Raw genomic sequence first — 115,343 nt, 5'->3', positions numbered from 1 at the left:
TTCCGGGATCGGGGTCGGGCCCTCGACCAGGTCCAACGTGCGGCCGGCTGTGGCCGGTTCGTCCAGGAGTGCCGCCAGGACCGCGGCGACGTCGTCGCGGGTGACCGCGCCGCGGTCGGTGTGCTCGGCGAGGGTGACCAGGCCGGTGCCCGGGTCGTCGGTGAGACGTCCCGGGCGCAGGATCGTCCAGTCCAGATTCGCGCGGGACCGCACGTCCGCGTCCGCCGCGCCCTTGGCGCGCAGGTAGGCCGCGAATACCTCGTCCGTGCCGGCCGGCGGTTCGCGGTCCGCGCCCATCGCCGACACGACCACGAACCGCCGCACGCCCGCCTGTTCGGCCGCGTCCGCACACAGGGTCGCCGCGCCTCGATCCACGCTGTCCTTGCGGGCGATCCCGCTGCCGGGCCCCGCCCCCGCCGCGAACACCACGGCATCGGCGCCGGTCAGGTGCCCGGCGACCGCCGCCACGGTGGCCGTCTCGAGATCGCAGACGATGGGTCGGATGCCGCGTTCGACCAGGTCGGATTGTTGCGCCGGGTTGCGGATGAGCCCCGCCGCCTCGTCGCCGCGCTCGGCGAGCAACGCCCCCAGCCGCAGACCGATTCGACCGTGTCCACCCGCGATGACAATGCGCATGTGGATCATGCTAGGCCCGTCCGAGGGGCCTTCGTGGATCAGGACACGCCCGCCAGGCGCAGCAGTGCGGTGCCGGCGATCGCCGCGAGCACCACCACCGGGAACGGCGCGCGGCGGATCGCCAGGATGCCCGCGACCAGGACGCCGGCCGGGCGGGACCAGCCGGCGAAGTCCTGCGTCTCGGTGAGGGTGCCGGTGGTGGTCAGGGCGATCAGGAGGACGGCGGCGGCCATCGCGAGCAGGCGGTGGGTGTGGTCGGGGAGGTGCAGGCGGTCTCGGCTGAGCGGGCCGACCAGGCGGAAGGCGTAGGTGCCGTGGACGCGCCGCCGGCGCCTCGGCCGTCGAGGAGCCGGACGCCGGCCGGCCATCGGCGATCCCGGGAGGCCCGGGACCGCCGACAACCGGGTGGATACGCCGACCGGCCGGCAGGACTCAGGCAGCGGCGGCCGGGTAGGGCCACGGATTCGCGACGCACAGCTTGCCGTTGTCCGCCTCGCGGCTCTTGGTCTGCTGCATCATCACCGGCGCCAGGCCGCCCGGCCCGCATCGGGTGTTGTGCTGGTGCCCCAGGCGGTGCCCGACCTCGTGATTGATCAGCATCTGCCGATAGCCGAGGATGTCGTCGCCGTACGCGGTCGAACCCTGGGCCCAGCGCCAGCCGTTGATCATCACCCACGGCGTGCCGGTCGCGTTGCACGACACATTGGACACGCTGGTGTCGCCGACGATCGGCGAACAGATCCGGTGCAGGGTGCCCGGACTGGACAGGCGCACCACGAACGACACGTCCGCGCCGTCGGTACGGTCGAACACCCTCCCGTCCCGCGCCCAACCGCGCGGATCATTGAGGGTCTGCTGAACGATCGCGACGAACAGCGCATGGTCCAGCGCGAGGCCCTCCTCGATCTCCACCCGATAGTCGACCCGCTTCGCCCCGGCCGGGCCGGAGTTCTTGCCCGGCTCGGTGACGAACCTTCCGCCGAGCCGCAGCGTCGACTCCAGCGGAAAGCGCAGGCCGGCCCCAGCGAGGGGGTCCGGTGACGCGGACGCCCGCACCGGCAGGTCCCGCTGGGCCGACGGCTGCTCCGGCGCCGGGACCGCCGCCGGCCCACCACTCGGCACCGGCGCCGGGGTGGCGCCGACGTCGACGGTCGACGCACCACCGCCACCGGAGAACCCGGGCAGCGCGGTGAGCAGGAACAGTACGGCGGCCACCGCGCCCACCCCGAACAACACCCGTCGCACGCCGCGCGGACGTGGACCCGAGTGGCTCCGGGCGTGGGCCCGGGCGCGGCCACGGTTTCGGGCGGCGCGACGCGGCTTGGCACGACGTCCGGTGCCGCGCCCGCTCACCCGGTACCCGTGCCGGCGTCCAGGAGCCGCCGGGCGACCGGTTCCCAGGCCGCGTTCCGGGCCATCGCCGCACCCTGGTCGTCGGCCAGCGGCATCCTGCCCTTGACGGCCTCCGTGCGCGTACCGTCCAGCGGCCCGTTGGCCCAGAGCAGTCGCAGCACGGTCGGGCCGATCGGCAACAGCACCGCTTGCCCCCGGAAGACGCCGTCCGGGGTGCGCAGGCTCTCCGAGGCCATCCACGTGCCGTTGCGCTCCGGTTGCAGGCATTTGATGGAATGCGTGATTCCGTGTTCGTCCGTGCGCTCGGCCGGGGTCGGGCCGTCGGATCGGCACTCCGGCAGCGTGCCGGGTCGCAGTGACACGGACACCACCCCGGTCGGTCCGTTGCCCTCGTTCATGGTCATCTCGGCCGAGACCCCGGTTTCCGGGACGTACCCGGTCCGGACCGTCGATCCCGTCCCGCCCGGCACCAAGGCGGTGAGTACGTCGCCGAGATCGCGGGCGATCGCCTGGCGAACGGCGTCCACCCGGCCGTCGGGCGACGGGCTCGGCCGGGGGGCGGCCGGCGACGCCGGTACGGCCGTGCGCTCGGACTTCGGGCCGCCCCGGTCCAGGGCGACCGCGGCGGCCCCTCCGATCGCCACCACCGCGGCCATCGAGGCCACGATGCCGGCGCCGGCGCGCATCAGCACGCGCCGTCGGCCCCGGGAGGCCGCGCGGGCCACCACGTCGGCCATCGGGCGGTTGCCCTGGTGGGCCAGTTCGTCGTGGAGCTGCCGGCGAAAGGCACGTTCCAGATCGGGGTCGAAGCCCGGTTCGAGGTCGGGTTCGAGGCCCCCGGCGAGGTCGGGTTCGAGATCGGCGCCGAGCGAGGTGCCGGGTGTGGCGCCGGGTATGGGTGCTGCCTTGTCCGGTGTCATGGTCACCTCCTCTGCTGATCGGTCATCGTTCATCGGTCGGCTCCATCGGGTGCCTTCGATGCAGACGCATGTCGTCGATACCTGTTCCGCGATACGTGTCTCGGGTGCGTGTCTCGCGTGTGTCTTCGGTGCGTGACCCGGGTGCATGACCGGGGTGCGTGTCTTCGGTGCGTGTCTTCGGTGTGCATGACTTCCGTGCGTGTCCTCGACGGACGGCTGCCGCGCGCGTCCCGGACGCGGGTCGTCCGCGGACGTGTGCGACGGCCGCCCTCGGGCCCCGCCGGCCGACTCAACCGACCAGCGGATTGACCGCGAGCGTGCCGCGCAGTCGGGCCAGTGCGCGCGGGCCCGCGCTCTTGACCGCGGAGGCGGACATGCCGAGCATCTCGGCGACCACCTCCACGCTGTGGTCCTCCCAGTAGCGCAGGACCACCACCGCCCGATCACGCGGTGACAGCCGCATCAGTGCGTCGATCAGCGTGAGCCGAACGTCCGGGAGATCGACGTCGGCCGCCTCGTCGGGTCGGCGCTCCAGGGCCTGCGCGTCGATGCCGGGAACCTCGGTCGAGCTCCGGCGGCGTCGGCGATCCAGGTAGGCGTTCAAGAGCACACGTTTCGCGTACGCGTGCGGTTGGTCGGTGTGTTCTATCCGACGCCAGGCCAGGTACAGCTTCTCCAAGGCGATCTGGGTGAGGTCCTCGGCGAGATGCCAGTCACCGCACAGCAGATACGCCGTCTGACACAGGCGGTGCGCCGAGGTCCGGGCGAACTCGGTGAACCCTTCGCGACCCTGTGGGCCCATCCCGACCTCCTTTCCTGCCGCCTCCGTCCCTGATCCATACGCAGCCGGGGGGTGCGGAGGATGCACGTGTTCTGCGTCACAATGGGCAACGGCCCGCTCCTCGCCGGGCCGACGGCTCGCCTCGACGCCGGTCACCGGACGCCGGCGGCCCCGCCCGTGACCCAGCTCGGAGGCTCGGAACGTGCCACGAACCCCGCCGCGTACGACCCATCCGGCGCCGGGCGACCTGCCGTTCGTCGTGCACGAGTGGTTCGGGAACTCCGGAGACCCCTGGTTCTTCGCCCTGGTGCGCTTACGCGGTGCCGCGCCGAAAGTGCGCGATCTGCGCGAGCTGGTCCGGGACCGCTGGGGGTCCGTGCCGCGGCTGCGGTTGCGCGCGGGCGCGGTCGTACCGGGGCGCCGGCGCGGACGACCGCGTTGGTTCGTCTCCGAGGACTTCGAACCGGACCGGTACGTGGTCGCCGCGCCGGTCGTGCCCGGCCCGAACGCGCTGCGCGAGCGCGTCGGGCAATTGCTCGCCGAGGGCATCCCGCCCACTCGCGCCACATGGCGGATGTACCTGCTGTCCGGGCACGAGCACGACGGGTTCGCCGTGCTGTTGCGGATGCATCACGCGGTGGCCGACGGGGTCACGGTGATCCGGCTGCTGGAGCGCCTGATGGGCGCCGGACCCGGGACCGACGCCGCGGCGGAACCGGCGGGGCCCGGCCCGGCGGTGCGTCGGGTACCGCCGAGCCGGGCATCCGCACGCGGGCTCGCGGCGACGGCCGGCGGCGTACTCCGCCGGAATTCCCGGCTGCCGTTCAACGGCCGGATCGGCGCGGGTCGCCACGTGACCTGGGTGACGGTGTCCCCGGAGACGGTACGGGCCGCCCGGCGCGCGACCCGGGGCGGTGGGCGGCCGACCGTCAACGACGTGTACCTGGCGGCGGTCGCCGGGGCGCTGCGCGCGGTCGCACCGGCGGGTCCCGCGCTGCCGCGACGCGTCGCCGCGCTGGTACCGGTGAACCTACGCGCGACGGGCGAGGCGGCACGGATCGGCAACGTGGTGTCCTTCTTCCGGGTCCCGCTGCCGCTCGCCGAACGGGATCCGGGCGTGCGACTGGCCCGGGTGCACGCGGCGACCACGCGCGCCAAGGCCACCGGGCAGGCCGCCATCGCGCGGGCGGCGATCGAGGTGAGCGCCCGGCTGCCGCTTCGGGTCGGCTGGTTCGCCGGGCTGGTCACGATGTCGGCGGGCTACGCGAACACGAGTTGCACCAACATCCCCGGCCCGGACGCACCGCTGATCCTGCTCGGCCGACCGGCGATCGAACTGGTCGTGGCCCCACCGCTGATGGGCGCGCAGGGCGTGGTCTTCGGCTTCACCGGGCTCGGGGACGCCTTCACCGTCTGCGTCACCGCCGATCGCACCCACGGCGTGACGGCCGATCGGTTGGCCGAGGCGATCCGCGTCGAGTTCGAGGAACTGGCGCAGACCGCGGCCCGCTGAGCGGAGCCCGGTCGGCACCGGCCGGGCCGGCGTTCGACCGCGAGCGACACCGCACGACGACGACCATCGATCCCGACGGCGCCGGCGCGATCGGTCCCCTCTGTGGCATGTCGGGCCACCCATGTCGGGGGTGTCCGGGACATACGTTTCTTCCATACCCGGGAACGGGAGCACCGCCGACCGGCCCGGTCGCCGGTCGTACCGTCGCGGTCCGAACCGCACCGGTGGTGTGCGGCGCCCGTCCGACCCTCGCACGGCGCCCCGATCCGACCATCGAAGACCCACGAAGGAGCGCTCTCGCGATGAGTGACGTCAAGATCCTGGCGATATCCGGCAGCCTGCGCGCCGCGTCGCACAACACGCGGTTGTTGCGTGCCGCGCAGAAGTTCGCGCCGGGCGGCATGGACATCGAGATCTACGAGGGCCTGCGCGAGATCCCGCCCTACGACCTGGACCAGGACAACGCGAACGACCGCCCCGCCGCCGTCGCCGAGTTGCGCCGGCGGATCACCGAGGCGGACGGTCTGCTGATCGCCACGCCCGAGTTCAACTACTCGATCCCCGGCGTGCTGAAGAACGCGATCGACTGGGTGAGCACCGACTGGTCCCGGACCGAGGGTCTGCCGCTGCTGCACAAGCCCGCCGCGATCATGGGCGCGGCGCCCACCAACTTCGGCTCGGTACGCGCGCAGCTCGCGCTGCGTCAGGTGTTCGTCTGGACGCACACCGACGTGGTGGTGCGGCCCGAGTTGATCGCGTTCCGCTCGCACGAGCGCTTCGACGACGCGGGCAACCTGACCGACGAGGACACCATCGGGTTGCTCCGCGACCTGCTCGCCGCACTGGCGGAGAAGATCGACGGCAAGTGAGCGATCGCGCGACCGGGGCCGTGCCGGGCGGGTCCGGCAGGCGCGTCCGCGATCCGCCGCCGAGGTTGTTCGCCATCCGGGCCGCCGGGATCCGACCGCGGGGAGCGCCGTCGGACCGTCATCGCGGTCGGACGCGCGCGAGGAGGGGTTTCGCCGTCACGGGGCGGCGAAACCCCTTGCCTCGTCGGCGCGACTTCACGCTCGCCAGGGGTGGACTCTCCCGAGGGACGCACGCTCGCGAGAGATGAAATTGACCCATCGTTTCGTGGCTGAAGTGAACCATTCGACGGGTCGAACCACGCCATAGTTTGGTAACAACGAACAGCGGGGCCGGGCGCCGAAGCACACGTCACTCGACGCACACCGACCGGCCGGCCGTTCTCCTCGATCGACCCAACCAGCCACGCCGGGAGCCACCATGTCCACACACGCCTCGAACGCCGCCGTCCCCGCCTCGATCCTGGTCCGCACCCAGGAGGCGGAGGTCGTCCAGGACGGTCCCACCAGCCTGATCACGTTGCTGGCCGACACCCCCGGGACGACCGCCAACCTGGCCACCTTCGACAAGGGTTCCCCCGGCGCGCCGGCCCACTTCCACACCAGGGCCGACGAGATGTTCCACGTCCTCGAGGGCACCATGCGCATCCTGCTCGGCGAGGAGATCGTCACCCTGGAGACCGGCGACTTCCTGCTGGTGCCGGCCCGCACACCGCACGCGTTCGCACCGGCCCCGGACACCGAGGCGAAGATGCTGGTCGTGTTCACCCCCGGGATGGACCGCTTCGACTACTACCGACTCCTGGAGCGGGTCTACCGCGGCGAGGCCGACGTCGCCGAACTGCGCGCGACCTCGGAGCGGTTCGACAACCACTACGTGGACAGCCCGGTGTGGCGCGAGGCCCTCGCCGGATCCTGAACCGGCGTGCCGGTACTCAGGACGAACGTTCGGTACTCAGCTTCGCGGCCGAGTAGCCCTACGGATGGTTCGTCCTGGCGGGCTCCGCCAGGATGTGGACTGCGGGCAGCGAGCACGGGTGGGGCGGAACCGCCGACACGGGGTGGCGGAACGGGCGTCGAAGCACGATGGGGTTGTCACAGGGGAGGGGGTTCGCCGCCACGGGGGCGGCGAACCCCCTCCCCTCGTTTCGTTTCCCCGGTTCCGCGGCGGATCAGCCCCTGGGATGGCCCGCGTCCAAGTCCCGGACGTCGGAGAAGGTCAGCAGGTCGGGCCGGGTCGGGGCCGGATGGTCCGGAGCCCGGACGGGCGCCACGACGAAGCCGGTGTGGTCGCCCAGATCGATCGCCTCCAGGACACGACCCACGAAGCGCCGGGGACAGTCGTTCAGGAGCGGTACGCCGAACGGACCCTCGGTCCACGCACAGTGCTCGAACTTGTCCGTGCGATCACCGGTCTCCTCCCCGAACAGGGCCGCGAGCGGGTGTTGCCGTGAATCGGGCGCGTGCACCGCGATGACGCCGGCCGCGGCGACGACGGCATGGGTGTGGTTCGCGGCGGACACGCAGACCAGGAACCGCCGCGGGTCGATACCGCACTGGGTGGCGAAGCCGACCAGGCATCCGGAGCGCTCGCCGGTGTCCGGCCGGGCCGCCGTGACGATGAACATCGGGTAGTCGAGCGCCGCCACAAAGGAGTCGAAGTCGGCATCGGCATCGGGACCGGGTTCTTCGGGCACGGATCGACCTTTCGGCGGGTTGCTCACCACATCCACCCTCCTCGTAGCGACCGTCGGACCGTTGCGACACTCGCGACCGGCGCGGTGGTCGCGCTCGTCGCGACCGGTCGGATCATCGGTTGTGCTTCCCGACCCGGGGCTACTGCCCACCGCCACCGCCACTACGCCCCACCGCGCGAACATCCGGCTCCGCTCCCGGCCGATCCGCTAGGGATGCATCCGGGCGCCCTTGAGAACCTTGTCGACCGCGTTGCGCGGGCCGTACACCGCCATTCCGACCAGGTCCAGATCCGCCCGCCGGACGGCTCGGACCGCGGCACGGTTGTCCCGGTCGTTGCCGGTGGCGAAGAGATCCGAGGTGAACACCGTGACGGGCAGTTCGCGACCCACCGCCCGGGTGTGTGCCGCCGTCAACACCTCCTTGGTGCCCTCGAAGACCATCACCGGCTGCCGGAACATCGGCAGGTAGGCGGTGTCGTCGGCGTCCGCGTAGGGCTCGCCGATCACCTCCGGGATCCGCGTGCCGAGGCCGCTGACCAGGAACGCGGTGACGTTCAGTCGCTGCCACTGGGCCAGGTCGGCGCGCAACAGCACGGCGATCCTGGTGTCGAAACGAACGGGTTCGTGCTCGGTTTCCATGCCTGGCATCGTGTCCGGGCCGGTCGGGGGCCGTCTTGTACGATCCTGACATGGTTGCCGGCGCGGAGATCGTGGCGTGGCGGCCGGCGGTGGCCGGGGTGCGCGAGGTCCTGCACGCGCACATGACCGATCACGCCTATCCGATGCACACGCACGCCGCGTGGACGCTGCTGATCGTCGACGACGGCATGGTCAGGTACGACCTGGACCGGCACGAGCACGGCGCCCTGCGCAGCACCGTGAGCCTGCTGCCGCCGCACGTCCCGCACAACGGGAGCGCGGCCACGCCGACCGGGTTCCGCAAGCGGGTGCTGTATCTGGACTCCTCGCATGTGGCCGACGAGCTGATCGGCCCGGCCGTGGACCACCCGGTGCTCGCAGACCTCGCGCTGAGCCGGCGGGTACACCGACTGCACACCTCGCTGCTGCGGCCGGGCGAGGAATTGGAGGCCGAGAGCAGGCTCGCGTTCATCGCCGAACGGCTGCGCGGACACCTGGTGGGTCGGGTCGACGCGCCGCCCGCCGTGCGTGATCCGGGTCTGGCCCGGCGGCTGCGCGACCTGCTGGACGATCGATTCGTCGAGGGCGTCACCCTCGCGGAGGCCGCCCGCTTGTTGTACGCCCACCCGACCCACCTGGTGCGGGCCTTCGGCCGGGAGTTCGGCATCGGGCCACACCAATACCTGACCGGACGTCGGGTCGATCTCGCCCGCGGGCTCCTGCTCGACGGAATGCCGCCGCACACCGTCGCGGTGACCGCCGGCTTCTACGACCAGTCGCACCTGAACCGGCACTTCAAGCGCGTCCTGGGCACCAGCCCCGGGCGGTTCGCCCGCGGCGGGAGGCTCCCGGTCGTCGCCGGCGAAGAGGACGAGGCGACCGGGCCGGTACCGATCCACGACCGCCGGGACCGGCGCTCGCGTCGCACCCCTATCGCCCCCTAGCGTTTGTCCCGGGGCGGCCAACCGTCGGTGTGCTGTGGTGGGGTGGTCCTCGTGACACCGCCCGGGACGAGGGGCGACGGCGAACAGGTCGGCCCGACGAGGGGAAAGCGAACAGTGACGCATGGAGCCGCGCGCCGGTACGACCCGGCCGCCGAGGTGCTGCTCGGACTCGCGGTGGCGAGCGGCGAACCCGGGGACGCGGGTCGGCTGCGCCACCGGCTCGGTGAGGGCGACCCCGCCTACCTGGCCGACGCTTCGCTGCCGATCGCCGCACGGGTCAAGGCAGTTCGCGATCCCGACGTGCTGGTTCGGCGCGCGGTGGCGCGCAACCCGGAGGCGGGCACCGGCGATCTCGCCGCGCTGCTGGAGCGGCCGGACCCGGTCGTGGATCGGTTGGTGTACCGGCACGCCACCGCCCTGCCGTGGATGCGCCGCGAGGTGCTCGCCCCGGGCCGACATCCGGATCCGCACGCGCTCGGCGTGTTGTGGGAGGAGATCCGCGCGTGCGCCGAAGACCCGCCGGACCACCCGCACTTCATCGGCGCAGCCGTGGTGTCCGAGATCCCGGCACTGATCGAGCACGCGCTGCGCGCCTGCGCCACGCGGCTCACCACCGCGGAGCAACTACGGGGCCTGTTGGGCCTGTTCGCCGATCCGCCACGACTGGCCGGGCTGCTCGCGGAGGTGGACTTCACTGCCTCGCCCACCGGCCCGGCGGCCGGCGGCCATCCCCCGCCCGTGCTCGACGTGGCCGCCGTCGCCACCCGCGCGCTGGAGAGCGGCCGGACCGACGAACTCGAGGCCGCGGTGGCCGCCGCCGAGGGCGCCGACGGCCTGATCGCCGGCCTGCGCGCCGGCGAGCCGGAACCCACCTGGCGCCGCGATCCGCACTGGAGCCGGCTGCTGGACGCCCAACGCGCCGAGCCGCTGCCCGAGGCCGCCGCGGCGGCGCTGGTCGCGCGCGCGGACTGCCCGGACGCCCTGCTCGTGGAGCTCTATCGAGCCCACCCGGCCGCGGTGGCCCGGATCGCCCGCCCCTCGGCCGCCCTGCTCGAAGCCGCCGCACAGCATCCGGGCCATCCCGAGGTGGCCCGGATCGCCGCCTCGGCCGGCGCCGCCGGACGCACCGACGAGCGGCACGCCGCCCTCGTCCTGGACACCGTCACCCCCGCCCGAACCGCCGTCGCGACCCTGGCCGAACTCCCGTTCGTCCGCCCGCTCACCGACCTGCTGCACCGTCGGCTGGGCGGCTCGGCGAGTCGTTGGGCCACATTGCGGGTGCACCTGTCGCGGCATCGGGGCACCCTGGCCCACTTACTGGCCGAGATCGCCGACGGATCGATCCCGGAGGTCGGATCGACCGTGCCGCCCGCGCTGTCCAGGCCCTACCGATTCCTGCTCTACGCCGCCGACCCCGGGGACCTGCGCACCCTGTTGCCCCTCCTGCGCGACGAATTGCTGCGCGACCTGCTGGGCAAGGGGCCGCTGCCCGCGCACGCCCTCGACGTCGCGCTGGCCACCCGCGATCCCCGGGTCTGCGCGGCGGTCGCGCAGAACGCCTGCCTGGACCCGCGCGAGCTGGGCCGGCTCACCGCCCTGGACGACCCGTTCGTGAACGCGGCCGTGTACCGCAACCACCACACCCCGCTCACCCTGCGCCGCAGCATCGCCTCCGGGGTCCCGCGCACCCCGGGGCGTACCGAACTCGTGCCGTTGGACCCGCGGTTGCGTGCCGAACTGCTGGACTGCCGGGATCAGCGCCGGCTCACCCCGCTGGCGGTCAGCGGCGACCCCGAGCTCGTGCACGCCGCGCTCTTCACCTTCCCCTCCGCCGACGCGCGCGGCTTCGCGTTTCTTCGGGTGTGGGAGCGCGGCGGGCCCGAGGCGGTCCGGCGCCTGGTGCGATTGCTCGGCGGGCCGGGCCACTCGAACCAGGCCGCCGCCGTCCTGGAGGCGCTCGAAGCCCCGGACGGGCCGGGCAGGTTGGGCTCGCTGCGCATTCCGTACGAGGATCCCGACGCGCTGCCACGCGTCTTCGCCACCGCGCGAGGACGCAACGCCACCCGCCGGCTGATGGCCACGCTCGTCCACGAGCCGTACGTGTACGATCTGCCGCGCCTGGTGGCCGGGCATCGCCGGACGCCGTACCCGCCCGAGCCGATCGACGAACTCCTGCGCCACGAACACGCCGAGGGCGAACCGGGCCGGTTGCTGCGGCTCGCCGTGGTCAACCGCTCGTGCGGCTCCACCGCCGAGGACCTCAACCGCGAACCGATCGACCGGCTGACCACCGTCGCGTTCGGTCGCGCCGACGCGGCCTGGGTGAACGACTGTGTCGAGCACGAACTGCTGGATCCGGTACTGCTGGTGGACACCGCCCGGCCGGCCGGCGAGGTGCTGCGCGCGCTGCCCAGGCTGGCCCCCGGCGCGGCCGCGCCCGTCCGCGCCCGGCTGGCGGAACTGGTCGGCACCCACCTGGCGGGCCACGTCGAGGCCACCGTGATCGGCCTCGGGCTGCTCGACTCCTTCGCGGGCACCGTCGCCGAACTGATCACCGTCGCCGCGCAGGCGGCAGGCCGGCCACCGGATGCCGCGCAACGAGCCCTGAGCGACGCCGAGATCGCCGAATTCGCGGACAGCCTCGCGCGCCACACGCCGACCGTCCGCGGCCGCGAGCCGGCCGGGCCGACGCTGCCGACCAGGCGCGGCCGGCGCAACACCCCCGACCGGGGCTGCGCGCTGGCCGCCGCGCACCTGCTGCGGGAGATCGTGCCGAGCGCGCCGATACCCACCGACCCGGCGGTGCTCGCGGTGTTCGCCGAGACCCTCGAGGCGGACGTGCCCGACCTGTGCCACCCGGTGTGGCTGGTCGCGGCGTGCGCGGCCGCTCCGTCCGACCTGCCGCGCGAACGGCTGGCCCGGCGTGATCCGATCGGCTTTCGGGACACCGCCTCGGCCTCGGTGCGATACCGCGCCGGTCTGGTCGGACCGGCCGACCTGATCGCCACGACGCCCGCGCGCGCGTTGAGCGCCGCGCGCCCGGGCGAGTTCTCCCAACTCGCCCGCGAACCGCTCACCCGGGCCGTACGCGCCCTGCTCGCCGCCCGTCTGGGCCACGATCGCGACCGCTGGTCGGCCGCGGTCGCCGCGATGGACACGGAGCGCGGCGACCTGCCGCTGCCCGAACTGCTCGACCGGGTGGCCGCCGGCCCCGCCCCGCGCCCCGAAGCCGCGCCCGCGACGCTGTCGAGCGCCGGATCGGCCCTGCTCGTCTACGCCGACGCGCACGTGCTCCGCACGCTTGTCCCGCTGCTCGGACCCGGGTCACCGAGCGCCCTGGCCCGCGACGCGGAGCGCACCCGGCACGTCACGGACGACCTGGTCGCCTACGTGCTGTCTCTGGCCGACGTCGCCCCCGCGCTGATCCTCGCGGACGGCGAGGCCCGCTCGCCGCACACCCGGCACGTGCGCGGGCGGCTGCTCGACCGGCGCGATCCGGTGCTGGAGGACCGGCTGTACGGCGACGCCAGGCGACCCGGCGACGCGGCCGAGCGGCGTCGGATCCTGGCCCGCGCGGCCGACGACACGCGACCGCTGTCGCCCGCCCTGCGGGGGCGCCTGCTCGCCCCGGGGGTGTTCTCGAAGTATCGGACGGACGCGCTGCGGGTGACGGTGGAGGCGGCCGACGCCGACGTCGTCGAGCGCGCGCTGGAGGCGATGTCCGGGAAGTTGTCCCTGCTCGAGCAACTGATCGCGGCGCGCAACGCGTTGCGCTTCGGCGGGCCGCACCGGCTGCGCGCGCTGATCGACCGCGGCCTGTTGGGCAGCGGTGCCGCCAAGGTCGCGGCGAAGGCCCTGGCCGACACCGGTGATTCGGCCGGGGCCGGCGTCGCGGTGCTGACCTCGCGGATCGACCGGGAGTCCTCGCCGGCCCGACTGGTGGCGAGGCTGCGCGCGTGCGACCGGCTCGCGGACGCCGAACGTGTCCTGGACCGGCCCTATCGGCGCGACTGGGCACTGCTGGGCCGCGAGCACGCGCGCGAGCCGTGGCCCGCCGGGGTCCGGCACGCGCTCGCGAGCCGACCGGACGCGCCCGACGAGATCGTCCTGGCGATGCTCACCGACCTGCACCCCGCCGAGGCGTTCGCCGCGGCCCGGCGCGGGCCGCGCGTGGCCCGTACCGTCGCCGCGTGGGTGCTGCCCGAAGGCGGCACCGCCGAGTGGCATGTCGAGATCGAGCGGTTGATCGAGGCGGGGTTGCTCACCGGTCACGATCTGGTGCACGAGGTGGGGCACGCCGATCGTGTGCTGCGCTATGTCGCCGACGCCCGGGCACGCGTGGACCCGTCCGAGCCGGTACGGGTCGCGGTCCACGCGGCCTACACCGAGATCAGCGCGCTGACCGCGGACCTGCTGGGCACCGAGGAACGGTCCTGGCAACGTCTGTTCGCGGCGCTCACCGAACGCGACGAACACTGGCGCCGGGCCGAGGGGCCGGCCGCGGGAGTCGCCGCGCTGCTCGCCCACGCGGCACGCGAACCCCTGGGACGTCTCTGCGATCCCCCGACGGGCGCCTGACCCGGATCGACCGGTCGTGCCGGCCGATCCGGGTCGGGCGGATCGACCTCAGCCGATCAGGTTCTTCTCCAGGTCGCCCAGGATCGCGTTCGCCGCGACCACGCCCAGGCCGAGGTACCAGGTGTCGTCGGGGACCGTGACGGCCTTGCCCTTCTCCACCGCGCCGAGCTTCTTCCACAGCGGGTTGTCGGTCACCCGTGCCTGCGCGGTCTTGTCCGCCGGGCCGTAGGTGCCGACGAAGATCCTGTCCGCGTCCGCTTCGGTGATCCGCTCCTCGGACAGTTCCACGGCCAGGTCGTCGATGTTCTGGTTCGCCGGCCGCGGCAGACCCACGTCCTGGAGCACGGTGCCGATCAGCGACTTGTTCGCGTACAGCCGGATCTTGCCCGGCATGAAGCGCACCATCGAGATGGTCGGCTTGTTGGCGCCCAGCTTGTCGCCGAGCGCCTTGGCCCGGACCTGGTAGGCGTGCAACTGCGCTTGGGCATCGGCGGTCTTGTCCAGGGCCGCCGCGTTGAGCAGGAAGTTCTCCTTCCAGGTGTAGCCGGGACGCACCGAGAACACCGTGGGCGCGATCTTGGACAACACCGGGTACTGCTGCTCCGCGCGCAGCTTGCTGCCCAGGATCAGGTCCGGCTTGAGGTTCTCGATCGCCTCGAGGTTGAGGTTGTTGATCGTGCCGACCTTGGCCGGCTTGCCCGCCTTGCCGTCCAGGTACGCCGGAAGTTCCTGCGATCCGTCGGTGAACGCGATGCCCACCGGCTGGACACCCAGTGCCGCGACGTTGTCGAGTTCGCCGGTGTCCAGCACGACGACCCGCTTGGGCTGCGCCTTGAGCGTCACGTCGCCCATCGCGGTGCGGATCGTACGCGGGTACTGTCCGGGTGCCGCGTCCGTGCCCAGGCCCGTGGTCACCTGGCCGGCGCTGCCGAACTCCTTGCCGCCGGCCGCCACGGCGGGCTTGCCGCCGCCCTTGTTCCCGTCCGAGGAGTCCGAGCCGCAGGCCCCGGTGAGCAGGGCGGCGGACAGGGTCACGGCGACGGCGGCGATCCGGCGGCGAGGTATCGGCATGGGTCCTGGTTCCTTGGCGCGTGAGGGACGCGGACCGGGCACCACGACGACGCGGCGATCGGCCCGCACTGTTGGGACAGGCTCGACCGCTGAGGTAAGCCTTACCTTGTCACCTTAGGGGATGCTTGTCGCGGATCAGCCATCAGGGGTGAGAACGGGCATCCGGCCGACCGGCCGCGACCGCCGATCCACCCGACGGAACCCGTTGACGCCGCCTCGCGGGCGGCGCGAGACTCGGCTCACCCGGGGAGGTGGGGCCGTGGTGGTGGCCGACGTGCTCGGTCCGGACTTCGACGCGATCCGACGCGAGGAGTACGGGTATCTGGACGAAGCGGGGCTGGTCTACCTCGACCACACCGGCGCGGGGTTGGCCGCACGCCGCCAGTGGCGCGCGCACGCGGCGCGGATGTCCGGCGCCACCTACGGCAATCCGCACTCCGAACACCCGGCCTCGGTCGCCTCCACCGCGCTGGTGGAACACACCCGCCAGGCGATCCTGGAGCACTTCAACGCCGACCCCGACCGGTATGCCGCCGTGTTCACCGCGAACGCCACCGGTGCGTGCCGACTCGTCGGCGAGGCGTACCCGTTCCGCCGCGGCAGCCGCTTCGTGCTGCCGATCGACAACCACAACTCGGTCAACGGCATTCGCGAGTACGCCCGCGCCGCCGGCGCGCGCACCCGGTACATCGGCCTGAGCGGCCCGGACCTGCGCCTGGACGGCGACGCGCTGCGCGCCGCGCTGGCCCATCGCCGAGGTCTGCTCGCGTTTCCCGCGCAAAGCAACTTCACCGGGGTCCGGCACCCGCTGGAATGGATCGACGTCGCCCACCGGCACGGCTACGACGTGCTCTTGGACGCGGCCGCGTACGCACCCACCAATGTGCTCGATCTCGGCGCGGTACAGCCGGAGTTCGTCGCGGTGAGCTGGTACAAGGTGTTCGGCTACCCGACCGGTGTGGGCTGTCTGCTCGCCCGCCGGGACGCGCTCGCCCGACTGCGCCGGCCGTGGTTCGCGGGCGGCACCATCGAGGCGGTCAGCGCGCAGGGCGGCTGGCATCGCATGGCCGACGACGAATCCGCCTACGAGGACGGCACCCTCAACTTCCTCGCCATCCCCGACGTCGCGCAGGGCCTGGCCTGGGTGGACGAGGTGGGCATGCGGGCCGTGCACGATCGGGTCGATCGACTCACCGCCCATCTCCTGTCCGGGCTGGCCGAGTTGCGCCATCATCGGGGCGAGCCGATGGTCCGGGTGTACGGGCCCGGTACGGTGGACGCCCGCGGCGGCACGGTCGCGCTGAACATCCTGGACGCCGCCGGGACGGTGGTCGACGAGCGGATCGTCGCGCGGGACACCGCGGCCGCCGGGATCTGTGTCCGAACCGGCTGCTTCTGCAATCCGGGCGCGGGTGAGGCGGCGTTCTCCATCGCCCGCCGCACGCTGCGCGGCGCGGTGCTGCGTACGGCCGCCTCCGGCGGCACGCTGGACGACTACCTGACCCGGCTCGGGTTGCCCTCCGGCGGCGCGGTGCGGGTCTCGCTCGGATTACCTTCCACGATCGCCGACGTGGACGCCTTCCTCGACTTCGTCGCCCGCACCTACCGCGACCGACCCGTCGACCCCCGGGGGTTGGCACCGAGACTGCGCTGCTGAACCGACTGCCGGGTCGGCCGATCCGCCGGCCCCGAGATCCGACGATCGGCCGTCAGGCCCCCGCTCGCGGGCACCGACGGGCCAGCACCGCGCACGTCGAGGCCAGGAACAACACGGCGCAGCCCGCGAGTACGGCCCAGCCGAGCACCGGCGTGTGGTCGAAGCTGTCCCCGTAGGATGCGAGCAGCGGCGGGCCGAGCGCGGACCGGCCGTGCGCCCAGCGCCCGGGCAGGTCCAGATCGCTGCCCAACGCCTCGAACGCCCACCGGTTGGTCATCGCGTAGCTGAGCGCGTGTCCGATCGCGGGCATCCGGGGCACCGGCACGAACGCCCCGGAGAAGAGCACCTGCGGAAAGCACAGGAGCGGCAACATCAGCGTGGCCTGCCCCACTTCGGTCACCGCCGCCGAGGTCAGCAGCCCGAGCGCGAGCGCCGCCGCCGACGCGAGCAGCAGGGTCACCAGGAGGGATCCGTACACCTCCCAGGACGCGGCGGGCAGCCGGTCCAGGGCGCGCAGCACCGCGAGCAACAGCACGTCGGCCAGCGCGAGGATGGGCAGCAGGACGGTGCACTTGGCCGCGACGTAGGGCCCGATCCGCAACACCGTCAGGCGCTCGCGCCGGACGATCGGCAACTCGACGCAGATTTGCAACAGGCCGTAGGTCAGCCCGAAGAAGAAGCCGCCGAACGCGATCCAGAACAGGATCATCGCGGCCCCGGAGGGACTCGGGTCGGCCGGGTCGAACGCGCCGGGCCGAAAGAGCATCGCGAACATCGCCACGATCACCAGCGGCGAGCCGATCAGCATCGCGGCGGCCGGTCGGTCGCGGATGATCAGTTCCAGGTCGCGGCGGGCCAGGATGGACCATTGCCGAAGCGCGCGATCGGCCCGGGGCGCCGTGCGTGCGACCGGCTCGACCGACCCGGGCGCCGGCTCCGACGGCCGGTCCAACTCCGGTTCCAGCGCCCCTACTTCCGGCTCCAGTTCGAGCTCCGGCTCGCGCTCCGCGTCGGCGCTCGCCCCCCGAACGGCCACCGCCGCGTACACGTCGGCCTCCGTCGCGACGCCGAAGTGCGCGCACATCGCCCTGGGGTCGCCCACGTACGCGAGCCGACCGTCCGGCGCCAGGAACGCGACCCGGTCGCAGCGGGCCAGATCGGCCGGCGCGTGCGTGGTGAGCACGACAGTCGTACCCGCCCGGGCCAACTCGCGCAGCACGGACATCAGTTCGGCCGCCGCCGCCGGGTCGAGGCCGGAGGTCGGTTCATCCAGGAACAACACTCGGGGCCGGGTGAGCAACTCGACCGCGATGCTCGCGCGCTTGCGTTCGCCGCCGCTGAGCGTGTCCACCCGATGGTCGGCGCGCGCGGTCAGCCCGAGCGCGGCCAGCGTCCGCGCGACGGCGGCGTCCACTCCCTCGTCGGCCGGCTCGCGCAGCGCCGCGGCGTAGCGCAGGCTGTGCGCGAGCGGCAGCGCCCGATGCAGGATGTCGTCCTGCGGCACGTACCCCAGACCGCGCGCGTCCGGTCGGCCGCCGTCGTGCCGTACCTCGCCCGCGTCGGGCGGCCGGAGTCCGGCCAGGGTGTCCAGGAGCGTGGTCTTGCCCGATCCGCTGCCCCCTGCGATCGCCGACACCTCGCCGGCCTCGGCCACCAGCGAGGTGTCCCGAAGTACAGTGCGCCCACCGATCGTTCGTGTCACCCCGCTCGCCGCGACCCGTACCCCGTGCTCCCCCACGACCACCCCCGACGGCATGCCCCCGAAACACCGAACGGACCATGTATAGCCCGTCCGCCGCGCGAGGACACCCCACCCGGACCGATCCGGTTCAGGGAGCGTCGTCGACCGGGGGCGAGTCCTCGACCAGGCGCATCCGGTGGGCCAGCGCGGCGGCCTCGCCTCGGGTGGCCACCTCGAGCTTGGCCAGGATGTTCGAGACGTGCACGCTGGCGGTCTTGACGCTGATGAACAGGGTCTCGGCGATCTGTCGGTTGCTGCGTCCCTCGACGAGCAGCCGCAGCACCTCCCTTTCCCGGGGCGTCGGTTCGCCGACCTGGTGCGCCGCGCGCCCGGCGGCGAAGCCGGGGTGCCCGGGCAGGTCGATCCGGGCCCGGCGGGCGAGCAGTTCGATCTGTTCGCGCAGGGGCACCGTGCCCAGCACCACCGCGGCGGCGTGCGCCCGGGCCAGCGCCGCGCCGGCCTCGACCCGATCGCCGGCGGCCACCAGCGCGGCACCGAGGTCGGCGTACGCCTGGGCGGTGGGGTACGGCTGGGTGGTCGAGTCCCAGGCCGCGACGACCTCCTGCCACTGCGCGACGGTGTCGGTGCGCTCGGCCCGGTCCAGGTGCGCGTTCAGCGTCAGCGCCTGGGTACGGTCCAGCGCGCAGTCCAGCGACAGCGCCGCGCCCGCCGCCCGGATCCGGCGCAGGTCGGCCCGGATCGCGTCGGTCAACTCGCCCTCGGCGTACGCGCGGGCCGCCTCGATCAGCAGCGGGAAGGCGAACCGCTGGTTGCCGACGCCGAAACCGGCCCGCAGCTCCGCGTCCAGGATCTCGTCCAGTTCGGCCCGTCGGCCGAGCACCCGGGCCAGTGCGATCGCGGCGCCGGACAGTGGGATCCGGTGTTGCGCCTCCTGATACTTGACGCGTGCGCTCTCCTGCGCGTGGGTCAGGTGGCCGGCGGCCTCGGAGACGTCGCCGCGGACCAGGTGGGCCATGGCCAGTATTCGTTCGGCGTGTCCGGTGGCGCAGCCGTCGGCGTTGTGTTCGCGGATTTCGTCCACCGTCTTGGCCGCGTCGTCCCAACGACCGAGCGAGAACAGGCTCTCCGCGAGGTTGCCCAGCACGAAGGCGCCCGCGTTGCGGATCACGCCTCGCTCCCTGGCCAGATCCAGCGCGCGGCAGGCCGCCTGCACCGACTCGTCGTGCCGACCGACGCCTTCCAGCACCGAGGCCCAGTTGCCGAGCACGTAGACGAGGGTGTCCGGCTTGGCGCCCTGCGCCGCCTCGGCGACGCGCACCGCCTCCCGCCCGTGCGCGAGCGCCTGCTCCTCGTCGAGCTCGCCGACTCCGGTGAGAAACCAGGACAGCGTCTGGTGGGTGGTGGCGAGCAGGTCCCGGTCGTCCAGCCGCCGGGCAATCTCCAGGACTTCCCGGCCCATCCGCACCGCCTCCTCGGCCTCTCCCTCCAGGAAGTGCGCGCGGGCGCTCCGGATCACCACGTTCGCGTACTCGATCGATTCCGGAAGGTCCTTCAACAGCCTTCCGGCGTGCTCCAGTTCGATCATGCCGGGGCCGCGGCCCAAGCGGCTCAGCGTCTTCGCGCGCTGGGTCCACAGGGCCGCCGCCCGGACCGGCTCCTGCTCCTCGTCGAGCAGATCCAACGCCTGGCGCAGCAAGGCGAGTTCACGGTCCCCCGAGTTGTCGTAGCGGGCCGCGACGATGGCGCCGTCCAGCACCTGTGCCAGGGTCGTGCCGGTCAGTCGCTCGGGATCGGGGGCCTGATCCCACATCGCGATCGCGCTCTCGTACAGCGTCCACGCCTCGCCGAACGCGTACCGGTCGGCGGCGGCCGCCGCCGCCGTCACGCTCGCGGGCAGGGCCAGGGCCGGGCGGCCGGCCGCGGTCCAGTAGCGGGCCCGGCGGTCCACGTGGTCGCGATGCGGTGGCAGCTCGCCGCGCTCGACCAGGGTGTCCAGGGCCTCGGCGAACGCCGCGTACATCCGCATGCGTTCGCCGGGGAGCAGGTCTCCCAAAGCCGCCTCGCGGACCAGCGCGTGTCGGAAGGAGTAGCCCTCGCCGTCCGAGTCGGGCACCAGGACGTGGCCGGAGACCGCCGCGCGCAGCGCCGTCTCCAGCGTGTCCGGATCCAGGCCCGCCACTTCCGCGAGCAGCCGGTGCTCGACCCCGATGCCGCCCACGGCGGCCAGGCGCACCACCCGGCGGGCCTGCTCGGGCAGTTGTTCGATGCGGATCAGCAGCAGGTCGCGCAGCGTGTCCGAGAGACCGGCGAGCCGGCCGTCGCGGACGCCGGCGGCGAGTTCCTCGACGAAGAACGCGTTGCCCTCGGAGCGCTCGAACACCTGCTGGGTGAGCGCGCGCGAGGGCGGGGCGCCGAGCAGGCCGGTGAGGTGCTCCTCGACCTGGGGCATGGTGAGTCGGCCCAGTTCGAGCCGGCTCACCGTGCGGATGCGCTCCATCTCGGCGACCAGCCGGCGCATCGGGTGGCTGCGGTCCATCGCGTCCGCGCGCAGCGTGCCGACCAGCAGGATCCGGCCCCGGCGCAGCGAGCGAACCAGGAACGCGAGCAGCTCCCGGGTGGCCGAGTCGGCCCAGTGCAGGTCCTCGAAGGCGACGACCAGCGTGCGCTCCTCGCCGATCCGCTCCAGCGCACGCAGCGCGGATTCGTACAGCCGGGCCCGCTCGGGCGCGGGACCCTGGCCGGGTTCAGCGGCGAGGGTGGGCGAGATCCAGGCCAGTTCACGACGCCGGTCCCCGACCGCGGCCTCGAAGTCGACGCCGAGGGCGCCGGAGAGGGTGCGCAGGATCGCCGAGAACGGCGCGAAGGGCAGCCCCTCGGCGCCCAGTTCGAGACACGCTCCGACCGCGACCGAGGTCGGCTCGGTCCGCCCGGCCGCCTCGACCAGGAACTGCTCGAGCAGCCGGGTCTTGCCGACGCCGGCCTCGCCGGTGGTCAACACGACGCGGGGCTCGCCTCGATCGGCCTCCCCCAGCGCCTCGACCAGTCGCCCCATCTCGAGCTCACGTCCGACAAAGAGCGGCACACCACTTGGAACACTCACACGAGGCAGCTTCCCATGCGACACGACCCGACGGGCAGAGCGGGTACGGACCCCCTGCGGGCCCCTGCGGACCCCTGCGGACCGTGCAGGGCAGGCGGGCCCAGCGGGCGAACCGGGCGAGACGAAGGCGGGTAACAGGGCGGCCGGCCAACATGGGCGCGGCGGCCGGGCAACCCGGGTGGGCGCGCGGCGGGCGCGTGGTGCGGGTGGGCGCGCGGCGGGCGCGTGGTGCGACTGGGCACGCGCCAGGGGAGGGCGCGGCACGGGAGGCGGATCGTGCGGGGCAAGCGAACGGCGCGGTGCGGGCGCGCGAAGCGGGCAATGCGCGCGGGCGGGCGCACGAGGGAAGGGCGCGTGGCGGGTGGACGGCGGGTGGGTGGTGCGGGTGGGTGGGAACCGGCGGGTGCATGGTGCGGCCAGGTCCGGCAGGTCGGCTTTGGTGAACGGGCGCAGTTCCAGACGTGGGGTCTCCAAAAAGATCGACACGGCGCCATCCTCACCGACCGGACCCGATCGGGCCGGCGAATCCCGCCCCGCCCGCCATGGACTCGCAAGGCCGGGTCGCCCCGTCGCCGGCCGGCAGGGCTGCGGTCGGCGGCCCCCGCCGTTCGGTCGACCGTTCGCTCCTCGTAGCATGGCCGGCGATCAACCGCCGTAACGCGTCCCGCCGGGCGCTCCGGTCCCGGTACGCGCACGCGGGGATCGCCCCCACCGGTCTAGGTGCGTCACCTAGTCACCGCCCGACCGGGTGCCGGGCGCGTTCATCCGACGCGGGCGCCTCGCCGGGATCGTCCCACGCTCGTGGCGGCAGCAGCCCTCGGAAGGACCCGACATCCATGGCCGTCGCCGAAGCCCGGCAACGCACCGACCCTCGTCTTCGCGTACGCGAGATCGCCGCGCAGGAACTGTGGGGCGCCCGTGCCGTCGACTGGTGGATCGGCAGCCTGTTCCTGTGCCTCGCGGTGTGGTTGTACAAGGACCTGTGGGCCGACCTCGACCACGCCTATCTGGCCAACGGCGGCCAGGACCAGAACATGTGGGAGTGGTTCTTCGACGCCACCGCCGACGCGGTCCGCAACTTCCGCGACCCGCTGGTTTCGGACCTGCAGAACCACCCGCTGGGCGTGAACATGATGGCCAACACGGCCATGCTCGGCCTGGGCATACCGCTCACCCCCGTCACACTGATGTTCGGTCCGAGCACGACCTGGGCCCTGGTGCTCACCGGCGGCCTGGCCGGCACCGCCTTCGCGTGGTACCGGTTGCTGGCCCGCCGAGTGGTGCGCAGCAGGCCCGCGGCGGCCGTGGGCGGCGCGCTGTGCGGATTCGCGCCGCCGATCATCTCGCACGCCAACGCGCATCCGAACTTTGTCGTGCTCTTCGTGATCCCGCCGATCGTCGAGAGGCTGATCCGGCTGTGGCAGGGCGAGCGGCCGGTGCGCAACGGGGTGGTGCTCGGGCTGCTGATCGCCTTCCAGATCTTCATCGGTGAGGAGCCGCTGCTGTTCGCGGCCGTCGGCCTGGTGATCTTCGGGATCGTGTACGCGCTCGCGTCGCCGGACGCGGCCCGCGAGGCGGCGCGACCGCTGGGCATCGGGCTGCTGGTCGGCGCGGCGGTATCGCTGGCGCTGGTCGCGTACCCGTTGTGGGTGCAGTTCTTCGGGCCGCAGCACTACACGACGCTCGAGCACGAGTCGGGCAACGACGTGGCCGCGTTCACCGCGTACGCGAGCGACTCGTTGGGCGGCGATCGCGCCGGTGCGGCGGCGCTGTCCGAGGGCACCACCGAGGAGAACGCGTTCTTCGGTTGGCCGCTGGTGATCCTGACCCTCTTCCTGGTGGCCTGGCTGCGCCGCGCGGCCGTCGCCCGCGCGGCGGCGATCACCGCGCTGGTCGCGGCGCTGCTGTCACTGGGCCTGGACATCACGGTCGACCACGACGACACCGGCCTGCCCGGCCCGTGGCGGTTGCTGAACGACCTGCCCCTGTTCGAGTCGATTTTGGAGTCGCGCTTCGCGCTGGTCTGCGTTCCGGCGGTCGCCGTGCTGCTGGCACTGGCCACGGACCGGATCCTGGCCGCGACTTCGATCCGCTCGGGAGCCGGGTCCGAAACCGGGTCCGGGTCCGCGGGTCGCGAGCTTCCGGTACGGCTGATCTGGGCGGCGGTGCTGGCCATGGCGCTGCTGCCGATCGCGCCCACTCCGCTGGACGTCCAAAACCGGCGCCCGGTGCCGGAGTTCTTCGCCGACGGGCGCTGGCGACCGTACGTCGACAACGGATCCGTCGTGGTGGTGCCGCTGCCCAGCGTCGGCGACGCCACCGCGCTGCACTGGCAGAGCGTGGCCGACCTGGGCTTCCCGCTCGCGGAGGGTTACTTCGTCGGCCCGTGGGGTCCCGACCGGGTCGGCGTCTACGGGGCGGACTACAGCCCGACCTCGGCGCTGCTGGGCCGGGTCGCCGCCGAGGGCCAGGTCCCGGAGATCACCGAGGACCAGCGCCGCGAGGCCCGCGAGGACCTGACCCGGTGGCGCGCCGACGTGGTGGTGTTGCCCGAGCACCGCTATCGGGCCGAACTCACCGCGACCCTGACCGCGCTGCTCGGCCCGGGTCGGCAGGTGGCCGACGTGCAGGTGTGGGACGTGCGACACCTGGACCCGGTGGCGGCGGTGCGGTGACCGAACGAGACCAATTGGACTCGTTTGCCCCCGTCCCGCCGGCCCGCGCCGCTACCCTTTCGCGGCCCACGCCGCGTCCGGTTCGACCCGGAGCACCAGCGCGGCCGAGTCGGCGCCGGTGCCCGTGCCCGGGCGCTCCAGCCGGTAGCTCAGCGTCACCTCGGCGCCCGCGTACGGGAGGATCTCGGCGGCGGGCACCTTGAACAGGACCGGCCGGCCCAACGCGTGTCCGGTGATCGGTACGCACACGGTGAAGGCCGCCGTGTCCGGGCCGTGCCAGGACAGGGTGAGCAGGTCGCCCACCGCCATGTCGGCATACGGGGCCACCCGGACGGTCGCCTCCAGCGGGACGTCGTGGGCGTCGAGCACATTCGCGACGGCTTGGTCGACGGTGGGCGGCGGCAGCGGATCGGGCATCCTGGGCTCCTTCGCGGTGCCTGCGCGGCGGTGGCTCGATCGGCCACGGCCCGACGCGCACGGGACTTCGATTCCGGTCCCGGCCGACCTCGGGTCGGGCCGACAACCGGCCGGATTCGGCGCGTACTCACCACTGCCCCGATTGGCGCCGACCATCCCCGTGTTCACGCCCTCGGCCCGCCCACTCCGCTCGTTCGGCGCACCACGGCACGCCCCCGCCGGCGGCGACACCGCTGCCGTGCCGATCACCGCCGTCGCCGGTCGCGGCGCCAGCCCCTGTCCGGCGGCTCCTGGTGGGTCCGCGCCGCCTGCCACCGCGCCTCGGCGCACCGGAGAAACAGCCGAATGGAAGCACTATCCGGCTGTTTCTCCGGCACGCCGAGGCACGGCATCCGCCCTTCGGGCTCCTCGCTGCGCTCACGACGCGGCCCGATCCACCAGGATCCGCCGGACAGGGCCTAGGCTGCGATGCGTGGGTTCCGACCTGGTCTGGTATGCCGCGTACGGGTCCAACATGCACGCCGCCCGCCTCGCGTGTTACCTGCGCGGCGGCCGGCCGTTCGGCGGTGCGCGGACCTACCCCGGTTGCCGGAACCCCGCCGCGCCGCGCGCCATCCGGCCGGTGGTGCTGCCGGGCCGGCTGTACTTCGCCTTCGAGTCGAAGTCCTGGACCGGCGGACTCGCGCTGTACGACCCACTGGATCCGGGCCGGACCCCGGCTCGGGCCTACCTGGTGACCCGGGATCAGTTCGCCGATCTGGCCGCGCAGGAGATGTACCGCCCGCCCGGTGCCGAACTCGACCTGAGCACGCTGCCGGTCACCGGGCGGGCCACCCTGGGTCCGGGCCGCTACGAGACGGTCGTCCGGGTGGGTGCCGCCGACGGGCACGCGATCCTCACCCTGACCGCTCCCTGGCGCAGCGCCGACGCGCCCTGGAACGCGCCGGCCGCCATGTACCTGCGGCACCTGACCGCCGGCCTCGTCGAGGCGCATGGCTGGTCCCGCGGGCGCGCGGCACGCTACCTCGCGGGCCGTCCGGGCGCCGCCGGCACCTGGACCCCCGAGGCGGTCGCCGCGCTGCCCGCGCTCGCGCCGTGAGCTCGGCCGCGCTCGGGTGTCCGCGGTCCGGGTCTCGGCGGCCGGGGTTCCGGGCCTTCGGGCTCGGGGAGTTCGGGGAGGTCGGGGCTTCAGCGGTAGTCGGGGTTCTCGAAGTCGTACCGGCACCCCGCGTCCCAGCCCGCGCGCTGGTTGCCGTACGCGGGCATCCCGCCCGCGTCCTTGAGCAACCGGGCCAGGTGCATCAGGTTCCAGGTCATGAACGTGGTGTTGCGGTTGGTGAAGTCGTTCTCCGGGCCACCCGAACCGGGATCCAGGTAGGAGGCCCCCGGGCCCACCTCGCCGATCCACCCGGCGTCCGCCTGCGGCGGGATGACGTAGCCCAGGTGCTGGAGGCTGTACAGCACGTTCATCGCGCAGTGCTTGACGCCGTCCTCGTTGCCGGTGATCAGGCATCCGCCGACCCGCCCGTAATAGGCGTACTGGCCGGCGTCGTTGAGCAGTCCGGAGCACGCGTACAGCCGCTCCACCACCCGCTTGAGCACCGAACTGTTGTCACCCAGCCAGATCGGTCCGGCCAACACCAGGATGTCCGCCGCCAGCACCCGCTCGTACAGCGCGGGCCACTCGTCGCCGGGCCACCCCCGGTCGCTCATGTCCGGCCACACTCCGGTGGCGATCTCGTGGTCGACCGCGCGGATCTGGTCGACCGCGACCCCGTGCCGGGTCATGATGCCCCGGCTCAGGTCCACGAGCCCTTGGGTGTTGCTGACCGCGGGTGAGCGCTTGAGTGTGCAGTTGACGAACAACGCCCGCAGGTCGTCGTAACGCGCGGGCGGTGGTCCGAAGTCGGTCATCCGAGGCTCCCGGGGTGTCCGTGGTGGCGTACCCGGAAAGCGTCCCCCGACCGGGTCGCGCCGACCGGCACATTCGGCGCGTGCCACCGACCCGATGTCGGTGCCGTCGGGCAGACTCGTGCCTTTGCCGAACCGGAAGGTGGATCATGGCCGAGTCGATCCCGCCCCTGCACTACGCCCCACGCTGGAGCGAGGACACCCGTACGTCGCCCGCCGAACTGGGCGACGAGCGCGAGGTCCTGACCGGCTTCCTCGACTGGCACCGGGCCACCTTCGAGCTCAAGTGCGCGGGCCTGTCGGCGGAGCAGTTGTCCGAGCGGGCCGTGTCGCCGTCCGGCTTGTCGCTGCACGGCATGATCCGGCACCTGGCCGGAGTCGAACGCTGGTGGTTCCACATCCAGTTCGCCGGTGACGACGTACCGATGCTCTACTACACCGACGACGACCCGGATCAGGACTTCGAGCGCCTCGACGGCGACCCGGCCGAGGCGTTCGCCCGCTGGCACGCGGAGTGCGAGCGCTCACGGGAGATCGTCGCCGCCGCCGCGTCCCTGGACGACACCGGTATCCGCAAGGCCACCGGCAAGCCGTTCTCGCTGCGCTGGGCCCTGGTCAACCTGATCGCCGAGTACGCCCGCCACAACGGCCATGCCGATCTCCTGCGCGAACGCCTCGACGGAGCCGCCGGCATGTGACCGATCCCGGGGGACCGGCCGGGGTCACCCCGCATACCCCGCGTCGTCGCGGCGAGCCGTCGAGGGCGACCGTCGGCTGCCGCTGCCGGCGAGCGCGCGCCGATCGGGTTCGGTCCCCGATCCGCCGCGTGCGTCCGCCCCGTCGACGCGTAGGTGGGGGCGGGTCCACGGCCGGTCCCGGGCCAGGTGCTCGGTCTCGGCGGCGCGCCACAGCCGCCAGAACCAAGCCAGTTCGGGGCCGTCCCGATCCAGGGTGCGCGCTGCGGCGAGCTCGGCCGGCGTGTCGACGTGCACGCGCAGCGCGGTCACCGGGCCGAGTTCGCGCCGGGCCGCGCCGACGCCCTCCAGGATCACCACCGGCGCGGCCGGAACCTCGCTGTAGCCGCTGATCCGGTAGCCGGCCCAGTCGTAGGTGTCGCAGCGGGCGGCCTCGTGTCGGGCCAGCGGTTCGAGCAGTTGGGCGCGCAGCCTGGGCAGCCAGCCGAAGAAGTCCCCCGGCCGGGCGAAGTCGTCCAGGCGCACCACCGGCGCGCCACCCAGTCGCGCGGCGAGCGCGTCGGCGAACGTGGTCTTGCCGGAACCGCCGATCCCGTCCACCGCGACCAGTCGGGTCGCGCCGATCGACGGCGGCAACGCGGCGACGCACGCGGCCGGCCGATCGGTCGTCGCGCCTCGAATGCGATCCGGCCGTTCGATGGGCATCGAAGCAGCCTATCCACCGGTGAGGGAGACCCGGGGTCGGCCGCGAGCCGGGTCGGTTCCGGGCCGGCCCCCGGCCGAGTCGGGCCGGGTCCGACTCGGTCCCGGCCCGCGGCCGAGACGAGGGCTCCGATCACCCCGGGCGAGCACTCTTGTACATTTGTACTTGTACATCTGTACCACTCGGAGGGAGAGGCCCGTGGCCTGGCTGTTCCTGGGGCTGGCGATCTCGTGTGAGGTGATCGCGACCAGTCTGCTGAAGAGCACCGACGGGTTCACCCGGCTGTGGCCGACGCTGGCGTGTCTGGGCGGGTACGCGGGTGCCTTCTACCTGCTGACGTTGTCGTTGCGGCAGTTGCAGGTGGGCACGGCGTACGCGATCTGGTCCGGACTCGGGACGGTGGCCATCGCGCTGGTCGGCGCGGTGTTCCTGAACGAGCCGGTGACGCTGCTCAAGGCGTTCGGGATGGCGTTGGTGATCGCGGGAGTCGTGGTGTTGAACCTGGGTGGTGCGCATTGACCGCGGCCAGGGACCCTGAGGGTCGGCGACTGCGGATCGTGCGCGGCGCGTGTGAGGTGATCGCGGAGGTGGGCGTGGGCAACACCACGCATCGCCTGGTCGCGGCCCGGGCGGGCGTCCCGTTGGGAGCGACCACGTACTACTTCGCCTCGCTCGACGACCTGGTCGCCGCCGCGCTCGCGCACGCGTCGGCGGAGACGGTGCGGCTGCTGGAGGAGTGGGTACGGCGTGCGCGGGACGCGAACGACCTGCCCGGCGTGCTCACCGCGCTCACCGCGGAATACCTCGCGGACCGCTCGCGCGCGCTGGTCGAGTACGAGTTGTACCTGGCCGCCGCCCGCAGCCCGGAACTGCGCGGGTTCGCCCTGGCCTGGGTCGAGGGCGTCGGCGACTTCCTGTCCGTCCGGGTCGGACCGCGCGCCGCCGCCGCCGCGCTCGCCGTGCTGGACGGGACCATGCTGCAGGTGCTGACGCTGGACACGACGCTGGACGAGAGGCAGTTGCGCTGGTCGTTGGCCCGGGTCCTGGACGAGGGCGGGTCTTCGTCGGTGAACGGGTCGTCGTAGGCGTCGAAACGGCCCGGTGCGCCGGGAGCGGCCGGGCCGGCGCCGACGCCGGGTGCGGTAGGGTCGGCACCGCGAAGGGGAGTAGCCCCGTGAACCGGTCGTCGACATGCTGGAGTCCTCGGACTCCCGGTGGCCGGGCTCGTGCTCGACACGGGTGGGCGAGACCTTCGGCCAGGCATCGACGCATCCTCGTCTTCTCGTGGATGTACCCCGTCGTGCCGGGCCGAGTGGTCCTCCGGTTGCCGTGCGGCGCTTCGTGAAGACCCGGGGCCCGGCTCTCGCAGAAAGCCACCCGGAATGCACCTCGACCTTCTGGCGATCCTGACCGCCTTCGGGCTGATCTTCCTCGCCGAGCTCCCGGACAAGACGATGTTCGCGTCGCTTGCCATGGGCACCCGCATGCGTCCGCTCTACGTGTGGTTCGGCACCTCGACCGCGTTCGTCGTGCACGTCGCCCTCGCCGTCGGCGCGGGCGGCCTGCTCGGCCTGCTCCCCGGCTGGATCGTCAAGCTGGTCTCCGCCGCCCTGTTCGGCTTCGGCGCCTTCATGTTGTTGCGCGGCGGTGCGGGCGAGGACGACGAGGACACCGCGGGCAAGAGCGTGACCGGCTTCCGGCCGGTCTTCGCGACCGCCTTCACGGCCGTGTTCATCAGCGAGTGGGGCGACCTCACCCAGATCACCACGGCCAACCTGGCCGCCACGAACGGCACCTGGTCCACCGCGATCGGCTCGGCCGCGGCACTGATGTCGGTGTCCGCGTTGGCCCTGCTCGCCGGGCGGTTCATCGCCAAGCGCGTCCCGCTGCAAACGGTGCAGCGGATCGGCGGCCTGTGCATGCTCGGGCTGGCGATCTGGTCGCTGGTGGAGGTGTTCACCGGCTGACCCGCCCCCGGTGATGCCTCGCCCCTGCGGATGGCGCCCGCGCCGCGGTCACCCGACGGCGGCGGGACGGATGGGTGCATCGCCGGCATGTCCGGCGCGACCAGTCGATCGGTTGCCCGAAATGTGATGTAGGCCGCATGGATAAAACGGACATAAATTATATAGCCGACTTCGAGCCGCAATTCATTTTCCGCGCCCCGCGACGAGTCTCGACTATTTTCCGTTACCGCACGATCACACCACTCTCCGAGATATCCCCTCGTCATCACCGGTACCCCGGAGCCGAACACGGGAGAGATGTCGCTTTTATTCCGCCTTTACCCGCAGGGCGAAGTCGGGGTTTCGGTTGTGATCAGGCATCCGCATTGCCTACCTTTCTCGCCGATTCACCTTTCGGGTGAACCCTGTCGCCGGTACGCCGAATCCCGTCGCCGGCAGCGGGAGGTCTACATCGAAGAATCCGACGGGAGCGGGGGAACCAGGTGAATCGCCGTGGCCGGGATCGTTCCGGTGACGGCTAGGGGTGAAGTCGCGTAACGCGACCGGGCTGCTCCAGTCCGAATCCGACAGCTCACCTCGTAGGCGACAGGAGAGGACCCCATTTCATGCTGTCCACAAACGCTCGCCATCGTGCCGCTCGACCCACCAACGTCCGCCGCTTCGTCGCGGCGGTGGGCATCGCCGGCATGGGTGTCGTGCTCCCGGTCGCCACCGCCGGTGCCGCCCCGGCGCAGGCCCCCTCCACCTCCGAGCAGTCCCCCTCCACCGTGCTGTCGGCGACCCCCACCGCGGCGGTCGACGCGGCCCCGGTCCAGGCCGCGCCCGCCGCGCCGGAGACCGACACGGCCGCCGACAAGGCCCGCTACGTGGTCCAGGCCGGCGACACGCTGTTCCGGCTCGCCCAGACCAACCAGGTCAACGGCGGCTGGCAGAGCCTGTACGAACTCAACCGCGACGTGCTGCTGTCCGGCCCGGACCTGATCGAGATCGGCCAGACCCTGCGGCTGGACGGCTCGGCGCCCGCGGCACCCAAGGCCGACGCGCCCGCCAAGCCGAGCATCAAGGTCCAGCCCAAGACCTCCGTCACGCCCGGCAAGACCACCCCCAAGCCGGCGAGCAAGCCGTCGGCCGACGTGTCGGTCAAGCCCGCCGCCAAGGCCCCCGCCAAGCCCGCCACCGGCGGCTCGAAGGGCAACCAGGCGCCGACCGGCGGCTCCTCGACCGCGTCGAGCAGCAAGGCCGCCCAGGCCGTGGCCTTCGCCAAGGCGCAGATCGGCAAGCCGTACGTGTACGGCGCCACCGGCCCCAACGCGTACGACTGCTCGGGTCTGGTCCAGGCCGCGTACAAGTCCGCGGGCATCTCGCTGCCCCGCGTGACCAACGACCAGTTCGCCGCCGACACGCGCGTGTCGGTCGCCAACCTGCAGCCCGGCGACCTGGTGTTCTTCTACTCCGGCATCAGCCACGTCGGCATCTACATCGGCGACGGCAAGATGGTGCACGCCCCGAACCCGCGCAAGTCGGTCGAGATCGCCTCGATCAACACCATGCCGATCGCCGGCGCCACCCGCCCGGCCTGATCGAACCGGGCAAACCGCCGCCGCCGGCGCACACGTGCTCCGGCGGCGGTGACACAACCGCATAGTGGGACGCGCCTTCGGCGCCGTGCCCTCCGACGACGGTCGGAGCGCGCGGCGCCGGCGTGCGTTTCGGCGAACGCGCCGGTCCCGGCGGGCGGGCGGACCGGGGCGCGGGCGTCAGAGCGTCAGAGCGTCAGAGCGTCAGAGCGTCAGGACGATCTTGCCCGTGACCCGGCCCGTCTCCCCGCGCTCGTGCGCCTTGGCCGCGTCGGCCAGCGGGAACACCGAGTCGATCGCGGCGCGCAGTCGCCCCGCCTCGACCAGGTCCGCGACCTGCCGCATGGCCGCGTGGTCGGCCTCGACGAGCATCTCCTCGGCCCGGACCCCGTACCGCTCGACGTCCAGGTCCCTGACGTTGTTCACGATGGCGACGAGCACGCCGCCCCGGCGCAACGTCCGTAGCGAGCGGGGACCGTACTCGCCGCCGACGCCGTCCAGCACGACGTCCACGTCCCGCACGACGTCGGCGAAGTCGGTCGTGGTGTAGTCGATCATCTCGTCGGCGCCCAGCCCGCGGACGAAGTCGTGCTTGGCCGCGCTCGCGGTGCCGATCACGTACGCGCCGCGCGCCTTGGCGATCTGTACCGCCAGATGACCGACCCCGCCCGCCGCGGCGTGAATCAACACCCTTTGCCCTTCCCGCAGTTCCGCGGTGTCCACCAGGGCCTGCCAGGCGGTGACCGCGGCCAAGGGCAGCGCGGCGGCCTGCACGTGGTCGATGTTGGCGGGCTTGCGCACCACGTGGCGGGCCGCCGAAACCACGTACTCGGCGTGCGCCCCGTTGCCGTACGGGTAGCTCAGCATGCCGAACACCTCGTCCCCCGGTCGATGGATCGTCACCCCCAGGCCCACCGCCTCCACCACGCCCGACACGTCCCACCCGAGCACGAACGGCGGTTCGCCCAGGATCAGGCCCGTGGCCCGATGTATCCAGTCGGTCGGATTGACGCCCGCCGCGTGCACCCGGACCAGTACCTCGCTCGGGCCGGGCGCCGGCCGCTCCAGGTCGAACTCCCGCAACACCTCGGGACCACCCAGCACATCCTGACCGACAGCGCGCATGTCACTTGCCTTCCGTCCGAAAGACCAACCCCCACATCGTGTCGACCACGCGGCGCCCCGCACGAGCGTCCGGAACGACATGATGCGTACACTTCCGGACGTGAGCACAGTCGCGATAGCCGTCGCCGACGGGATCCTGCACTTCGAACTGGCCTTGGCCCACGAGCTCTTCGGCTCGGCCCCGCCGGTCCCGGTGGAGAGTTGGTACGAGCTCGTCATCTGCGGGGCGGGCCCCGTGCGGGCCGACGGCCGCTTCCTCCTCGAACCCGACTGCGGACTCGACCGGCTCGCCCTGGCCGACACCGTGATCGTCCCCGGGTGGGCCGACCTCGAGGCGGACCCACCGGCGGACCTCGTCGACGCCATACGCGCGGCACACGAGGCCGGGGCGCGGGTGGTCTCCCTCTGCACGGGCGCCTTCGTCCTGGCCGCCGCCGGCCTGCTGGACGGACGGCGGGCCACCACACACTGGTCGTACGCCGAGGCGCTGGCCACCCGCTTCCCCCGGGTCGAGGTCGACCCCGACGTGCTCTACGTCGACAACGGCAGCGTGCTCACCTCCGCCGGCAAGGCCGCCGCGCTGGACCTGTGCCTGCATCTGATCCGTCTCGACCACGGCTCGACGGTTGCCAACGCGGTCGCCCGCAGGCTGGTCGTACCGCCGCATCGGCCCGGCGGTCAGGCCCAGTTCGTCGCCACCCCGATGCCCGAACGGCACGATCATCCACTCGGCGAACTGCTCGCCTGGGCGGCCGGACGACTGGATCGACCGCTGACGGTGGAGGATCTGGCCCGCCGGGCGAACATGAGCTCGCGCCACCTCGGCCGGCACTTCAGGGCGATGACGGGCACCACTCCGCTGCAGTGGCTGCTGACCCAACGGATCCACCGGGCCCAGGAACTCCTGGAGACCACGGACGACAGCGTGGATGCCATCGCCGAAGCCACCGGCATGGGCACCGCGACCACACTGCGCCGACATTTCAACCGCACCGTCGGCGTGCCCCCGGACGCCTACCGTCGTACCTTCCACCGGCAGCGGGCGGACGGCACCTCGGCTTCGGCCTCGTTCCCGACGCCCACCGCAACGCCACCGAAGGCCGTGCCGCGGCCCATTGGCTTTGGGTCATGACCAATTCGCTCTCCCCCGCGATCCGGGGCCGGTGGTGGTCGGGCGCGGGGGCCGTCGCCCGCACGGGGCGGCGGACGCTCGTGCGGTCGCTGTACCTGCTCACCGCGCCGGTGACCGCCGCCGCCGGCCTCCTGGCCGTACTCCCGGCGGTACTCGGCGTGGTGTTCGCCGCAACGGTGGGTCGGCTGCCGTCCGGCACGTCGCCGGTCGTGGCCTACGCCCTCGCGCCGGCGCGCTGGTGCGCCGACCTGGAACGGCGGCGCATCGCGAAGGTGCGTCCCCCCGCCCCGGGAGCCGAACGCGGTGAGCCACCGGCGAGACCGAAGGGGCGAACCGCGGCGCTTGCTCCCGGGGCGTGGTCGGACACGATCCACGCGGTGGTGGTGCTCCCGGTCGTCCTGGTCACGTCGGCGGTGACCGCGCTGTGGTGGTTCGTCGGCCTCGCCTGTGCCACCTGCGCCCTGCGCTACCGGTACGCGCCGTCCGAGCCGTTGCGGCCGCTGTCCCTGAACGCGGGCGGCGGCGAATCGCACATCTCGGTGAGCCTCGGGCTGTTGTCGCCGACCGACCGGGTCGCCTTCGGGACCGCGGTCGGCCTGCTGCTGCTGGCCGGCCTGCCGCTGGTGACCCGGGTGTGCACTGCGGCCCAGGCCGGGCTGGGGCGGGCGCTGCTCGTCGACGCGTCCGCGCTGCACCGCAGGATCAGCGGGCTGGAGCGGGAGCGGGACACCGCCCGCGCGCAGACCGTCGCCGCGGTGACGGCCGAGGCGACCGCACTGCGCCGACTCGAGCGCGACATCCACGACGGCCCCCAGCAACGACTGGTGCGCCTGTCGCTGGAGTTGGGCCGGGCCCAGTACTACCTCGACAGCAGGCCGGAGACCGTCCGGGCCGCCCTGGCCGACGCGATCGTCCAGGCCCGGGAGGCGTTGGACGAGTTGCGTGCGCTCTCGCGCGGCATCGCCCCGCCGATCCTGGTCGACCGCGGCCTGAACGAGGCGCTCGGCGCCCTGGCCGCGCGCTCCACCGTCCCCGCCGAACTCGATACCGTCCCCCTGCACCCTCGGCCGCCCGCCGGCGTCGAGACGGCCGCGTATTTCGTGGTCGCGGAGGCCCTGACCAACGTGGCCAAGCACAGCCACGCGCACCGGTGTGCGATCGCACTACGCCACAGTGGGGGGACCTTGCGGATTCGGGTGACGGACGACGGGGTGGGCGGCGCGGCGCCGGCCAAGGGGCACGGGCTGCGGGGTCTGGACGAGCGGCTGCACGCGGTCGGCGGTCGGCTGACGGTCGACAGTCCCGCCGGAGGCCCGACCACGATCACCGCGGAACTGCCGTGTCGTTGACCCCGCCCGAGGGCGCACCCACACCGGCATCGGGGCCCGCGGTCCGCGAACCGCTGCGGATCGTCGTCGCCGACGACTCGGTGCTGCTGCGCGAGGGCCTGGTCCGCCTGCTCGTCGAGGACGGTCACCACGTGGTGGACGCGGTCGGGGACGGCCCCTCCCTGGTCGAGGCGGTCCGCGAACACCGTCCGGATGTGTCGATCGTCGACGTGCGGATGCCGCCGACCCATACGGACGAGGGCCTGCGCGCGGCGATCACCGCCCGCACGCACGTGCCCGGAGCCCCGGTGCTGATCCTCAGTCAGTACGTGGAGGCGTCCTACGCCGGTGACCTGCTCGCGGACGGCTCCGGCGCGGTCGGGTACCTGCTCAAGGACCGGGTCGCTCGGATCGAGGAGTTTTTGGACGCGCTGGACCGGGTCGCCCGCGGCGCGACGGTACTGGACCCCCAGGTGATCGCCCAACTGCTGACCGAGCAGCGCCGGGACAGCGCCGTGGGCACGCTGACCGCACGGGAACGGCAGATCCTGGCGTTGATGGCCGAGGGCTGCTCCAATACCGCCGTCGCCCGGCAGTTGGTGGTCTCCGCCAGCGCGGTGGAGAAGCACATCGGCAACATCTTCGCCAAGCTCGGCCTGCTGCCCGACGATGCCCAGCACCGGCGGGTGCTCGCGGTCCTCACCTACCTCCGGGGCTGACGCCGCGGGGCCGGCGCCGCGGTGCCGACGCCGGCGCGCGGCCGTCCCGGTCTCCGGTCCGCTTTCGCGGTGTTCGGCCCCGCGCGGCCCCGCCCGACTCCCTTCGGGGGTGTGGACAGCCATACCCCCGGATGTCCGGCCTGCTCCGGTGACCGTGCGGCGCCGGTGCGAAACCGTGGTCGACATGACAGCACCGCACACCACAAGCCCCCGGCAACATCCCGAGGCCCCGTCGCGATTCGCGGGTATCCCCGGTCGCCCACTCGCCATTCTCACCACCCTCGCCGCGGCCCTCGTCGCCGCCCTCTTCGTCGTCCCGGGAAGGCTCGCCGCGAACGGGTCGGCCGGCGGCTCGCTCGACGAGGACGAACTCGCGGACGCTTTCCGCAAAGCGTTCGTCGAATATTGGAATGCCGGCGAACGGGATTTCTCCCCCGGTATGGAGAGGGTGATCGACTACTGGTTCCGTTTTCACGTGGCCAAGGCCGTGATCGCCGCCATCCTGCTGATCGTGCTCGTCGCGCTCGGCGCGCTCGTGGTGAAGGCATTCCCGAAGGCGGGCGATCTCGGCGCGGGATGGCGAACCGCCTTTGCCGCGGCCGGTGTTCTCGTTACGCTGTGCGCGCTGTTCGCGTCGGTGACCGTAATGGCCAACATCCAGGGTGCGGTGGCACCTTTCGCCTCACTGTTGTCGATGTTGCCGACCGGCGCGACCGACGGGGAACTCGCGGGCGTGCTCGGTCAGGTCAGACAGCACCTGGCCGCCCCCGCCGGCACCGCCGACCGAACCCCGCCTCCGCTCGACCTGATGATCGGCGACTTCGCCCGCTACCACGTGGCGATGGCCGTGATCGCCGCCGTCGTGGCGCTCGTGCTGATCGGCGTGAGCGTGGCGGCGTGGCGGCGGTTCGCCGGCACGAAGTCCTCCGATCGGCGAACGCGGCGCCTGTCGGCGTGGTTCGGTGTGCTCGCGGCGCTGTCGGCACTGGTCCTGATCGTCGTCGGGGTGGCGAACACGAGCACGGCGAGGGACTCCAGGCCCGCACTCGCGGCCTTCTTCGACGGTGGCTGGTGAGACACGTCACGGCGGCCCGGGCTCGGGGAGAACTCGCCCCGCCACCGGCCGAGTTCTCCCCGGCCCTTCGGGTCACTCCCCTGGTCGGGTGCCGGGCCCCGGCTGCCACCCGGGTGGGCCCGGGAGATCATCGCCGGCGCCCCTTGCGCCCACGCCTCGTCCTGCGTACCGGCGTTCGAGGCGCGCCCCGCCGGAGGCGATCGTGCCCGAATCCACCGGTTTCCGATGATCCGTGCCGCCCCTGCGGGCCCGTTCGCGAGCAAGTGGCCCCTGCCCGGGGTGGGCCGCGGGTCCTTCCCCGGTCGCACCGATCACCCCTCCCGCGACGGACGTCGCGGCAACCCCGGGTCCGCGACGGTTGGGGCGTGAAGATCCTCAACACATTGCACCCGAAGCCGACTCCCGCCGACACCGAGCGTCCCGTCCCGCGCTGGGCGGTCCGGATCGCGTACGCGATCCCGTGGGTGCTGTTGCCGCAGTGCCTGTGGCGCCTGCCGTTCGGGCTGGGCTTCGAGATGGGCATGCTCGACGAGGAAGAGATGCCGGTCGTCTGGATCAGCCTCCCGTATGTACTCATGCTCAGCGCGATCACCGAGGCGCTGGGGCTGCTCTGCCTCGGCCTGGTCCGCGGATGGGGCGAAGTGGCGCCCGCGTGGCTGCCGTTCATCGGCGGCAAGCGGCTCTCGCCGTACGCGGTGATCGTCCCCGCGACGCTCGGCGGCCTGGCGGTGACCGCGTTCCGGGCACCCGTACTGCTGTCCTGGTTCGGCCTGTTGGACGAGGGCGTCGGGTTCTCCAACGTAGGGTGGCTGACGCCGGCTCGGGTGTGCGTCGCGCCCGGAATGTTGTGGGGGCCGATGCTCCTGGCACTGACCTACGCGTACTGGGTGCGCCGCTGCCGGCCCGCCGCGGACCGCTGACCGCCTGCCGCACGGCGACGGCCGCGTACCGATCGCCCGGCGCCGACCCGGCCCCGATCGGCCATCGACGCATCGCCCGGGAGGATCCGCGATGAAGAAAGTAGGTAGACCGGTCTAGTTTTCATAGACCGGTCTACCTACTATCGACACATGGCAAGAAACAACGACACGCGCGATCGGGTACTGGGCACCGCCGCCGATCTCTTCCAACGGCAGGGGTACTCCGGCACCGGCCTGAATCAGGTGCTGGCCGACAGCAACGCCCCCAAGGGGTCGCTCTACTTCCACTTCCCCGGCGGCAAGGAGCAACTCGCCGCCGAGGCGATCACCCGCTCCGGCGGCGAGGTCGGCGAACGCCTGGCCGCCGTGGTGAGGGCGGCGCGGGGCCCTCGGGACGCGCTCGCCGGGATCGCCGCGCTGTTCGCCGACAACCTCACCACGACGGACTTCCACAGCGGCTGCCCGATCGCCACGGTCGCGCTGGAGGCGTCGGCCGACAGCGAACCGATCCGGGCCTCGTGCGATCAGGCGTACGCGTCCTGGCTGGCCGGCCTCTCCCGCGCGTTGGGTCACTGGGGCGTCGCCGAACCGGAGACCGAGCCGCTGGCCACGCTGATCCTGTCCGCCCTCCAGGGCGCGATCCTGCTCGCCAAGGTGCGTCGCGACGGCACCGTCCTGCACACGCTCGGCGAGCAACTGGGCGCCCTGGTCGAGCAGTCGATCGACGCCGCGTAGAGCCGCGCGCACCGGCCCCTGCCCGTGGCAACACCACACCCGACGAGAGCGAGTGCATCCACCATGCGCGTACATCACCTCAACTGCGGCTCCATGGTCGAGATCGACCCCGCCGACGGCCCGGACAGTCCGCTGCTCCCGGCCCGCGCGGTCTGCCACTGCCTGCTCGTGGAGACCGACTCGGCCGGCCTCGTCCTGGTGGAGACCGGCCTGGGCACCAACGACGTGCTGCATCCGGACGAATACCTCGGCGCGGATTGGGTCGGCTACGCCGCGCCCGTGCTGGACCTGCACGAGACCGCCCTGCACCAGGTCCGCCGGCTCGGGTACGACCCCTTGGACGTGCGGCACATCGTGCTCACCCATCTCGACCGCGACCACGCGGGCGGCCTGGCCGACTTCCCGCACGCCACCGTGCACGTGCACAAGGCCGAACACGCGGCGGGCATCGCCGGGGACGCCGACCGCTACCGCGTCGCGCAACTCGCGCACGGCCCGCGATGGGCGACCTATGCCGGTGAACAGGGCGACCCCTGGTTCGGCTTCGACGCGGTTCGCCGACTCGACGGGCTGCCCGAGGAGATCCTGCTGGTCCCGCTCGGCGGCCACACCGAGGGCCACAGCGCGGTCGCCCTGGACATCGGCGACCGCTGGCTGCTGCACGCCGGCGACGCGTACTTCTACCACGGCGAGGTCGACCCGGACGCTCCCCGATCGCACCCGCTGATGGACGTCGTGCAACTCGCCGGGGAGGTGGACCGCCCGTTGCGCCTGGGCAACCACGCCCGCCTGCGCGAACTCGCCCGCCTGCACGGCGACGAGGTCGAGGTCTTCTCCGCGCACGACCCCTGGGAGTTCCAGCGCTACGTCCCTGCCGAGCCGGGTGCCGCCGGCCCGGACGTCCTCGGCCCGGACGTCCTCGGCCCGGACAGCACCGGGGCGAACCCGGCCGGGGCGAGCCGCGATTGAGGCCGCGGCCGCCGAGGCCGACCTGTCAAGGCCGGACCCCGTCGACACCGACCGACCGACCGAAGCCGGGCCCGGTCAGGCCCGACCGGCGTTCGAGCCCACCCCGGCGCCGGCCCCCGGGTACCGCGGCAGGATCTCCGCGGCCAGCGAGAGCGCGCCCCGCAGCGAGGCGTCCTGGAGGAAGCGCGCCGGCACCACGTCGGGCGGGAACGGCAGCGCCGCGCGCACCCGCGCGGCCAGCGCCGCAAGCACCCGAGGGGCGGAGTGCATCAGGCCGCCGGTGACCGCGATCCGTTCCACGTCCAGCGTGATCGCCACGTTGGCGACGTGTACAGCCAGTTCGTCCAGTGCCTCGTCGACGAGTGCGCGCACGCGTGGATCCGGATCGGCGAACAGCGCGGCGGCGTCCACCTCGCGGCCGAGGAGTTCACCGCCGCGCGTGGCCAACCCGATGCCGGAGGTGTACTCCTCCAGGGGTGCGCGTCCCACGCCGAATCCGGTGTCGGCGCGCCCGCGCAGCAGGTAGCCGATCTCGCCGGCCGCCCCGTTCGCGCCGGTCACCACCCGCCCGCCGAGCACGATCGCCGCGGCGATCCCGGTGCCGACGGTGAGCAGGATCGCCGGATCCGCGCCGCGCAGCGCGCCCCAGCGCGATTCCGCCAGCGCGGCGGCCTTGGCGTCGTTGCCGACCGCGACCCGCTCCGGGGCCAGGCCCAGGCCCTCGCTCAACGTGCCCGCCAGGGCCAGGTCCTGCCAGCCGGGCACGTTGGGCGCGAGCAGGATGCGGTCGGGCAGCACGATGCCGGGACTGACCGCGCCGACCACCGAGCAGTGTGCTCCCGTGGCCGCGGCCGTCCGCGCGACGAGTTCGCGGGCCGCCTCGATCGCGCGCCGGACCGCCTGGACCGCGCCCTCGCGGGCGTCGGTGATCAGCCGGTCCCTCGCCAACACCGTGCCGTCGGGACGCGCGGTGGCCAACGCGATCTTGGTGCCGCCGAAGTCGATCCCGCAGACGAAGGCCGCGCCCGTCCCCGCGCCGGAGCGGGCGTTCGCTCGCTCCGGCGCGGGAACGGTGCCGGGGGTACCGGGAGTGTCGGGAGTACCCGCGGACCGGTCTCGGTGGAGCGCCGTCATGCGGGCTCCGCGACGTTGCCGGCGCCGACGACGTCCGTGCCGGCCTCGGCGTCCGTCCGGTTCAGGTAGCGCTCGTCGATCTCCCGAGGGCCGAACGGCCAGGTGCGTTCCACCTTGGCCCACACCACGAACGCGGCGCAGCCCAGCGCCACCCAGGCCAGCGCCCACTCGATCGGATGCCGACCGGGCGAGTTCTTGTCGGCGTAGCAGAAGATCGCGATCCAGCCGACCAGCGAGACCAGAGCCGGCACCGGGTACAGCCACATCCGGTACGGGCGGTCCAGGCCGGGTTGCCGGCGACGCAGCACGATCAGCGCGGCGACCTGGGAGACCGCCTGGACGATCACCATCACCGCGGTGAGCAGCACGATGATCGTGTTGAAGTCGGTGTGATTGCCGATCAGGAAGCCGGCCGCGGTCACCACGCCCATGGTGAGCAGTCCCACCGTCGGGAAGCGGTGGCGCGGGTGCAGTCGGGCGAACTGTTTGAAGAACACCCGGTCGCGGGCCGCGTCGTAGGGCACCCGCGAGCCACCGAGCAGGCCGGCGAACACGGACGCGAACGCCGTGATCAGGATCAGTACGGTCACCGTCTGCGCGGCACCCTTGCCCCACGCCTTCTCCAGTACCAGCGAGCCGATCGAGGAGGAGCCGGAGATGGTGTCGGTGTCGGTGACTCCGAGCACGCCGATCTGCATGATCAGGTAGATCGCCATGATGCCGAGGATGGAGTAGACGATCGAGCGCGGCAGCACCCGGCCGGGAGTCTTGATCTCGGCGCCGAGGTAGGCGGTGGTGTTGTAGCCGAGGTAGTCGTAGATGCCGATGTTGAGGCCGCCGACGAAGGCGAGCCAGAAGCCGGTGGTGCCCAGGTCGAACGCGCCGTCGGGGTAGGTGAAGGCCAGGTCGGCGTCGAAGTTCGAGTAGCACGCGATGATCACCGCACCGACGCTGATCAGCATCACCACCCACATGACGCTGCTCAACAGGCCGATCGACTCGATCCTGCGCCACAGCAGCAGGACCACCAGGATCACCACGCCGACGCCGACGAGATCCCCCTCGGTCTGCGACATCGAGGGCCACAGGTATTGCAGGTACTGCACCATGCCCAGCACGCCGGTGGACATGATCAGCGGGATGAACAGGATCGCGGTCCACACGAACAGGAACGGCATCAGCCGGCCGGTGCGGTATTGGAACGCCTCGCGCAGGTAGATGTAGGTGCCGCCGGCGCCGGGCATCGCCGCGCCGAGTTCGGCCCAGATCAGGCCGTCGGCGAGGGCGAGCAGGGCGCCGGCGAGGAAGCCGAGGATGGCTTGCGGACCGCCGAAAGTGCCGACCATCAGCGGGATGGTGACGAAGGGTCCGATGCCGCACATCTGACCCATGTTGATCGCGGTCGCCTGGAACAGGCCGATCCGGCGGACGAATCCGCCCTCGGGCGTGGTCGCTCTTGGGCCGGCGCTCACCGTGAACCTCCAGAACAGGGGAGGCCCCCGGAGGGACACCGAGGGCTGGAACGGGCTTGCGGAGGAGGGAACTTCGTGGTGCGACCCGGCGCGTGGCGCCACCGGTTTGTAAAGTAAAATTCCTTAACTAATCTTCGTCAAGGGTGAGCCCGGATCCGGCCCACGTCTTTGCCCTTCCATGGCCGTTACAGTGGCGCGATCACCTCGACACCACTGACGGAGAGCCGATGACCTCAGGTGGGATCCCACCGGAAAACGACCCACCCGCCGTGGCGCACTGGAACCGGGGCGTGCTGCGCAGCATCAACGAGCGCGTACTCCTCGACCGGGTACGCGCCGCCGCGCCCATCTCGCGCGCCCAACTCGCCCGCGACACGGGCCTGTCCAAGCCCACCGTGTCCACCGCGCTGGAGGCACTGGAGCGCGCGGGGCTGGTCCGCGCGGTGGGACTGGAGACCGGCGCGCGCGGTCGGGCCGCGCTGCTGTACGAGCCCGATCCGACCGCGGGCTATGTCGTGGGCATCGACGTCGGGCGGTCCTGGATCCGGGTCGCGGTCGCCGATCTGGACGGCCGGTTGCTGGCCCGGCAGGACCGGCACAACCGGGCCCGCACGTCGGCGACCATGCTGGCCACCGCCACCGACCTGGCCCGGACCGTGGTGGCCGACGCGGGCCTGGCACCGACCGCCGTGGTCCACACCGTGATCGGCTGTCCGGGCGTGTACGACCGTGCGGCCGACCGAATCCGCTACGCGGTCAATCTGCCCGGGTGGGGTCGCCCGGGACTGCGCGGGCGGATGGAGACCGCGCTGGGCACCACGGTGGACATCGTCAACGACGCCAACCTCGCCGCGCTGGGCGAGTACCACAGCGGGGCCGGCGTGGGCTGTCCGCTGTTCGTGTACGTCACCGTCGGGACCGGTCTGGGCATGGGCATCGTCGCCGACGGACGGCTGTTCCCCGGAGCCTCCGGCGCGGCCGGCGAGATCGGCTTCCTGCCGCTGTCACCGCGTCCCTCGGACCGGGTCGGGCACGGGGCGAGCGCGCCGGTGCCGCGTCGCGGGATGTTGGAGGACGCGGTGTCGGCCGACGCCGTGGTACGCGGCGCGCGGGCGCTGGGGATGACCGGACCGCTCACCGCGAAGGGCGTGTTCGACGCGGCCCGGCGCGGGGTGGAGCCGGCCGCGGGAGCGGTGCGGCACGAGGCGCAGCGGCTCGCGCACGTGGTGGCCGCGGTCACCGCGGTGCTCGATCCCGAACTCGTGGTGCTGGGCGGCGGGATCGGCGCCAACGCCGATCTGTTGCTGGCCCCGATGACCGCCGAACTGCACGAGTTGACGCCACTGCGGCCCAGGGTGACGGCGAGCGGCCTGGGCGAGGAGGCGGTGCTGCTGGGCGCGGTGGCCACGGCGGTCTCCACGGCCCGCGACCGGGTGTTCGCGCACCACACGATGGCGCAGGGCTGAGCGGGCCGCGAAGCTCGGGGCCCACCACGGCGTCCCGCGTGGGACCGAGCCGACGTCAGGCGCCTGCGTCGGTCCGGGCGGGTGTGGGTCGGCGTGCCACCTCGCCCAGCCGGCCGATCAGGGTGCGCAACACGCGTGTCTCGCCCGCGTCCACGCCGGTCTCGGCGAGGCGGGCGTGCAGCGCGGCCAGGACCGCGGCCCAGGTGCCGTCGGCACACCAACGCCGGTGTCGGGCGTACGCGGTACGCCACGGACCGAACCTGCCGGGCAGATCACGCCAACGGGTTCCGGTCCGGAAGCGGAACAGCACGCCGTCGACGACTTGGCGGTGCCCCCGCCACCGACCGCCCGGGCGGGTGCCGTCGGGCAGCAACGGGGCGAGCAACGCCCATTCCGCGTCCGCGAGTTCCCCCTGCTCGCCGACCACCGACAAGACGATCAGCCGGTCCGCGTCGGCCCCGGGGTGCGGCGCGTCGCCGAGCAGGTGGGCCCGCCCCCACGCGCCGAGCGGGCGCAGCGCCTCGTTCAGCGACGCCCCGAGCGGGGTGAGCGAGTACTCGACGCGCAACGGCAGTTCGTCGTATTCCTCGCGGTGCACGATGGCGTCCCGCTCCAGCTCGCGCAGATGCGACGCGAGTACCTTCTCGGTGATTCCGGGTACCAGCCTGCGCAGTTCGCCGAACCGGCAGGCGTGTTCGTCCAGGGCCCACAGGATCAGCACCTTCCACTTGCCGCCGACCACGTCCATCGCCGCGTCGGTGCCGCAGACGTACGCTCCCGGCCTGCGTGCGCTCGCCATGTCGCTCCCTTCGCCCGTGCGCCCGGGTCCGCCGGCGCACGCACCCCGAAGTGCGTACTTGTTCGACTCGGCGGCTGCGACCAGCCTATTCGGCATGGAATCCAACCTCTCCCCGACCGATCCGCGCGGCACCGACACCGCCGGCCCGACCCCACTCGCCCTGCTCGGCCTCGGTGCCATGGGCGGCGCGTTGGCGCGCAGTTGGCTGGAGGCCGGGCATCCGCTGACCGTGTGGAACCGCACCCCGAGTCGGGCCGAACCGATGGTCGCCGCCGGGGCGACGCTCGCCGCAACCGCCGCCGAGGCGGTCGCCGCGGCCGATCTGGTGGTGGTCTGCCTGCTCGATCACGCCTCGGTGCGCGCAACGCTGGCCGGCGTCGACCCGGCCGGCAAGGACCTGGTCGACCTCACCACCGGCACGCCCGCCGAGGCCCGCGCCGGCGCCGCGTGGGCCGCCGAGCGCGGGGCCCGGTTCCTGGCCGGCGGGGTGCTGGCGATCCCGCCGATGATCGGCGTACCCGGCGCCGGCGGCTCGGTCCTGTACAGCGGTTCGCGGGAACTGTTCGCGGCGCACCGCGACACGCTGGCGGTACCGGCCGCGACCGGGTACGTGGGCGCCGACCCCGGCTTCGCCGCGCTGCACGACGTGGCCCTGCTCAGCGCGATGACCTCGATGTTCGCCGGCATCTCGCACGCCTTCGCGCTGATCCGCGGCGAGGACATCGCGCCGGGTGCTTTCGCCGCGCTGCTCACCGACTGGCTCGTGGCGATGGCACCGGCCGCGCACCGCGCGGCGGCCCAACTGGAGAGCGGCGACTACCGCTCGGGGGTGGCCTCGACCCTGGCCATGCAGGTCGCGGTCGCGCCGACGCTGCTGCGCACCGCGGCCGAGCAGGGCGTCAGCACCGAACTGCTGCTCCCCTACCTGGCCCTGATGGAGCGCCGGCTGGCCGACGGGCACGGCGACGAGAGCACGACCGGGCTGATCGATCTGCTCACCGCCTGACCGATCCGGGCCGGGCGCCGCGCGGCCCGCCTGACCGCTCCGGGCCCGGCGCCGGGCGGCGCGGCGCGCGGGGGTCACCCGGCCTCGGGTCGGTCCGGGTCGGCGCCGGCCGAATATCGCCGCTCGGCGTCGATTTCGAGCACACCGCTCACGGTAGTTCGAGCTGCGGCGCGTGGTGCACGCTTGCTCCGTCCAGCGCGAGGTCCGCGCAGATCCGGCCGAACATCGGTGCGAACTTGAACGCCCAGCCCGCCGCCTGGACCACGACCCGTTCCCCGTTCGGCACCCGGGCGGGCAGCGGACCCAGGAAGAACTGCCGCTCCGGGTCGAGGGGGAGCGCGGCCAGGCACGTGCCGCGCCGTACGGGGTGCGGCGACAGGCCGGGCAGGTGGCTGCGCACCCAGTCGGCGGTGTTGCGGATCCTCCGGGCGTCCGGTACGGCCGTGGCGTGCTCGGCATCGGGCAACTCCCGTGCGGCGTCCGGGGCGACCCGGATCAGGTCGCTGCCGGTCCACGGGTTGTGACCGTAGCCGTGGCACGCACCGCCGTCGGTCAACGCCCCGAAGGCGTACCAGGTGGGGTAGTCGGTGTCGTGGGTGCGCCGGGTGAAGTAGGCCGAACTCTGTTCGAACACACGCAGGTCCAGCGCACAGCCCAGAGGGCCCAGCAGATCGTTGGTGAACGGCCCCGAGGTCACGATCGCGCTGTCGCAGCGGTAGTCGGTCCGCTCGGTGCGGATCGTGACACCGGTGCCGTCGGGTTCGATGGCGAGGGCCGGTTCGTACTCGTGGATCCGCACGCCGGCGCCCAGGGCGAGGTGGATGAGGGTGTCCAGGGTGCCCTTGACGTCGATCACCCCGCCGTCGGCCTGGTGCAACCCCTGGTAGTCGCCGGGTAGTTCGGCGAGACCGAACCGGGTGCCGAGCTCGGCCGCGGACATCGTCTCGAAGGGGACGTCCAGGCTGGTCAACACCTCGGCGCCGGCGTGCATTTCGTCGAGAGCGCCGGCCTCGTCGGACCGGCCCAGCCACAGGCTTCCGGTCGGGTGCACCAGGGGGCGCCCGGCGGCGGCCTCCAGCCTGCGCCACAGCGGCACGGTGTCCAGGACCAGTCGGCTCCAGTGCTCCTGGGCGTACTGGATGCGCCACTGTCTCTCCAGTCCGGCCGAGCCGCCCCGGTCGTTGGACATTCCGAACCGATCGAGCACCAGCGCCGATCGCCCTCGGGCGACGACCTCGACAGCGGACGCGAGACCGATCGCGCCGCCACCCACGACCACGACATCCGCGGTTTCCGACGGCCGAATCATCGACGACCTCCATTACCCAAAGTAATCGGATAGACACTTTAAGGGAGCGGTACCGGCGCAACAATCCCCGTCGCACCGCGAGTTCGCTCCCACACCGCCGCGGACGGACCGCGCGCACGACCGACATACCGGCGATTTCCGGCCGGCGCGAGCGCCGCGATCGAGGAACACCCGGTTGGTCTCCGGGCCCGGTCGGGCGGGTTCCGCTTGCTTCGAGGTCTGGACCAATATTCGATTTGGTATAGACCATTGACACCTTGTCGATGGCACTCCTAGCGTGGCCGACGCACGCCACGGGGGCGGACTTCGATCGGGTGACGTCAGGTCGTCCGACGCGCCGCCGTGCCGGGGCACGACGCCCGCGTCGGGCCCCGGAAACGGGATGACGGGACGGCCGTTCGGTCGGCGCCGCACGTCCCTGGGGCGATGCCGGCGAGGGGGTCGAGATGGACGACGAACGAACGCTTTCCCGGGCGCGGATCGAGCCGACCGGGCACCCGGAGCGGATCGCGTCGACCGCGTCCGCCCGCACATCCGGCCGGCCGCGCGCCGGGGTGTTGTCCTTCGGCCAGGAACGGCTGTGGTTCCTCGATCGGTTCGAGCCCGGCGACGCCGCCTACAACATCCCGTGGGTGCTGCGGCTCACCGGTCCGCTCCGGCCGGACGCGCTGCGCGCCGCGTTCGACGGCGTCGTCGCCCGACACGACGCGCTGCGCACCCGATTCCCCGACGATCAAGGCCGCCCGGTCGCGGTGATCGAACCCCCCGGCCCCGTGCCGATCGAGACCGTCGACCTGAGCGGCCCGGGCGCCGACCGGTCCCTGGACCGGGTACTCGCCGCGCGGGTCAACGCGGGCTTCGACCTCGCGCTCGCTCCACCGCTGCGGGTGACCCTGATCCGGCTCGGCGCGACCCGACACGTGCTGTGCGTGGTGCTGCACCACATCCTGGCCGACGGCTGGTCGCTCAACCTGCTCCGCCGCGAACTCGAACTGCGCTACAGCGCGCACCGCGACGGCGTGGACCCGGTGTTCGCGCCGCTGCCCTCCTACGCCGAGTACGCCGCCCGCCAGCGCGAGGCCGACCCGGACACCGACCGGGCGATCGACTACTGGCGCCGACAACTGGCCGACCTGCCCGCGCTCGAACTGCCGTCGGACCGACCGCGTACCGCCGACACCGGTTCCGCCGCCGACTTCCACACCCGCCGCGTCGCCGGCATCGGCCCGCTCCTGGACACCGTCGCCCGCACCCGACGGTGCACCCCGTTCATGATCCTGCTCGCCGGCTACCAGGCCCTGCTGCATCGCCACGGCGGGCAGCGCGACTTCGCCGTCGGCGCGCCGATCGCCGGACGCGGCGAGGTCGAACACGAGGAACCGATCGGCTACTTCTCCAACACCCTGGTCCTGCGCGCCGACCTGCGCGGCGAGCCGACCTTCGGCGAACTCCTGCGGCGCACCCGCAAGACGGCGCTCGGCGCCTACGGGCACGACCGCATCCCGTTCGAACAACTTCTCGCCGAACTGCGGGTGGACCGCGATCCGGCCGCCCCGGCGCCACTGTTCCAGACCCTGCTGACCGTGCACACCCAGGACCAGGACACCGGACCCGCGCACCGCTTCGCCGACCTGACCTCGGCGGAGGAGGACGGCGGGCATCGGGCCGCCAAGTTCGACCTCTCGCTGGACATCCGGCGCGACGGCGACGACTTGATCGCCGTGTTCGGCTACCGCACCGCGCTGTTCGACGCGTCGAGCGTGGCCGATCTTGCCGAGCGCCTGGAGATCCTGCTGCGCGGCGCGCTCGCCGACCCGGACACGCCCGTACACCTGCTGCCGCTGCTCACCGCACCGGACCGCGCGCGGCTGCGCGAACTGCGCCCGCACCCCGCCCCGGCGAGCGGCCCCGTCGAGCCCGTCGAGCCGGTGCCCGCCGCCATCGCCCGTGTACCCGGCGACCGGATCGCCCTGCGCACCCCCGACGGGACCGTCACCTACCGCGAACTCGACCGGCGCGTACGCACATTGGCCACCCGACTGCGCGCCGTCGGCGTGCGCCCCGGTGCGCTGGTGGGCGTGCTGTGCCCGCGCGGCCCGGACGCGATCGTGGCCCTGCTCGCCGCGTGGCACGCGGGCGCGGCGTACCTCCCCATGGACCCCCGATACCCGGCCGCCCGGTTGGAGTTCATGCTCGCCGACAGCGGAACCCGGGTCGTGATCACGGACGGCGCGCACGCCGACGGGCTGCCGGAGGACGTGAGGGTCGTACGCATGGACGCCACGGACGGCGAGGCGCTCGCCGACCGGGCCGAGCACGCGCTCGCACCCACGCACACCACGACGTCCTCCGACCCGGCCGAGCACGCGACCGTCGCACCCACGCACACCGCGAACACCGGGACGCCCGTCGAGCCGGTCGAGATCGCACCGGAGCACCCCGCGTACGTGATCTACACTTCCGGCTCCACCGGTACGCCCAAGGGCGTCCTGGTCCCGCACGGCGCGCTCGCCACCCGGGTCCGGTGGATGCGGCGCGGCTATCACATCCGCGCCGACGACCGGGTGTTGCACAGCGCGTCGCTCAGCTTCGACACGCACGCCGAGGAGCTCTACCCGTGCCTGGCCGCCGGCGCCACCCTGGTGCTGCCCGACCCGGACGCCACGCTGCCCGACGTGCTCGCCGAGGGCGGCGCGAACGACGTGACCGTGCTCGACCTGCCCACGCCCTACTGGCACGAACTCGTCGAGACCGGCGCCGACACCATCGCCTGGCCGGCCGCGCTGCGCCTGCTCATCCTCGGCGCCGACCAGGTCCGGCCCGGCGCCGTGGCGACCTGGCGCGCCCGGTTCGGCGATCGGGTGCGCCTGGTCAACTCCTACGGGCCCACCGAGACCACGATCATCGCGACCACCGCGGACCTGGGCCCCGCGGACACCGACCGCCGGCCGCCGATCGGCACCCCCATCGGCGACACGCACCTGGTCGTCGCCGACCCGCACGGCAACCCGGTCCCGCCGGGCGTGGCCGGCGAACTGCTGATCGGCGGCGCCGGCGTCGCGCACGGCTACCTGGGCCGCCCCGCCGCCACCGCAGCCTGCTTCGGGCCCGACCCCGACGGGCCGCCCGGCGCCCGCCGCTACCGCACCGGCGACCGGGTCCGGCTGCGCCCGGACGGGCAGTTGGAGTTCCTCGGCCGACTGGACGCGCAGGTCAAGGTGCGCGGCCACCGGGTCGAGCCGGGCGAGGTGGAGGCCGCCCTGCTCGCCCGCCCCGGCGTGGTCCAGGCCGCGGTCGTCGCCCGCGAGCAGGCCCTGGTGGGCTATGTCGTCACCACCGCCGGCCTGTCCGTACCCGAACTGCGGGCCGACCTGGCCGGCCGGCTCCCCGCGCATCTGGTCCCCGACGCGCTGGTCCGGCTGGACCGGCTGCCACTGACCCCCAACGGCAAGCTCGACCACCGCGCGCTGCCCGCCCCCGACCGCCGCGCCGACCAGGCGCACGGCTACCTCGCACCGCGCACCGCCGCCGAGGAACTGGTCGCCGAGATCTGGATCGAGGTGCTCGGGCTGGACAAGGCGGGCGCCCTCGACGACTTCTTCGATCTCGGCGGCCACTCCCTGCTGGCCACCCGCGTGGTCGCCCGGATCGCCGCCACCGCAGACCTCACCGTGCCGCTGCGCACGCTGTTCACCCACCGCACCCTCGCCGGGTTCGCCGCGGCCGTCGAAGACCTCCTGGTCGCCGACCTGGAGGCCCTGGACGACGACACCGCCGAGCGGCTGCTCACCGGCGAGAGGAACCGTCCGCAGCCATGAGCACGGAATCCCCGACACGCGCGACCACGCTCTCCGCGACCAAACGCGAACTCCTGGAGCGGCGGCTGCGCAGACGCGCCGACTCCGGTCCGGTCATCCCGCGCCGCCCGGAAGGCACCGTCCCCCCGCTGTCCTACGCCCAGGAACGCCTCTGGTTCATGGAGCAGTTCGCGCCCGGAACGGTGGCCTACACGATTCCGATCGCGCGCCGCCTGCGCGGTGCGTTGCAGACCGACGCGCTCGGCCGGGCGCTGACCGACCTGGCCGCCCGGCACGAGACGCTGCGTTCGCGCTACGTGGTGGACGAGGACGGGCAGCCGCACCTGGACATCGCCGAGCCCGCGCCGGTCCCGCTCACCCGCGTCGAGGCGGCCGACGAGGAGCAGGCGCTCCTGCTGGTCACCGCCGCCATCGCGGTGCCGTTCGACCTGGCCGAGGGCCCGCTGTTCCGGGCCCTGCTGATCCGATTGGCGCCGCGGGACCACGTACTGCTGCTGACCGTGCACCACAGCGTCAGCGACGGCTGGTCCAGCGAGATCATGATCCGCGACGTGCTCGCCGGCTACGCCGCGCACACCTCGGGCACCTCCGCACCGCTCGGCGAACCCGCGGTCTCCTACGGCGACTTCGCGATCTGGCAACGCGAGCGGCTGACCGGCGAGGCACTCGCGCGCGAGACCGCGTACTGGCGGACCGAACTGGCCGGCGTCGAACCGCTCGAACTGCCCACGCGCGGACCCAGACCGGCCCGACAGACCTTCGACGGTGCCGGATACGGATTCGAGGTCGATCGCGAACTGCTGGACCGGCTCGGCGCGCTGGCCCGCGAGCGCGGCGCGACGGTGTACATGGTGTTGCTCGCCGCCTTCCAACTCGTACTCGCCCGGCACAGCGGACAGCGCGCCTTCGCGGTCGGCTCCCCGGTCGCCGGTCGGCCGCACCCCGAGGTCGAGGACCTGGTCGGGATGTTCGTCAACGTGCTCGCGCTGCGCGCCCGCACCGACGGCGACCCGACCTTCGCCGAACTTCTGGACCGCACCCGGGAGACCTGCCTGGAGGCCTACGCACACCAGGAGTTGCCGTTCGCGCAGTTGGTCACCGAGCTGAACGTTGAGCGCGACGTGACCCGCTCACCGGTGTTCCAGGCGGTGCTGGCCGTACAGAACTACGCAACCGCGAACGCCGCCGAACCCGAACGCGCTTTCACCACCGAGCCGTTCGGCATTCAGGCCGGGGGCACCCGGTTCGACCTGGAACTGTTCCTGATGGAGTGGCCGGACGGGCTGCGCGGCGCGTTCAACTACAACACCGACCTGTTCGACGAGGCCGCCATCGCGCGCCTGGGCCGCCACCTGGGCCGGCTGCTCGCGGTGCTGGCCGACCGGCCGGACGTCCCGGTGTCCACCCTCGACGGCCTGGACCCGGACGAGCGCGAGTCGATGCTGACCCGGTGGAACGACACCACCGCGCCGGTGCCTGCCGACGCCACCCTGCCGAGCCTGATCGCCGCGCAGATCGCCCGCACCCCGCAGGCCGTCGCGGTCACACTGGACGGGCGCGCCTGGACCTATCGCGAACTCGACGCCGCCGCCGACCGGGTGGCGCACCGACTGCGGGCCGAGGGCGTGCGGGTCGGCGACCTGGTCGCGGTCAGCGCCGAGCGCTCCCCCGAGCTGGTGGCCGCCCTGCTCGGCGTGCTCCGGGTCGGCGCCGGGTACACCCCGCTGGACCCGGAATACCCGGCCGAGCGACTCGCGTTCATGCTCGCCGACTCGGGCGCCCGGGTACTGCTCACCCACCGACGCCTGCCGGTGCCCGCCGACTGCACCGCACGCGTGCTGCCCGTGGACGACCTCGCGGACTGGCCCGCCCCCGCGCCCGGCGAACTCGCCGACGTCGCGCCCGCGCCCGACGATGTCGCGTACCTGATCTACACCTCCGGCTCCACCGGCCGGCCCAAGGGCGTGCCGAACACCCATCGCGGCATCGTCAACCGCGTCACATGGATGCAGGACACCTACCGGCTCACCGCCGCCGACGCGGTGCTGCAGAAGACGCCGGCGAGCTTCGACGTGTCGGTGTGGGAGTTCTTCTGGCCGCTGACCACCGGCGCCCGCCTGGTCCTGGCCCGCCCCGGCGGCCACAAGGACGCCGCCTACCTGCGCGACGTGATCACCGAACAGGGCGTCACCCTGGCACATTTCGTGCCCGCGATGTTGAGCGTGTTCCTGGCCGAGGAGAACGTCGAACGCTGCGCGTCCCTGCGGCGTGTGGTGTGCAGCGGCGAGGAACTGCCGCCGGACGCCGTGCGGACGTTTCGCGAGCGGCTGCCGGACTGCGCGCTGGCCAACCTGTACGGGCCCACCGAGGCCGCCGTCGACGTCACCGCGTGGGAGTGCGCGGGGCCGATCACCACCGTGCCGATCGGGGCACCGATCCACAACACCCGGGTGTACGTGCTCGACGACGCGATGCGGCCCGCGCCACTGGGTACGCCCGGCGAGTTGTACCTGGGCGGGGTGCAGGTCGCGCTGGGCTACCACCGCCGCCCCGGGCTGACCGGCGAGCGGTTCGTGCCCGACCCCTTCGGCCCGCCCGGCGCCCGCCTGTATCGCACCGGCGACCTGGTCCGGTGGCGCCCGGACGGCACCCTCGGCTTCCTCGGCCGGCTCGACGGACAGGTCAAGTTGCGCGGGCTGCGGATCGAACTCGGCGAGATCGAGGTCGCGTTGCGGGCCCGGGACGGGATCGACGAGGCCGCGGTGGTGGTGCGCGAGGACACCCCCGGGGACAAGCGCATCACCGCCTACGTGGTCCCGGCCCACGATCCGGCCGAACCGGACGCCACCCGGTTCGAGACCGTCGAGACCGACGCCGGGTTCGACGCCGGGTTCGACGCCGAGGCCGCGCGGGACGCGCTCAAGCGCATCCTGCCCGACTACATGGTGCCCGCCGCGTTCGTCGCGCTGCCCGCGCTGCCGCTCACTCCCAGCGGCAAGCTGGACCGCAAGGCGCTGCCGGCGCCGGCGGCCCGCCGCTCCAAGGGCGCCGCCGACGCACCGCCCACCACACCGGCCGAGCTGCTGTTCGCCGGGATCTGGTGCGATGTGCTCGCGCTGCCCGAGGTCGGCGTCGACGACGACTTCTTCGACCTGGGCGGCCACTCGCTGCTCGCCACCCAGGTGGTCGCGCGCGCCCGCCGGCAACTCCCGGAGATCGGCGGCCGGGCGGTCAGCGTGATGGACGTCTTCACGCACAAGACGATCCGCGAGATCGCCGCACTGTCCACCCTCTCCGAGGCCGAACGCGGCCCGGCCCGGCTGCTGTACCGGCTTGGCAACCCCGTACCGAACGGGCACCGCACCCTGTCCGTGGTCTGCGTGCCATACGGCGGGGGCAGTGCCGTCGTGTACCAACCGCTCGCCGACGCGCTGCCGGAGACCCACGACCTGTGGTCGGTGGCGATCCCCGGACACGACGTCGGCGTCACCCAGGAGCGGCTCCCCTTCGACGAGCTCGCCACCGGGATCGTCGCCGAGATCCAGGAGCGGGTGGAGGGGCCGATCGCGCTGTACGGCCACTGCGGCGTCGGCAGCGCGCTGATCGTCGCGGTTGCTCGTCAACTGGAGGCGGCGGGACGCGAGTTGGACGCGGTGTACATCGGCGCACAGTTCCCCTTCGCGCGCCCGCGCAGCCGCGTGCTGAGCGCGCTGAGCAAGGTGGCCGCGCTCGAACCACTGCTCGGCGACCGGGTCTACGTCAACTGGCTGACCTCGATGGGCGCCGACATGGCGGACCTGGACGCCGACCAGATGAAGTTCATCATCGGCAACATGCGCCGGGACTCGGTGGCCGCCGAGGAGTACTTCACCGAGGCGCTGTCCGACGACCGGCCCCGACTGCGCGCCCCGATCGTGTCCGTGATGGGCGACCGCGACCCGGCCGCCGACTTCCACCAGGAACGCTTCCGCGAGTGGTGCGCCATCGCCGATCGGGTGGCGCTGGTGATGCTCGACGAGGCCGGCCACTTCTTCCTCAAGCACCGCGCGAACGACCTGGCCGAGGTGATCACCCGCGTGCATCCGGCGCTGATCGCCCAGGACACCGACGCGCTGCCCACCCGCGAGGCGGACGGGCCCTGGTGGTTCCACGGCGCCGCCGGACCACCCCGCGGGCCCGACCGGCCCAAGGACTCCGCCACGCGTGAACCCCAGCCCGGGATGGGCCGGTTCCTGCTGGTGGCGTTCAGCCAACTGGTGTCCATCACCGGCTCGGCGCTGACCGAGTTCGCGCTGCCGATCTGGATCTACCTGGAGACCGGCTCGATGGGCCGGTTCGCGCTGTACGCGGTCATCGGCATGCTGCCCGGAATCCTGATCGGACCCCTGGCCGGCGCCATCGTGGACCGGCTGGACCGACGCAAGGTGATGCTCGCCGGCGATGTGGCCGCCGGCGGCACCCAGGGCGCCCTGTTGCTGTTGCTGACCACGGGAAACCTGCACCCGTGGCACATCTACGTGTTGCTCGGCTCGTTGTCGATGGCACTCACCTTCCAGCGCCTGGCCTACGCCTCGGCGGTGCCGCAACTGGTGCCCAAGCAATACCTCGGCCACGCCAACGGCATCGTGCAAATGGCGGGCGGGGTCGCCCAGTTCGTGGTGCCGCTGGTCGCCGTGGGGCTGATGGCCGGGATCGGCCTGCGCGGCATCCTGATCCTGGACGTGGTCAGCTACGCGGTCGCGATCACCATCATCACGTGCGTTCGGTTCCCGCGCACGCTGCCCTGGCGTCGACGCGAGTCGCTCACCGCCGAGATCAAACACGGCTTCACCTACTCCTGGCGACACCGGGGCTTTCGGGCCATGTTGTTGTGGTTCGCCGTACTGAACCTGTTCCTGTCCCCGCTGTTCCTACTGACCACGCCGCTGGTGTTGTCCTTCGACTCGCTCGGCGGCGCCGCACGCGTGTCGATGGCGGCCGGCGCCGGGGTGATCGTCGGCGGCATCGCGATGGGCTTCTGGGGCGGCCCGCGCCGGCAACGACTGCGCGGCATGTTGTGGCTGGCGGCCGGGTTGGCCTGCGCGTCCGCGTTCACCGGGCTGCACGCGAGCCTGTGGGTGGTGGGGATCGGCGCGTTCGGGATGTCCTGCGCGCTGTCCCTGGTCAACGGCGTCTACACGACGATCGTCCAGGTCAAGGTGCCGCAACGCTTCCACGGCCGGGTGTTCGCGCTCAACACGCTCGTCGCGTGGTCCACCCTGCCGATCGGACACGGCATCATCGCCCCGCTGGGCGCCAGGCTGTTCGAGCCGTTGATGGCCGACGACGGACCGCTCGCCGGCTCCGTCGGCACCGTGATCGGGCATGGCGAGGGCCGCGGCATCGGTCTGGTGTACCTGGTGTTCGGCGCCGCGATGGTCGCGATGGTGGTGATCGGTCTGCGGCTGCCGGTGCTGGCCCGATTCGACCGGGACGTGCCGGACGCGCCGCCCGACGACGAGGTCGGCATCCAGGAACGCGAACGCCGGCTCCGGGCCAAGGCCGCCGAATCCGCGCCCGCTCTCGCGGAGGTGTCGAGATGAGCACCAGCACCCGCCCGCGCCCGGTCCCGGCCGCGCGCCGGGCCCCGGAGAGCCTGTCCGCGCTGCTCGCCCACCGCGCCGAGCTGGAAGCGGAGCGCCCGGCGATCCTCAGCGGCCGGGAGAAGTTGACCTTCGGCTCCTGGCACGAACGCGCCGACGCGGTCGCCGCCGGGCTGAGCACCCGCGGCGTCGCCGCAGGCGACCGGGTCGCGCTGCTGTACGGCAACGGCGACTGGATCGACTACGCCACCGCCTACCTGGGCGTACAGCGGGCCGGCGCGATCGCGGTACCGATGTCGGATCGCCTCGCGCCCGCCGAGGTGCGACACCTGCTGCGACACAGCGGGGCCTCCGCCGTGCTGCACCGCGCGCAACTGACCCCGCCCGACGCCGGCACCGGAGCCTGGACCGCGCCGGTCGAGGACATCGAGACCTACCCCGGCAGCGAACTCCCGGCGCCCGCGCCCGGCGACCTCGCGCAGATCCTGTACACCTCCGGCACCACCGGCACCCCCAAGGGCGTGGCCGCCACCCACGCCAACCTCGCGCACGGCTGCACGCTGGACGCGCGGCGCCGCCCGCTGGGCCACTCGGCGCACTTCCTGCACGCCTTCCCGGTCGGCACCAACGCCGGGCAGACCATGCTGATCAACGCGCTGGACGCCAAGGCGACCGCGATCGCCGCACCGCGCTTCACCCCCGGCCACTTCGCCCGACTGATCGAACGGCACGCGGTGGGCAGCGTGTTCGTGGTCCCGGCGATGGCGATCGAGTTGCTCGGTACGGACGCCGTGCGGCGCTACGACCTCTCCGGGGTCCGCCTGCTCGGCTCCACCGCCGCCGCACTGCCGCAGAGCGTCGCGCTGGGTCTGTCGCGACTGTTCCCGCAGGCCCAGATCGTGAACTACTACACCTCCACCGAGGCAGCGCCCGCGCAGACCACGATGCTCTTCGACCCCGAACACCCCGACTCGCCCGGGCGACCCGCGTCGCTGCGCGACCTGCGGGTGACCGACGACGCGGGCCGGGTATTGCCGGTCGGCGAGACCGGCGAGGTGTGGCTGCGCTCGCCGACCACACCGCGTTCCTACTACGGCGAGGACAACGATCCCGCGGTCTTCTCCGGGCGTTGGGTGCGCATGGGCGACCTCGGCTACCTGGACGCGGACGGTTTCCTGTACCTGGTCGATCGCGAGCGGGACGTGATCAAGTCCGGCGCGTACAAAGTGTCCACGTTGCAGGTCGAGGACGCCCTGCACGAACACCCGGGGGTGATCGACGCCGCCGCCTTCGGCGTCCCGCATCCTGTGCTCGGGACGACCGTCGCGGCCGCGGTGGTGCCCCGGGGCGATCTGACCGCCACCGAGCTGCGGGTGTTCCTGATGGAGCGCCTCGCCGCACACGAACTTCCCGGACTCGTGCTGTTCCGGGAATCCCTGCCGCGCAACGAGGGCGGCAAGATCCTCAAGCGTGAGCTGCGCCGGCTCCTGGACGACGAGGTCCGACCATGACTGTGACGAACGATCAGATACCTCCGACCACCGAGGGCGAAGGCGCGCGAACCACCGCACCGCTCGCCGCATCCCTGCCCTTCGTGCCGCTTTCCGCCGCCCAGTTGGGCGTGTGGGTCACCGAGCGCACGCTGCCCGCCGAGTCCGCCTACCACCTCTCGGTACTGCTGCGCTTCGACGGCCCGCTGGACGTGGCCGCACTGGAAACGGCGTGCGCGGCCACCGTCGCCCGGTACCCGGTCCTGGCGTCGGCGGTCGGCGAGGCCGACGGCACGCCCGGTCTGGTGCCTGCCACGCCCGCGCCGATGCGGCGCGCGCCCGCCGACGACGCCACGATCGACGCGCTGATCCGCGCCGAACTCGCCGCGCCCTTCGACCTGTACGCCGGACCGCTCGCGCGCTTCACGCTGTTCTCCCTCGCCCCCGACCGGCACACGCTGGTGGTGATCGCGCATCACGTGGTCTTCGACGGGACGTCCAAGGAAATCGTGGTGGCGGGCCTGGCCCGGGCCTATCGCGCGGCCCGGGACGGCACGGCCGCGGCCGGCACGGCGGTCGACGCACGCGCGCTCGCGGAAACGATCGAGGCCGCCGGCGCGGCGCCGACCGGACCCGAGACGGACTCCACCGCCGTGTGGGCCCGGCACCGCGAGGAGCCGGGCCGGGCCGTGCTGCCCGGCCTGCTGCCCACCACCCGCACGGGCTGCGAACCCGCGCCCGGCGTCACGGTGCCGTTCACCCTGGGGCCCCGATCGGTCGCCGCGCTGGAGGAGGCCGCGCTACGGCTCGGCGTCACCCACTTCGAACTGCTGCTCGCGGCCTGGCACGCGCTGCTGTTCCGCTACGGCAACCCACGCGTGCGCACCGCGGTGGAACTGTCCACCCGTGCCCCGGCCGACATCCGCCGGGTGGGTCTGTTCGTGAACGAACTCCCGGTCTCCTCACGACCGGGCGCCGAGCAGGAATTCGGCGCGTTCGCCCGCGAACTGCGCGCGGAACTGCGCGCCCTGTACGCCTTCCGGGACGTGCCCTACAGCCACACCGTGCGCGGGCTCGGCCCCAGGACCGCGTTGACCGAGCTGACCGTCAGCTACCGGCGGCGCACCCGCGCGATCGAACCGGTCTTCCCCGGCGTCGAGGTGCGGGTCGAGTGGATCGTGCTGCCGCCGACCGCGCGCAACACCGCGCATCTGCAACTGGTCGAGGGCCGCGATCGCATCGACGGCGCGCTGCACGTCCCCACCGACGCGTTCGCGCCGGGCGTGACCGCGCGCATCCCCGGCCACTTCACCACCCTGCTCACCACCGCGCTGGCCGACCCCGAGTTGCCGATCGGCGACCTGCCGCTGCTGCCCGAGGGCGAACTGGTCCGCGTCCTGCACGCGGACAACGCCACCGACACGCCCTACCCGGCCCGGGACACCGTCGTCGACCTGTTCGCCGCACGGGCCTCGGCCGCCCCGGACACGGTCGCCGTGGTGTGCGCGGGACGGTTCCTGACCTACCGTCAGGTGGCCTCGGCCGCCTACGTGTTCGCCGACCGGCTGCGCGCTGCCGGGATCGGCGCGGGCGACCTTGTCGGCATCGAACTGCCGCGCACCGGCGAACAGGTCGCCGCCGTGCTCGGCGTGCTCGCCGCCGGCGCCGCCTACCTGCCGCTGGACCCCGGCTACCCCGCCGAACGGCTCGCCTTCATCCGCACCGACGCGCGCGTGGCGGCGCTCGTCACCGAGGACGGCGCGCGACCGGCCGGTACCCCCTCCGACGTCCCGACGCTGACCGGGCCCGACCTGTACGGCCCCGACCGGTTCGGCCCCGAACCCGGCAGCCCGGTCGAACCGCCGACCCGCCCCGAACCGGGCGACCCCGCCTACGTCATCTACACCTCCGGCTCCACCGGCCGGCCCAAGGGCGTCGAGGTCCCGCACCACGCCCTGGCCAACCTGCTGGCGACCATGCGCGACCGGCTCGGCGCCACCTCCGCGGACCGCTGGCTCGGACTGACCTCGCTGTCCTTCGACATCTCCACCGTCGAACTGCTGCTGCCGCTGATCACCGGCGCGCGCGTGGTGCTGGTGGCCGACGACCGACACCGCGACGGCCCCGCGCAACTGGCCCTGCTGGAGCGCTACGCGATCACCCACGTGCAGGCCACGCCCAGCGGCTGGCGGGTGCTGCTCGCGGCCGGGCTGCACCGCCCCGGGCTGACCGCGATCACCGGCGGCGAGGCGCTGCCCGCCCCGCTGGCCACCGAACTGCGGGGTGTGGTGGGCCGGTTGATCAACGTCTACGGCCCCACCGAGACCACGGTGTGGTCCACCTACGCCGAGTCGGCCGGTGACGCGCCGCCCGGAATCGGCCTCCCGTTGGCCAACACCCGCGCGTACGTGCTCGACGCCCGGCTGCATCCGGTCCCCGAGGGTCTGGCGGGCGAGCTGTTCCTGGGTGGCTACGGCGTCGCGCACGGCTACTTGGGCCGCCCCGGGCTGACCGCCGAGCGGTTCGTGGCCGACCCCTTCGGGCCGCCCGGCAGCCGGCTCTACCGCACCGGCGACCTGGTCCGCCACGCGCCCGGCGGCGGACTGGACTACGTCGGGCGCACGGACGCCCAGGTCAAATTGCGCGGGCACCGGATCGAACTGGGCGAGATCGAGACCCTGCTCGCCGCGCACCCGGACATCGCCCAAGCCGCGGTCCGGCTGCTGGACGCGGACGGCGAACACGCCCGCCTGGTCGGCTACGTGGTGCCCGAGCCCGGCCGTCCCCCGGTGGCGTCGGACCGGTTGCGCGCCCACCTCGCCCATACCCTGCCGCCCGCGATGGTGCCCAACACCTTCCTCGTGCTGGACGCCTTCCCGCTCACCCCGAACGGCAAGCTCGACCGCGCCCGGCTGCCCGAGCCGGTCCTGGCCCGGCCCGAGCCGATCGACCCCGCCGATCCCGCGGGCACCCCGGGCGCGCCCGCCGACGAGGTCACCGAAACCGTCCGGGCGATCTGGGCCGAGGCGCTGCGCCTGGACGACATCGGCGTGGACGAGGACCTGTTCGACCTCGGCGGCCACTCGCTGACCATCACCCGGATCGCCGCGCGCATCCGCAAGCGGCTCGGCGTCGAGGTCCCGCTCGACGTCTTCTTCGACACCCCGACCGTCACCGGCGTCACGGACGCCATCCGCGAACTCCAGGAGCAGCAGCGATGAGCACCGACACCGCAAGCACCGAGGGCCAGTACCGCGTGGTCGTCAACGACGAGGAGCAGCACTCGCTGTGGCCGCTGCGCACCGATCCGCCGGCCGGGTGGGTGCCCACCGGATTCGTCGGCACCCGTGAGGAGTGCTCGGCGCACATCGACCGGGTCTGGCCGGACATCCGCCCGCTGAGCCTGCGCCGGCGCCTGGCCGGGGACGCGGCGTGAGCGCGGGGGCGCTGCGCGAGCGGGTGGCCGCGCTGATCGCCGAGGTCAGCGGCGGCGAGGTCAGCGCGCGCGAAGTGCTGAACAACGAGGGCTCGTTGACCGCGGCGGGGGTCAGCTCGCTGACGTTCCTGCGGCTGATCGACGCGCTGGAGGGCGAGTTCGACGTGTTCTTCGACCTGGACGCGGACCTCGACTTCGTCGAGGACTTGGACACTCTGGTGGAGCGATTGGCCCGAAACGGCGCGGCGGTGGGTGATGGTTGACACCGGCGCGCCGAGATCCCGGGTCGCGGGCGGGGATCCGGTCGCGAGCGCCGATCGGGTGTCGGCGCCGTTCGCGGTCGCGGCCGACGGCCCGGTCGAGGCGCCGCTGACGTGGGGTCAGCGGGCGATCTGGCAGGCCATCCGGCGGACCGCACCCAGCGACCACTACTTCAACATGACCCGGGTACTCCCGATCGCCGATCGTGGTCGACCGGTGGACGTCGCCCGGGCGAGTGCCGCGCTGGGTCGGTTGATGGAGCGGCATGACGCGTTGCGGACCCGGCTGGTGGCCGCCGACGGCGAACCCCGGCAGGTGCGGCACCCGGTGGGCGCGCTGTCCGTGGAGGTGATCGAGGCGGCGCTGCTGGAGGACGCCGACACCGTCGCGGCGGCCGTGGCCGAGCGGCTGGGGGCGACCCGCTTCGACTACTTCGGCGCCTGGCCGATCCGGGTCGGTCTGATCGTGCACGACGGCCGAGTGCGCTATGTGGCGCTCGCGCTGTGCCATGTGGCGACCGACGGGCACGGCGTCGAGGTGCTGGTGCGCGACCTGCGGCTGCTGATCCGGCGCGGTTCGGCCGGCGGCCCGACCTCGGCCGGACCGCTGGACCTGGCCCACGAACAGTCCTCGACGATCGGCCTGCGCCGCGGCGAATCGGCGCTGGCGCACTGGGAGACGCACTACCGGCGGATCGCGCCGACGGTGTTCGCCGACGTGATCGCCGAACCCGCCGCGCCGCGCTTTCGCACCGTGCGCCTGGTGTCCGCGGCGCTGGCCAGGGCCACCGACGCGGTCGCGGTGCGCCATCGGATCAGCCCATCCGCCGTACTGCTCGCGGGCGCCGCCGTGTTGGCCGCGCGCGCGGGCGGGCGGGACACCGCGGTGATGTTGCCGATCGTGGCCAACCGGTTCCGCGCGGACAGCCGCGACCTGGTCGCCACCCTGTCCCAGGAGGGCCTGTTCGTCCTGGACCTGGACCCGGCCGCGCGCTTCACCGACCTGTTGCCCGCCGCGTGGCAGGCCTCGCTGCGCGCGTACCGCAGCGCCGGCTACGACCCGGACCGGTGGAACGAGCTGATGCATCGGATCGCGGCCGAACGCGGGACCCCGATCCGGCCGTTCTGCTGTTTCAACGACATGCGCCTGGTGGATCGGCCGCCCGCGGCCGGGCCCGCGCCCACCACCGCCGAACTGGACGCGGCGCGCACCCACAGCCGGGTCGAACCGGCCGGCGGCCACGAGTTCATCGCGTGCCGGTACTGCATGCACGTGGTCGCCGAGGGCGACGCGCTGGTGGTCAGCGTCACCGGGGACACGGCGTACCTGCCGGTGCACGCGCTGGAGGCGCATCTGGTGGCGCTGGAGGACCTGTTGGTCCGCGCGGCGGGTGGGCGGGAGCTGCCGATCGGCGCGTTGACCGGCTTCGCGGAGCGTGTGGCGGAGCCGGTCGCATGAGCATCCTGGCGTACTCCGGCGCGACGTCCGTGGTCGCGGGCGGCCGGCTGCGCTTCCACCTCGCCCGCACCGACGGGGGCGAGGTCCGCGGCGAGGTCACCGTCGTGGACGCGACCACCGAGCGGGTGCTCGCGCACGCCCGGGTCGACGGTGGAATGTGGGAGTTGGAGATCCCGGACGACTGGCCCAGCTCGCTCTATCGGGCCGTGTTCGACGACGGCACCCCGCTCGCCGGTGTCGAACCCCTGGACCACGAGGCCTGGTTCGTGGTGCGCGCGGCGCGGCCGGGGGCGGGCGCGCCGATCCTGGTGTCGGTGCCGTTCGCCACCTGGCAGGCGTACAACCGCTCCGGCGTGCCCGGGCAGGGCCTGTACTACGCCGAACAGCCGGACCGCGCCGCACGGGTCGGCTTCGACCGGCCCGGCGGCGGACCACCGCCGGAACGCTGGGAGGAGGGACTGCTGCGCTGGCTGCGCGCGACCGGCCGACCGGTCGAGTTCTGCTCCGGCCTGGACCTGCATGGCGGCGACGAATTGCTATCCCACTACCGGCTGTTGGTGATCAACGGGCACGACGAGTACTGGTCGCGGGAACAGCGGGACACCGTCGAGGACTTCGTCCGCGGCGGCGGCAACCTGGCGATCTTCGCCGGAAACACGGCGTGGTGGCAGATGCGCCTGGAGGACGACGGCCGCACCATGGTGTGCCATCGCGACGCGGTCGCCGACCCGATGTCGGCGATCGATCCCGAGCGGGTCACCGTCGAGTGGTCCAGCGCGCCGGTCAACCGGCCGGAGAACACCATGACCGGCCTCAGCTTCCGACGCGGCGCGGGCGCGTGGGGCGAGGGCATGAAGGTGATCCGGGAGGAGGCCTACATCGCCCGGTTCACCGACCACTGGGTCTTCGCGGGCACCGGGCTGGCCGACGGCGACAAGTTCGCCCAGGGCGCGCTGGGCTACGAGACGGACGCGGCCGAACTGGACTGGAGCCGCGGCGTCCCGCGGGCCACCGGGCGGGACGGCACTCCACCGACCTTCGTCGTGCTGGCCACCGCCGACCTGCGGCACTGGGCCCGCTACGGGCAGGGCGGCGACGCGGTGATGGGCACCTTCCGGCTGGGCGCGGGCACGGTGTTCAACGCCGGCACCATCAACTGGGGCAGTGCGCTGGCCGATCCGGTGGTGGACCGGGTCACCCGCAACGTGCTCGACCGACTGGCCGCCGACCGGCAACCGCAGTGGGAGGTGATCGGGCCCACCGGCGACATCCGCGCCCTCGCGGCCTGCGAGGACGTGCTGTTCGGGGTGGACACCGAAGGCGCGCTGGTCTGCCGCGAGGTCAGCGGGCAGAACCTGCCGTGGCGCGCGATCGGCATCGCCGGATCGGTGGTGGCGCTGGCCGCGGCGCGCGAGGCGTCCGGCCCGTTGCCGTTGGTGCTGTACGCGGTCACGGCCGACGGTCGGCTGTTGCGCCGCGCCCCGGTCACCCGGCCGGCGCCGTGGACCCCGGTCGCCCGCCTGCCCGCCGACACGATCGCGCTCGCGCTGTGCGACGGCGGCCTGTTCGCGGTATCCGCCGACGACACACTGCACCACGTGTCCGCCGCCGAGTTGCCCACCGACCCGGACGTCCGGGCCCCGTGGCGCGCGCTCGGCTCGGCGGGCGGCGCGATCGCGCTCACCGCGATGAACGGACGGCTGTACGCGGCCGATCGGAACGGCCGACTGGCCACCAGGCCGCCGGTGACCGGCGGCGCCGGGTTCGCCCCCTTGGCCGGGGAGCCGGCGGAACCGGGCACGGTCCGGGCGTTGACCGGTCATGCGGGGAGCTTGATCGCCACCGCGCCGGGAGCGCGGGTGCGACGTCGGGCCGCGGTACCGGTGCCGGCGGCTGCGCCCGGGCCCGCGCCCGGGTGAAGGAGGTGGGCGGTTCGTCGCCGGGTCGAACTACCCTCCGAGGTCCACCCAGTGGTTGTCGTGCCGCAGGAAGAACTGCGCGCGCTCCTTGTCGGTGAGGTGTTCCAGTTCCGGAATGCCCTCGAAGTAGGCCTCGCGCGGCGCACCGGGCGCGAACTGGAGCAGCATCGAGGCCGGCTCGCCGGACTCGTTGCGGAACGCGTGCAGGCCGCCGACCGGCACGTACAGGAAGTCTCCGGCCTTGGCGTCGCGCCACGCCTCGCCGTCGAACAGCCGGATCGTGCCGGACAGCACGAAGAACGACTCGGAGATGGTCCGGTGGAAGTGCGTGCCCGGGCCGCTGGGCACCGCGTGCATGTCCACCCGATACAGACCGAACTCGCCGTCCGTGGACTCGGTCGTGGCCAGGTAGTGGTAGCTCGCGCCGGCCGTGGTCAGTTCGGGCGGGTGCTCGGCCGGCCGGAAACGGGCGCTGACGTCGCCGCCCTCGTCGTGGTACCGGACTTCGGGATAGGTCGGGTAGGACATTGCCGGGACTCCTCATGGGATCGACATGTTCGAAACGAGGTTCGAGGTGTGCGGTGTGACGTGTGAGGCAGGACGTGCGGGTCGTGCATCGGATCCTGTGCCCGGGGCTCCGGGCGGGTGACTCGGGATCGCGACGGGAAGCTCGCGGGGATCCCCCACACCGATGAGTTTCCGGCCGATCGGAAATCGAAGCATGCGACGGCTCGGAAACCACGAAGGGCACTGCCATTGCCGACCGCGTTCGCCCTCACCGGCTCGCGCACCACCGGAGCCGGCGTGGTGGTCGACTCGTACGAGCGCACGGGCGGGCCCACCTGCGGCACGTACGAATCGCCCGAGAACGCATAGGCCCCGCGATAGCGCGAGACGGGCCGGGACCGGCATCGTCGACGGCCCGGTGGGCCCGTCTCACTCGGAGGATCCGGCCGGTGCCGCCGACGCCAGCAACCGGTCCTCGGACCAGGCCACCGCCTCCGCACCGCTGCGGAACGGGGTCCACGGCACCGGGTCGCCGTCGTCGCCGATCGGATCCAGCAGCGGCTCGCGGGCGGCGATGGCGATCTCGTGACCGGCGGAGGCGAGGTCGGCCAGGGTGGCGTCGAGCATGGCCGCCGAGCCGACGGCCATCCGGGTGACCCGGTCCAGGTCCAGCACGATCCAGCCCGGGGCGGGCGGCGTGTACTCGCGCAGCGCGTGCAGCAGGTGCTCCGTCTCGGTGAACTCCAGGATCCCCTGCGCCCGAATGACCACGATGCGATGTCCCTCGCGGTCCAACGTGGCGCGCTGCGCCGGGGTGCGGGCCCGATGGGAGGGGTGGTCGAGTGCGGTGGTGACGTCGGTGACGGTCGCGGCGTGCCGACCCGGTTGGTGCATCAGGTGCAAGCCGAAGCGTTCGGAGAGCTCGGTGAGCGCGACCACACCGCGTACCGGGTTGCCCGCGCGATCCAGCGGCGGGCTGTGCACGGCGATCCCGAAGCGGGCGGGACTGCACGCGATCAGACCGCCGGACACCCCGCTCTTGGCGGGCAGCCCCACCCGCAGCAGCCATTCGCCCGCGGTGTCGTACATCCCGCAGGTGGCCATCACCGCGAGCGCGCGAACCGCCACCGACTCGGCGACCACCCGGTCGCCGGTGACCGGATTGACGCCGCCGTCGGCCAGCGTCGCGGCCATCACCGCGAGATCCGCCACCCGGACCCGGATCGAGCACTGGCGGAAATACGTGCGCACGGTCTCGTCCACGTCGCCGGACAACGATCCCGCGCCGCGCATCAGGTAGGCCAAGGCCCGGTTGCGGTCCCCGGTGTCCACCTCGGAGCGGTAGACGTCCTCGTCGACGTCCAAGGGTCGGCCCGCGAACGCGGACAGGCACGCCCGGATCCGCTCGAAGCGGTCCTCCGGGTCGGCCGCCGGCACCAGGGACGTGGTCACGATCGCGCCGGCGTTCACCATCGGGTTGGCCGGTCGGCCGGTGCCGGGTTCGAGGCTGATCGCGTTGAACGCCTCCCCGCTGGGTTCGGCGCCGACCCGACGGGCCACCTCGGCCGGGCCCAGCTCGGACAGCGCGAGCGCGTAGACGAACGGCTTGGACACCGACTGGATGCTGAACGGCTCGTCGGTATCGCCCGCGAGGTAGCGGTTGCCGGACATGCTGACCAGGGCCAGCCCGAACGTCCCGGGATCGGCCGAGGCCAACTGCGGGATGTAGTCGGCGACCTCGCCGTCGGTCAGCGAGCTCAGCCGATCGTGGATCTCGATCATCGACGCGGTCACCGGGTCCATGGCGTCGACCCATCGCTCCCCGACCGAAACCCCGCACTTCCTCGCACCGTCCGCTCCCCTCCGTCAGCCCGAGGCCACCCACGGCGCTCTTCGACCCGATCGCGGGTCGAGATCAGCGTGTAACGGAGAGTCACCTATCGGTGTCGGGCGTAAACGCCTGGTCGGCGGTGGGCGCGCGCGGATGCCGGCGGGCGCGGTCCGAGGGCGCGAGGGGCGCGACGGAACGGGTCAGCGCCTCGCGGGCGGCGCGACGGTGGGTGTGGGTGCCGGTGCCGGTGCCGGTGCGGGTACGGCGGCCGGCGCGGTGGGCGCGGCGACGGGGGCCGGCGCAGGGGTTTCGGCAGTCGGCGCACGGGATCCGGCCGTCTGCGCCGGGGAGGCTGCCGCATACAGGACTTCGCGCAGGCCGGGAACGGATTCGCGGTCGGGGCGCCAAACCAGACGCAGCGTCAGGTCGGGCGCGTCCAGGGCGAGTCGGATCAGTTTGCCGGACGCGAGTTGGTCGGCGACCGCGAAGGTCGGCAACAAGGCCACGCCCAGGCCCTGTTCGGCCCACGCGCGGATGACCGCGACACTGCCGACCCGAACCTGCTCCACCCCGGTGCCCAGGAGTCGATCGCCGGCCAGCCGGAACGAACAGGCCGCCACATTGACCAGAAGTCGATGTCCGCGCAGGTCGTCGCCGGTGATCCGGGCCCGGTCCCCGAGGGGGTGGTCGGGCGCGGCGACCAGGGTCAGACCGATCGGCTCCAGGTCGACGAACGCGAGTGCGGTCGGCGGCGGTTCGAAGCCCAGTTCGCCGAGCCGAGCGCCGGTGTCCAGGAGCAACGCCGCATCCAGTCGCCCGGCGACGACGGCGGCCAGCAGATCGTCGCGATTACCGTCCGCGGCGACCTGGACCCGCAGGTCGGGCCGGCGGGCGGCGAGCCGGGCCAGCACCGAGGGCACATGCGTCGCGGCGATGCTCTCCAGCGCGCCCAGGCGCAACGGCGGGGCCGCTTCGGCCACCTCGCGGCGGGCCTGTTCCGCCTGGTCGAGCAGGCGACGCGCCCAGTCCCGCATGCGTTCGCCGGCCGAGGTGAGCGTCATGCCCCTGGGGCCTCGCTCGAACAGCGTGACGCCCACCGACTTCTCCAGGACCCGGATCTGCTCGGACACCGACGAGGGCGCGATGCCGAGCTCGTTGGCCGCGGCGGTGACGGTACCGGTTCGGGTGATCGTCTCGAACGTGCGGAGCCGGCGAAGTTCCATGCCTTGGCAACCTCGCCGGAGCGTTCGGATATTCCGAACGGGGCGTACGACTCGGCCGGTCGAGCCGAATCGGCTTCGGTCGCAGAGTGGTTCCCGTCGATCCGCCGCCGACGGCGTCGCGTATCGGTGCCGCCGCCTTCACGACCGCCCGGCCGTCGGGGCGCCGGCGCCCCGGCCGCGCTCATCCGTCCCCCGCTCGTCCGTGTCGATCGCCGGCCTCGCCCGCGGGTCGCTCACCGGTCCCGCTCACCGTCCCGTTCCTGGAGAAGTCCCGATGGCTGTTGTCGATTCACCCCCGTCCACCCCGCCCGCGCCGACGTCGCGCGCGCGTACCGTCGCCCTGCTCGGCATCTCGCTCGGCTACTTCATGGTGCTGCTCGACCTGACCGTGTTGTCCGTGGCCGAGCCGGATCTGGCTCGGTCGTTGGGCGGTTCGGTGGCCGGACTGCAGTGGGTGGTGTCCGGATACACCGTCGTGTTCGGCGCGCTGTTGTTGACGGCGGGCGCGGTGGCCGACCGGTTCGGGGCGCATCGGGCGTTCCGGGTCGGCATCGTCGGGTTCGGTCTCGGCTCGCTGCTCAGCGCGTGCGCACCGGACCTGTGGACCCTGGTGGCGCTGCGCGGACTGCTCGGCGTGGCCGCCGCCGCGTGCGTTCCGGCGTCGATGGCGATGGTCACCGTGCTGTACCCGGTGCCCTCCGAACGGGCCAAGGCGGTCGCGCTCTGGGCCGCGCTCAGCGGAGCGGCGCTCGCCGTCGGGCCGATCGCCGGCGGTCTGCTCGTCGACGGCTTCGGTTGGCGCGCCATCTTCCTGATCAACGCGCCCCTGGCCGCGCTCACCCTGGCGCTGACCGCCGGGGCGGGGGTGCGGTGCCCGCGTGGCGTACGAGCAATCGACTGGACCTCCCAGTTCGCGGCGTGCGCGGCCCTGGGTCTGGCCACCGACGCGCTGATCGCGGTCGGCTCCGGCACCGCGACGCACGCGGCTTGGTCGGGCGCGGGTGCGGTCCTGGCCGGGCTGTGGTTCGTCCGGTCCGAGCGGCGCAGCGCCCATCCGGTCCTGGCCCGGGCGATCCTGCGTTCGCGCGGCACGGTGTCGGCGCTGCTCGCGGGCGCGGCGGTCAACTTCGCGATGACCGGGCTGCTGTTCGTACTGCCGTTGCTGTTCCGACAGAACCTGCACATGTCACCGCTGCGGACCGGCGTGGCGTTCCTGCCGATGACCCTGCCGTTCGCGGTCAACCCACTGCTCACCGGCCGGATCGTGGCCCGGTCGGGGCCGCGGGTACCGATGCTCGCCGGTCTGGGCCTGCTGACCGCCGGCAGCGTCGTGTTCACCGTGGCGGTGCACACCGGCTCGGCCTATCCGGTCCTGGCGATCGGACTGGTGTGCACCGGCTTCGGCGTCTCCTTCGCGCTTCCCGCCCTGGTCACCACCGTGATCGGCACGGCGCCCGAGGGTACGGCGGGCGCGGCGGGCGGCCTGCTCAACGCGGTCCGCCAGATCGGCGCGACCATCGGCGTCGCCTCGATGGGCGCCTTCGTCAGCGTCGACACCACGGCAGCCGAGGCCGACCTGGCCTACGCGCTGCTCCTGCCGGGCGTCCTGTGCGCGGCGATGGCCGTCGTGGTGGGCCGCCGCTGACCGTGGTCGGCGGGCCGAGGCCACGCCGATGGAACCTCCACGGCCGACCGGGCCGGCGGGACGCCGCGCGCACGGCGTCCCCCCGGTCGACGGTCGTGGCGTCACGAGCCGGTCAGGATGACGAGTTGCCGGGTCGCCCTGGTCATCGCGACATAGCGGTCGACCGCTCCTTCGACGCCCTCGCCGAACGTCTCCGGGTCGATCAGGACGACCAGGTCGAACTCGAGTCCCTTCGACAACTCCGGGGTCGACGACCGCACGCGGGACGTCGGCCGGAAGGTGGGATCGCCGATGACGCAGGCGATGCCCTCGGCGTGCTCGGCGAGCCACGCGTCGAGGATCGAAGACAGCTCCGCGGTGGATCCGTACCGCACGGGGACGCCGGCGCTGCGGATGGAGGTCGGCACGTTGGCGTCCGGCAGCACGGCCCGGATGACCGGCTCCGCCTCCGTCATGATCTCCTCCGGCGTCCGGTAGTTGATGCTCAGCGAGGCCAGGTTGATCCGGTCGAGCCCGACCCGCTCCAGCCGTTCCTGCCACGACTCGGTGAACCCGTGCCTGGCCTGGGCGCGGTCGCCGACGATGGTGAAGCTCCGGGACGGGCAGCGCAGCAGCAACATCTGCCACTCCGCGTCGGTCAGTTCCTGCGCCTCGTCCACGACGATGTGCGCGAACGGCCCGGCGAGCAGATCCGGTTCGACGCCGGACCGTGCGCTCTCGTCGATCAGGGAGTGCTGGAGATCCTCTCCGCGCAGCATCGTCACCACACCCTCACCGTCGTCGTCGGCTTCGAGCAGGGCGTCGACGACGTCGTCCATGCGCTTGCGCTCCGCGGCGACGGCGGCGTCCTGCCGACGCTTGCGCCGGGCCGCCTCCGGGTCGCCGAGCCGCTGCCGTGCCACGTCCAGGAGGGGCAGGTCGGACACCGTCCAGGCCTGGGCGTCCGCACGCTGCAACCTGCGCACCTCCCCGGGACTCAGCCAGGGCGCGCACATCCGCAGGTAGGCGGGTACCGACCACAGGTCCCCGACCAGGTCGGACGCTTCCAGCAGCGGCCACGCGCCGTTGAAGGCCGTGAGCAGTTCCCGATTCTGTCGCAGGGACCTGCGCAGCAGGTCGACCGAGACGTCCTCGTCCTCGTCGTCGTGCTTGTCCACCAGGATCGTGAGCAACTCCTCCCAGATCCGCTCGCGCGCCTCGTTGTGCGGCATACCGGGTTCCGCCGCCTCGAACGCCTCGGCCCAGTCGGCGGCGGTCAGCCGGACGTCGGACCAGTGGGTCGTGATCGTCATGCCCTTGGTCGGGCGTTCCTCGTAGAACCGGACGGCCGCCTCGATCGCCTTCACCAAATCCGCGGACGACTTCAACCGGGCCACCTCCGGGTCGGCTTCGACCGCTGCCCCGGCTCCCTCGGCGACGAGGTCCCGCAGGGTGCAGGTCTGGACGCCCTCCTCGCCGAGGCTGGGCAGGACGTCGGCGACATAGCCCAGGTAGGGCTGGTGCGGACCGACGACCAGCACGCCGCCCCGGCGGTGACCCAGGTGTGGGTCGGAGTACAGGAGGTAGGCGGAGCGGTGCAGGGCGACGACGGTCTTCCCGGTACCCGGACCGCCGTCGACGACGAGGGCGCCGCGCGATCCGGCGCGGATGATGGCGTCCTGATCGGCCTGGATGGTGCCGAGCACGTCCCGCATCCGACTCGACCGGTTGCCGCCCAGACTCGCGATGAAGGCGGACTGGTCGTCGAGCGCGGCGTGCCCGGCGATCTCGTCCGGGTCGAACACCTCGTCCCAGTAGTCGCTGATCCGGCCGCGGGTCCAGCGATACCGGCGGCGGCCGGCCAGACCCATCGGGTTGCCGTGGGTGGCTCCGAAGAACGGCTCGGCCGCGGGGGTGCGCCAGTCGATCAGCAGTCGGCGACCCGCGCTGTCGGTCAGGCCGAGTCGTCCGACGTACACGGGCTCGGAGTCGTCCGTGCCGACCATGTGTCCCAGGCACAGGTCCAGACCGAAGCGACGCAGTGCGCGCAGGCGGGTGGTCAGCCGGTGGATCTCGATGTCCCGGTCCATCGCCTGCCGACCCTTGCCGCCGGGCGACTTGCGCGCGGCGTCCAGGCGGTCGGACAGCTCGGCGATCGACTGGTCGAGACACTCCGCGATGGCCGCGAAGTGCTGCTCGTCGCCGGCGATCAGCGACGGGTCGGCCTTGGCGGAGACGCGCTCGGGGAGGTCGAAGGCGCTGGTGGTGGTCAGGGAGTTCAGGGATTGCACGGCAAAGCTCCGATCTGCGGTCACTTGCGACCACGGCGCGCGGCAGGGCGTTCGGACCGTCGTGGCGGACCCGGTGGTTGGGGGTTCCGGCCCGAGGATCCGAGTGGTTACGCGGATACGGGCGACCCGTCCCGGCTGATCGCGGCGAGCGGTGGCTCCGAGAGGTCCGCAGACGCGCACACCCGCACCTCGGGGCCCGGGTCCCGCAACCGCGTGGCGAGTGCCACCGCCGCTTCGACGTCCCCCCGCGACCCATCCGTCGACAACAACACACGCACTTCGTGAATCTCCCATTTCCGCAGATGACGGCCCAAGTTCCGGCTCAGGTCGATGATTCTGCGGTACGACCGGGGCCTTGCCGCAAGGCCCCCGGTGCGCTATATGTTGTACATGGCGAGGAGAGCGTGTTCCCTCGCCTTTTTTCATGCGTCGCGGACGGACCTCCCGCGCGAAGCAGCGAAGCGGTGGGGCTACGGCGCGGTGCGGACGGCCCCGGGTTCGTGGACACGCCGCGTGGGTGTCGTCCCGTCGTCGGTGCGGTGTGCAAGGCTGCGTCGCGACATGCCGATCGAGATGACGAAGGTGGCGCGATGACTACGGCGGCTCACGGGACATTCGAGCTCACCTCGTTCGAGCCGGAGGCGGTCGACGAGGCACCGGGCGCCGAGCTCGGCCGGGTTCGGATCACCAAGACCTTCACCGGCGACCTGGTCGGCACCGGCACGGTACACATGTTCTCGGTGACCGACCTCGACGGCACCCCCGCCGCGTACGTCGCCGTGGAGCGCTTCACCGGCGAACTGGCCGGGCGCAAGGGCTCCTTCGTCCTCCAACACAGCGCACCGGGCAGCAACGGCGAACAGTTGGCCATCCAGGTGGTCGCGGGTACCGGTACGGACGAGCTCGTCGGGATCGGCGGCACGCTCGACATCGTCCGGACGGACGACGGCGGCCACACCTATGTCCTGCACCACACGCTCGGCTGAGCGAGGGCGCCTCGCGCCGGATCGACCCGAGCCCGGTCGCCCCGCGTCGTCTCCGATGGCGGGACACGCACCGCGACCGATCTTGACCGGCGACCGGCGGCGATCTAACCTCCGAATCGGAAAGCGCTTTCCATACCCGGCGTGCCCGCCCCACCGGACGCTCCCGGCAGGACGGCCGGGACCGGCGGAGTCGACCGAACCGACGGGATTGACGGAACCGACGGGATTGACAGGGCTGACGGGACCAGGCCGGCCGGGAAGCGCGCCGGGCAAGAGAGTCGAGGACACGTGAGCACACCCGAGCGTCGTCGCAAGTGGGCGTTCAGCACACTCGGCGCCCCCGGCCGGCCGGTCCACGAGCACGTCGTCCGAGCCATCCGACACGGCTGCACGGGTCTGGAACTACGGGTACACCAGGACGAGTTCGTCAATCTGGACCTCCCCGCCGGCGAACGTCGGGCGATCCGCGAGCGAATCGCCGACGCCGACCTCGAGGTACCCTGCCTGGCCGGCTACGCCGGCATCTGCGCACCCACGCCCGACCCGATCGTGCTCTCCACGATCCACCGTCTCCTCGACCTGGCCCACGACCTGGCCGCGCCCGCCATCCGGATCTTCCCGGGCGGCACCGGCGAGGGCGACGCCGCACGCGCCGAACGCCGCCTGGCGGTCCTGCTCCCGGAGGCCACCGCCCGCGGCGTGACCCTGCTCGTGGAAACCCACGACTCGCACCCCACCGGCGCGGCGGTGGCGGACCTGGTGCGACCGTTCGGCGGCACGGTCGGGGTGATCTGGGACGCGTTGCACCCGTGGCGACACGGCGAGGACCCCGCCGACACGGCCGACGCCCTGGCCGGCCTGCTGCGCTACGTGCAGATCAAGGACGCCGCATCCGCCACCGACACCGCACCGGTCCCCCTGGGCACCGGCACGGTGCCCCTCACCACCATCGGAACCACGCTGCGCGGACACGATTGGCACGGCTGGGTCTCCCTGGAGTGGGAGAAGGCCTGGTACCCGGAGGCCGTCTCCCTGGAAGAGGCGCTCCCGGGCGCCGCCGACTGGGTGGCCCGATTCGGCTCTCCCCGGTAGGCCGGTCGACCGGGCCCGGTCATCGGGCCGTCGATCCGGGGGTCATCGAGATGCCCAGCATGCGGGCGCCGGTTTCGCTGCGGGGACGGTGGCGGCTGCCCGGCGCGAAGACCACATAGGTGCCGGCGGGATGGCGCTCGGAGCCCTCGATCACCTCGCCGCTGAGGACGTAGTAGCGCTCCTCGGTGGTGTGCACGTCCACCTCGGGCCATTCCGTCCCCGGGGCGAAGTCGATCAGCCAGCCGCGGGCGTACTCGGTGCCCGCCAGGCGGCGTCGGACGATCCCTGGGGCCACGTCGATCGGGATGACGTCGTCCACGTGCACGGCGGATTTCGGGACGGTCGGGTGCTCGATCCCGGTCCGGGTCGCGGTCTCCGCGCCAGTCTCGGCACGGTACCCGGTCCCGGACGGGTTCTCGGTGTGGTTCGGGGGCTCGGTCTCGTGGTTCGAGGTCTCGATCTCGCTCATGCGTCCACTCTGGTCCGGGGCCACTCGCCCGGACAGTGTCGGGAAAGACTTCCATGGGTACATTCCTGCCATGCGTCGTCATCGGGTCGTGGCCGTGCTGAACCCGCCGCAGTCGCCGTTCGAGTTGGCCTGCGCCGCCGAGGTCTTCGGCACCGTGCGCCCGGATCTGCCGACGCACTACGACTTCCGGATCTGTACGCAGTCCCCCGGCCCCCTGCCGACGACCATCGGCTACGCGCTGGTCGTGGAGAGTGGGCTGGAGGCCCTGACCGAGGCGGACACCGTGGTCGTGCCGGGCTGGCAGCCACCGGGCGGCGAGGTGTCGGTCGAGGTTCTGGCCGCCCTGCGGGCCGCACACCGCCGAGGCGCACGGATGGTCGCGATCTGTACCGGCGCCTTCGTCCTGGCCCGGGCCGGACTGCTCGACGGCCGCCGCGCCACCACGCACTGGCGCCGGGCCGCACAATTCGCCGCCGGCTTCCCCGAGGTCGTCGTGGACCCGGACGTGCTCTACGTGGACCATGGCGACGTGGCCACCAGCGCCGGCACGGGTGCGGGCATCGACCTGTGCCTACACCTGGTCCGGACCGACCACGGTGCCTGGTACGCCGCACAGGTCGCCCGCAGCATGGTGCTGCCGCCGCACCGCGAGGGCAGCCAACTCCAGTACGCGACCCACCCGACCTCGACCCGCAACGACGAATCGTTGGCCCCACTGCTCGACTGGGCGGCGGATCGCCTGGAGACCCCGCTGACCCTGGACCGACTCGCCGAGCAGGCCGGTCTGTCCGGCCGGACCCTGGCCCGCCGGTTCGCCGAACAGCTCGGCGTCAGCCCCGGACAATGGCTGCTCGGCCGACGCGTCGACGCGGCCCGGATCCTGCTCGAACAGACCGACCTGCCCGTGGAGACCATCGCCGGCCGCGTCGGCCTCACCACCGCCGTCAACCTGCGCCGCCACTTCCGCGCCCGCGTCGGCACCACACCCGGCGCCTACCGGCGCACCTTCGGCGAGACCCGGACACCACGCTGAACCAACCGGGTTCGGGGAAGCATGCAACCCGGCCGGCACTCGCGCGTCGGCGGCTACCCGGGCGATCCCGGCGGGTCGTTCCTCGCCGCGAGGCGGGACAACTCGCACAGGGTTCGCCGGCCCGCCTCGTCCGGTTCCGCGGGTTGGTACATGGTGATGCGCCGGCCGCCCTCCAACCGCAGCACCTCGAACGCGAGGGTGATCCCGCCGAGTCGCGGATGCCGGAAGGTCTGCCGGTCGCTGCGCCGCCGACGGACGTCGTAGCGTTCCCACCGGGACGCGAACTCCGGGCTTTCGGAACCGAGTTCGTCGACAAGCGCGGCCAGTTCGGGATCCTTCGGGTCGGCGGCCAGGAGCGAGCGCAGTTGGGCGGTGGTGCCGGCCGCGACCCGTTCCCAGTCGGTGAACAGCGCCCGCGACGCCGGGTGCAGGAACAGATAGCGGACGGTGTTGCGGCGCTCGGGCGCCCACTCGGCCAACCCGGGGAAGAGCACGAACGCCTCGGGGTTGGCGGCCAGGATGTCACTGGTGCGGGTGAGCAGGTAGGCGGGCCAGGGCCGGACGCGCTCCAACAGGGCGTGGATGCCCGGTCGTACCTCACGATCCGCCGGTGAGCCCCCGGCGGACATGCGCTCGGCCGCGTGGTTGGCCAGCGCGTACAGATGCGCGTGTTCCTCTTCGTTCAAGCGCAACGCGGCGGCGAGTCCGTCCAGGATCGTGCCGCCGGGATTGTTCTCGCGGCCCTGCTCGAGGCGCGTGTAGTACTGGATGCTCAGTCCCGCCAGTGCGGCCAATTCCTCCCGGCGCAGGCCCTGGGTGCGACGCAGACCGGTGCCCGCGGGCAGCCCGACGTCGCCGGGCTGAAGGCGCGCGCGGCGGGCCTGCAGGAATTCTCCGAGCGGGTGTGTTGGTGTCACCCCTCGATTGTCACAAAGTCGGGGACCTTCGCGCCGGTGCGTACGATACGGCCCTCCCGGGGACCGATGGGTGGGCTCGGCGGGCTATGCCCTGGCACGTCGGTGCGCCGCGACCCGTTCGCGGGTCGCGCAGCGGCGGGAGCAGTAGCGACGGGGCGGGCCACTGCCCTCGTTGGTGAAGACGTTCTCGCAGGTGCTCGACGCGCAGACACCGCCGGGTGGGCGCTGTCGGTCCCAGACCAGGAGGGTCAGCGCCAGACAGGCCGAGGCGAGGAACCATTCGCCCCAGGGCGCGTCGTCGTCGCCGTCCAGGTGCGGGTGCCACGGGCTGCGGCCGGCGTGCGAGGTGAGCCGGAGGGGGCCTCGGCCGCGCCGGAGCAGGCGATTGAGCGCGGCCGCGGCGGCGTCGACGTCCTCGGCGGTGAAGACCTCGCGCAGCAGCATCGCGGCGGCGCGCAGGTCGGTGACATCGGACGCGGTGAGGTCGATGGGGTCGGACTCCCCGTACGCGCGCAGCAGTTCCGCGATATCCGCCGGGGACGGGGAGGGGTCCGTCGCCGCTTCGGCGGCCGTGAGGGCGTTGACCAGGGCGACCGTTCGGCGGGTCACGGCCTGGACCGAGTGGCGGGTGGTGGATCGCTCGTCGTTCGATGGCGGCACGGGACGACTGTAACGCATCTGGTGGATGTTTGAGTTACCTGCGTAACGTGCCGGACATGACAAAGCGTTACGGAATGTGGTCCTACCTCTCCGGAGCGGCCGCCGCGCGCACGGGCGACGAGATGTCGGGGCCGGCCCTGCTCCTGGCCGGGCTCGCGGCCACCGGGTCGGCGGCCACCGGGTCGGCGCTGCTCGCGGCCGTCACCGTGTCGGCTGCGCTCGGCGGCCCGGTCTTCGGCGTCCTGCTCGACCGCTCGGCCCGACCGGGGCGGCTGTTGACCGCCGCGCTCGCCGGCTACGCGGTGGCGCTCGGGGTGATCCTGTCCACGCTGGGCCTGGTCCCGCTCGCGATCACCCTGCTGATCGCGGTGGGCGCGGGCCTCCTGGCACCGGCCCTGGCCGGCGGCTGGACCTCGCAGTTGCCCCGCGTCGTCCCGGCCGCCGACCTGCCCCGGGCGACCGCGTTCGACGCGATGACCTTCAACCTGGCGAGCCTGACCGGACCGGCCCTGGCCGGCCTCGTGGCGAGCGTGGCCGGCGCCGACGCCGGGGTGATCGTGTCCCTCACGCTGATCTGCCTCGCGCTGCCGGCGGCGTGGACCCTGCCCTCGTCCCGGGGCCGCGCCGCACGGGCGGGCCCGACCACGTCGATCGGCACCGACGTCGCGGCCGGCTTCCGCGTCATCGCCCGCACCCCGCCGCTGGCCCGGGCCACCGCCGCCTCGATGTGGTCCTGTGTGGGCCAGGGCATCCTGATCGCGTACAGCCCCGTGCTCGGCGAACGGGTGCTCGACTCGCCGGCGCGCGGCACGATCCTGCTCTCGGTCGTGGCGGCCTCGGCGCTCGCGACCAACACGCTCCTCGCCCGCCACCCCCACACGATGCGTCCGGACACCGTGATGTGGTGCGGGCCGCTGATCCTGGCCGCCGCGCTGCTCGTCGCGACGATCGGCCGGCCGGTGGCGCTGATCGCCGCGATGCTGCTCGCCGGTGTCGGCGAAGGCCCGCAATTGGCCGCGCTGTTCGCCATTCGCCACCGCGAGGCCCCCGCCCACCTGCGCGGCCGGATCTTCACCATCGGCGCCGGCCTGAAGATCACCGCCTTCGCCCTCGGCGCGGCCCTCACCGGGCCCCTCACCACCCCGACGCTCGCGCTCCCCCTCCACGCGGCGGCCGGTTGCCAGGCCCTGGCCGCCCTCACGTTCGCCATCCGTCGCTCGCCGAAAAACCGCGGGCACCCGGCAGCCGAGGCGAGCCCGACTCCCGCCGACCACACGACACGCGCGGACCCGTACGCGCCGGATCCGCGACGCGGCGACGGGATCGGACCTTGACCGAAGCACCGGGAGCGCACCGCAAAACCCTCCCCGACCCACCACGAGCCGCACTCGGCAACGCCGCTCCGGGATGGACGTGCCGGAAAAGGAGGCACCCGGGCAGCACGGGCGCGGGAGAGGCCGACGCGGCAGGGACGAGTCCGCCGGCCGCGGCGACATCGTCGTGACGCCTGGGCCCCGTCCGGCGGATCATGCCGGGCGGCTCACCAGCGCTGAATCGCTGTAGCGATCCGCCGGACATGGAGCCGGCCGGCGCAGGTTGGGCCCGCCGCCAAATACCTCGACATCGGTCGCGGTGATCGGGGACGCTTCGCGCGATGACCCGAATCGACGACACGCCGCCCGCGTGGGACGAGCGCACGCGGCTCACCACGTTTCTCGACTACACCCGTGCCACCGCCCGCGCCAAGTGCGATGGCATCTCTGCGGAGAACGCCCGCAAGGCGCTCCTGCCGGGCTCACCGCTGATGACCATGAGCGGATTGATCAACCACCTCCGCTGGGTGGAGTACCACTGGTTCCAGGTGGTCTTCCTCGGCGAGGAGGACCGGGGTCCCTGGACCGATGAGGACCCCGACCGCGAGATGCGTATCGCCGTCGACTTCCCGCTCACGCGGTTGCTCGACGAATACGCCGAACAGAGCGCCCGCTACCGCGAACCGGTCGCCGGGAACAGCCTGGACACCCGGGCCGAGGGAGCCATCCGCGACGGTCTCCATGTCGACCTGCGCTGGATCCTCCTGCACCTCACCGAGGAGACGGCCCGCCACAACGGCCACCTGGACATCCTGCGCGAGATGCTCGACGGCACGACCGGCGGCTAGCCCCCTGTCCGGCGGCTCCTGGTGGATCGGGCCGCGTCGTGAGCGCAGCGAGGAGCCCGAAGGGCGGATGCCGTGCATCGGCGCGCCGGAGAAGCAGCCGCACAGTGGTTCCATTCGGCTGCCTCTCCGGTGCGCCGAGGCGCGGTGCCAGGCGGCGCGGACCCACCAGGAGCCGCCGGACAGGGGCTAGCGCGGTGACGTTGCCGTGCTGGCGCGGATCACGAGTTCCGCGTCGAGGTCGATGGTGCGGGGGTCGATGGTCGGGCCGGTGAGGATCATGTCCATCGCGCGGGCGCCGATGTCGGCGAGGGGCAGGCGGATCGTGGTCAGTGGCGGGTTGAGGTCGGCGGCGAAGGGGAGGTCGTCGAAGCCGACCACCGAGACCTGGTCGGGTACGCGCAGGCCCAGGTCGTCGCGAAGCGCATTGAGCACGCCGGCGGCCATCACGTCGTTGAGGACGACGATCGCGGTCGGTTCGGGCGCGCGGGCCATCAGCGCGCGGGTGGCGGCTCGGGCCTCCTCCCGGGTGAAGCCGCCGTCGACCACGTGCGTCGGGGGCAACGTCACGCCCAGGGAGCGCAGTTGCCGCCGGGCGCCGTCCAGGCGGTCGCGCACGCTGGTCAGCGCGCGCGGGCCCGAGACGATGCCGAACCGGCGGTGGCCGAGCTCGTACAGGTGTCGCACCGCGAGCGCGGCGCCGGCCCGGTTGGCCGGGCGGACCGTGTCCGAGTCGATCCCGTGCGCCCCGACGGCGACCACGTGGCCCCCGTCGGCACGGTAGGCGTCCACCTCGGTGGCCAGGCGCCGGGTGAAGTCGCGATCGGCGAAGCCGCTCCCGGCCAATACCACCGCACGGGCGCGTTGGGCACGCAGTCGGGCCAGGTAGTCGAGTTCGAGTTCGGGGTCGCGGAACGTGGCTGCCAGCATCACGAGCAGACCGTGCTCGCGGGCGACGCCCATCGCGCCGGCCGCGATGGCGGCGAAATAGGGGTCGGCCACGTCGTGCACGACCACGCCGACCACGGTGGTCGTCGAACGGGCCAGGGCCTGGGCGGGGGCGTTGGAGACGTAGCGCAGTTCGCGAGCCGCGTCGAGGACGCGTCGGCGCAGTTCCTCGCCCACGATCCGGGTGCCGTTGCTGCCGTGCAGGGCACGGGAGGCGGTGGCCGAGGACACCCCGGCGCGCTCGGCCACCTGCTGGAGGGTGACGGGGCCCGCCGGGCGGGCCGCGGGCGCGTCGGAGGTCGGAGTCGGCATGGGCCCAGAGTAGCGAGCGGAACGCGCATACCCAACCTGTTCCGGCGCCAGGGCCACTCATGGACGGCATGACGCCTTTGTTCCCTTGACCCCATCGTCTCCTCGCTCTAACTTACGGGAAAGCGCTTTCCCACACTTGATACCGAGAGCACAGCAGAAATCGGCGCACCCGGGCTCGGCCGAGCCCACAGTCGGGCTCGGGTGACCCGCGTCCGACCCGAACCCGACCGCATCCGGCTCGCCGGAACACGGCCCACCCGGCTCCGGTCGTAGCGCCGCTGCTCGTCCCTGTCCGCCCCGCTTCACCCCCGCTTCCGAGAGGCCCCCATGACCACCCACACCCTCGGCGTCGTGATGAACGGCGTCACCGGCCGAATGGGCTACCGCCAGCATCTGGTCCGCTCGATCCTGGCCATCCGCGACCAGGGCGGGGTCGCGCTCGCCGACGGATCCCGGGTCCGGCTCGAACCGGTGCTGGTGGGCCGGGACGCGGAGAAGCTGCGCGCGATCGCCGACCGGCACGGCCTGAGCGGCGCGTGGACGACGAACTTGGATACGGCGTTGGCGGACCCGGCCAACACGATCTACTTCGACGCGCAGGTGACCACGGCGCGCGAGAAGGCGATCCACGCGGCGATCGCGGCGGGCAAGCACGTGTACACCGAGAAGCCGACCGCCGAGACGCTCACCGGCGCACTCGACCTGGCCCGGGCCGCCGACGCCGCCGGGGTCAAGCACGGCGTCGTGCAGGACAAGCTGTTCCTGCCCGGCCTGCTCAAGCTGCGCCGGCTGATCGAGGGCGGCTTCTTCGGCCGAATCCTCTCGGTACGCGGCGAGTTCGGCTACTGGGTGTTCGAGGGCGACTGGCAGCCCGCGCAGCGGCCGAGCTGGAACTACCGTGCCCAGGACGGCGGCGGCATCGTCGTGGACATGTTCTGCCACTGGTCCTATGTGCTGGAGAACCTGTTCGGCCGGGTCGAGGCCGTCACCGCGAAGGCCGTCACACACATACCCACCCGATGGGACGAGCGCGGGCGCGAGTACCCGGCGACCGCCGACGACGCCGCCTACGGCATCTTCGAGCTCGCGGGCGGGATCGTCGCGCAGATCAACTCGTCCTGGGCGGTGCGGGTCAACCGTGACGAACTGGTGGAGTTCCAGGTCGACGGCACCGAGGGCAGCGCGGTCGCGGGGCTGCGTCGTTGCCGGGTCCAGCACCGCTCGGCAACGCCGACTCCGGTGTGGAATCCCGACCTTCCGGTCACCGAGCCGTTCCGCGACCAGTGGCAGGAGGTGCCGGACAACACGGGTGACGGCGGCTTCGACAACGGCTTCAAGGTGCAGTGGGAGGACTTCGTTCGGCACGTGGTCTCGGACGAGCCGTTCGCCTTCGATTTCCTCGCCGGCGCGCGCGGCGTGCAGTTGGCCGAGTGCGGACTGCGCTCCTCGGCCGAGGGCCGCCGGGTGGAACTGCCGGTGCTGGACGGGAAGTCCGCATGACCGCCCGGCTGTTGCTGCCCACCGCCGCCGGCACGCTGGAGCCGTACGAGCCGACCGGGAACTACCTCGGCGCGGCCCCCGGCGGCGCGGCCTTCCGCGACCGCACCGCGTACGCCGCCGCGCACGTCGTGGCCGACCCGCTCGCGGACAACACTCCGGGCCGACCGGCCGTGTTGGACTGGGACGCCACCCTCGCCTTCCGTCACCACCTGTGGTCGCACGGCTTCGCCGTCGCGGACGCGATGGACACCGCACAACGCAACATGGGCCTGGACTGGTCGGCCACCGCCGAACTGATCCGACGCAGCGCGGCCGAGGCCGCCACGGTCGGCGATCCCTACGCCCTGCTCGCGTGCGGCGCGGGTACCGACCACGCCGGGACGCGCCTGAGCATCGATCAGGTCGTCGAGGCCTACACCGAACAGATCGCGACGGTCGAGGAATCGGGCGCCAAGGTCGTGCTGATGGCGAGCCGTCAACTGGCCGCGGCCGCGCGCGGGGCCCAGGACTATCGCCGGGTGTACGACACGCTGCTGCGGCAGGTGCGCCGCCCCGTCGTACTGCACTGGCTCGGTGAGGTGTTCGACCCGGCACTGGCCGGCTACTGGGGATCGGCCGACGTGAACGCGGCGACCGAGGTGTTCCTGGAACTGGTGCGCGAGCACGCGGACCGCGTCGACGGGGTCAAGGTCTCGTTGCTCGACCGCGAGCACGAGATCCGGCTGCGCGCCGAACTGCCGCCGGGCGTACGGCTGTACACCGGCGACGACTTCCACTATCCGGAGCTGATCCGGGGCGACGACCGGCACTTCAGCCATGCCCTGCTCGGCATCTTCGACGCGATCGCCCCGGTCGCGGCCGGCGCGCTGCGCGCACTGGACGCGGGCGACACGGCCGGGTACGACGCGCTCCTCGCGCCGACGGTCCCGCTGTCGCGCCACCTGTTCGCCGCCCCCACGTACCACTACAAGACCGGCATCGTCTTCCTCGCCTGGCTCACCGGGCACCAGAGCGCCTTCACCATGGTCGCCGGTGCCCAATCGGCCCGCTCGCTACCGCACTTGGCCCAGGCCTATCGCCTCGCCGACGCGGCGGGCCTGCTGCCGGACGCCGACGCGGCGGCCGCACGGATGCGGGCGCTGCTCGCGGTGGCGGGGGTGGACGCGTGAGGCCCGGAAGCACCGACGTGAGCACCGACGGAAGCGTCGACGCGAGGGCGCTGGACGTACCGAGCGGAACTCCCGCCGGTACGCCCACTCCCGGCCCCGGCGACCCACGCATCGCGCGGCTGTCGCTGAACCAGTGGACAACGCGCGAGTGGTCGTTGCGCGAGGCCGTGGAGGGTTGTGTACGGGCGGGGTTGCCCGCCATCGGATTGTGGCGGGACAAGGTCGCCGACGCCGGTCTCGCCGAATCGGCGAAGCTCGTCCGCGAGGCCGGATTGCGGGTGTCGTCGCTGTGCCGGGGCGGGTTCCTGACGGCGCGTGAGCCGGTCGCGCGGACCGAGGCGATCGCCGACAACCAACGGGCGATCGAGGAGGCCGCGGCGCTGGAGGCGGCGTGCCTGGTCCTGGTCGTCGGCGGACTGCCCGCCGGCGACCGGGATCTGCCCGGCGCGCGGGAGCGGGTCGCCGAGGCGCTGGCCGAACTCGCCCCGTACGCGGGTGCGCACGGTGTCCGGCTCGCGCTGGAGCCGCTGCACCCGATGTACTGCGCCGACCGCGCGGTGCTCTCCACGCTCGACCAGGCGATCGACCTCGCCGAGCCGCATCCGGTCGGGCAGGTGGGCGTGGTGGTCGACGCGTTCCACGTATGGTGGGACCCCTACCTCCCGGCCGCCATCGCCCGGGCCGGCGAGCGGATCGCCTCGTTCCAGGTCTGCGACTGGGTGTTGCCGCTTCCGGCGGACAACCTGCTCGCGCGAGGCATGATGGGCGACGGCGTGATCGACTTCCGGTCGATGGCAGCCGCGGTCGAGGCGGCCGGTTACGTCGGCGACATCGAGGTGGAGATCTTCAACGCGGACGTCTGGGCCGCGCCCGGCGACGCGGTCGTGGACACACTCAAGCGGCGCTACGTCACGGAGATCCTCGGCTGACGCCGCGCGTCCTCGAACCGACATCCGTGACCGCGGCCGGCCATCCCCCGGCCCGGCCGGCCGCACCCGCCACCGGGCTCGCGGCTCGGCCGTGGTCGTGCCGTCTCGGCCACCCGACCGATCCAGCAACGGTCGGGAGCCGTCGGTAGCGGTCCGGAACAGTCGGGAGCGGTCGGGAACGACCCCGTACGACCCGAACGGCCGGGAAGCCGCCGGCAACGACCCGCAACGATCAGCGACCGAGAAGGTGGAACCGCCATGCGGATCGTCATTGCTCCCGATGCGTTCAAGGGCACCATCGGTGCCGAGGCGGCCGCGGCTGCCTTGGGTGAGGGGTGGTCGCGGGGGCGGCCCGGCGACGACATCGTCGCGTTGCCGTTGGCCGACGGCGGTGAGGGCACGCTCGACGCGATGGCGCGGGCCGTGCCGGGCGCCGTCCGGGTACCGGTGCTCGGGGCGCCCGGCCCGGACGGGCGGCCCGTGGACACCGCCTGGTTGCGTCTGCCGGACGGCACGGGTGTCGTCGAGTTGGCCGCCGTGTCGGGGTTGCCGCTGATGGCCGCTCCCGATGCGATGCGCGCGCACACCGCCGGCCTCGGCACGGTGCTCGCCGCCGCGCTGGGGGCCGGCGTGTCCGCCCTGGTCGTCGCGGTGGGCGGCTCGGCCTCGACCGATGGCGGAACCGGCGTACTGGCCGCCCTCGGAGCCCGCTTCCACGGCTGCGACGGCAAGGAACTCCCGTACGGGGGAGGATCTTTGGCCCGTCTCGCGGCGATCGACTCGACGCGTCTGGCGACGCCCCCACCCGGCGGCGTCCAGATCCTCACCGACGTCACCAATCCACTGCTGGGCCCCACCGGCGCCGCCGCCGTCTTCGGTCCGCAAAAGGGCGCGTCCGCCCGCGAGATCGCCGAACTGGACGCCGGACTCGCCCGCCTGGCAACGCTCCTCGGCGGCACCCCGGCCGCGCCCGGCGCCGGTGCCGCCGGCGGTACCGCGTACGGTTTGGCCACCGCCTGGAACGCCGCCATCGTCCCCGGCGCCCCACGCGTCGCCGAACTCGCGGGGCTGCCCGCCGCACTCGCCGACGCGGATCTGGTCATCACCGGCGAGGGCCGCTTCGACGCCACCTCCACGCACGGGAAGGTGGTCGGCGCGGTCCTCGACCTCGCCCGCCGCGGCACCGGCGTCCCGGTGGCCCTGGTCGCCGGCTCGATCGCCGCACCCCTCCCCACCGGCGTCAGCACATCCGCCGACCTGACCCGGCTCGCCGGGTCGGCGACGGCGGCCCAGACCGACGCCGCGCACTGGCTCCGTCTGGCCGGCGCCACCATGGCCGGCCGCTTCGACGCCGACCGGGCGGCGCGGACCCGCCGGGATCCCCTCGACCAGCCCTGACACTCCGCCGGATCGGGGCACACGTCACAAACGCCGGGCCGGCACGTACCCGCCCGCGCGGAGCCGGGGCCACGGGCAGGGGCGCGAACCTGGTGGTCACCGGCCGCACCCGCTCCGCCACCCCGTGGGCCACCCGGCGCCCACCGGCGCGGGGCCCGGTGGGTCGGGGTCCGGCTAGGCTGAGTGGACAATGAACCGTTTCTCTGCGCCTTCCGGCGAGTTCGAGCTCACCCGTTATCCCGAGGATTCCCGCGATCTGCTGCGCGCGTGGGACGCGGCCGACGAGTACGTGCTTCGGCACCTCGCCGGGATCGACGACGACAAGCCGACGGATCTGTCCGGCAACGTCGTGGTGGTGGGTGACCGCTGGGGAGCGCTGGCCACCGCGCTGGCCGAGTCCCGGCCCGTGCAGATCAGCGACTCGTTCCTCGCCCAGGAGGCCACCCGGGCGAACCTGGCGCGCAACGAGGCGGATCCGGACTGGGTGCGGCTGCTGTCCACCCGGGACGCGCCGCCGGAGCGCGTCGACGTCCTGATCGTCCGGGTCCCGAAGAACCTGGCGCTGCTGGAGGACCAGTTGCACCGGCTCGCGCCGGGCGTGCACGCGGACACGGTCGTGGTCGGCACCGGCATGACCACCGAGATCCACACCTCCACGCTCAAGCTGTTCGAGCGCATCATCGGCCCGACCCGCACGTCGTTGGCGGTACGCAAGGCCCGGCTGATCTTCGCCACCCCCGACCCCTCGCTCCCGCGTACCGCGAGCCCGTGGCCGCGCAGCTACGCGCTGCCCGGCGACGTCGGCGCGGGGTCCGGGATCGTGGTCACCAACCACGCGGGCATCTTCTGCGGCGACCGGCTCGACATCGGTACCCGCTTCCTGCTGCGCAACCTCCCGCGCCGCACCGGACGCGACCGGGTGGTGGACCTGGGATGCGGCAACGGTGTGGTGGGAACGGCGGCGATGCTGGCCAATCCGCGCTCGGACGTGCTGTTCGTCGACGAGTCGCATCAGGCCGTGGCCTCGGCGCGGGCCACCTTCCAGGAGAACCTGGGTTCGGACGCGGGTGCCGAGTTCGTGGTGGGCGACGGCTTGACGGACGTACCGGCCGAGAGTGTCGACCTGGTCCTGAACAACCCGCCGTTCCACACCCATCGGGCCACCACCGAGGCGATCTCGTGGCGGATGTTCGCCGGCTCGCGTACCGCGCTGCGCCCGGGCGGCGAATTGTGGGTGATCGGCAACCGGCACCTCGGCTATCACGTGAAGTTGCGCCGGCTGTTCGGCAACTGCGACATCGTGGCGAGCGACCCGAAGTTCGTGGTGCTGCGGGCGGTCAAGAAGTAGCGGGAGGCGCGTGCGGCGACGGCTGCGGTCACGCGCGCGAGGTTCGTGCGCGTCGACCGGACCGGGTTTCCGCGCGCGGCCGGCCGGTCCGGTGTCGCGCGGGTTCGGTCTCGTGCGGGTTCGGTGTCGCGCGGGTCCGGTGTCGTGCGGGTTCGGGCTGGTCCGGTGCTCCGCGGGCCCGGGCATGTCGGGTGTCCCAGCGCGCCTGCCGGCGTACCTCAGGCGGGGTTCTCCACCCGGAGCAGCATGCGCTTCAGCAGGGCGATCAGTTCGTCCTGATCGATCTCGTCCAACGGCTCGACCATGGCGCGCTCGGCGCCGTCGAGCAGTTTCATCGCGGCCGTCCAGCGGGCGCGGCCGGACTCGGTGAGCTCGACGTCGACCCGGCGGCGGTCCTCGGTGCCGCGGATGCGGCGGATCGAACCGGCCTCCTCGAGCGTGTCCAGCCGGCCGGTGATCCCCGCCGGCGACACCATCAGCTCCGTGGCCAGTTCGGACGGCGTGGCCCGGTACGGCGCGCCGCGCGAGGCCAGTCGGTGCAGCGTGTCGAACTCGAACGCCTGGAGACCGACCTCGGCCAGGGCGCGTCCCTTGACCTGCCCGAGGTGCTTGGTCAGCATCTGGATCCGGGTGACGATGCCCTCGACGCGCTCGTCGAACGGCGCCTTGTGCCGCCACCGCGCGATGTGCCGGTCGACGGAGTCCTCGACCTCGATAGCAGCCGCGACCTCGGGCCGGCCCCGTCCGCACTCGCAGCCGCCGCGTGCCCGTCCGGGTCCGCGGTCCGCGGGTTCGCGGTCCCCGCCGTGTTCGCGGCCTTCGCCGTGTTGCCGGCCCTCGCCGTGCTCCCGACTCTCGCCGTGTTCGCGGCCTTCGCCGTGTTCGCGGCCGTCTCCATGCATGCGGTCAGTATGCTATGCCGACTAGTAATTCGTTGACGAATGATTTGCTGACGAAATACATTCGGCTGCCATGACCCCTGCCACGCGCCGGCTCCTGCTCGGCCGCACCTTCGCCGCCCTGGCGACCGCCCTGATTCCGATCACCCTGACCCTGGCTCTCGTGCACACCGGTTCGAGCACCGACCTGGGCCTGGTCCTGGCCTGCGAACTGCTGCCGATGTTGCTCCTGCTCCCGGTCGCGGGTGTGATCGCCGACCGATTCCCGCCGCAGCGGGTGATTCTCACCGCCGATCTGGTCCGCGCCGGCGCCCAGCTGGCGATCGGCGCCGAGTTGCTCGCCGGCCCGGTACGGATCGCGGATCTGGCGGTGCTGTCCGCGCTCACCGGCGCCGCCGTCGCGTTCGGCACTTCGGCGATCCGCACGCTGGTGGTCGCGGTGGTACCCGAGCCGGAGCGGCTGCGTACGAACGCCCGGCTCGGCGTCGCGCAGGGCCTCGCACAGGTGGCGGCACCCGCTGCCGCCGGCGGCCTGATCCTCGCGGTCGGGGCCGGCTGGTCCTCGCTGCTGACCGGCCTGCTGTTCCTCGGTTCGGCCGCCACGTTCGGCGGCCTGCGCCCGCGGCGCATCGAGCGTTCGGACGAACGGGAGCCGTTCCTGGGCGAGTTGCGCGCGGGTTGGGTGGAGACTCGGCGCCACCCGTGGTTCCTGGCCAACGTCTTCGCGCACGGCGTATGGCACTTGGCGGCCGGCTTCCTGCTCACCCTCGGCCCGATGATCGCGGTCGACCGACTCGGCGGCGACCGCTCCTGGGTGATCATCGCCCAGGTCGGCACCGCCGGCCTCCTGCTCGGCGTGCTGATCTCCACCCGGTTGCCGATCCGCCGCCCACTGGTGGCCACGTCGATCGGCGCCGCCGTGTACGCGCTCCCACTCGCCGCCTTCGGGCTGCGCGCACCGATGGTGGTCGTCACCGCCGCGTACTTCGTCGGCATGTTCGGCCTCGGCGTGCTGAGCCCACTGTGGGAGACCACGATCCAGCGCCGGATCCCGCAGGAGGCACTCGGTCGGGTCGGCTCGTTCGACTCGCTGATCTCCTTCGCCGCCCGCCCGCTGGGCCTGGCCGTCGCCGCTCCCGTCGCGGCGGCGATCGGCAGCGCCACCCCACTGCTGATCGGCGCGGTGCTGGTGGCCGCCACGAACGGGGCGTTGCTGCTGTTGCCGGACGTACGCGCGCTGCCGCCCGCGTCGGAAGCCGCGCCCGCGCCGGGAAGCACGCCCGCGCCGGGGGCCGCGAACCCGGCGAGCGTCGCCGAACCCGGCTCCGCGTGAGCCGGCCCGCGCCAAATGCGCTTGTCCCGGTCCCGGGGTCGCGCCTTGTCCGACGGCGCGACAACGGCCCCGGGGGCGGTGAATCGCCCGGACCGTGCCGCGCCGATGGCGGTGCGGGTGCGGTCGGGTCGGGTCGGGTCGGGTCAGCGGGCCCTGGTTCCGTCGTGCCAGACGCCTCGGATGCGGTGGTCGAGGTCGGTCGGGTCGAGGTCGGTGCCGGCGAGCAGGACCAGGTCGGCGCGTTTGCCGACGGCGATCTCGCCCCGGTCGTCGGCGAGGCCGAGCAGCCGCGCCGCGTCGTGGGTGGCCGCGCGGAAGGCGCCGGCGGGACCGAGACCGCACCGGGACAGGTGCTCGATCTCGCGGAGCACCTCGGCGTACGGGCGGACCGGACTGTCGCTGCCCATGGCGATCGGCACACCCGCGTCGATCGCCAGGCGGACCGCGTGGCGATGGGCCTCGGCCGCGCCGTCGGGAGCGCCCGCGGGGTCGGTCTGCGTACACGACAGGGTCGGCACGAGCCAGGTCCCGTGCTCGGCCATCGCGCCCACGGCCGCCTCGTCCAGATAGGTGCCGTGTTCGATGCTGCCCGCACCCGCGCGCGCCGCCGATTCCGCCGCCCGCGCCCCGTGCGCGTGCACCATGACGCGACGCCCGCCGAGCCGGGCGGCCTCGTCGACCAGGGCGGCCATCTCCTCGGGCGTGAACTGTACGTCGTGCATCCCGCGCCCCAGGGTCATCGATCCGGACGGCGTGGCCTTGATCCAGTCCGCCCCGGCCCGCACCATGCGCCGCACCACGGCCCGTGCCGCATCCGCTCCGTCGAAGACCGGATCGGGCATGGACGGGTCCTCGAAGAAGTCCACCGCACCCACCCGGGGAGCCCAGTGGTCCCCGATCCCGCCGGTGGTACACACCTGCCGCACGCTGATCAGCACGTGCGGTCCCGCGACCCATCCCCGCTCGATCGCCATCCGCAGACCCGCGTCGGCTCCCCACGCGTCGCGTACGGTCGTCACCCCGAGCTGCAACAGGGTCCGCAGCACCGGCACCGCCGACAACGGCCGCACCGACCGGGGCAGTCCGAACGGATCCCGAATGGTCTGCCCCAGACACACGTGCGTATGACAGTCGATGAACCCGGGGACCACCAACTGATCCGCACAGTCGACCACTTCGTCACCGTCCAGGCCGCTCCCGACGGCCACGATCCGCTCGCCCTCGATCACGACGTCGGCCGGGCCGACCTCTCCGGACCGCACATCCAACACTGAACCCGCGCGCAACACCACACGTCCCATCCGCCCATCCTGCCCCTTCGGCAAGGTCGTTGCGGAGGCCGGGGACGAGCGGGTTCAGAGCGGGCGAGGGAGGTCGTCGCCCGCCAGGTCCCTGCGGGCCTCCTCCACCGAGGGCAGGATGCCGTCGGCACCGGTGGCCGCGACGATCGCGGCCGCCTCCTCGACCAGCGCCAGCGCGTCGTCGCGGCGATCCTGGCCGGCCGCGATGTACGCCAGCCCGACCAGGTTCGCCGCGACGCCGGGCAGAAAGCCCAACTCGCGGCGCAGCCGTACCGACTCCTCCAGCCGCACCCGGGCCGTGTCCAGCCGTCCCGCGATGTGCGCGGCGATGCCCAGGTGCCGCAGGGCGTACGACATGGTCAGCCGGTCCTCGACGGCCGTGGCGAGTTCGAGGGATCGTTCGAGCGCGGGCAGCGCGCTCGCGTGGTCGCTCCGGACGACCTGGTGGAACGTGCCGACCCAGAACAGCGCCTCGCCCTCGCCGCGCACGTCGCCGAGCAGGCGGTAGAGCTCCACGGCCCGCTCGAACAGGGCCAGTTCCTCGGGGTCCTCGGCGCCGCGATGGCGCAGGTGGCGCGCGTGCGCCACGCGGCCTCGGGCCAGGGCCAAGTCCGCCTCTACGGCGTCGAGTTCGCGATCGGCGGCGGGCAGTGCGTTCGGGTCACCGCCGAAGACCGATCGTTCGTAGAGGAACCTGGCCCGGTCGATCCGGTCGATCCGGTCGATCCGGTCGATGCGTTCGTCTGCGCTCATCGTCGCTCCAACTGCCCACGTCCCGCGCCCCATCGGACGCCGCGCAGCACCGCGAAACGGCGTGCCCCCGCCCGAATCCGAGCCGCGAGTCTAGTGCGGCGACCAGGTTCGGGCCGGCCTCCGGTGGGATTTGCGCCCGAATCGCGCCGCGCGTCGGGGACCGGAGGCCGATGTAAAGAAAACTAGACATGATGTCATCGCTGCTTTACATTGACGCATGTTCACTTCGCGCGACCGAGGAGCCGCCGTGGCGTTCGAAGAGAAGCGCGCGTGGATCATGGTGTTCGTCACGGTCGGCGCCTACGCGACCTATCTCGCCGTCGTCCTCGGGAGAGCGGGCAACACCCCGCTAGCGGAGGTCTCGTACGCGTCCACTCTGCTGTGGACGATCGGGGCCGCGATCCTGGCGGCGATCGTGCTGCACATCGTGGTCTCGATCGTCACCCCCGAGGGCGCCAACCGGAAGGACCAACGCGACCGGGAGATCGGCCGGTTCGGTGAACACGCAGGCCAATCCCTCGTCGTCGTCGGCGCGGTGGCGGCGCTGGGGATGGCGCTCGCCGAGTGGGACCACTTCTGGATCGCCAACACCATCTACCTGGCGTTCGTGCTTTCCGCGATTCTCGATTCCGGAGCCAGGATCGCCGCCTACCGCTGGGGCCTTCCATCGTGGTGAAGAAGCCGCCGACCAGGGTCACCAACACGATCCGCGCCCTGCGCTTCGCCCACGGCGAGATGACCCAGGCCGAACTGGCCGAGCGTGTGGGCGTCACCCGGCAGACCGTGATCGCCATCGAGCAGGGCCGCTATTCCCCGTCCCTGGAAATGGCGTTCGTGATCGCCCGCGTCTTCGGGGTTCCGCTCGACGAGGTTTTCCAATACCCGGACGATGCAGGGGAGATGCCGTGAAGGCGTTCGTTCAGGACACGTACGGGCCGCTCGATGTACTGCGACTCGACGACATCGACCGACCCGTCGTCGGCGACGACGACGTGCTGGTCCGGGTGCACGCGGCGGGGGTCGATCCCGGCGTCTGGCACCTCATGACGGGCTTGCCGTACCTGCTCCGCCTCACCGGTTTCGGTTTGCGCGCGCCCAAGGTGCGCGTTCGGGGCATGGACGTCGCCGGTCTGGTCGAGGAGGTCGGGCGGAACGTGACCGGATTCCGGCCGGGCGAAGAGGTGTTCGGCACGTGTCAGGGTTCCTTCGCCGAGTACGCGTGCACCCCGCAGACCAAGCTCGCGCCGAAGCCGGTGAACCTCGACCTCACCGCAGCGGCGACCGTACCGACCTCCGCCCTCACCGCGCTCCAGGGGCTCCGCGACAGCGGGCGGGTCCGCTCCGGGCAACGCGTCCTGATCGTCGGCGCGGCCGGCGGCATCGGCACGTACGCGGTGCAACTGGCCAAGGAGTTCGGCGCGCACGTCACCGGCCTGTGCAGCACCGGAAAGCTGGAACTGGTGCGCGCGCTCGGCGCGGACGAGGTGATCGACTACACGCGCGAGGACTTCACGGATGGGACGCACCGGTACGACCTGATCCTCGACATCGCGGGCCATCGCTCACTGAACCGCCTCCGCCGGGCGCTCTCCCGCACGGGCACACTCGTCATCGTCGGCAGCGAAACCAAGGGCCGCTGGTTCGGCGGCGTCGACCGCGTCCTGCGCGCACTCGTGCTGACCCCGTTCATCCGGCATCGGCTGCGCGGCCTGGTCCAGGTCGAAAGTGCCGAGGATCTGCGTACATTGCGGACACTGATCGAGGCGGGCAAGCTCACGCCGGTGATCGACCGAACGTATACCTTCGACGAGATCCCGCAAGCGATCGAGTACATCCACAAGGGCCACGCACGCGGCAAGGTCGCCATCACGATGGTGTGAGCATCGGGCGCGCCATGGCGTGGCGCGCCCCGGGGCTTGTCCGGCGACAGGAACAGGCGCTGTGGAGACGATCCGGCAGCCGACACCGGCGGCGGGCAAGCAGCGAGGTTGTCGACGCTCCGGATTCAACCGGTCGAAGCATGGCCCACGAGCCTGACTACTTCGCCGGACCATCGCGTCACGGATGTGTTGGGCCCGCTCGCAGTCCTGTCCTCCGAGGCGCAGTGGCAGAACGCCCGCACGGCCGCCAAACCCCTCACCGGCCCCGCGTCCGACGTCACGCGGTCCGGGCGACACCCTCGCGGGAGGTTTCAAGGAGGGCACGGTCACCCTGTGGGACACCCGCTCCGGCCGGAGCACCAACGTCCCGACCACCGCCACCGACGCCCCCGTCACCTGCATCGCCACCAGCCCCGACGGCAAAATCCGCGCCGCCACCACGCAGACCCTCGGCATCCGGCGGCTCGAAACGTGGTGATGCGGCGTGCGGACGCTTCCTAGTCGCCGTCCGGCCAGGTGCGTGGAGGGGCCGCCTGGGCCAGGTACGCCTCGGACTCGGTGCGGTCCAGGGTCGCTTCGAGGGTGACGTCGCCGGTGATGCCCGGATAGAACCGGCCGGCTCGCCACGAACGTTCGTACGCCGGTGGGTCCAGTACGAGCACGCGCTCGCCGTCCACGACCGGGATGTCGGCGGGACAACCCTCGTTCCAGATCCACCCGCCGTCGACACCACTGAGGTTGAACACGCCGGTCGTGTGCGGCGCCGGCTCGAACGCGGCGTCCCGGCACACCGCGACCGCCTCGGCGGACGGCGGGTCGCCCGGGATGTGGCCGCCTGCGATGAGGACGTGCGCGATCAGCGTGTGCAGTTGGAAGTTGTCGCCGACGCGGGTGACGCGCAGGCGATATCCCGTCCCGGTGGGCCGATGCAGCACGACCAACGGCTCGTCGTCGAACATCTTGAGCAGGTAGCGCAGGCACTTGAGGTCGGCGTCGCCGAGCGCGATCTCCTCGGCGAGCGCGACCAGCGTCCCATCGGCCTGCACGGCCCGACGTATCGCCTCGCGCGAGAGCATCGCAACAGCCGCCATCTCCCACAGCGGCAACTGCATCCACGCGGACACCGCCGCGAACTTCGCCTCGTCCAGCCCGCCCGTCGCCTCCGCGACCCGGCCGAGCACCTCACCCAGGGCCAGATGGTCCCGCTCGGGCAGGTCGCCGCCGACCGCCTCCTCCCACAGCGCCGGAAAACCCGCGACGTTGCGCAGCGCGTCCCGCACCCCGGCGAGAACCGGCCCCGAACACGCCGCCGGATCCGCGCCGTTCTCCACGCAGGCACCGATCATGACGGCAAGAATCGCCTCCGCTCCCATGGGGGTCCGCGACAGCGCGCCCGCAAGTCGCGGACCCACCTCGGCCGAGTCCTTCGGCTGCGCGTTCTCGAAGGCGTCGCGCAACTGCCCGAAGGCATCGTTCAACAGGGCTTCGTCCTGCTCCCCCAAGGCATGCTCGAGTCGGTCGACCGCCTGATACAAAGCACGTTCACGAGAGATCATCCGCGCAATGTAGCCACCCGCACTGCCACTTCCGCGCGCAAGCCGGAAGCGAACCCGCACCGGCCGGGGTGGAGCACTCGGTCCGGAGCAAGCCGCCGGGTGCTCTCCGGGCCCGGCCGGGCCCGACGGGGAGACCGCGAACAGGGCCGTCCCGTCCGAAGGTGGGCCGGCTTCGGCCGTTGTGGTGCCAGGCGATGGCGTGGAGCAGCACTGATGTCCCCGGTGGTCGAGCCGGTCCAGCACAGAGGCCGTTGTCCGCTCAGTGGCCGAGGTTGACCTGTGTCCTGTGGTGGTCGCCTTTCTCGATCAGGTCGACACACCCGAAGGCGTAGTCCGCGGCGGAGATCGCGCCGCCGTCCTCGGGCTGGACCGCGACGTCGTCGCCGAGCCGATAACGGCGAGTCGTTCAGCATGCGTGCGCCGAATCCGAGCGCCGGGCTCACGAAGACCCGGTCGAGGGTGGCGGGCGTGGCCGGGAGGTCGTCGATGACGAGCGCCGCCCCGGCGCGGATCTCGTCGTGAAGCTCTGCGGGATGTGGCCGAGGTCGGGTGACGAAGCGATCCGCGCCGGGCGCGGGGCGCAGCGACGAGTAGCCGACTACGACGAACAGGGGTATGCCCGCGGCGTCGGCCGGACGCGCGATGGTGCGGTGGACGTCGCGGAAGCCGGCGGCCGGCGGGCCGCGTGGGGCGAGTGCGGCCACGACGACGTCCGCTCCCTCGATGGCCGCCGAGAGCGTTGCTTCGTCGGTGGCGTCGTCCTGGACATGGGTCACGTTCGGGATCGGCGTGTCGGGGAGTGAGCGGCTCGGTGCGGCGACCCGGTGACCGCTGGCGGCGGCCTCCGCGACGATGGCCGAACCGGCATGGCCGGTGCCGCCGATGACGGTGATGCGAGACATGGGATGCCTTAACCCGGGACGGGTGGCGTCGGACGACGCCCCGCGATTACCGGAGGAGAGCAGCTCTCCAACGCGGCGCGGACCGCTCAGCCGCCCGTAGCCCAGGGAACGGTCGCACCGGCGAGACCTGTTCGAACCGGACGTTCGACCGGCGCCCGACAACCTGCGACACAGCGTTTCGTGGCATCCCCCACGACGAGGCCCCCGAACCGGCGTGGACACCCGCACTCGACACCGTGCCGTTCGGGCGCGGCCTCGGACCGGCGCTCCGCGGCTCCGGAATCCGGTCGAAGCCGGCCCGCACGGCGGCCGAGCACACACGCGCCCGTCGATCCGCGTTGCGACACGTCGAGAGCCGCCCGTCGACATGCGCACGGGGCCGTTGTGGGCCGCCGGGACGCGGCGTTCGGGGAATCGCACAAAACCACCCGTTTGACTCCCGGTAAATGTGATCGGCGGATGATCTCATTGCGGACATTGGGCGGTGAATTGTGACGATTTACGCCCTTTGTCCCCGGGTGAGCGCGTCCGTACGTCCTGCGAGACGACGCGTTCGCCCACCCTCGTCGCCCCGAAGCCTTCGGCAGTCCCCCACCCGGAACACGTCTGCCGCCCGGCTGTTCGACGGCGACCGAGTACGCGAAAGGCCCAGTTCATGGCAATCGATGGTGCCCGTTCCACGGGCTTCCGAGAACCGAGGCATTCCCGATCCGCGGCGGTGGCGGCGATCATTCTCGGGATGGTGCTACTGGCTTCGGCTGCTCTCGTGTCGATAGCGCCCGGCGCACGCGCGGCGACCGCCACGGTCAACCTGGGGACCGCGGACAGTTACGCCGTGCTGGGCGGGCAGACCGTCACCAACACCGGCCCCAGTGTCATCAGCGGGAACCTGGGCGTCAGCCCGGGCAGCGCGGTCGTCGGCTTTCCGCCGGGGCTCGTCACCAACGGCACCATCACCACGGCCGCCGCAGCGGCCGGACCACAGGCGGACCTGACCATCGCCTACAACGACGCCGCCGGGCGAGCCCCCACGGCGAGCGTCGCGGGAGACCTTGTCGGCCTGACCCTGGTCTCCGGCGTCTACAACTCCACCGGACCCCTCGGCCTCACCGGAACCGTCACCCTCGACGCGCAGGGGGACCCCAACGCGGTCTTCATCTTCCAGATCGCGTCCACCCTGATCACCGGGTCCGCCAGTACCGTCGCGCTCATCAACGGCGCCCAGGCGTGCAACGTCTTCTGGCAGGTCGGCAGTTCGGCCACGCTCGGGACGAACACCACCTTCAAGGGCACGATCATGGCGTTGACCTCCATCTCGGTCACCACCGGATCGACCATCGAAGGCCGAGCCCTCGCCCGCAATGGCTCGACCACCCTGGACACCAACGTCATCACCAAGCCGTCCTGCATCATCGGCCCGAGCGGGCCGCCCGGACCGAGCGGACCTCCCGGACCCAGCGGCCCGCCCGGACCGTCCGGCTCTCCCGGAGCGCCCGGCTCTCCGGGGGCACCCGGTTCCCCGGGTGCACCTGGTTCTCCCGGCGCGCCCGGCTCCCCCGGCGCACCTGGTTCTCCCGGCGCGCCCGGCTCCCCCGGCGCACCCGGCTCCCCCGGCGCACCCGGCTCCCCCGGCGCACCCGGCTCCCCCGGCGCACCCGGCTCCCCCGGCGCACCCGGCTCCCCGGGTGCGCCTGGCTCCCCCGGTGCGCCTGGCTCCCCCGGTGCGCCTGGCTCCCCGGGTGCGCCTGGCTCTCCCGGTGCACCCGGTTCCCCGGGTCCGGCAGGACCTGCGGGCCCGTCAGGTCCGGCAGGACCGGCAGGCCCCGCCGGCCCGGCAGGACCGGCAGGCCCGTCGGGTCCGGCTGGTCCCGGCACTTCCAGCCCGTCCGCGTCGGGTGGTCCGACCGGCTCCCACCGACCCACCCATGGAGCCGGATCCCATGGACCCGGTCACGGCCCCCAGCGACCCACCCACGCACCCGGATCCGATGCACCCGGTCACGGCGCCCAGCGACCGACCAACGCGGCGGAATCCCAGGCACCCGGTAACGGTGGCCCCGGACACCACCGCGGTGACGCCGCGAACGCGCAGGCCCCGCAGGGCTCGCCCGCACCCGGAAGCCACGCACAGTTGGCGGCCACCGGTTCGAACAACTTCGTCGGCCTGATGGCCGGCATCGGTGCCGCGATGCTGGCCCTGGGCGCCCTCGTCCTGATCCACCAGCGCAAGCGGCGCGCCCAACACACCGAATCGGGAGGCCTTGACGCATAAAAGAGTGATCCGGCGGTGAGGCCCACACCGCCACGGACATCCGCCCCCGCCCGCGTCGTGCAACGACCGCGGACGGGGGCGGATCGCGTCTCGAACCATCCATGCACGACTCACCCGACCCCAGCGGCCACGGACGGCTCACCGAGCGCGCCGAAGCCGACCGCGCTCCCCTGACGTTCGCGAGGCAGAGTGCAACAAGGCCCCGGAACCCTTGATCGATTCACGACTCATTGGGAACTTTTTCGGTCATCGATCCAGTACGCTGCGTAGCGGGTCGTCCCGGCTCCGGAAGATGCAGCCGGGGCGTCCCCAAGCCGGAGCAAGAACCCGCAGACGCACGACAACATCCACTCCCGATCGGCACGATCGCGACGCGCTCCCCCGGCGATGCGCGCCGTCTCGACCCTGGAGAGTCGATCGGCGCGACCTCGATCACGGCCGTCCGGCCGACGATGTCGGCCGCTCGACCTCGGAGTTCGGACGAGCCACGCTCATGGTGCGCTTCAGGCTCCTCCTCGCCGCAGCCTTCACCTTGTCGTCCACGGCTCCCCCGCCCGAAACGCTCCCGGGGCGCGGTCGGTTCACCGGACCCGGCCGACGCGGAGCACGGCTACGGGCCGTTGCGCATGACGCCGCGCGGTACGCCGATGCGAGAGCCTGCTACAGCGAAGCCCAATCGATCGCCCGCGCTCTCGACGACTTGGACCTCGAAGTCCATGCGCTGTGCAACCTATCGGCGTTGGCCGTGATCAGCGGTCGGCCGCGCGAAGGTCTGCGCTTGGCCGAAGCTGCTCAGCACATTGCCCGGCCGATCGCGACACCATGGCTCATGTCGCTCCTGGCGCTCCGTGAAGCCGGAGCGTGGGCTGCCCTGGGGAACACACCCGAGACGAACGCCGCGCTCACGACCGCGCACCGCCACTTCGAAAGTGGGCGTAGTGAGCGAGATCCTGTGTGCCGGCTCTACCTCGGCCGCCACGGAGCCGCGGGCGTACTGTCGACGCGCGCCGCACACCTCACGGCGGACGGATTCGTGCGCGACCGCGCCATTCGCCTGACTCGCGCCGCACGCGCGTGGCACGCGGCGGGAGATCGAGACGCCGCCGCCGAGCAGGTCGACTCGGTCGTACCCTTGCTCGACAGCATCGCGTCGGCCCGCCTGGCTTCTCGTCTCCAGGATCTCGTCACCGCGACCTCGTGCGCCGATCGAGACGAGATCCGAAAGTACCTTGCCAGGCACACACTCGAACCGACCACTTCGCTGTGATCCGGAGGCAGGCCGCATGACGAGCCGATTCACACTTCGCCCCGGGGGCACCGCCGAGGTGACGGCTATGCACAGCCTGCTGGTCGAGGTGTATGCCGACGCCTACGCCCACCGCGTCGCCACGGGCAACCCCTTCGCCTCACCAGGTGCCTTCGCCGAGCGGCTGGAACGCCACCGGGCCCGGCCAGGATTCTCATGGGTGGGCGCGTGGTCCGACGGCGAACTCGTCGGCTACGCGTACGGCCAGCGACCGGACCCGCGCTATTGGTTGGGCGATGAACTCGCGGACGAGCGCGAACCGCTCTCCGCCATGCGGCTCTTCGTCACCAACGAGCTGATGGTCCGGCAAGCCTGGCGTGATCAGGGGGTCGGCAGGCTCCTCCACGATGCACTGGCCAACGCCCAACAAGAAGTGACGCACCTGGGCCTCTACGTTCGGCCCGACAACGAACCGGCCATCCATCTCTACACCAGGCTCGGCTACCAACGCATCGGACCACGGCAGCTCGCCTACGAGGGTTCACCATTGTTCGACGTCATGGTGCGTGTGGTCGCGAAGGACGCCTGAACGAGCGGAGGAAGCCGCCCCACCCGAGGGCGAGACGGCTTCCCGTGTCGTTCCCCTACCGCTCCGTACCCCTTAGTGGCTCCGAAGCCCTGCGATGCAGGTCGGCGGGCCGCCGTGTCACATGTTGATCATGTGGCCGGCGAGGCCGTGGATGGCTTCCTTGACGGCTTCGCCGAGGGTGGGGTGGGCGTGGACGTTGCGGGCGACCTCGTGGACCGTGAGGTCCCACTGTTGGGCCAGGGTGAGTTCGGGGAGGAGTTCGGTGACCTCGGGGCCGATCAGGTGGGCACCGAGGAGTTCGCCGTGGGTGCCGTCGCTGATCACCTTGACGAAGCCGACCGGGTCGCCGAGGCCGTGTGCCTTGCCGTTGGCGGTGAACGGGAACTTGGCGACCCGGACGTCGAAGCCCTGCTCCCGCGCCTGCGCCTCGGTCCAGCCGAAGCTGGCGATCTGCGGCTGGCAGTAGGTGGCGCGCGGGATCATCACGAAGTCGAGTTCCATGGTCTCGGCGCCCGCGATCGTCTCGGCGGCGATCACCGCCATCGACTCGGCCGCGTGCGCGAGCATCAGCTTCGCGGTGACGTCGCCGATCGCGTAGATGTGCGGGATGTTGGTGCGGCCCCGGCCGTCCACGTCGATCGCGCCGCGCTCGGTGAGGCGCACGCCGATGGTCTCCAGGCCGTAGCCGGTCACGCGCGGGGCGAAGCCGATCGCCTGGAGGACCTTGTCGGCTTCCAGGACCTGCTGCTGCCCGTCGCGGGTGACGGTGACCCGGACCTTGGCGTTCGGGTCGCCGTCGTCGATCGACTCGACCCGGGTCGAGGTCAGGATCTCGATGCCCAACCGGCGGTAGCGCTTGGCGAGTTCGGTGGAGACCTCGACGTCCTCCAGCGGGACGACCCGGTCGAGGAACTCGACGATGGTCACCTTCACGCCGTAGTTGTGCAGGACGTACGCGAACTCGACGCCGATCGCGCCGGCGCCGGCGATGATGATGCTCTCCGGCAGTCGGTCGGTGAGGATCTGCTCCTCGTAGGTGACCACACGCTCACTGAGCGAGGTGCCCGGCAGCAGCCGGGTGCTCGCGCCCGCCGCGATGATGCAGTGGTCGAAGGTGACGGTCTGGACACCGCCCGCGGTCAGCGAGACGTCCAGCGTGTGCGCGTCGACGAACGAGCCGCGCCCGTCGTACTCGGTGATGCCGTTCTTCTTCATCAGGTAGTGCACGCCGTTGACCCGGCCGTCCGCGACCTTGCGACTGCGCTTGAACGCGGCGTCGTAGTCGAACGTCACCGAACCCTCGACGCGGATCCCGAAGGTCTTGGCCTCCTGCGTGAAGATGTGCGCGAGTTCCGCGTTGCGCAGCAGCGCCTTCGACGGGATGCAGCCGACGTTCAGGCAGACGCCGCCCCAGTACTTCTGCTCGATGACCGCGACCCGCAGTCCGAGCTGCGCGCTGCGAACCGCCGCGGTGTACCCGCCGGGACCGGCACCCAGGACAACGACGTCAAAGTGTGTACTCATGATTCACACGATATGCGGCCGGCCCGGATGGCGGCGCGGCGGCCGTGACGGGCACCGACAGCGGCGCCGCCACGGCCGCCGGGACGGGAAGGCACGCAGCCGGGGCACGCACCGACGCGCGCCCCGACCGGGTGCCTCCCGTCTCGCGCCCCTACGCGTCGGCGCCCACCACCGGCCGCACCCGTCGGCCGGTCACCCGTTCCGCGCGGATGCGGATGCACACGTCCCGGCGACCCGCCGGCCACGGGTCCTCCGCGTCCGACGGCGCGTCCGACGGGTCCTCGTCCCGCTCCGCCGTGCCCCGGATCAGGACGCTCCAGCCGATTCGGGCGGCGTCGACGATGTCGTCCACCTCGAACAGGACCGGGCCGGCGACCCGGGCCAGGGACGAGTCGGCGGCCGTACAGAACATCACGTCGCGGCCGAGCATCACGTAGTTGACCGGCAGTACGAACGGGTCGGGCCCGTCGAGCACCGCGATCCGGCCGACCAACTGGAGAAGCAGGTGGGCCTGGCACTCCTCGTCGCTCATCTCCACCAACTCCCGGCCCGGACCCGGATCCTGGCCCGGCGGCCGAGGCGGCGTCCGGTGCGTGAAGGCGGCCGGCTGCGCGGAGAGCAGGTCGTCGACGGTGGTCTCCAGAGCATCGGCGAGTCGGGACAATCCGGGCGCGGACGGGGGCGTGGATCCGCTCTCGACGGAGTTCACCCACGCCCCGGGCAACCCGGTACGGCGGGCGATGTCCGCCACGGAGAGCCCGAGTTCACGGCGCCGGGCGCTCACTCGCCCGGGCAGCGCATCGGTGGATGGACGGACGGTACCCGCAGTCTCCTCGGTCATCACACCAGCCCACTCCCCGCGCACCGGTTTCGGCGGGCATTGCGCCGATCGGCGGCGAGCCCCGACCACGTCGCGCCCCAACCAGTCGAGCCCCGACCACGTCGAGCCCGACGCCGTCGACGTCGCGGCTACTCGGCCTCGGCCAGGCGGGCCGGGAAGCCGCCGGTGGCGATCGGCCCCCAGCGCTCGATGTGGATGCGGATCAGCGACTTGTCCTGCTTGCGCATCGCCTCGCGGTACTCGTCCCAATCCGGGTGCTCGCCCGCGATACAGCGGAAGTACTCGACCAACGGCTCCAGCGCGTCCGGCATGTCCAACACCTCGGCCCGGCCGTCCACCTGCACGTACGGACCGTTCCAGTCGTCCGAGACGACACACATGGACACCCGTTCGTCCCGGCGGGCGTTGCGCGCCTTGGCCCGATCGGGGTACGTGGAGACCACGATCCGGCCCGCCTCGTCGACGCCGCAGGACACCGGGGACATCTGTGGACGCCCGTCCGCGCGGGTCGTGGCGAGCAGACCGCGGTGGCGCGGGCGCAGGAATTCGAGCAGTTCGGGCAACTCGGGGTGACGGGCGGTCGCGATGGCCATGGTTCTGCCCTTCGAGGCGAGTTCTTCGGGAGCACTCCCAACCCCGGGGAGCGTTCCCCACCCTAGAGAGCACGCCCCGCGTCGGCCTGGCCGCGACACACCCGCCCACCTCCGGCGGCGCCGCTCCCCGCACGGACGTCGACAGACCCCGCGGACGCCTACAGACATCGCGGACCCCGCCGCGCTACCGTGCCCCAACCCGAGACCGGGGTCGCACAACCACCCGCTCCCGGGCCCGAACTCACAAGCAATCGCACTCGGGGAGGCACGCGTGGGCATGTTCGCGGACGGCCGGCCGGTGGCCGAGGTACTCGCGGAGCTGACGGCGATGCACGCCGCCGACGAACCCGGGCGCGGACGGCCCGGCGTGGCCAACACGTTCGACTCCGGCGCCGCCTCCGTCGAGGAGGTCGCCGTCCGCGCGTTCGAGCTGTACCTGCACGTGAACGGCCTGTACCCGACCTCCTTCCCGAGCGTCGCGACGCTGGAGCACCAAGTGGTCGCGGCTGTCGGCGAGATGCTGCACGCGCCGGCGGGCGCGGCCGGCAGTTGGACCAGCGGCGGTACGGAAAGCTGCCTCCTGGCCGCCAAGGCGGCTCGGGACGCGCGGCCAGACCCGGCCCGCCCGCAGATCGTGTTCGCCCGCTCGGCACACGCCGCATGGGCAAAGGCCGCGAAGTACTTCGGCCTCGACCCGGTGATCGTGGACATCGACCCGGTCCACATGACCGCCGACGTCGCCGCGATCGACCGCGCGATCACCGACGACACCGTCCTGGTGGTCGCCTCGGCACCCTCCTACGGCCACGGCGTCGTGGACGCCATCCCCGAGATCGCCGCCCTGTGCGCGCGGCGCGGCGTGCGCTGTCACGTGGACGCGTGCATCGGCGGCTGGGTGCTGCCGTTCGCCGAGCAGCTCGGACACGACGTGCCCGCCTGGGACTTCCGGGTGCCGGGCGTGGATTCGATCTCGGTGGACCTGCACAAGTACGGCTACGCGCCCAAGGGTTGCTCGATCCTGCTGTACCGCACGGCGGCGCTGCGCCGGACCCAGTACTTCGTCGCCGCCGACTGGACCGGCTATCCGGTGGTGAATCCGACCATGCAGAGCTCCAAATCCGGCGGTCTGATCGCCGCCGCGTGGGCGGTGATGCGCCATCTGGGCGCCGACGGGTACCGCGACCTGGTCACCCGCACCCTGGCCGCCACGGAGAGCCTGGTCGAGGGGATCGGCGCCATCGAGGGCCTGCGCGTGCTGGGCTCGCCCGCCACCAGTCTGGTCGCGGTGACCACGGACGGCGTCGACTTCTTCGCGTTCCTGGACGAGTTGGAACGCCTGGGTTGGGCCGTGCAACCGCAGTTGTCCCAACCCGGTATCCCGCCGACCATCCACCTCACCATGACCGCGACCCACGGCCCGTACGTCCCGGACCTGCTCACCGCGCTGCGGGCGGCGGTCCGCGCGGCCGGCGAGCGCGACCCGCTGCCCACGCCCGAACAACTGCGCTCCGTCGACGAACTCACCGCCCTCGCCGAGTCCGAGGCGGGTGTGTCCGCCGACGCGCTGACCGAACTCATGGTCAAGACCGGCCTGTTGACCGACGGGCGGATGGCCCCGGTACACGCGCTCCTCGACCGCCTCCCCTCGCGGCTACGCAAAGCCGTACTCCTGGCCTTCTTCGAGGGCCTCAACCCGCCGCTGTGACGCCGGCCGACGACGCGGCCCGGTCCGGGCCCGGCCGGCGGAACGCTCCGCCCACCACCGGGACCACGCGCCGGGTCGATTCGCCATGCTTCGCCACCTGCGACGGACCGGTCCCGTCCTACCGCCGGAACGTGCGCGCCGACTAGCGTTTCCGGGGCGACAGGAGCCGGTGTCGGGTCGGTGGGCGACCTCGGGCCAGGCCGGTGGATCGACGCGGGAGAACTTCCCGCGCCGCCCCGGATCGCTCCTGTCGACGTGCCGCCCGCTTCGGACATCCCGCGCCTGGGACGCATCCATGACCCGTCAAGGAGCTTCGCCATGCCCGTGAACGCCGCCCTGCTCGACGAGATCGTCGATCAGACCGCCCGACTCATCTCCCTCGACATCTCCCGGATCGACCCGGACGACACGTTCGCGGAACTGGGCGTGGACGCGACTCTGGCGGTCGAGTTCGCGGACGTCCTCGGCAAGCGGTACGGCATCGCCGTGGAGCCGAAGGTGATCCTGGAACACGTCACCCCGAGCGGACTGGCCGAGTTCGTCGACCAGGCGCGGGCGGGGCGCACGGGCCGAACCGAATGACCCGGAGCCTTGGACGCGTGGCGCGACCACGATGCGGTGGCGATCACGCCCGGGGCACTGCCGCGGCGTCCACCTCCATGCCACCGCTCGCCGCCCGCCTCCGCCGCGCCACCGAACCCCGAGGGGGCGTAGGCCCGGCGGGCGCGGAACCGGCGGTGTTCGTGCCGGGCCGGTCAGCCGCCTTCGGCATTCGCGGACATGCCCCGCCGACCCGCCAGGAACCTCCGGAGCACCGCCAGGGAACGCTCCGGGTCCTCCCGGAAGGCGCCGTGGCCCGCGTCCGGCAGGACGTGCAGCCGGGTCTCGGCGTTGACCAACCCGGCGGCCAGTCGTCGGGCCGCGCTCGCGGTGGCCACCGGGTCGTGCTCGCCGGCCAGGATCAGCGTCGGACAGGTGATCTCGGCGAGCCGGGCCCAGCCGCCGAAGTCGTCCGCCGAATCCCGCCGAAAGCGCTCCAGGACGTCGTGGTTCCAGCGAATCCGGCGCTGCCGGTTCGCGGCATCCGGATCGCCGTCCGTGCGTTGCGAGTACAGCGGCACGCAGACCTCCTCCCAGTCCCGCCGGATGGTCTCGGGGCTCTCGCCACTCCAGTACCGGCGCGCGATCTCGCGCGCCGGTACTCCGCCGAGCCGTTCGAAGACGTCGAGCCGTTCGGCGATGCGCCCGGGCATCACGCTGTCCAGTACGAGTCGGCCGACCCGCCCGGGGTGGCGAATCGCGGCGGTCAGCGCGACCCAGCCGCCACTGGAGGTGCCCACCAGGATCGGTGCGGCGATGTCGAGCGCGTCGCAGAACGCGATCACGTCGTCGGCCCACCGATCCCAGGTCCACTGCTCCGGGTCGCCGCGGTCGGACCGGCCGCTGCCGCGCTGGTCGAGGTAGACGACCTGGGCGAAGCGCGCGGCCGCGTACATCGCGGGCTTGAACGACGAATGGTCGGCGCCGGGTCCGCCGTGCAACAGCACCAGGGTCGGCCGCTCGACCATGATCGGACCGTACGGCACGACCCTCGGTCCATCCACGTCGAAATACAGTCGGATGTCACCTATCGACACACGCATGTGAACATCGTGACAGACCATCCGGCGCACGGCGGTGGGACGGCACCGCGCGGACGAACGGGGCGGTGGGACGGCAGGCGCAGGCGCGGCGGGCCGAAGGGTCGTGGCATCGGGTGCGGACGCGAACACGGTCCGTGCGCACAATCCGCTTGCCCGGGGCGGCCCGGAACGACTTTCATGGACACGCCGCGTCGTACGCCGGCCGGCACGATCGCACCGCCGGCCGGGTTTCGTGCGGCGTCAGCGGTCGGCGGTTCCGTTCGCGGCGCACTGCGCCGTTCCGGTCGCCGCACCGCTCGGCGGGGTCGGCGTCGTATCGACCTCGATCAACCAGTCCAGGCTGCCGTCCGGGTCCGGACAGACCTGCAGGCGGGTCCGGATGCGACGCCAGGTGCCGTCCTTCGCCCACACCGTATACCGGTGGTAGACGGTCTGCCACGGCCCGAACCGGTCCGGCAACTCGCGCCACGGACAACCGTTTTCGTACTTCCAGGCCACCGCGTCGATCATCGCGCGGTGATCGATCCCCCGACCGCCGCGCCGTGGCCGGGCGCGATCCGGCAACAGTGGCTCGACCATCGTCCACTGACTGTTCGTCAATCCACCCCAACGACCCACACCCCACCAACGACCGACCCGGCGATCCGACACGGCTCCCGGTCACCGACCGCACGACGCGCTGCGCGCGGCCGGATCCGCCGGAGTGCGGCGGGGCGCGCGACCCGACCTGCGCCACCCGCCTCGCTACCCGAACTCGCCCTCGTGTGGCGACGGTTCACCACAGTCGGTCGGGCGCGCGGGCAAGCGTGCCACGGGTCGGACACGCCCGGCTCGTACGCCCGTACGCCCCTGCCGGGCGGCCCCGAACCGGGGGCAGCATGTGCGTCCGCAGGCAGTGCCCCGGACCGGGAAAGGACGTGGTCATGTCGGACTCCGCGCCACCGCGAGTCGAACCCCACTCGCCCGTGAACACGCACGCGCCGCTCCACCGAGTCGTATCGCTCCACGAGGGCGTACCACCTCGGCAAGTCGTAGCGCTCGACCACCGAACCGGAGGCACTCCACTGCCGCACACGACCGCATCACCCGAACCCACCCGACCCACCGGTCCTGGGCAACCCGACCGATCCTCTCGACCCCACCGATCCGCTCCAGTCGCCCCACCCACCCGATCCGTCCCGCCCGACCCCGGCGCCCCCTGCCGGGCGCCCCGGTGCCCGCATCCGCGCCGCCTACGCTGGGAGATCCGATGAGGTTTCGTCGCCGGGCGCCCGCGGGGCGGGCGATTCCGGTGTCCGGGTCCGAAAAGCTGCTGTTCGGCGGCGCGTTGCGCTACGACATGTCCTTCACCCAGCATGAACAGCCGCTGCTGCGCGTGTCGTTCTGGGCGATGGCGCGGCAACTGCCGAGCATGGTCGCGCTGGTCACGCGCGCCGCCTGGAGCGTGGATCGACGCGCCGTACTCGCGCTGCTCGGGGCCGAGATCGGCCAGGGTCTCGCGGCCGGGCTCGGGCTGCTGGCGACCAACCGCGCGCTGGTGGCGCTGTTCGCCGACGTACCGACCACCGATCGACTGCGCGACGCAGCGCCGGCGCTGTTGTTCATCATGGTCGTCACCGCCCTGTCCGCACTACTCGCCGCGGTCTCGGTGGGCGCGACCAGTCGGCTCGAACCACAGGTGGAACGGGTCTGCACGGCCCGCTACTACCGGCTCGCCGCCCGGGTGGAACTCCAGGCGTTCGAGGAAGCGCGCTTCCATCGCACGCTGGACGCGGGCCGGTTCGGCACCGACTCGGTACGGCGCATGATCGGCGCCTCGGTCGCGGTGATCAACGCACTGGTCGGCCTGATCGCCACCGGCAGCGTACTGACCCTGCTCAACCCGATCCTGTTGCCGCTGTTGTTCCTGGTCGCCGCGCCGAAGGGCTGGGGCGCGGTACGGTCCGCCCGGCGGCAGCACGAATCCGTACACGCGTGGCTCGAACACCGGCGCGCGATCGAGATCCTCGGCCGCAGCCTGATCGAACCGGCGCCCGCCGCCGAGGTACGCGCGCACCGCGCCGGGCGACTGGTGCTGGACGCGTTCGAGGACATGTCCACCACGATCGAGACCGAGCACCGCCGACTCGCGCACGCCAAGGGCGCGACCCAGGCGACCGCGTCCGCGCTGTCCGGGCTCGGCGCGCTGCTGGTGTACGCGGCTCTGTGGTTGCTCCTCACCGAAGGCGGCATGCCGCTGGCCGCCGGCGGCACGGCGGTGATCGCGATCCGCACCTGCACCAGCGGCCTCACCGCGCTGGTCATGCAGGTCAATCGCCTGTACGAGGAATCGCTGTACCTGCGGGACCTGGAGGACGCCTGCACCGAGTCGGAGCGGCGCGCGATCCCCGTCGGCGGACTGCCGCTCCCGCGCGACGTGGACGAGGTACGGCTGGAGCAGGTCTCGTATCGCTATCCCGGCAACGACGCGCCCGCACTCGATCGGGTGAGCCTGCGCATCCCGGCGGGAAAGGTGGTCGCGCTGGTCGGCGAGAACGGCTCGGGCAAGACCACCCTGTCCAAGCTGGTGGCCGGTCTGCTGCTGCCCAGCGAGGGCACGTTGACCTGGGGCGGCGTCGACGTCCGCGACGCCGACCGGGATCAGATTTTCGACCGCGTGGCGGTGCTGGGCCAGGACTTCCCACGATGGGCGATGACCGCGCGCGCGAACGTCTTCATCGGCCGTCCCGACCGGCCGCTCGATCAGGCCCGGGTGGAGCACGCGGTCGCCCGGGCGGACGCGGCCGACCTGGTCGACTCGCTGCCGCACGGCTGGGACACCCTGATCGTCAAGGGCTACCAGCGCGGTTCGCAGATCTCCGGCGGGCAGTGGCAGAAGATCGGCAACGCCCGGACCCGCTATCGCGGCGCGCCGCTCGTGATCGTCGACGAGCCGACGTCCGCACTGGACCCCGAGGCGGAGATCGCCGCGTTCGCCGCGTTGCGGTCGATGACCGACGACGGGACGACGGTACTGCTCATCACCCACCGGCTGGCCGCGACCGCGACCGCCGACCTGATCTACGTCCTGGAGGACGGCCGGTTGATCGAACAGGGCGACCACGATGGCCTGATGGCGCTCGACGCGGGGCGGTATCGGGCGATGTACACGGCGCAGGCCGCGCAGTACGGCATCCACGCGAGCCCCGCCATCCCGCACGCGAGGGCGGCGACCGCGGAGAGTTGAGGGGCGGGACGGGTTCCGTCGGCGGGGGTGACGCGGGCGGGTCGGCCGGGCCCACGGGGGTGGTCGGCCGGATGTGCGGCCGGGCCTACAGGGTGGCCGGGCGGCCGGGCGGCCGGGCGGCCGCGCGGCCGGGCCGTCGGGCCGTCGGGCCGTCGGGCGGTCGGGCGGTCGGGCGGTCGGGCGGGGGCCTTGTGGGGTCGTACCGGCGTGTTCGGTGTACGCCCGACGCGCGCTCCGGCCAGGGTCGCCGGCGAGACTTGTTCCGATCAGGGGCTTTCAGGGAAAGTGGCGGTTCGTCGACGCGTCGGGTCCGGGTGCGTTCAGGGGACGGTGCACGATGACCCTCCCCCCGAACGCGCCCGGCCACGGCACCGGGGCCTGTGCTAAGGCCGGGTCACCTCGATGGCGCGAAGATTGCGCAACTCGCCGACGAGTTGCCGGCCACCGTCCCGCTGGCCGGCGACAACCTGCGACTGTCGGTCAATGCCTTCTTCGTCACCGACGGCACGCGGTCGGTTCTCATCGACACCGGCGCGTCCAACGTCTGGCACGACCCCACCATGGGGTTGATCCACGACGCGCTCGACGAAGCGGGCATCGACCGCGCGCATGTCACCGATGTGGCCATCACCCACAAGCACGAAGACCACGTGAGCGGCCTGATCGCGCCGGACGGTTCGGAGGCGTTCCCCAATCTCGAGCGCGTGTGGATCGGCGCGGGCGACACCTCGGTGTTCACTGGTCGGCTCGAGCCGATCCGCGACCGGGTCGTACCCGTGTCGGAGAAGGTCGCGATCAACGACTGGACCACCGCGATCCCGACACCGGGCCACACACCCGGTCACACCATCTACCACCTCAGGAGCGGCACCGGCCACCTTCTCGCCTGGGGCGACACCGTTCACGTCCCCACGCTCCAATTCGATCGGCCGAACGTGTCCTGGGAACTCGACGGCAACCAGTCCCAGGCCCGCGCCGCACGAGTGGCACTCCTCGAACAACTGACCCAACCGCACCACTTCGTAGCCGGCGCCCACCTCGACTCACCCGGCATCGCCCGCGTAACCCCCTCCGACGACGGCTACGCACTGGAATACCTCGCACCACCGATCGGCTGATCGAGCCCGTCGGCTCCGGCCCGCGCTCGCGTACTCCGGCGCGGACTCCCGATGGGCTCACCCTTTGCTGCCGAGTCCAAAACCTGCCTCTGACCTGGTACTTGCATGGCGAGGTGCATGGGGAGATGTGCCTCTATGTGCAGCGCGATATGCAACGGCGGTAGTGACGCGCGGAGTTCGAGGGTGCTCGGGGGAACCGGTGCATGGTGAAGCGGGGTTCGGAGGGCATCGGATGGGTGCGCGCCCGATATACCACCAACAGGTCGGACCGAGGCGGGAATCGGGGTATCCGGCGCAATCCGGTGCGGATCCTGGTGGGGTACGGGCCATCAGGTCGCGTGCGCCGACGCGACGGGGGGACATCCGGCCCTCCCGGGGCCATCTGGCGACCTGCGGAGGCTGGTCTGATGAGAAAGACGTCCTGGTACCTCGGCGCCGCCGCCACGCTGTTGGTCGCGACGAGCGCGGTGACCCGGTTCGCCGTGCTGCCCGCCGTGCACCAGGTGCCCGACGACACCGACTTCACGATGCACTTCGCCGGCGGCATGACCATGCTCGACCCGCAGGCGTTGCAGGCGGGCAACCTGTCCGGGGCCATCGTGCGGGACCTGCCGGTCACCGTCGATCGGCGCGTACACGCCGTGCACACGTCCGGGTCCACCGTCGTGCTCAGCGACCGCACCGTGGTGTCCGGCCCACAGAAACAAGCCCTCACCAGCGTCGAGAAACGATGGGCGGTGGACCGCAAGAGCCTGCTGGAGCGACCGACGCCCAAGGGTGTCGCCGCCAACCCGCATCGGGGCCTGACCGCGGGCTTCCCGCTGGAACCCAAGAAGAAGAACTATCCGTTCTGGGACTCGCCGACGCAGACCACGATCCCGGCCACGTACGTACGGACCGAGCGGCGCGCCGGCCGCGAGACCTACGTCTTCACGATCCGCACCAGCGGCCCGCTGACCGACCCGGAGTCCCTGCGCACGCTGCCGCCGGCCATGCCGAAGGCGGCGGTCCAGGGCCTGGCCGGCGTCGCGTTCCCGGGCCGGGTCCCGGACCTGGGCGGCCAGGCCGACCCGACCCCGCTGGCCTACACCTCGACCACCGACCTCACCGGCTGGGTCGACACCGAGACCGGCGTCACGGTGGACCTCGAATCCACCCAGGCCCTCACCGCGACCGCGACGTCGGCGACCGGCGCTCAGGCCGAGGTCTTCCCGGTGATGTCGTTGAAGATGACCACGACGCCGGCCTCCCGCGCGGAGCTGGCCGACACCGCCGCCGACGGCGCCCGAGGGCTGTGGCTGCTCGGCGTGCTGGCCCCGCTGGTGGCCCTCCTGCTCGGCTTGGCCCTGCTCGGCCTGGCCGTGTACCTCGAACTCCGGGCCCGGCGCCGCCACTCCGGCGCCACACTGCCGGGGCCACGCACCGAGGCCACCCCGGCGCCCACCGCGGATCCGGGAGTGGCCTCGAACACGCCGGTCGGCTCCACCGCCTCCGCGTCCGCCTCGACCTCCGATGCGGACTCGGAGACGAACGCACCGAGCAGCTAGCCCGGCGGCCCGCGAGCGAGCGAGAAGACCGTCGGCAGAGGGGTGAGCCTGCCGCGAAGCGTCATGGCCCGGCACCGGGATCCGCATTCGGATCCCGGTGCCGGGCTGCGTGGTATCCGCCCGCGCCCCGATCGCGGAAGTCGGCCGTGTTCTCGTACGGGCGCAGCCACCCGTCCGCATCGCTCGGTGGTGGAGGGTCGTTCATGAGAGTCGCCGACCTGCCCGGCGTAGGGTCGGTGTCGTAGGTGGGTATGCCGAAGCCCTGGTTCGGGCACCGAGGAGCCGTCGATGCCGGAGCAGGTTGCGCCGCGTGCCGCACGTCCGGCCGGCTACGGGACCGTGAGCACTCGGCTCTCCTTGCTGAGCGACCACCGCCTCGGGGAGGTCGTGGCAGCCGCGGCGCCGCTCGGGTCCGGCATCGGCGGCAGGTCGGCGGAACTGGACATCGACGGAACGCGCGTCTTCGTCAAGCGCATCCCCTTGACGGACACCGAACTGCGCCCGGAGAACGTGCGGTCCACGGCGAACGTCTTCGGGCTGCCGTTGTTCTACCAGTACGGGGTGGGCTCCGCCGGGTTCGGAGCCTGGCGGGAACTCGCCGTGCACACCATGACGACCAACTGGGTTCTCGGCGACGAGTATGCGGGATTCCCCCTGATGTACCACTGGCGGATCCTGCCCGACTCCCCTCCCGAAGGATTCATCGACGAGCTCGGGGGCTTGGAGGGGGCCGTCGCGCACTGGGAGGGATCACCGGCCGTTCGCACCCGACTGGAGGCCATCGCCCGGTCCTCGTACAGCCTGGTGCTCTTCCTGGAACATCTGCCGCACACCCTCACCGGATGGCTGGCCGACCACCGCGAAACCGCCGCGGCGCAAGGCGGGGACGGCTCGCCCCACCTCTGGGTGGAGGAAGCGCTGACGAGCGGAGCCGCCTTCATGAGGTCTCGCGGACTCGTGCACTTCGACGCTCACTTCGCCAACATCCTGACCGATGGCCACCGGCTCTACTTCGCCGATTTCGGACTCGCCCTGAGCTCCGGCTTCGACCTTTCGGCGGACGAGTCCCGCTTCCTCTCGCGGCACCTCGCGTACGACCACTGCTACACCACGAGCCACCTGCTCCGATACCACCTGCTCGACGGCGTGCGCGGTGACACGGACCGCGAAGCCTTCCTGCACGACTGGATCGCAGGCCGGCGACCCGACGGCATCCCGTCCGACATCGCGGCCATCATCGACCGGCACGCCCGCCCTGCCGTCGTCCTGGGCTCCTTCCACCGCCGTCTGCTCACCGAGAGCAAGCAGACACCGTTTCCGGCCGCCGAGATCGAACGGCAGCTCGGCTCCGGCCCAACCACCCCGAACTGAACCACTCCCCTCGCCTCGACCGTCCGGCGGCCATACGGCGCCGGGCCGCCACGGCCGATGTCGCCACCAGGGGAGCCGCCCACCCGGAGGCCAAATGGGAGCACATCGGGTCAGCAGACCTCGTTATTGAAGATCAACTTAGAAAAATCAATGTTCACGGGTTGGCATCTTAAGAAACTCAATGTACAAATGAATGGCGAGCATGTCGCCGGACGTATGGGAGCCGAGGGTGGACTGGCAGGAACTGACGGACCTGACGCACGGACAACCGTTCGTCGTCGAGCGGGTCCGCCTCACCGGCAGCGGAATCGCGATCGAGGGACAGTTCGAGACGCCGCAGTTGGCTCAACTCAGCGCCGACGACCAGGTGTTCGTCGCCGCGTTCGTACGGTCGCACGGTTCGATCAAGGAGATGGAGCGGATGTTCGGGGTGAGCTACCCGACCATCAAGTCCCGGCTGAACCGGATCGCCGAAGCCCTCGACTTCGTCGACACCGACCCGGCGCCCACCAGCTCCGATGTCGTCGACCGCCTGCAGCGGGGGGAGATCGACGTCCAGCAGGCGCTCACCGAACTGGGGAAGTCCCGATGATGCCGTACCTGGTGACCGTACGCCGTCGCCGTCCCGACGGCCGCCGGCGGGGGCTGTACGTCCCGGTCCTGCCGGTCCTGCTGGTGTTGTCGCCGTTGCTGCTGCTCGCCGTGCCGGCCGGACTGATCGCGTGCCGCGTCGCCGGGATACGCCCGATGGGCGCGTTGCGCGGCACCGGGCAACTGCTGTGGGCGCTGCCCGGCACCCGATTCGAGTTGGACCTCGGCCGAACGGCCGTGCTGGTAAGCGTCAGATGAGTCAGAGGGGAAACGCGACAATGAACGAGCAGCGCCGCCAGATCCTGCAGATGCTGGCCGGGGGCAAGATCACCGCGGACGAGGCCGAGCGGCTGATCGACGCCGTGCAACGAGAGCACTCCGAGTCGCCGACGGGAGCCGCGCCCCGCCCGAAGCCCCGGCCCAAGTACCTGCGCGTACTGGTGACCTGGACGGACGACCCCGGTAGCGACGGGCCGGGCCACGTCAACATCCAGATCCCGTTGCAGCTCCTGCGCGCCGGGGTCCGGCTCACGAGCCTGCTGCCTCCGCAGGCACTCACCCGGGTCAATGCACAGCTCAACCAGTCGGGAGTACCGATCGACCTCACCGAGCTCAAGCCGCAGCACCTCGAGGAGTTCGTCGAGCAGCTCGACGACATCACCATCGATGTCGACCAGGCCGACGGAAAGGTACAGGTGTTCTGCGAGTAACCCCCGCCACGGCACCGGTCGCCCACCCGGATCACGGGATCGGCCGGTGAACTTGTGGCCACGGGTGTGCGGCAATCCGTCACTCGGCGGGGCCGCAGCATCCGACCCGGCCTCCGCGCCGCCGAGACCCCGGTGAACGGGAGTTGTGGCTCACCGGCCCGAACAGCGTGGTAACTCGGCTCGTCGAGTGGGTGCAGCCCCCGAGCCGGCTGATGAGTGGGCGTCGCCCCGCCACGCCTGATGGACCCTCCTTCCCCGCGCGAATACGGTCGCCCCGGGCATCCACGTATGCCACCGCGCACCGCATGCCGCTGCGTACCGCGTGCGCCGCTCCGCACTGAGCGCCGCCGCCTTCCTCGCGATCTCAACCCACTCGATTTTCCCGCCACTTCAGCCTTCGAATGGTAGGGCTCATGCCTTCTTCCGTCATGCCCGTATCCAGGCAGGGCGACGGTCGGCGGTCATCCGCCGTCGCCGCCGTCCACGCCACCGATCTGCGCAAGTCGTACGGCGACAAGGTCGTGCTCGACGGCATCGACCTGCGCATCCCGTCGGGGTCGGTGTTCGCACTGCTGGGACCGAACGGCGCCGGCAAAACCACCGCGGTCAAGATCCTCTCCACGCTCATCCGCGCCGACGGCGGACGGGCCCAGGTCGCGGGTCACGACGTCGCCGCCTCACCGGACGGAGTCCGCGCCGCGATCGGCGTCACCGGGCAGTTCTCCGCCGTCGACGGGCTGATCACCGGCGAGGAGAACATGCACCTCATGGCCGACCTGCACCACCTGTCCAA

Annotated in this window: 93 protein-coding genes, 2 pseudogenes and 1 riboswitch (1 of these 96 running past the window's edge); of the genes and pseudogenes, 58 read left to right on the top strand and 37 right to left on the bottom strand. The window is 72.4% G+C overall.

Annotation, left to right across the window (positions count from 1 at the left end; genetic code table 11):
- The 5 genes from ACIRL2_RS15655 to ACIRL2_RS15635 form a co-directional block, all read right to left on the bottom strand.
- Positions 1-636: the 5' portion of an SDR family oxidoreductase gene (locus ACIRL2_RS15655; protein ID WP_395859198.1), read on the bottom strand. The gene continues 27 nt to the left of window position 1, outside the view; the window shows 636 of its 663 coding nt (coding positions 1-636); the start codon lies at positions 634-636; the stop codon falls past the left edge of the window.
- Positions 637-674: 38 nt separating this feature from the next.
- Complete coding sequence (locus ACIRL2_RS15650; protein ID WP_402232489.1) at positions 675-1,004, bottom strand: AzlD domain-containing protein; 330 nt, start codon at positions 1,002-1,004, stop codon at positions 675-677.
- A 64-nt stretch (positions 1,005-1,068) separates the two neighbouring features.
- Positions 1,069-1,851: a DUF3152 domain-containing protein gene (locus ACIRL2_RS15645; RefSeq protein ID WP_395859195.1), complete on the bottom strand. Its 783-nt coding sequence runs from the start codon at positions 1,849-1,851 to the stop codon at positions 1,069-1,071.
- Between the two features lie 134 nt (positions 1,852-1,985).
- Entirely contained in the window at positions 1,986-2,909 is a 924-nt protein-coding gene (locus ACIRL2_RS15640) for a hypothetical protein (protein ID WP_402232487.1), read from the bottom strand.
- Between the two features lie 289 nt (positions 2,910-3,198).
- Positions 3,199-3,711, bottom strand: coding sequence for a SigE family RNA polymerase sigma factor (locus ACIRL2_RS15635; RefSeq protein WP_402232485.1), 513 nt, complete (start codon positions 3,709-3,711; stop codon positions 3,199-3,201).
- Positions 3,712-3,892: 181 nt separating this feature from the next.
- On the opposite strand from ACIRL2_RS15635, the gene ACIRL2_RS15630 reads away from it, so the two are divergent.
- The 3 genes from ACIRL2_RS15630 to ACIRL2_RS15620 all read left to right on the top strand — a co-directional run bounded on the left by ACIRL2_RS15630 (position 3,893) and on the right by ACIRL2_RS15620 (position 6,988).
- Entirely contained in the window at positions 3,893-5,203 is a 1,311-nt protein-coding gene (locus tag ACIRL2_RS15630; RefSeq protein ID WP_402232483.1) for a WS/DGAT domain-containing protein, read from the top strand.
- A gap of 302 nt (positions 5,204-5,505) precedes the next feature.
- Positions 5,506-6,072, top strand: a complete 567-nt coding sequence (locus tag ACIRL2_RS15625; protein WP_395859191.1) for an NADPH-dependent FMN reductase — start codon at positions 5,506-5,508, stop codon at positions 6,070-6,072.
- A gap of 418 nt (positions 6,073-6,490) precedes the next feature.
- Positions 6,491-6,988 carry a cupin domain-containing protein gene (locus ACIRL2_RS15620; protein WP_395859190.1) on the top strand — a complete coding sequence of 166 codons (498 nt, stop codon included), beginning with the start codon at positions 6,491-6,493 and terminating at the stop codon, positions 6,986-6,988.
- A gap of 253 nt (positions 6,989-7,241) precedes the next feature.
- On the opposite strand, the gene ACIRL2_RS15615 is transcribed toward ACIRL2_RS15620, so the two are convergent.
- Positions 7,242-7,766, bottom strand: a complete 525-nt coding sequence (locus ACIRL2_RS15615; RefSeq protein ID WP_402232481.1) for a flavin reductase family protein — start codon at positions 7,764-7,766, stop codon at positions 7,242-7,244.
- 207 nt (positions 7,767-7,973) lie between these two features.
- The gene (locus ACIRL2_RS15610) at positions 7,974-8,405 is read right to left on the bottom strand and encodes a DUF2000 family protein (RefSeq protein ID WP_395859188.1); all 432 of its coding nucleotides are present in this window, start codon (positions 8,403-8,405) and stop codon (positions 7,974-7,976) included.
- 50 nt (positions 8,406-8,455) lie between these two features.
- Here ACIRL2_RS15610 and ACIRL2_RS15605 point away from each other — a divergent pair, with 50 nt between their 5' ends.
- Both ACIRL2_RS15605 and ACIRL2_RS15600 read left to right on the top strand, forming a co-directional pair.
- Positions 8,456-9,349 (top strand): AraC family transcriptional regulator, encoded by an 894-nt coding sequence (locus tag ACIRL2_RS15605; RefSeq protein WP_402232478.1) that lies wholly within the window; start codon positions 8,456-8,458, stop codon positions 9,347-9,349.
- A gap of 114 nt (positions 9,350-9,463) precedes the next feature.
- Positions 9,464-13,927 carry a hypothetical protein gene (locus ACIRL2_RS15600; RefSeq protein WP_402232477.1) on the top strand — a complete coding sequence of 1,488 codons (4,464 nt, stop codon included), beginning with the start codon at positions 9,464-9,466 and terminating at the stop codon, positions 13,925-13,927.
- A gap of 48 nt (positions 13,928-13,975) precedes the next feature.
- Here ACIRL2_RS15600 and ACIRL2_RS15595 read toward each other — a convergent pair whose 3' ends face one another.
- The gene (locus tag ACIRL2_RS15595; protein ID WP_395859185.1) at positions 13,976-14,998 is read right to left on the bottom strand and encodes an ABC transporter substrate-binding protein; all 1,023 of its coding nucleotides are present in this window, start codon (positions 14,996-14,998) and stop codon (positions 13,976-13,978) included.
- Positions 14,999-15,257: 259 nt separating this feature from the next.
- Here ACIRL2_RS15595 and ACIRL2_RS15590 point away from each other — a divergent pair, with 259 nt between their 5' ends.
- The gene (locus ACIRL2_RS15590) at positions 15,258-16,655 is read left to right on the top strand and encodes an aminotransferase class V-fold PLP-dependent enzyme (RefSeq protein ID WP_395859184.1); all 1,398 of its coding nucleotides are present in this window, start codon (positions 15,258-15,260) and stop codon (positions 16,653-16,655) included.
- 52 nt (positions 16,656-16,707) lie between these two features.
- On the opposite strand, the gene ACIRL2_RS15585 is transcribed toward ACIRL2_RS15590, so the two are convergent.
- Positions 16,708-18,357 carry an ATP-binding cassette domain-containing protein gene (locus ACIRL2_RS15585; protein ID WP_402232474.1) on the bottom strand — a complete coding sequence of 550 codons (1,650 nt, stop codon included), beginning with the start codon at positions 18,355-18,357 and terminating at the stop codon, positions 16,708-16,710.
- 127 nt (positions 18,358-18,484) lie between these two features.
- A complete protein-coding gene (locus ACIRL2_RS15580) occupies positions 18,485-22,093 on the bottom strand; it encodes a helix-turn-helix transcriptional regulator (protein WP_402232473.1) in 3,609 nt (1,202 codons plus the stop codon).
- A gap of 200 nt (positions 22,094-22,293) precedes the next feature.
- Here ACIRL2_RS15580 and ACIRL2_RS15575 point away from each other — a divergent pair, with 200 nt between their 5' ends.
- On the top strand, positions 22,294-24,132 hold the full coding sequence (locus tag ACIRL2_RS15575) for a glycosyl transferase (protein ID WP_395859181.1): 1,839 nt from the start codon (positions 22,294-22,296) through the stop codon (positions 24,130-24,132).
- Between the two features lie 51 nt (positions 24,133-24,183).
- Here the strand turns inward: ACIRL2_RS15575 and ACIRL2_RS15570 are convergent, their stop codons facing one another.
- Positions 24,184-24,549, bottom strand: coding sequence for a hypothetical protein (locus ACIRL2_RS15570; protein ID WP_395859180.1), 366 nt, complete (start codon positions 24,547-24,549; stop codon positions 24,184-24,186).
- Positions 24,550-25,021: 472 nt separating this feature from the next.
- Here ACIRL2_RS15570 and ACIRL2_RS15565 point away from each other — a divergent pair, with 472 nt between their 5' ends.
- Complete coding sequence (locus ACIRL2_RS15565; RefSeq protein WP_402232472.1) at positions 25,022-25,648, top strand: histone deacetylase; 627 nt, start codon at positions 25,022-25,024, stop codon at positions 25,646-25,648.
- An 89-nt stretch (positions 25,649-25,737) separates the two neighbouring features.
- Here the strand turns inward: ACIRL2_RS15565 and ACIRL2_RS15560 are convergent, their stop codons facing one another.
- Positions 25,738-26,463, bottom strand: coding sequence for a flavodoxin family protein (locus ACIRL2_RS15560; protein WP_395859178.1), 726 nt, complete (start codon positions 26,461-26,463; stop codon positions 25,738-25,740).
- A gap of 146 nt (positions 26,464-26,609) precedes the next feature.
- Here ACIRL2_RS15560 and ACIRL2_RS15555 point away from each other — a divergent pair, with 146 nt between their 5' ends.
- The gene (locus ACIRL2_RS15555; RefSeq protein ID WP_402232470.1) at positions 26,610-27,158 is read left to right on the top strand and encodes a DinB family protein; all 549 of its coding nucleotides are present in this window, start codon (positions 26,610-26,612) and stop codon (positions 27,156-27,158) included.
- Positions 27,159-27,182: 24 nt separating this feature from the next.
- Here the strand turns inward: ACIRL2_RS15555 and ACIRL2_RS15550 are convergent, their stop codons facing one another.
- Positions 27,183-27,860, bottom strand: coding sequence for a uridine kinase (locus ACIRL2_RS15550; RefSeq protein ID WP_402232468.1), 678 nt, complete (start codon positions 27,858-27,860; stop codon positions 27,183-27,185).
- Between the two features lie 196 nt (positions 27,861-28,056).
- Here ACIRL2_RS15550 and ACIRL2_RS15545 point away from each other — a divergent pair, with 196 nt between their 5' ends.
- The 4 genes from ACIRL2_RS15545 (at position 28,057) to ACIRL2_RS15530 (ending at position 31,405) form a co-directional block, all read left to right on the top strand.
- Positions 28,057-28,377, top strand: coding sequence for a DMT family transporter (locus tag ACIRL2_RS15545; RefSeq protein ID WP_395859175.1), 321 nt, complete (start codon positions 28,057-28,059; stop codon positions 28,375-28,377).
- Entirely contained in the window at positions 28,374-28,943 is a 570-nt protein-coding gene (locus ACIRL2_RS15540) for a TetR/AcrR family transcriptional regulator (RefSeq protein WP_395859174.1), read from the top strand. The genes ACIRL2_RS15545 and ACIRL2_RS15540 overlap by 4 nt, the downstream gene beginning before the upstream one ends.
- Before the next feature lie 297 nt (positions 28,944-29,240).
- Positions 29,241-29,825: a TMEM165/GDT1 family protein gene (locus ACIRL2_RS15535; RefSeq protein ID WP_395859173.1), complete on the top strand. Its 585-nt coding sequence runs from the start codon at positions 29,241-29,243 to the stop codon at positions 29,823-29,825.
- A 406-nt stretch (positions 29,826-30,231) separates the two neighbouring features.
- Positions 30,232-30,424, top strand: a riboswitch (cyclic di-AMP (ydaO/yuaA leader).
- Positions 30,425-30,430: 6 nt separating this feature from the next.
- Entirely contained in the window at positions 30,431-31,405 is a 975-nt protein-coding gene (locus tag ACIRL2_RS15530; RefSeq protein WP_402232465.1) for an NlpC/P60 family protein, read from the top strand.
- A 201-nt stretch (positions 31,406-31,606) separates the two neighbouring features.
- Here the strand turns inward: ACIRL2_RS15530 and ACIRL2_RS15525 are convergent, their stop codons facing one another.
- On the bottom strand, positions 31,607-32,527 hold the full coding sequence (locus ACIRL2_RS15525; RefSeq protein ID WP_395859171.1) for an NADP-dependent oxidoreductase: 921 nt from the start codon (positions 32,525-32,527) through the stop codon (positions 31,607-31,609).
- Positions 32,528-32,627: 100 nt separating this feature from the next.
- On the opposite strand from ACIRL2_RS15525, the gene ACIRL2_RS15520 reads away from it, so the two are divergent.
- From ACIRL2_RS15520 to ACIRL2_RS15490, 7 genes are all read left to right on the top strand, one after another.
- Complete coding sequence (locus tag ACIRL2_RS15520; protein ID WP_402232464.1) at positions 32,628-33,659, top strand: helix-turn-helix domain-containing protein; 1,032 nt, start codon at positions 32,628-32,630, stop codon at positions 33,657-33,659.
- A complete protein-coding gene (locus ACIRL2_RS15515) occupies positions 33,656-35,008 on the top strand; it encodes a sensor domain-containing protein (protein WP_402232462.1) in 1,353 nt (450 codons plus the stop codon). Before ACIRL2_RS15520 ends, ACIRL2_RS15515 begins: the two co-directional genes overlap by 4 nt.
- A 53-nt stretch (positions 35,009-35,061) precedes the next feature.
- Positions 35,062-35,706, top strand: a complete 645-nt coding sequence (locus ACIRL2_RS15510; protein ID WP_402232798.1) for a response regulator — start codon at positions 35,062-35,064, stop codon at positions 35,704-35,706.
- A gap of 184 nt (positions 35,707-35,890) precedes the next feature.
- On the top strand, positions 35,891-36,781 hold the full coding sequence (locus tag ACIRL2_RS15505) for a hypothetical protein (RefSeq protein ID WP_402232460.1): 891 nt from the start codon (positions 35,891-35,893) through the stop codon (positions 36,779-36,781).
- Between the two features lie 365 nt (positions 36,782-37,146).
- Positions 37,147-37,701, top strand: a complete 555-nt coding sequence (locus tag ACIRL2_RS15500) for a hypothetical protein (RefSeq protein ID WP_402232458.1) — start codon at positions 37,147-37,149, stop codon at positions 37,699-37,701.
- Between the two features lie 150 nt (positions 37,702-37,851).
- Positions 37,852-38,436, top strand: a complete 585-nt coding sequence (locus ACIRL2_RS15495) for a TetR/AcrR family transcriptional regulator (protein WP_395859166.1) — start codon at positions 37,852-37,854, stop codon at positions 38,434-38,436.
- Positions 38,437-38,499: 63 nt separating this feature from the next.
- Positions 38,500-39,405, top strand: coding sequence for an MBL fold metallo-hydrolase (locus ACIRL2_RS15490; RefSeq protein WP_395859165.1), 906 nt, complete (start codon positions 38,500-38,502; stop codon positions 39,403-39,405).
- A gap of 75 nt (positions 39,406-39,480) precedes the next feature.
- On the opposite strand, the gene ACIRL2_RS15485 is transcribed toward ACIRL2_RS15490, so the two are convergent.
- Positions 39,481-40,539, bottom strand: a complete 1,059-nt coding sequence (locus ACIRL2_RS15485) for an ROK family protein (protein WP_395859164.1) — start codon at positions 40,537-40,539, stop codon at positions 39,481-39,483.
- A complete protein-coding gene (locus tag ACIRL2_RS15480) occupies positions 40,536-41,930 on the bottom strand; it encodes an APC family permease (protein ID WP_402232795.1) in 1,395 nt (464 codons plus the stop codon). Before ACIRL2_RS15480 ends, ACIRL2_RS15485 begins: the two co-directional genes overlap by 4 nt.
- 308 nt (positions 41,931-42,238) lie before the next feature.
- On the opposite strand from ACIRL2_RS15480, the gene ACIRL2_RS15475 reads away from it, so the two are divergent.
- Positions 42,239-43,477 (top strand): ROK family protein, encoded by a 1,239-nt coding sequence (locus ACIRL2_RS15475; RefSeq protein WP_395859162.1) that lies wholly within the window; start codon positions 42,239-42,241, stop codon positions 43,475-43,477.
- Positions 43,478-43,532: 55 nt separating this feature from the next.
- Here the strand turns inward: ACIRL2_RS15475 and ACIRL2_RS15470 are convergent.
- Positions 43,533-43,871: pseudogene (locus ACIRL2_RS15470) on the bottom strand (transposase); the annotation flags it as partial.
- A 54-nt stretch (positions 43,872-43,925) separates the two neighbouring features.
- A pseudogene (locus tag ACIRL2_RS15465) lies at positions 43,926-44,276 on the bottom strand (winged helix-turn-helix transcriptional regulator); the annotation flags it as partial.
- 94 nt (positions 44,277-44,370) lie between these two features.
- Between ACIRL2_RS15465 and ACIRL2_RS15460 the strand changes: the two are divergent.
- A complete protein-coding gene (locus ACIRL2_RS15460) occupies positions 44,371-45,282 on the top strand; it encodes an NAD(P)-binding domain-containing protein (protein ID WP_402232455.1) in 912 nt (303 codons plus the stop codon).
- 148 nt (positions 45,283-45,430) lie between these two features.
- Here ACIRL2_RS15460 and ACIRL2_RS15455 read toward each other — a convergent pair whose 3' ends face one another.
- Positions 45,431-46,591 (bottom strand): FAD-dependent oxidoreductase, encoded by a 1,161-nt coding sequence (locus ACIRL2_RS15455; protein WP_402232454.1) that lies wholly within the window; start codon positions 46,589-46,591, stop codon positions 45,431-45,433.
- 446 nt (positions 46,592-47,037) lie between these two features.
- On the opposite strand from ACIRL2_RS15455, the gene ACIRL2_RS15450 reads away from it, so the two are divergent.
- Genes ACIRL2_RS15450 through ACIRL2_RS15415 form a run of 8 tightly spaced genes read left to right on the top strand, consistent with a single transcriptional unit; the run spans position 47,038 to position 64,555 of the window.
- The gene (locus ACIRL2_RS15450) at positions 47,038-50,409 is read left to right on the top strand and encodes an amino acid adenylation domain-containing protein (protein WP_402232452.1); all 3,372 of its coding nucleotides are present in this window, start codon (positions 47,038-47,040) and stop codon (positions 50,407-50,409) included.
- Complete coding sequence (locus tag ACIRL2_RS15445) at positions 50,406-55,991, top strand: amino acid adenylation domain-containing protein (protein WP_402232450.1); 5,586 nt, start codon at positions 50,406-50,408, stop codon at positions 55,989-55,991. Before ACIRL2_RS15450 ends, ACIRL2_RS15445 begins: the two co-directional genes overlap by 4 nt.
- Positions 55,988-57,502: an AMP-binding protein gene (locus ACIRL2_RS15440; protein ID WP_395859157.1), complete on the top strand. Its 1,515-nt coding sequence runs from the start codon at positions 55,988-55,990 to the stop codon at positions 57,500-57,502. Before ACIRL2_RS15445 ends, ACIRL2_RS15440 begins: the two co-directional genes overlap by 4 nt.
- A complete protein-coding gene (locus ACIRL2_RS15435) occupies positions 57,499-60,702 on the top strand; it encodes an amino acid adenylation domain-containing protein (RefSeq protein WP_402232448.1) in 3,204 nt (1,067 codons plus the stop codon). Before ACIRL2_RS15440 ends, ACIRL2_RS15435 begins: the two co-directional genes overlap by 4 nt.
- Positions 60,699-60,917: an MbtH family protein gene (locus ACIRL2_RS15430; protein ID WP_402232446.1), complete on the top strand. Its 219-nt coding sequence runs from the start codon at positions 60,699-60,701 to the stop codon at positions 60,915-60,917. The genes ACIRL2_RS15435 and ACIRL2_RS15430 overlap by 4 nt, the downstream gene beginning before the upstream one ends.
- Positions 60,914-61,180: a phosphopantetheine-binding protein gene (locus tag ACIRL2_RS15425; protein ID WP_402232445.1), complete on the top strand. Its 267-nt coding sequence runs from the start codon at positions 60,914-60,916 to the stop codon at positions 61,178-61,180. Before ACIRL2_RS15430 ends, ACIRL2_RS15425 begins: the two co-directional genes overlap by 4 nt.
- On the top strand, positions 61,173-62,636 hold the full coding sequence (locus ACIRL2_RS15420) for a condensation domain-containing protein (protein WP_402232443.1): 1,464 nt from the start codon (positions 61,173-61,175) through the stop codon (positions 62,634-62,636). Before ACIRL2_RS15425 ends, ACIRL2_RS15420 begins: the two co-directional genes overlap by 8 nt.
- Positions 62,633-64,555 carry a N,N-dimethylformamidase beta subunit family domain-containing protein gene (locus tag ACIRL2_RS15415; protein WP_402232441.1) on the top strand — a complete coding sequence of 641 codons (1,923 nt, stop codon included), beginning with the start codon at positions 62,633-62,635 and terminating at the stop codon, positions 64,553-64,555. The genes ACIRL2_RS15420 and ACIRL2_RS15415 overlap by 4 nt, the downstream gene beginning before the upstream one ends.
- Before the next feature lie 30 nt (positions 64,556-64,585).
- Here ACIRL2_RS15415 and ACIRL2_RS15410 read toward each other — a convergent pair whose 3' ends face one another.
- The 3 genes from ACIRL2_RS15410 to ACIRL2_RS15400 form a co-directional block, all read right to left on the bottom strand.
- Positions 64,586-65,083: a cupin domain-containing protein gene (locus ACIRL2_RS15410; RefSeq protein ID WP_331771250.1), complete on the bottom strand. Its 498-nt coding sequence runs from the start codon at positions 65,081-65,083 to the stop codon at positions 64,586-64,588.
- 408 nt (positions 65,084-65,491) lie between these two features.
- Positions 65,492-66,865 carry a glutaminase A gene (gene glsA / locus ACIRL2_RS15405; protein ID WP_402232439.1) on the bottom strand — a complete coding sequence of 458 codons (1,374 nt, stop codon included), beginning with the start codon at positions 66,863-66,865 and terminating at the stop codon, positions 65,492-65,494.
- 228 nt (positions 66,866-67,093) lie between these two features.
- Positions 67,094-68,116, bottom strand: coding sequence for a LysR family transcriptional regulator (locus ACIRL2_RS15400; RefSeq protein WP_402232437.1), 1,023 nt, complete (start codon positions 68,114-68,116; stop codon positions 67,094-67,096).
- 274 nt (positions 68,117-68,390) lie between these two features.
- On the opposite strand from ACIRL2_RS15400, the gene ACIRL2_RS15395 reads away from it, so the two are divergent.
- Positions 68,391-69,761 carry an MFS transporter gene (locus tag ACIRL2_RS15395; RefSeq protein WP_402232435.1) on the top strand — a complete coding sequence of 457 codons (1,371 nt, stop codon included), beginning with the start codon at positions 68,391-68,393 and terminating at the stop codon, positions 69,759-69,761.
- A gap of 101 nt (positions 69,762-69,862) precedes the next feature.
- On the opposite strand, the gene helR is transcribed toward ACIRL2_RS15395, so the two are convergent.
- Complete coding sequence (gene helR / locus ACIRL2_RS15390) at positions 69,863-72,022, bottom strand: RNA polymerase recycling motor ATPase HelR (protein ID WP_395859328.1); 2,160 nt, start codon at positions 72,020-72,022, stop codon at positions 69,863-69,865.
- 599 nt (positions 72,023-72,621) lie between these two features.
- Here helR and ACIRL2_RS15385 point away from each other — a divergent pair.
- Together ACIRL2_RS15385 and ACIRL2_RS15380 are read left to right on the top strand one after the other, a co-directional pair.
- Complete coding sequence (locus tag ACIRL2_RS15385) at positions 72,622-73,017, top strand: DUF3224 domain-containing protein (RefSeq protein ID WP_395859148.1); 396 nt, start codon at positions 72,622-72,624, stop codon at positions 73,015-73,017.
- A gap of 288 nt (positions 73,018-73,305) precedes the next feature.
- On the top strand, positions 73,306-74,109 hold the full coding sequence (locus ACIRL2_RS15380) for a sugar phosphate isomerase/epimerase family protein (protein ID WP_395859147.1): 804 nt from the start codon (positions 73,306-73,308) through the stop codon (positions 74,107-74,109).
- A 19-nt stretch (positions 74,110-74,128) separates the two neighbouring features.
- On the opposite strand, the gene ACIRL2_RS15375 is transcribed toward ACIRL2_RS15380, so the two are convergent.
- Positions 74,129-74,578 carry a cupin domain-containing protein gene (locus ACIRL2_RS15375; protein ID WP_402232433.1) on the bottom strand — a complete coding sequence of 150 codons (450 nt, stop codon included), beginning with the start codon at positions 74,576-74,578 and terminating at the stop codon, positions 74,129-74,131.
- Between the two features lie 70 nt (positions 74,579-74,648).
- Here ACIRL2_RS15375 and ACIRL2_RS15370 point away from each other — a divergent pair, with 70 nt between their 5' ends.
- Positions 74,649-75,611, top strand: coding sequence for a GlxA family transcriptional regulator (locus tag ACIRL2_RS15370; RefSeq protein ID WP_395859145.1), 963 nt, complete (start codon positions 74,649-74,651; stop codon positions 75,609-75,611).
- A 53-nt stretch (positions 75,612-75,664) separates the two neighbouring features.
- Here ACIRL2_RS15370 and ACIRL2_RS15365 read toward each other — a convergent pair whose 3' ends face one another.
- Both ACIRL2_RS15365 and ACIRL2_RS15360 read right to left on the bottom strand, forming a co-directional pair.
- Positions 75,665-76,528 carry a helix-turn-helix domain-containing protein gene (locus ACIRL2_RS15365; RefSeq protein WP_395859144.1) on the bottom strand — a complete coding sequence of 288 codons (864 nt, stop codon included), beginning with the start codon at positions 76,526-76,528 and terminating at the stop codon, positions 75,665-75,667.
- 84 nt (positions 76,529-76,612) lie between these two features.
- Entirely contained in the window at positions 76,613-77,206 is a 594-nt protein-coding gene (locus ACIRL2_RS15360; protein ID WP_402232430.1) for a CGNR zinc finger domain-containing protein, read from the bottom strand.
- A gap of 38 nt (positions 77,207-77,244) precedes the next feature.
- On the opposite strand from ACIRL2_RS15360, the gene ACIRL2_RS15355 reads away from it, so the two are divergent.
- Both ACIRL2_RS15355 and ACIRL2_RS15350 read left to right on the top strand, forming a co-directional pair.
- Positions 77,245-78,522 carry an MFS transporter gene (locus tag ACIRL2_RS15355; RefSeq protein WP_402232428.1) on the top strand — a complete coding sequence of 426 codons (1,278 nt, stop codon included), beginning with the start codon at positions 77,245-77,247 and terminating at the stop codon, positions 78,520-78,522.
- Positions 78,523-78,842: 320 nt separating this feature from the next.
- A complete protein-coding gene (locus ACIRL2_RS15350; RefSeq protein ID WP_402232426.1) occupies positions 78,843-79,349 on the top strand; it encodes a DinB family protein in 507 nt (168 codons plus the stop codon).
- A gap of 186 nt (positions 79,350-79,535) precedes the next feature.
- On the opposite strand, the gene ACIRL2_RS15345 is transcribed toward ACIRL2_RS15350, so the two are convergent.
- Positions 79,536-80,606: a LacI family DNA-binding transcriptional regulator gene (locus ACIRL2_RS15345; RefSeq protein ID WP_395859140.1), complete on the bottom strand. Its 1,071-nt coding sequence runs from the start codon at positions 80,604-80,606 to the stop codon at positions 79,536-79,538.
- Between the two features lie 327 nt (positions 80,607-80,933).
- On the opposite strand from ACIRL2_RS15345, the gene ACIRL2_RS15340 reads away from it, so the two are divergent.
- From ACIRL2_RS15340 to ACIRL2_RS15320, 5 genes are all read left to right on the top strand, one after another.
- On the top strand, positions 80,934-82,106 hold the full coding sequence (locus tag ACIRL2_RS15340; RefSeq protein WP_395859139.1) for a Gfo/Idh/MocA family protein: 1,173 nt from the start codon (positions 80,934-80,936) through the stop codon (positions 82,104-82,106).
- Positions 82,103-83,275, top strand: a complete 1,173-nt coding sequence (locus ACIRL2_RS15335) for a dihydrodipicolinate synthase family protein (protein WP_395859138.1) — start codon at positions 82,103-82,105, stop codon at positions 83,273-83,275. The genes ACIRL2_RS15340 and ACIRL2_RS15335 overlap by 4 nt, the downstream gene beginning before the upstream one ends.
- 50 nt (positions 83,276-83,325) lie before the next feature.
- Positions 83,326-84,204, top strand: coding sequence for a sugar phosphate isomerase/epimerase family protein (locus tag ACIRL2_RS15330; RefSeq protein WP_402232792.1), 879 nt, complete (start codon positions 83,326-83,328; stop codon positions 84,202-84,204).
- A gap of 258 nt (positions 84,205-84,462) precedes the next feature.
- Positions 84,463-85,602: a glycerate kinase gene (locus ACIRL2_RS15325; RefSeq protein ID WP_402232423.1), complete on the top strand. Its 1,140-nt coding sequence runs from the start codon at positions 84,463-84,465 to the stop codon at positions 85,600-85,602.
- 190 nt (positions 85,603-85,792) lie between these two features.
- Positions 85,793-86,950, top strand: a complete 1,158-nt coding sequence (locus tag ACIRL2_RS15320; RefSeq protein WP_395859136.1) for a methyltransferase — start codon at positions 85,793-85,795, stop codon at positions 86,948-86,950.
- Positions 86,951-87,168: 218 nt separating this feature from the next.
- On the opposite strand, the gene ACIRL2_RS15315 is transcribed toward ACIRL2_RS15320, so the two are convergent.
- A complete protein-coding gene (locus ACIRL2_RS15315; protein ID WP_402232421.1) occupies positions 87,169-87,852 on the bottom strand; it encodes a MarR family winged helix-turn-helix transcriptional regulator in 684 nt (227 codons plus the stop codon).
- A gap of 70 nt (positions 87,853-87,922) precedes the next feature.
- Here ACIRL2_RS15315 and ACIRL2_RS15310 point away from each other — a divergent pair, with 70 nt between their 5' ends.
- Positions 87,923-89,182: an MFS transporter gene (locus ACIRL2_RS15310; RefSeq protein ID WP_395859134.1), complete on the top strand. Its 1,260-nt coding sequence runs from the start codon at positions 87,923-87,925 to the stop codon at positions 89,180-89,182.
- Between the two features lie 143 nt (positions 89,183-89,325).
- Here ACIRL2_RS15310 and ACIRL2_RS15305 read toward each other — a convergent pair whose 3' ends face one another.
- The gene (locus tag ACIRL2_RS15305; RefSeq protein ID WP_402232419.1) at positions 89,326-90,483 is read right to left on the bottom strand and encodes an amidohydrolase family protein; all 1,158 of its coding nucleotides are present in this window, start codon (positions 90,481-90,483) and stop codon (positions 89,326-89,328) included.
- Positions 90,484-90,537: 54 nt separating this feature from the next.
- Entirely contained in the window at positions 90,538-91,236 is a 699-nt protein-coding gene (locus tag ACIRL2_RS15300) for a tetratricopeptide repeat protein (protein ID WP_402232417.1), read from the bottom strand.
- 247 nt (positions 91,237-91,483) lie between these two features.
- Between ACIRL2_RS15300 and ACIRL2_RS15295 the strand changes: the two genes are divergently transcribed.
- The 3 genes from ACIRL2_RS15295 to ACIRL2_RS15285 are packed head-to-tail and all read left to right on the top strand — an operon-like array spanning position 91,484 to position 93,116.
- Positions 91,484-91,912 (top strand): hypothetical protein, encoded by a 429-nt coding sequence (locus ACIRL2_RS15295; protein WP_395859131.1) that lies wholly within the window; start codon positions 91,484-91,486, stop codon positions 91,910-91,912.
- Positions 91,906-92,145 (top strand): helix-turn-helix transcriptional regulator, encoded by a 240-nt coding sequence (locus tag ACIRL2_RS15290; protein WP_402232415.1) that lies wholly within the window; start codon positions 91,906-91,908, stop codon positions 92,143-92,145. Before ACIRL2_RS15295 ends, ACIRL2_RS15290 begins: the two co-directional genes overlap by 7 nt.
- A complete protein-coding gene (locus ACIRL2_RS15285) occupies positions 92,142-93,116 on the top strand; it encodes an NAD(P)-dependent alcohol dehydrogenase (protein ID WP_395859129.1) in 975 nt (324 codons plus the stop codon). The genes ACIRL2_RS15290 and ACIRL2_RS15285 overlap by 4 nt, the downstream gene beginning before the upstream one ends.
- A gap of 497 nt (positions 93,117-93,613) precedes the next feature.
- Here ACIRL2_RS15285 and ACIRL2_RS15280 read toward each other — a convergent pair whose 3' ends face one another.
- Together ACIRL2_RS15280 and ACIRL2_RS15275 are read right to left on the bottom strand one after the other, a co-directional pair.
- On the bottom strand, positions 93,614-94,672 hold the full coding sequence (locus tag ACIRL2_RS15280; RefSeq protein ID WP_402232413.1) for a hypothetical protein: 1,059 nt from the start codon (positions 94,670-94,672) through the stop codon (positions 93,614-93,616).
- A complete protein-coding gene (locus tag ACIRL2_RS15275) occupies positions 94,669-95,574 on the bottom strand; it encodes an NAD(P)-dependent oxidoreductase (protein WP_402232412.1) in 906 nt (301 codons plus the stop codon). The genes ACIRL2_RS15280 and ACIRL2_RS15275 overlap by 4 nt, the downstream gene beginning before the upstream one ends.
- An 889-nt stretch (positions 95,575-96,463) precedes the next feature.
- Between ACIRL2_RS15275 and ACIRL2_RS15270 the strand changes: the two genes are divergently transcribed.
- The 3 genes from ACIRL2_RS15270 (at position 96,464) to ACIRL2_RS15260 (ending at position 99,681) form a co-directional block, all read left to right on the top strand.
- Entirely contained in the window at positions 96,464-97,846 is a 1,383-nt protein-coding gene (locus ACIRL2_RS15270; RefSeq protein ID WP_402232791.1) for an ice-binding family protein, read from the top strand.
- A gap of 700 nt (positions 97,847-98,546) precedes the next feature.
- Positions 98,547-99,113 (top strand): hypothetical protein, encoded by a 567-nt coding sequence (locus tag ACIRL2_RS15265; protein WP_402232410.1) that lies wholly within the window; start codon positions 98,547-98,549, stop codon positions 99,111-99,113.
- Positions 99,114-99,180: 67 nt separating this feature from the next.
- Complete coding sequence (locus ACIRL2_RS15260; RefSeq protein WP_402232408.1) at positions 99,181-99,681, top strand: GNAT family N-acetyltransferase; 501 nt, start codon at positions 99,181-99,183, stop codon at positions 99,679-99,681.
- 117 nt (positions 99,682-99,798) lie between these two features.
- Here ACIRL2_RS15260 and lpdA read toward each other — a convergent pair whose 3' ends face one another.
- The 3 genes from lpdA to ACIRL2_RS15245 form a co-directional block, all read right to left on the bottom strand.
- Entirely contained in the window at positions 99,799-101,205 is a 1,407-nt protein-coding gene (gene lpdA / locus ACIRL2_RS15255; protein ID WP_395859122.1) for a dihydrolipoyl dehydrogenase, read from the bottom strand.
- 151 nt (positions 101,206-101,356) lie between these two features.
- On the bottom strand, positions 101,357-102,046 hold the full coding sequence (locus ACIRL2_RS15250; RefSeq protein WP_402232406.1) for a helix-turn-helix domain-containing protein: 690 nt from the start codon (positions 102,044-102,046) through the stop codon (positions 101,357-101,359).
- A gap of 128 nt (positions 102,047-102,174) precedes the next feature.
- Positions 102,175-102,639, bottom strand: a complete 465-nt coding sequence (locus tag ACIRL2_RS15245; RefSeq protein ID WP_402232404.1) for a PPOX class F420-dependent oxidoreductase — start codon at positions 102,637-102,639, stop codon at positions 102,175-102,177.
- A gap of 277 nt (positions 102,640-102,916) precedes the next feature.
- Here ACIRL2_RS15245 and ACIRL2_RS15240 point away from each other — a divergent pair, with 277 nt between their 5' ends.
- Positions 102,917-104,344, top strand: a complete 1,428-nt coding sequence (locus ACIRL2_RS15240) for a pyridoxal phosphate-dependent decarboxylase family protein (protein WP_402232789.1) — start codon at positions 102,917-102,919, stop codon at positions 104,342-104,344.
- Between the two features lie 318 nt (positions 104,345-104,662).
- Complete coding sequence (locus ACIRL2_RS15235) at positions 104,663-104,926, top strand: acyl carrier protein (RefSeq protein WP_395859119.1); 264 nt, start codon at positions 104,663-104,665, stop codon at positions 104,924-104,926.
- A gap of 173 nt (positions 104,927-105,099) precedes the next feature.
- Here ACIRL2_RS15235 and ACIRL2_RS15230 read toward each other — a convergent pair whose 3' ends face one another.
- Complete coding sequence (locus tag ACIRL2_RS15230) at positions 105,100-105,987, bottom strand: alpha/beta fold hydrolase (protein ID WP_402232402.1); 888 nt, start codon at positions 105,985-105,987, stop codon at positions 105,100-105,102.
- Positions 105,988-106,227: 240 nt separating this feature from the next.
- Positions 106,228-106,605: a transposase gene (locus ACIRL2_RS15225; protein WP_395859117.1), complete on the bottom strand. Its 378-nt coding sequence runs from the start codon at positions 106,603-106,605 to the stop codon at positions 106,228-106,230.
- A 631-nt stretch (positions 106,606-107,236) separates the two neighbouring features.
- Here ACIRL2_RS15225 and ACIRL2_RS15220 point away from each other — a divergent pair.
- The 8 genes from ACIRL2_RS15220 to ACIRL2_RS15185 all read left to right on the top strand — a co-directional run.
- Entirely contained in the window at positions 107,237-109,213 is a 1,977-nt protein-coding gene (locus ACIRL2_RS15220) for an ABC transporter ATP-binding protein (protein WP_395859116.1), read from the top strand.
- Between the two features lie 380 nt (positions 109,214-109,593).
- Positions 109,594-110,331, top strand: a complete 738-nt coding sequence (locus ACIRL2_RS15215; protein WP_402232399.1) for an MBL fold metallo-hydrolase — start codon at positions 109,594-109,596, stop codon at positions 110,329-110,331.
- A gap of 407 nt (positions 110,332-110,738) precedes the next feature.
- Positions 110,739-111,878, top strand: coding sequence for a porin PorA family protein (locus tag ACIRL2_RS15210; RefSeq protein WP_402232397.1), 1,140 nt, complete (start codon positions 110,739-110,741; stop codon positions 111,876-111,878).
- Positions 111,879-112,166: 288 nt separating this feature from the next.
- Positions 112,167-113,249 carry a protein kinase family protein gene (locus tag ACIRL2_RS15205; RefSeq protein WP_395859110.1) on the top strand — a complete coding sequence of 361 codons (1,083 nt, stop codon included), beginning with the start codon at positions 112,167-112,169 and terminating at the stop codon, positions 113,247-113,249.
- Between the two features lie 202 nt (positions 113,250-113,451).
- The gene (locus ACIRL2_RS15200; protein WP_395859109.1) at positions 113,452-113,841 is read left to right on the top strand and encodes a DUF2089 domain-containing protein; all 390 of its coding nucleotides are present in this window, start codon (positions 113,452-113,454) and stop codon (positions 113,839-113,841) included.
- The gene (locus ACIRL2_RS15195; protein WP_395859108.1) at positions 113,838-114,098 is read left to right on the top strand and encodes a hypothetical protein; all 261 of its coding nucleotides are present in this window, start codon (positions 113,838-113,840) and stop codon (positions 114,096-114,098) included. The genes ACIRL2_RS15200 and ACIRL2_RS15195 overlap by 4 nt, the downstream gene beginning before the upstream one ends.
- Positions 114,099-114,118: 20 nt before the next feature.
- Positions 114,119-114,550 (top strand): SHOCT-like domain-containing protein, encoded by a 432-nt coding sequence (locus ACIRL2_RS15190; RefSeq protein WP_395859107.1) that lies wholly within the window; start codon positions 114,119-114,121, stop codon positions 114,548-114,550.
- A gap of 428 nt (positions 114,551-114,978) precedes the next feature.
- Positions 114,979-115,343 (top strand): ATP-binding cassette domain-containing protein (locus ACIRL2_RS15185; RefSeq protein ID WP_402232394.1); only part of this gene is annotated, 365 nt, incomplete at its 3' end.

The organism is Embleya sp. NPDC127516 (assembly GCF_044765325.1).
Lineage (GTDB): Bacteria > Actinomycetota > Actinomycetes > Streptomycetales > Streptomycetaceae > Embleya.
This window is presented reverse-complemented; position numbering and strand designations above follow the sequence as displayed.

Coding starts and splice junctions, on each gene's coding strand:
- ACIRL2_RS15320 (WP_395859136.1), top strand. CDS start 85,793: ATGAACCGTTTCTCTGCGCCTTCCGGCGAGTTCGAGCTCACCCGTTAT.
- ACIRL2_RS15310 (WP_395859134.1), top strand. CDS start 87,923: ATGACCCCTGCCACGCGCCGGCTCCTGCTCGGCCGCACCTTCGCCGCC.
- ACIRL2_RS15475 (WP_395859162.1), top strand. CDS start 42,239: ATGACCTCAGGTGGGATCCCACCGGAAAACGACCCACCCGCCGTGGCG.
- ACIRL2_RS15240 (WP_402232789.1), top strand. CDS start 102,917: ATGTTCGCGGACGGCCGGCCGGTGGCCGAGGTACTCGCGGAGCTGACG.
- ACIRL2_RS15245 (WP_402232404.1), bottom strand. CDS start 102,639: ATGGCCATCGCGACCGCCCGTCACCCCGAGTTGCCCGAACTGCTCGAA.
- ACIRL2_RS15435 (WP_402232448.1), top strand. CDS start 57,499: ATGACTGTGACGAACGATCAGATACCTCCGACCACCGAGGGCGAAGGC.
- ACIRL2_RS15455 (WP_402232454.1), bottom strand. CDS start 46,591: ATGATTCGGCCGTCGGAAACCGCGGATGTCGTGGTCGTGGGTGGCGGC.
- ACIRL2_RS15235 (WP_395859119.1), top strand. CDS start 104,663: ATGCCCGTGAACGCCGCCCTGCTCGACGAGATCGTCGATCAGACCGCC.
- ACIRL2_RS15230 (WP_402232402.1), bottom strand. CDS start 105,987: ATGCGTGTGTCGATAGGTGACATCCGACTGTATTTCGACGTGGATGGA.
- ACIRL2_RS15260 (WP_402232408.1), top strand. CDS start 99,181: ATGCACAGCCTGCTGGTCGAGGTGTATGCCGACGCCTACGCCCACCGC.
- ACIRL2_RS15620 (WP_395859190.1), top strand. CDS start 6,491: ATGTCCACACACGCCTCGAACGCCGCCGTCCCCGCCTCGATCCTGGTC.
- ACIRL2_RS15315 (WP_402232421.1), bottom strand. CDS start 87,852: ATGCATGGAGACGGCCGCGAACACGGCGAAGGCCGCGAACACGGCGAG.
- ACIRL2_RS15595 (WP_395859185.1), bottom strand. CDS start 14,998: ATGCCGATACCTCGCCGCCGGATCGCCGCCGTCGCCGTGACCCTGTCC.
- ACIRL2_RS15640 (WP_402232487.1), bottom strand. CDS start 2,909: ATGACACCGGACAAGGCAGCACCCATACCCGGCGCCACACCCGGCACC.
- ACIRL2_RS15580 (WP_402232473.1), bottom strand. CDS start 22,093: ATGCTACGAGGAGCGAACGGTCGACCGAACGGCGGGGGCCGCCGACCG.
- ACIRL2_RS15395 (WP_402232435.1), top strand. CDS start 68,391: ATGGCTGTTGTCGATTCACCCCCGTCCACCCCGCCCGCGCCGACGTCG.
- ACIRL2_RS15525 (WP_395859171.1), bottom strand. CDS start 32,527: ATGCGCGCTGTCGGTCAGGATGTGCTGGGTGGTCCCGAGGTGTTGCGG.
- ACIRL2_RS15205 (WP_395859110.1), top strand. CDS start 112,167: ATGCCGGAGCAGGTTGCGCCGCGTGCCGCACGTCCGGCCGGCTACGGG.
- ACIRL2_RS15575 (WP_395859181.1), top strand. CDS start 22,294: ATGGCCGTCGCCGAAGCCCGGCAACGCACCGACCCTCGTCTTCGCGTA.
- ACIRL2_RS15400 (WP_402232437.1), bottom strand. CDS start 68,116: ATGGAACTTCGCCGGCTCCGCACGTTCGAGACGATCACCCGAACCGGT.
- ACIRL2_RS15560 (WP_395859178.1), bottom strand. CDS start 26,463: ATGACCGACTTCGGACCACCGCCCGCGCGTTACGACGACCTGCGGGCG.
- ACIRL2_RS15410 (WP_331771250.1), bottom strand. CDS start 65,083: ATGTCCTACCCGACCTATCCCGAAGTCCGGTACCACGACGAGGGCGGC.
- ACIRL2_RS15605 (WP_402232478.1), top strand. CDS start 8,456: ATGGTTGCCGGCGCGGAGATCGTGGCGTGGCGGCCGGCGGTGGCCGGG.
- ACIRL2_RS15250 (WP_402232406.1), bottom strand. CDS start 102,046: ATGACCGAGGAGACTGCGGGTACCGTCCGTCCATCCACCGATGCGCTG.
- ACIRL2_RS15550 (WP_402232468.1), bottom strand. CDS start 27,860: ATGCCCATCGAACGGCCGGATCGCATTCGAGGCGCGACGACCGATCGG.
- ACIRL2_RS15385 (WP_395859148.1), top strand. CDS start 72,622: ATGACTACGGCGGCTCACGGGACATTCGAGCTCACCTCGTTCGAGCCG.
- ACIRL2_RS15485 (WP_395859164.1), bottom strand. CDS start 40,539: ATGACGGCGCTCCACCGAGACCGGTCCGCGGGTACTCCCGACACTCCC.
- ACIRL2_RS15490 (WP_395859165.1), top strand. CDS start 38,500: ATGCGCGTACATCACCTCAACTGCGGCTCCATGGTCGAGATCGACCCC.
- ACIRL2_RS15325 (WP_402232423.1), top strand. CDS start 84,463: ATGCGGATCGTCATTGCTCCCGATGCGTTCAAGGGCACCATCGGTGCC.
- ACIRL2_RS15210 (WP_402232397.1), top strand. CDS start 110,739: ATGAGAAAGACGTCCTGGTACCTCGGCGCCGCCGCCACGCTGTTGGTC.
- ACIRL2_RS15445 (WP_402232450.1), top strand. CDS start 50,406: ATGAGCACGGAATCCCCGACACGCGCGACCACGCTCTCCGCGACCAAA.
- ACIRL2_RS15650 (WP_402232489.1), bottom strand. CDS start 1,004: ATGGCCGGCCGGCGTCCGGCTCCTCGACGGCCGAGGCGCCGGCGGCGC.
- ACIRL2_RS15635 (WP_402232485.1), bottom strand. CDS start 3,711: ATGGGCCCACAGGGTCGCGAAGGGTTCACCGAGTTCGCCCGGACCTCG.
- ACIRL2_RS15495 (WP_395859166.1), top strand. CDS start 37,852: ATGGCAAGAAACAACGACACGCGCGATCGGGTACTGGGCACCGCCGCC.
- ACIRL2_RS15360 (WP_402232430.1), bottom strand. CDS start 77,206: ATGCGTTACAGTCGTCCCGTGCCGCCATCGAACGACGAGCGATCCACC.
- ACIRL2_RS15335 (WP_395859138.1), top strand. CDS start 82,103: ATGACCGCCCGGCTGTTGCTGCCCACCGCCGCCGGCACGCTGGAGCCG.
- ACIRL2_RS15530 (WP_402232465.1), top strand. CDS start 30,431: ATGCTGTCCACAAACGCTCGCCATCGTGCCGCTCGACCCACCAACGTC.
- ACIRL2_RS15515 (WP_402232462.1), top strand. CDS start 33,656: ATGACCAATTCGCTCTCCCCCGCGATCCGGGGCCGGTGGTGGTCGGGC.
- glsA (WP_402232439.1), bottom strand. CDS start 66,865: ATGGACCCGGTGACCGCGTCGATGATCGAGATCCACGATCGGCTGAGC.
- ACIRL2_RS15220 (WP_395859116.1), top strand. CDS start 107,237: ATGAGGTTTCGTCGCCGGGCGCCCGCGGGGCGGGCGATTCCGGTGTCC.
- ACIRL2_RS15420 (WP_402232443.1), top strand. CDS start 61,173: ATGGTTGACACCGGCGCGCCGAGATCCCGGGTCGCGGGCGGGGATCCG.
- ACIRL2_RS15200 (WP_395859109.1), top strand. CDS start 113,452: ATGTCGCCGGACGTATGGGAGCCGAGGGTGGACTGGCAGGAACTGACG.
- ACIRL2_RS15190 (WP_395859107.1), top strand. CDS start 114,119: ATGAACGAGCAGCGCCGCCAGATCCTGCAGATGCTGGCCGGGGGCAAG.
- ACIRL2_RS15345 (WP_395859140.1), bottom strand. CDS start 80,606: ATGCCGACTCCGACCTCCGACGCGCCCGCGGCCCGCCCGGCGGGCCCC.
- ACIRL2_RS15555 (WP_402232470.1), top strand. CDS start 26,610: ATGGCCGAGTCGATCCCGCCCCTGCACTACGCCCCACGCTGGAGCGAG.
- ACIRL2_RS15305 (WP_402232419.1), bottom strand. CDS start 90,483: ATGGGACGTGTGGTGTTGCGCGCGGGTTCAGTGTTGGATGTGCGGTCC.
- ACIRL2_RS15570 (WP_395859180.1), bottom strand. CDS start 24,549: ATGCCCGATCCGCTGCCGCCGCCCACCGTCGACCAAGCCGTCGCGAAT.
- ACIRL2_RS15535 (WP_395859173.1), top strand. CDS start 29,241: ATGCACCTCGACCTTCTGGCGATCCTGACCGCCTTCGGGCTGATCTTC.
- ACIRL2_RS15340 (WP_395859139.1), top strand. CDS start 80,934: ATGACCACCCACACCCTCGGCGTCGTGATGAACGGCGTCACCGGCCGA.
- ACIRL2_RS15415 (WP_402232441.1), top strand. CDS start 62,633: ATGAGCATCCTGGCGTACTCCGGCGCGACGTCCGTGGTCGCGGGCGGC.
- ACIRL2_RS15610 (WP_395859188.1), bottom strand. CDS start 8,405: ATGGAAACCGAGCACGAACCCGTTCGTTTCGACACCAGGATCGCCGTG.
- ACIRL2_RS15350 (WP_402232426.1), top strand. CDS start 78,843: ATGACCCGAATCGACGACACGCCGCCCGCGTGGGACGAGCGCACGCGG.
- ACIRL2_RS15430 (WP_402232446.1), top strand. CDS start 60,699: ATGAGCACCGACACCGCAAGCACCGAGGGCCAGTACCGCGTGGTCGTC.
- ACIRL2_RS15300 (WP_402232417.1), bottom strand. CDS start 91,236: ATGAGCGCAGACGAACGCATCGACCGGATCGACCGGATCGACCGGATC.
- ACIRL2_RS15375 (WP_402232433.1), bottom strand. CDS start 74,578: ATGAGCGAGATCGAGACCTCGAACCACGAGACCGAGCCCCCGAACCAC.
- lpdA (WP_395859122.1), bottom strand. CDS start 101,205: ATGAGTACACACTTTGACGTCGTTGTCCTGGGTGCCGGTCCCGGCGGG.
- ACIRL2_RS15505 (WP_402232460.1), top strand. CDS start 35,891: ATGACAGCACCGCACACCACAAGCCCCCGGCAACATCCCGAGGCCCCG.
- ACIRL2_RS15450 (WP_402232452.1), top strand. CDS start 47,038: ATGGACGACGAACGAACGCTTTCCCGGGCGCGGATCGAGCCGACCGGG.
- ACIRL2_RS15355 (WP_402232428.1), top strand. CDS start 77,245: ATGACAAAGCGTTACGGAATGTGGTCCTACCTCTCCGGAGCGGCCGCC.
- ACIRL2_RS15625 (WP_395859191.1), top strand. CDS start 5,506: ATGAGTGACGTCAAGATCCTGGCGATATCCGGCAGCCTGCGCGCCGCG.
- ACIRL2_RS15480 (WP_402232795.1), bottom strand. CDS start 41,930: ATGGGTCAGATGTGCGGCATCGGACCCTTCGTCACCATCCCGCTGATG.
- ACIRL2_RS15195 (WP_395859108.1), top strand. CDS start 113,838: ATGATGCCGTACCTGGTGACCGTACGCCGTCGCCGTCCCGACGGCCGC.
- ACIRL2_RS15280 (WP_402232413.1), bottom strand. CDS start 94,672: ATGATCTCTCGTGAACGTGCTTTGTATCAGGCGGTCGACCGACTCGAG.
- ACIRL2_RS15440 (WP_395859157.1), top strand. CDS start 55,988: ATGAGCACCAGCACCCGCCCGCGCCCGGTCCCGGCCGCGCGCCGGGCC.
- ACIRL2_RS15275 (WP_402232412.1), bottom strand. CDS start 95,574: ATGTCTCGCATCACCGTCATCGGCGGCACCGGCCATGCCGGTTCGGCC.
- ACIRL2_RS15370 (WP_395859145.1), top strand. CDS start 74,649: ATGCGTCGTCATCGGGTCGTGGCCGTGCTGAACCCGCCGCAGTCGCCG.
- ACIRL2_RS15460 (WP_402232455.1), top strand. CDS start 44,371: ATGGAATCCAACCTCTCCCCGACCGATCCGCGCGGCACCGACACCGCC.